Raw genomic sequence first — 112388 nt, 5'->3', positions numbered from 1 at the left:
CAGCAGTCTGCGCTCGCCATCGCGCGCAGCGTGGTCTCTTCGGCAGATGTGCCGCCCGGCGTGCGGGCGAGGCGGAACGGCGGTGCGTGCATGGTGACCTCTGATCCACTGCGGAACGCGGGGCTGTGCATGGCGTGAGCGGCGACTGCGCCTCGACCCGGCTGGGCGCCCCCGGCTGGGCGCCCCCGGCTGGCTGCACATGTTCGACGCCGAGCCCGACGAAGGCCGCATCGAGCCGCTCCAGTTCGGCCACGGTGCGGCGCAGCGCTTCGGTGTCGAGACAGAACGCGTCGCTGAAAAGCGCATCGCGCGTCTTGTCGAGGCGGCGCGCGTCGCGGATCGCGCGCTTGAGTTCGCGCTGACGGGCGAAGCGGGCCAGATCGATGCGTCGCGAGAGCGCAACGAGGAGCGGCTGCAGCGACACCCCGGCTGGCGATGCGTGCGCGTCAGCCATGCCGCCACTGCCAGCGCCGTCGCCACGCGCGAGCATGCGCTCGAAGCGCTCGATGCTGTTGCGCAGCCGCCGGAACGCGTCGATCAGGTCGCGGATCAGCTCCGCGCGCTCGTGCCCCGACGCGGGGCGCAGCGTGGTGATCGTGGCCGCGAAGCCGTTCGCACCGGCCGGCGCGGGTACGCGACGCACCTGCGGTATCGATATTGCCGTTGTTGCGCTTACGAGGCGCCGACTACTCGCCAATTCCTGCCTCCGTCTGCTGGATGGTCGTTCGATGTATTCTATAGGATACATCGATTCGGAGACGGAGCGCATGAATCGCGCGGCGCCCGTGTTCCTGTGGCGCCACGCCGCATGAACTAAAATTACCGCTTTGCGCCTCGCTTATTGCCTCGTTGCGCGCGCACCCGATTTTTCGCTTTTTCCCGCTGTTCAATGACCACACCTTCTCCGGAGGCGGCGTCCGACGACCCGCCCAGCCTTTCGCGCAATCGCGGTTTCCAGCGCTTCTATGGCGCGCGCGTGCTGTCGTCGCTCGCGTTCCAGATGCTCGCCGTCGCCATGGGCTGGCACATCTACGCGCTCACGCATAGTGCGTTCGCGCTCGGTCTCGTCGGCCTCGCGCAGTTCCTGCCGATGTTCTGCCTCACGCTCGTCGTCGGCCACGTGGCGGACCGCTACGACCGCAGACGCATCGCCTCCGTCTGCCAGCTCATCGAATGCGCCGCCGCCCTGACCTTCGCGGCCGGCACGGTCGGCGGCTGGCTGAGCGCGCCGCTCATCTACGCGCTCGCCGCGTGCATGGGCGCAGCGCGCGCATTCGAGTCGCCCGCCATTTCGTCCTTGCTGCCGGGTGTCGTGCCGCGCTCGCAGCTGCCGAACGCGACCGCGTGGTCGACCTCGGCGAACCAGACGGCGAACATTGTCGGCCCGGCGCTGGGCGGCCTGCTGTACGGCATCGGCGCGACGCCGGCCTACGCGGCCTGCTCGCTCGCGTTCGCGGCGGCCGCTACGCTCTCGGGCACGATCCCGCTGCGCGCCAAACCGCCCGCGCGAGCCCCCGTCACGCTCGAATCGGTGTTCTCGGGCATCGCGTTCATCCGTTCGCAGCCCGTCATTCTCGGCGCGCTGTCGCTCGATCTGTTCGCGGTGCTGTTCGGCGGCGCGACGGCACTCTTGCCCGCGTTCGCCCGTGACATCCTGCACGCCGGGCCCATCGCGCTCGGTCTGTTGCGCTCGGCGACGGCCGCGGGCGCGCTGGCGGGCTCGATCTGGCTCGCGCATTTTCCGCTTCGCCGCCGGCCGGGTCTTGCGATGTTCGGCGGCGTGATCGTGTTCGGCTGCGCGACGATCGCGTTCGGGCTGTCGCACGACATCGTCGTGTCGCTGATGGCGCTGGCCGTGCTGGGCGCTTCCGACGTGGTGAGCGTGGTCGTGCGCACGTCGCTCGTGCAGCTGCGCACGCCCGACGAAAAGCTCGGCCGCGTGAGCGCGGTCAATTCGCTGTTCATTGGCACGTCGAACCAGCTTGGCGAGTTCGAGTCGGGCCTCACCGCTGGCTGGTGGGGCGCGCAGCGCGCCGTGCTGGTGGGCGGCGTGGCGACGATCTGCGTCGCGCTGCTGTGGATGCGGCTCTTTCCGGCCCTGCGCGACACGCGCTCGCTCGAGCGCGAAGAGGCGCACGCCACCGCCAGCGCGAACTGATCGCGCATGCGGCAACCCGCGGCGCCCCGTTTCACCGCTGCCGTGCGCCGGGGTTTGCCGTTATCCTTTCGCGAGGGCCCGCTCGCAGCAGCGGACGTAGCGGACGCCCGTTTTTCTCATCCACCCATCAAGTCATGCATCCATCGACCATCGTCCCGAGGAGCGCCGCATGCGCGTAGGCCGCCCCGTCAAGGCGCTGCCGCAGCCGCTGTGCGATTACTGCGGCGCGAAAGCGGTGCTCGCGCGCTTCGCCGACGAGGCCTACCCGTATCGCGACGATCATGGCCCGCTATGGGTCTGCACGCCCTGCGAGGCCTGGATCGGCGTGCCCGCGCGCAGCACGCGCAACGTGCCGCTCGGCCGGCTTGCCAACGCCGCCCTGCGCGACGCCAAGAGCCGCCTGCACGACGCGCTCGAACCGCTGGTGGCCGCGAAGATGCGGCGCGACAAGGTCAACGCCTTCGAGGCACGGGGCAAGGCCATCCGCTGGCTCGGGGACGAACTGGGCTTCGACCTGCCCAATCCGTCGATCCACCTTCTGAGCCTCGAGCAGTGCGAGCGGGCCATCGCGCACATCGAGGCGTTCATGGCCGCGCGACGCGCCGACGGCGGGGGCGAGCGCGAACCGCGCTGAGCCGGCCGCCGCCAGCCGCTTGCCCGCCTGTCAGGCGATGCGCGGCGCATGTCTGTCACTGATAGTTACATTCGATTTGAGGGTCGGCGCTTAACCTTCGGCGCGCCGTGCCGTTATTGCACGGAACAGACTCTTACTTGCCCTTCCATGGCCAGGACCATCCCTTTCCCGCAGCGCTCGCAAGCCGGTCGCCCCCGACGCAGCAAGTCGATGCTGCTGCCGATCCCGCGCGCGGTCGCCAACGAACTCGCGCTGCAGGTGCATCTCGCGCTCGCCGCGCTGCGCCGCGGCGGCACCGGCGACGACGCACGCGCGTTGCTCCATGCTCACGTGCTCGCGCAATCGATTGCGGAGGCCGGATATGGCGCGCTCGAGCCGGAACAGGTGCGAGCGGCGGATGCCGCGCTGATCGCCTGTTTCGAGAGCGGCAACACGGGCGGCGGCTGGCAGCTGGACGATGCGGGATTCGAGGCTGTTGCGCAACTCGTGAATGTGTACGACCGCCAGTTGCAAGGCGCGCCGCTGTGGGCGCTGACCGAGGCAAGCGAGCGGCTCGAGCGCATGGGCGCAGGCGATGCCAGCCAGCACGCATTGCGCAAGAGCGCGTGACGCGCGCGACGCCGGGTACGCATCTTGCGGCCGGCTTGGATGACCGTCGCCGCACAGACCCAGTAGTTAGCAGGCGGTATGGTGAAGTGAACGATCCTCTTTGAAAGACGAGCCGGATCGAGGCGACAGACGGAAGGCCGCCGGCGGGCGATGCATCCCCAAAAAATGCATGGCCGCGCCGATCGAGCCAGGGATGCGCTGTGGCGAACCGGGCGCGTGCCCGAGCGGGCCGCCGGTGCGCGCTGTGGTGACATTGGCACGAGATTTGACGCGGGATGCAAATCGTGTTGACTTCGGACAGGTGGCGCGCCTAAAATTCGCCCGTCTTAACAAAAGGGGCTGACGCCTTGGACAGTAGCAGTTGTCGATCTTCGAACAGTTTCGCTGCCTGACCGGCAGGACGTCCGCGCTCCTTTTCTTCCCGCCGCCGTCTTGCCAGCCAGGCAGATGGTGCGCGTCCAGCAGTAAATCCTCGTGCACTCTTGAATAGCGTCGACCGACGCCGCAGCGCCTTGACCGTATCGAGCGCCGCGGATGGCCGACATCGCGCCGTAAGCCCGCCCTGATCGATGCGCGCTTGCGGCACGGTTCGTTCGTTGCGCCCTGAGCGCGACGCGCGGATCGACACATGCGCGCTTTGAAGCCCTTGAAGCCGCTTCGCGTTCGAGCTACCGACTCGATGCAAGCCCTGGGCTCAGCCGCCGTGACGATAAGGAGTTCCGATGTCTGACAGTGACAGTTATCCGTTATGCCGCTTCCTTTTGAATTGCACTGAGGAAAGCGGGCAGACGCGAGCCGCCGCGCGCTGAAAGATTGCGCCCTGCCGGGTCTGCTGGCTTTCCTCCCCAACGCGTCCCCCGCGACGCCAGGAGAACCAGTATGAACTTCGGCCTTCTTTTGCCGCATCTGTCGCAACTGCAGCAAACGCAGCACACCTTCCATCCCGATCTGCTCGGCGCGCGTGAGCGCGCGAGCGCCCCGCCGCCCTGCCGGGAATCGCGACTCGCCGCGCGCTGGCGAGACCTGCGAGCGCGCGTGTTTCGGGTCTGAATCAGACAAGCAGTAACGGATCCCCGCGCGTATGCCCAGCCGGCCTGGCCGGCCCTACGCGCCGCGCGAGGGATTCGCGCAATAACCCATCGCCGGTGCTTCGACATGAACCAGTTCAACCACACATTGCGAACGACCCGCTGCGCAGCGCGCGCCTGCGCCGGCGTGCTCGTGCCCACGCCAGTACTCGCTAACGGAGGCCGCTAATGGAGTTCAGCTTCAACCTGAACCGCACGGCCAACGCCTCGGCGTGGCGCGTGCTGCCGAACCGCTGGGACTTCGTGGCGTTCCCGCTGATGATCGGCCTGATCGCAATGGCGGCCGTGGGCTTTCACGAGACGATGGCGCCCATCGCCACGTTGAAGGCGCAGCCCATCTCGCTCGATCCCGCGAACCTGCCCGAGTACGCCATGCGCACCACGCTGCGCATGCTTGCGGCGATGGTGGCCTCGCTGATCTTCACGCTCGTCTACGGCACGCTCGCGGCGAAGAGCCGCCGCGCGGGCCAGGTGCTCGTGCCGATTCTCGACATCCTGCAGTCGGTGCCGGTGCTCGGCTACATCTCGTTCACGGTCACGTTCTTTCTCGCGCTCTTTCCCTCGCGCGTGCTGGGGGCCGAGCTCGCGGCAATCTTCGCGATCTTCACGAGCCAGGCGTGGAACATGACGTTCAGCTTCTACCAGTCGCTGCGCACGGTGCCGCGCGATCTGGATGAAGTCTCGCGAGGTTTCCATCTCACGGGCTGGCAGCGCTTCTGGAAGCTCGAGGTGCCGTTCTCGATGCCGGGCCTCATCTGGAACATGATGATGTCGATGTCGGGCGGCTGGTTCTTCGTGGTGGCCTCCGAAGCGATCACGGTGGGCAACAACACGATCACGCTGCCGGGTGTCGGCGCGTATCTGGCCCAGGCGATCGCGGAAAAGAACCTGCACGCCGTGGGCTGGGTGATCCTCGCGATGGTCGTCGTGATTCTCGCGTACGACCAGTTCCTGTTCCGCCCGCTCGTCGCGTGGGCCGACAAGTTCCGCATGGAGAACACGAGCTCGGGCGACGCGCCCGAATCGTGGCTGCTCGACCTGATTCGGCGCACGCGTCTCATTCACCGTCTGCTCGTGCCGATGGGCTTCCTGCTCGCCACGCTCGCGCGCATTCCGTTGCGCGTGCAACTGCCGAAGTCGCTGCCCGTCGTGACCACGATCAGCAAGCGCTCGCGTATCGGCGACGTCGTCTGGGCCGCGTTCGTGATCGCGCTGACTGTGTTCGTGGTGTGGCGCGTCGTGGCCTATGTGCGCACGGGCGTCACGCTCGATGAAGTCTGGCACGTGTTCGTGCTCGGCCTCATCACGCTCTTTCGCGTGCTGCTCTTGATCGCTATCGCTTCGGTGATCTGGGTGCCGCTCGGCGTGCTGATCGGCCTGCGTCCGGCGATTGCCGAGAAGGTTCAGCCGCTCGCGCAATTCCTCGCCGCGTTCCCGGCGAACCTGCTGTTCCCGGTGTTCGTGATCGTGATCGTGCGCTTTCACCTGAACCCGGACATCTGGCTCTCGCCGCTCATCGTGCTCGGCACGCAGTGGTACATCCTCTTCAACGTGATCGCGGGTGCCAGCGCCTATCCGAACGACTACAAGGAAGCGGCCACGAACTTCCGCATTCGCGGCTGGCAATGGTGGAAGAAGGCCATGCTGCCGGGCATTTTCCCGTACTACATCACGGGCGCGATCACGGCTTCCGGCGGCGCATGGAACGCGAGCATCGTCTCCGAGTTCGTGCAGTGGGGCGACACGAAAGTCGTCGCGCATGGCCTCGGCTCGTACATCGCCCAAACGACCGCCGCCGGCGACTTCCCGAAGATCATTCTGGGCATCGCGATGATGTCCCTGTTCGTTACGTTGTTCAATCGCGTGCTCTGGCGTCCGCTGTACACCTACGCCGAGTCCCGGCTGCGCCTCGATTGAGATGGAGTGACATCATGCTGAATCCGAAAATCGTCTCTTCCGACCTGCTGCCGATGCGGCCCGCTCCCGGCCAGGAAGTGCTCGCCGTCAAGCATGTTTCGCGCGGCTTCGCGAAGAAAGAGGACGAGCGCCTCGTGCTCGACGACGTGAACCTCACGCTGCGCGAGGGCGAGATCGTCGGCTTGCTGGGCCGTTCCGGCTCGGGCAAGTCCACGCTGCTGCGCATCATCTCCGGGCTCATCGAGCCGACCGAAGGCGAGGTGAACTGGCTCGGCAAGCCGCTCGAAGGGCCGGCCGAAGGCGTATCGATGGTGTTCCAGACCTTCGCGCTGTTCCCGTGGCTCACGGTGCTGCAGAACGTGGAAGCGGGCCTCGAAGCGCAGGGCGTGGGCGCGCGCGAGCGCCGCGAGCGGGCGCTGGCGGCCATCGACCTGATCGGTCTGGACGGCTTCGAAAACGCGTATCCGCGCGAGCTTTCGGGCGGCATGCGCCAGCGCGTGGGCTTCGCGCGCGCGCTCGTGGTCGACCCGACGCTCCTGCTCATGGACGAGCCGTTCTCCGCGCTCGACGTGCTCACGGCCGAAACGCTGCGTACCGATTTGCTCGACCTGTGGACGCAAGGGCGTCTGCCGATCAAGTCCGTGCTGATCGTCACGCACAACATCGAGGAAGCGGTGTTCATGTGCGACCGCATTCTCGTGTTGTCGTCGAACCCTGGGCGCGTGTCGGCAGAGATCAAGGTGCCGTTCAAGCATCCGCGCAACCGGCTCGACCCGGCGTTCCGCAAGCTCGTCGACGACATCTACGCGAAGATGACGGCGCGCGAAGCCGCCGAGGCCACGACTCGCCGTCTCGAAGTGGGCAGCCGCCTGCCGGACGTGTCGACCAACATCATGGCCGGTCTGATCGAAACGCTGGCGGCCGCACCGTATCACGGCCGCGCCGACATGCCGGAAATCGCGCGCTCGCTGCATCTGGAAGTCGACGACCTGTTCCCGATCGTGGAAATGCTGCAGCAGCTCGGCTTCGCCGACGTGCGCGAAGGCGATGTGCTGCTCACGCCGCCCGCCCGCGTGTTTGCGGAGATGGGCACGCAGGCGCGCAAGCTCATGTTCGCCGATCACCTGCTGCGCAACGTGCCGCTCGCGGCGCGCATCAAGAAGGTGCTCGACGAGCGCCCGGGCCATCGCGCGCCGCGCGTGCGCTTCGAGCAGGAGCTGGAGGACGTGCTTTCCGATGTCGACGCCGAAGAAACGCTCGATACCGTGATCGAGTGGGCGCGTTACGGCGAGGTCTTTTCGTACAACGACCAGTCGGAAATCTTCAGTTTCGAGGACGTCGAGGCGTAAGGCCTGCGTCCCTGCAAAAACAAGAACGGGCGGCGAGGGTGACACCTCAACCGCCCGTTTTTTTGCCTGCAGAATCTGCTGGCCTTACTGGCCGATCCCGATCAGCTCGATTTCGAACGTGAGATCGCTGTTCGGCGGAATCGGGCCGACCGCGCGATCGCCATAAGCGGTCGCCGCCGGGCAGGTCAGCTTCGCCTTGCCGCCGACCTTCATCTTCTGCACGCCTTGCGTCCAGCACGGAATCACGCGATTGAGCGGGAAGGTCGCCGGGCCGCCGTGCTTGTCGGAGCTGTCGAATTCGGTGCCGTTCGCGAGCGTGCCGCGATAGTTCACGCGCACGACGTCGGTGGCGGTGGGTTGCGGACCGGTGCCTTGCTTGATGTGTTCGACGACGACGCCCGACGGCAACTTGTCGATGGGGTTGGCGGCGAACGCGGTCGTTGCAACGGTGGCAGCGGCGACCAGGGCAATCAGTGATTTCATGAGATGTCCTCGTTGAATGGCAAATCGATTATATCGGGCGCGCCGCGCAAGCAGAGGAAAGGTGAGCTTCTTCGGGACTCACCGCGCCGCGCGTGCAGCGCCTCATGCCACCGCTCGCAGACCTTTGATTAGACGGAGAACTTTACCCTGCCAGCGTTGCGCCGCGACGTTGCTCGCCCCGTATCGGTGAGACTTTTCGGGAGATCGATCGGGCGAAGCGACGGGTGAGGCCGGCGCGCGCGAGCCGCGCACCGGCCATGATGTCCCGCATCAATTCGGCTTGCCGCTCGACGACCCGTTACCGTCGCCCGACGCACCGGCGCGGCCGGCGCGCGGCTTGCCGCCTTGCGCGCCCGTCTTCGAAGCGCCGTGCGCCTGCGCCCGCGCGCGATCGTTGTCGGTGGCGTCGTCATCGTCGTGATCGTCGCCGTGCGTATGCCCTTCGACATCGTCACCGCGCGCCATGCCCACGAGGAAGTTGCGCTGCGGATTCGCCAGCTCGATGCCGCGCTCCGTGAAGCGCAGCAACACGCGCTTGTTGAACTCGCGCTGCACACCCCAGCGCGCCGAGTCCTTACACTGAATCTGCCCGACGAGCGTGACGGCCGCGCCATCCACCTGATCGACGCCCCAGTATGCGAAGTCGCTGAGAATGCCGTTCTTGAACGCGTCTTCCTTGCGGATCTCGGCGCCGATGTCCTTGAGCGTGTCGATGGCGCGCTGCAGATCCGCGCCATGCGCGATCTGCACCTTCACCGCCGCGTTGCCGATGCCGCGATTCGTGTTGTTCACCGTCGTCACCGAGCTGAACGGCACGGTGTAGAGCGAACCGTCGCCGCCGCGCAGGCGCACGGTGCGGATCGAGAGAAACTCGACCGTGCCCGAGACGCCCGCCACCGTCACCCAGTCGCCCACCTGCATGGCGTTTTCCGTCAACAGGAAGATGCCGGTGATGAAGTCCTGCACGAGCTTTTGCGAGCCAAAGCCGAGCGCCACGCCGAAAATACTCGCGCCCGCAATCAGCGGCGCGGTGTTCACGCCGAGCTGCGAGAGCGCGGTGAGCCCGACCACGACGAGGATCGAAACGAGCAGCGTGGTGCGGAACATCGGCAAGAGCGTGCGCAGACGCGCGGCGCGCACGAAGTCGCCCGCGTCGGTCCATGCGTTCAGGCGCCGCTCGGCCGCGCCGTTCGCGAACTCCCAGATCGCGACGGCGGCAATGACGGCGATCACGATAGTGAGGAGTGCAGAGCCCAGCAGATGCCCCATCGGCGCGAGCGCGAGAATGCGTGCGGGACGTAGGCCCCAGACGTGCAGCAGCAGGTCGAGCGAGACGATCCAGATCGCCACGACGACGATGCGCCGCAGTGCCGGGTAATAGCGATACGCACGGCGCTGGCCGAAGCTCATCTTCTCCTGATCGTCGCGCAAGCCGAACGCGCGGCTCAACGCCCCGAGCAGCACGATGGCGCTCACGCGCGCGGCGAGCAGGACGACGAGAGAGAGTCCGCCCGCGCGCAGCAGCGCCGCGTAGCCGCCGCGCAGATCGAGCGCCCAGACGAACCAGAGCGCGAGGACGACGAAGAGCGCCACGCCCACCCAGATGTCGGCGAACCATTGCATGAACCAGGCATACGAGCCATGGCGTGCGGCGGCGGCGCGCATGGCGTCGGCCACGGGGCGGCGCAGCTGCAGGATCATCACGGCAAGCGCGAGGTGGCCGACCAGCGTGACGACCTTCACGAGTGCGAGATGCGCGTCCTCGGTCATGCCGAGCGGCACCGCGCCGCCAATCGCTCCGCCCACGCCGCCGATCACGACGACGCGCACGAGCCAGCGCTGCGCGTAAGCGGCCCAGTCATCGGGCAGCGGCACGAGGCGCAGCGCGGCGGCGTCGGGCGCGAACAGCAGCTTGCCGAACATCACGATCACGCGGCAGATCACATACGTATCGACGATCTGGCCCACGGCTTCGGCGGGCGCGGCGTCGTCGGGGCCGAAGAGCGACAGCACGCCCGCGGCGCACAGGCCGAAGGCGATCACGGGCACGACTTCGAGCAGCATCACGAGCAACGCGCCCGGCAGACGCTGCAAGAGGCGCCAGTGATGCGCGCCGCGCAGCGCGTGGTACGCCTCTTTCGCGCGGTCGGCGGCGGTTTTTGGCGAGGCGCTGGCGTTGTCCTCGGCTTGCGCCGCGACCACGGTGGCGCGCGCTGCCGCGTTGGCGCCCGCGTTCGCGTTGGGGCCGGCGTTCGGGTCGCTGTCCTTTTCATCCTGGCCGCTCTTGCCCTCGGCCGGCTCCATGCCGGCGGCTTCGCGCAGGGCGTCTTGTTCCGCGTCGGCCTTCGCATCGGCGGCTTTCGCCTGCGCGGCGAGCGCGAGGCTCGTGCCCGTCGCTTCAGGTGTTTGTGGCTGCGGCGTCGGCGTGCCGCCTTGCGCAGGGCCGGCGTCCTCGCGCTGTTTCGCGGCCTGATGCGCGGCAATGGCGCGCTCCGGCGTGGCGACGACGCGGCGCAGCAGCGTGGCGAGCGCGAGCGCGGGCACGAGCGTGAGCAGCAGCACGCGCAGCAGCGCGAGCATCAGCGCGTGGCCTTCCGGCGTGTTCAGATGGTCCTGCCACCAGTTGCGCGTGGACCAGAGGCCGAGCAGCGTCGCGAACGTATGGCTCAGATGCTGGCCCATCGTGCGTGCGCCGTGCGCCGCGTGATCGGCGATCTGCACGACCAGACCGTTGGAGCGCAATGCGCCCGCGAGCGGCGCCGACGCGGGCGTGGCGGCCGCCGCGCCGGAGGCCGCGGCGGGCGCACTGGCCGCCGCGCTCGCCGAGGCGGGCGCGGCCAGCGCGCCAGCGGCGGCGATGGCGCGCAGCGTGTCCTCCATGTGGCCGCGCTGCACGGGATCGTCGAGCACCTGCAGGGCGGCTTGCGCCTGGGTGGGCGTGAGCGCCACGGGGGCGGCCGGGTTGGCCGCGTTGGCATTAGCGGCGGGCGCGGCAGGCTGCGCGGGATGCGCTGGGCTCGCGCCGGGCTTGAACGCTTCGGCGACGGTGGCCGGTGTCGCCGCCGCTGCACGCGACGCGCCGAGCGCGAGCGTCAGGCCGGCTGAAACGGCGAGGACGGCAACGAGAGCTTGCAGGCGCGACGCGCGCGGGAACCGAAAGGCAGAAGAAAGGGACATCCTTGTCATGGGCTTACGGGTCGCGACTGCGGCGACCCTTCAGTGGCGGCGGAGGAAAAGGCAGCGGGACAAAGCGCGCGGCTGGAAGCGCGTTGGCGCGGCGCATAGCCTGCCGGCGCCCGATTCGTCGGAACGTTCGACGCGCTGCCGCAATTTCGGTGCCCACTTTGTGCGTGGGTGGCCCGCAGGGCGTTTGCGGAACCGCCAAAAAATGGCGCGGCGCGCGAAACGTGAGTGCTGACTATGCCGGGAGTATGCCTCTTTTACCTTACGAACGCGGATGAGACGCGCATGCCGGGCGCCGATAAAAGGGACGTTTCATTGCCATACGCGGTTCGCGGCGTACGCGGGTTTTGATCAGTGGCGCGTGCGCCCGGGCGAATGCTACCGTTGCACGGTCAACATTCAGGCCCGCCAGAGGCCGACGAGGAGAGCCATGAACAGCGTCAGCATGACCGGAGTGCGCAAGGGCAAACTGAGCCGAACGCAGTTGATCGTCGCCGCGACAATCGGCAATGCGCTCGAATTCTTCGATTTCACCGTCTACAGCTTCTTCGCGCTGACCATCGGCAAGCTGTTCTTTCCCACCATGTCGAGCTACGGGCAGTTGCTGGCCTCGGTGGCGACTTTCGGCGTGGGCTTCGTCATGCGGCCGCTGGGCGGCGTGGTGATCGGCGCGTATGCCGACCGCGCCGGACGCAAGCCCGCCATGACGCTCACCATCTTCATGATGGCGCTAGGCTGCATGCTGATCGGCCTCGCCCCCACCTACGCGCAGATCGGGGTGGCCGCACCGGTCCTGATCGTGTTCGCGCGCTTGCTGCAGGGGTTTTCCGCGGGCGGCGAAGTGGGCGCATCCACCACGCTGCTGATCGAGGCGGGCACGCCCGTCAATCGCGGCCTGCTCGGCAGCTGGCAGTTCGCGAGCCAGGGGATGGGCGTTTCGCTCGGCGCATTAACGGCCGGACTCCTGACGACTTTCCTTGCCGCCGACACGCTGCTCGCCTGGGGCTGGCGCGTGCCTTTCCTCATGGGCGTGGCGATCGCGCCGCTCGGTATGTGGATTCGCCGGCGTCTTGACGAGCAGTTGCCGCCGCAGGCGAGCGTGGTGCGCATGCCGGTGCTCGCCGTGCTGCGCGATCACTGGCGGCGCGCGGCGCTCGGCATCCTGCTGACGATCGGCTCCACGGTCACGGCCTATGTCGTCACGTTCTATATGCCGACGTATGCGATTCACGAACTGAAGGTGCCCGCGCCCACGGCCTTGCTCGCGGGGCTCGTTTCCGGCGTCGTGACCTTTCTGGTGGCGCCCGTATCGGGCCTGCTCTGCGACCGGTTCAGCCGCCGCGCGCTGATCTTCTGGCCGCGCGTGGGTGTCTTGCTGTTGATCTACCCGGCGTTCCTGTGGCTCGCGAGCGGCCCGGATGCCGCGCGTCTTTTGATCACCGTAGGCGGCCTGAGCGTGCTGCTTGGGCTGCAGGCCGCGCCCTCCATCACGATGCTGCCCGAGATGTTCCCGCGAGCCGTGCGCGCGACGGGCATGGCGATCGTCTATGGCATCGGCGTGGCGATTTTCGGCGGCTTTGCGCAGACCGTCGCCACCTGGCTCGTGAAGACCACGGGCAATCTGCTCGCGCCCGCGTGGTATGTGATGACCTGCGTGGCGATCTCGTGCCTCGCCCTGCCATTTATTCGCGACCTCACGGGCAAACCGCTCGAGGATTGATGGCTAGCGTTTCTGCCGCGCCGCTTCGAGATTCGAATCGAGCTGGCGCGCCAGACCGTAGAGCATGCCGAGCGACGGCGCCGCGATGCCCACGCGCTGCGCCAGTTCATAGGGCGCGCCTAGCAGGGCTTCGACTTCGAGCGAGCGTTGCGCTTCGACGTCTTGCAGCATCGAAGTCTTGAACGCGCCTAGCTTGCGCGTGATCGCGTTGCGCTCCTCGATGGTCATCGCGAGGCGAATGCCGAGCGCTTCGCCGATCGCGCGCGCCTCGACCATGACCGCGCTCACGAGCTGAGTCGTGAGCGGGTCGTCGAGAATCACGTCGGCGGTCGAGCGCGTGAGCGCGCTGATGGGGTTCATCGTCATGTTGCCCCAGAGCTTCGCCCAGATATCGGCCTGAATCGGCTCTGCCTTCGTGACCTCGAAGCCGGCCTGCGCAAGCAGATCTCGCGCTTCCTGTGCGCGCGTGGCCATGTGCGCCGAGCCCTCGCCGACGATCAGATGATTGCCGCCGCCCTTGCGGATCACGCCCGGCCCCGCAATCGACGACGACAGATGCACGACACAGCCCGAAGCCTGCGCGGGCGGCAGCGCCTTCGAGACGACACCACCGGGATCGACCGCTTCGAGCGGGCCGTTCGCATGCGTGCCGCCGAAGCCGTGGAGAAACCACCAGGGCACGCCGTTCATCGCCGAGACGATATGCGTGTGCGGGCCCACGAGCGGTGCGAGCGAAGCGGCCGACTGGGCGAGCGCCTGACCCTTCAGGCAAACGAAGACGATGTCTTGCGCGCCGAGCGATGCGGCGTCGTTCGTTGCGTTGACGGCTTGCGTGTAGCGCGTGTCGCCTTCGACGATCGTCAGACCGTCGCGGCGAATCGCTTCCAGATGCGCACCGCGTGCGAGCAGATTTACGGCGATGCCCGCGCGCGCAAGGCGCGCCGCGATCAGGCCGCCGATCGCACCGCCGCCGATGACGGTGATCTTCCGGTTCGGGGTGTTCAAACTTTCACTCCTGATAAGACGGGTCGATGCGCGTGACACGACGGATCAGCGCGTCGAGCACGTTCTGGCCCGCGCCGTGTTCGGGCGAGAACTGCAAGGCGTCGCGCGTCGAGCGTTCGGTAATGGCGGGCGAGATCGGCAGCGTCTGACCGCGCATCGAATCGGTCACGACCTGCACCTCGCACGCGCGATTGAGCGTCCAGAGCAGCGCAAAAGCGTGCGCGAGGGTCGCACCATGCGAAAGCAGCCCGTGGTTGCGCAGAATGAGCAGCCGCTTGTCGCCCATCGACTTCAGGATGCGCGATTTTTCTTCGGCGTGCACGGTGATGCCTTCGAAGTCGTGATACGCGACCATGTCGTGCAGCTGCGCCGAATAGAAGTTCGTATACGCGAGGCCGCCTTCCATGCACGCCACCGCGAGCCCTGCCGTGGTGTGCGTATGCATCACGCAATGCGCGTCTGCCACGTTTGCATGTATCGCGCTGTGAACCACGAAACCGGCCGGATTGATCGGATACTCGCTCGGACTCAGGATATTGCCTTCGAGATCGATCTTGACGAGATTCGAGGCCTTGATTTCGTCATACGTGAGCCCGAACGGGTTGATGAGGAAATGCTTGTGCGGCCCGGGCACGCGCAGCGTAATGTGATTGAAGATCAGCTCGGTCCAACCCATGAGATGAAACACGCGATACACAGCGGCGAGTTGCACGCGCACCGCCCATTCCGTGGGGTCGCACCATTCGGGGCGCGTGCGCTGGATGTTTTCATTCATGAAAGTCTCCTCGTGGCGGGCTCTGATCTCGCCGATCCTACGCGCAAATAAATGCGTGTGCAAGCATCAAACTTTCCCTGAAATGCCTGCAGAACAGCGCTTTCATCGATGCTATCCTGACGGCGTGGCCGCATTTCGCGGCCGGTGAAAACCAGGCGGGAAGATCCATGACGGGGAAGTACAACATCGCGGAGCTGTTCACCTACCGGCTCCATGTGCTCAAGAAGCAGACCGATCGCACGATGAGCGACGCGTTCGAGGCAGCGCTCTCCCTGTCGCTCACGGAGGCGCGGCTGCTGCTCAGCGTGGGCGCGTTCGGATCGTTGTCGGTGTCGGATCTCGGGCGCGTATCGAATCTCGACCGCAGCCAGGCGAGCCGCGCCACCGACGTGCTCGAACGCAAGGGCCTGCTCGCCAAGACCTCGAACGAGGCGGACGGGCGCGGCGTGCTCGTGGCGCTCACGGCGCAGGGACGCAGTACCTACCGGCGCGCCACGGCGATCTCGAAGGCGACGAACGACGCGATTCTCGCCACGCTGAGCGAGCACGAGCGCGAAGTGCTGGCAAGCGTGCTGGCCAAGCTCATACAGAGCGGGGAAGCGGGCGAATGAAGCGCGCCCCGCGCGCGACGCGATGAACGCGGGATGAACGCGCGTTAGCCGCGCGCCGCAGGCTGGCGGAATTTCGCGGCCAGTTCGCTTGCGCTGCGTGCAAGCAACGACACGTCGCTGCCCACGGCGACGAACGTCGCGCCAGCTTCCAGATATTCGTTCGCAATGACCGGATCGGCCGCGAGCACGCCCGCGCCTTTGCCTTGCGCGCGCACAGTGCGAATGCCGTTGCAGATCGCCTCGCGCACCTGCGGCGAGCCTGGCTGGCCCAGCAGGCCCATCGAAGCGCTCAGGTCCGCGGGCCCGAAGAACACGCCGTCCACACCTCCTGCCTGCGCGATGGCTTCGAGCTGCGCGAGCGCGCTCGCCGTTTCCACCTGGACCAGCACGCACAGTTCTTCCGCTGCGTGATGCAGATAATCCGCAGAGCCGTTCCAGCGCGAGGCACGCGCAAGCGCGCTGCCCACGCCGCGCACGCCGTGCGGCGGATAGCGCGTCGCGGCGACGGCGGCGCGTGCCTCCTCGGCGTTCTCGATCATCGGCACGAGCAGGGTTTGCGTGCCGATGTCGAGCAGTTGCTTGATGATGGCCGCGTCGTTGCGCACGGGCCGCACGATCGCGTGCGTGGGGTAGGGCGCGACGGCCTGCAGTTGCGCGAGCGTGCTGCGCAAATCATTGGGCGCGTGCTCGCCGTCGATCAGCAGCCAGTCGAAGCCCGTGTTCGCAAGCAGTTCGGTTACGTACGAGTCGGCGAGTGCGGCCCACAGGCCGATTTGCGGGCGGCCTTGCGCGAGCGCGCGCTTGAACGGGTTGGCGGGTACGGCCATGATGACGGCATCCTGATCAGATGAAATGGAAACCGATGCCGCCCAGCGGGCCGTAATCGGCATGGAACGTATCGCCCGCGCGTGCCGGAATCGGCGCCGTGAACGAGCCGCTCAGGATCACGTCGCCGGCTTCCAGGCGCTCGTCGTGGCGCGCGATCTTGTTGGCGAGCCAGGCAACGCCGGTTGCCGGATGGTCGAGCACCGCGGCGGCCAGGCCGCTTTCCTCCACGGCGCCGTTCCTGTAGAGCAGCGCGCCGACCCAGCGCAGGTCCACGTCGAGCGGCTTCACCGGGCGGCCGCCCAGCACGACGCCCGCGTTGGCGGCGAAGTCGGAAATCGTGTCGAACACCTTGCGCGGCGCGTGGGTTTCGCGGTCGAACTGCTCGATGCGCGCGTCGATGATCTCGATGGCCGGCGTCACATAGGCCGTTGCGTCGAGCACATCGAAGAGCTTGACGTCGGGCCCTTGCAGTGGCCGGTTCAGCACGAACGCCAATTCCACTTCCACACGCGGCGCGATGAAGCGGTCCGCGCGAATCTCGCTGCCTGCGGGGATGAACATGCTGTCGAGCAGCGGCGCGTAGTCGGGCTCGTCGATCTGCGACGCGCGCTGCATGGCGCGCGACGTCAGGCCGATTTTTCGGCCCTTGATCGTGTGGCCCGCGGCGAGCTTGAGTTTGACCCACTCGCGCTGGATCGCGTAGCCGTCGTCGATTGTCATCTCCGGATGCAACCGCGAAAAATGCCGCAGCTGCGTGCGCGTGCGTTCCGCTTCGTCGAGCCGTGCGGCCAGCTCGCAGATGGTTTGCTGATCTAGCATCATGAACTCGCGTTTTTGAGCCGGGCGTGCAGGTTGTTGTGCTTCCACGCGCCTTCCTCGCTGAACTCGACGATTTCGAGCGAGAGCGCGAGGCCGTGCGACGCGAAGGCTTGTTCGAAGTGCTGCTTGATCGCCTCGAAGAGCGCATCGCCCGTCGCCCGTCGCACGGCCTGGGAGCGGCCTGCGCCGATCTTCAGGCAGCCGTGCAGAAAGGCGTTCCCGGGGTTGCCGTCGGCAATGAAGTACTGCTCGCAGCGCAGCGCACGGGTGCGAATGCCGCCGCGTGGATACACGCGCGCGCCGTTCTCGTCGCGTTGTGCATCGAGCACGTGCGCGAGCGATTCGCATAGCTGACCCATGCTGTTCGCATCCGCGAGATTCGCGCTGTATTCGAGGGTGAGATGGGGCATGGCGTTCTCCCGTGTTTGAGCCGCTTAAGCCGGTAGCGGCATGACCGGCAGGATGGCGTTGATCTGCCCTGTGCCGGAGCTGCCGAAATACGGCGTGACGACTTCCGCCCGGCCTTCGTAGCGGTCCCACCCGAGCGCGCCGAGCAGCATGGCCGTGTCGTGCATACCGCCTTCACCCCAGCACTTTTCGTTGTACATCGGCAGCATGTCGCAGAAGGTTTTCCAGTCGCCACGCTCCCACATCGCCACGACGTTGCGATCGGTCGCTTCGAGAAACGGGTCCCAGACCTTGTGCATGAAGGCTTCGGCCGTGCCGTTGTTGGCGAAGTGGTGGCTCAGCGACCCGCTCGCGAGTATCGCCACCGTGCCGTCGTAGCGCTCTTCGATCGCGCGGCGCACGGCGAGGCCAAAGCGCGCGCTGGTGGCGAGGTCGTGCCACATGCACCAGCCCGCCACCGAAACCGTGCGGAAATGTTCGTCGCCGTTCATGTAGCGCATGGGGACGAGCGTGCCGTATTCGAGGTCGAGCGTCGTTTCGCTATGGGCGCGCGTCTTGACGCCCATTTCGTTCGCGACATCGGCAATCAGATGGCCAAGCTGCGGATTGCCGGGGTGCGCATACGGCATGTTCTTGATGAAATGCGGCAGCTCGTTGCTCGTGTAGACGCCTTCGAAGCGCGGCGCACAGTTGATGTGATACTCGCTGTTCACGAGCCAGTGCACATCGAACACGACGATCGTATCGACGCCCAGTTCGCGGCAGCGGCGGCCGATCTCGTGATGGCCGTCGATGGCCGCCTGGCGGCAGCCTTTGTGGGGGCCGTCCAGTTCGGAGAGGTACAGCGAAGGCACGTGCGTGACCTTGGCCGCCAGCGCGAGTTTGCCCATTACACGCCCCAATGCGGAATGTGATGCGAGCCGAGCGAAACACACACGTTCTTCGGCTCGAGGAACACTTCGTAGCTCCATGTGCCGCCTTCGCGGCCGACGCCAGAAGCCTTCGTGCCGCCGAACGGCTGGCGCAGGTCGCGTACGTTCTGGCTATTCACGAAGCACATGCCCGCTTCGACGGCGGCGGCCACGCGCAGCGCGCGGCCGGTGTTCTCGGTCCACACATAGCTGGACAGACCATAGGCGATGTCGTTGGCAAGGCGGATCGCATGAGTCTCGTCGTCGAAGGGAATCAGGCACGCCACCGGGCCGAAAATTTCTTCCTGCGCAATGCGCATGCGGTTATCGACATCGACGAACACGGTCGGCATAACGAAGTTTCCGTTCTTCACCGCGTCGGGCAGCGCCGGCGCGTCGAGGCCGCCGCAAGCGAGCGTCGCGCCTTCCTTCGGTCCGAGCTCGATATAGCTGCGGACCTTCGCGAGATGGCCCTGGCTGATCATCGGGCCGACGATGGTTGTCTCGTCGAGCGGATCGCCTACCCTGATGCGCTTCGCACGCTCGACGAAGCGCTCGGCGAACTTCGCGTAGATCGAACGCTGCACGAGAATGCGCGAGCCCGCCGTGCAGCGCTCGCCGTTGTTCGAGAAGATCATGAACACGGCGGCGTCGAGCGCGCGTTCGAAATCGGCGTCGTCGAAGATCACGAACGGGGATTTGCCGCCCAGCTCCATCGAGAACTTCTTGAGGCCCGCGGCCTGCACGATGCGGTTGCCCGTAGCCGTCGAGCCCGTGAACGAAACGGCGCGCACGTCGGGGTGCGCGACGAGCGGCTCGCCCGCTTCCTTGCCATAGCCGTGCACGACATTGAGCACGCCCGCCGGAATTCCGGCATCGAGCGCGAGCTGGCCGAGCATCGAGGCCGTGAGCGGCGATAGCTCGCTCATCTTCAGCACGGCGGTATTGCCGAACGCGAGGCAGGGCGCGACCTTCCACGTGGCGGTCATGAACGGCACGTTCCAGGGCGAGATGAGCGCGCACACGCCCACGGGATGAAACAGCGTGTAGTTCAGATGCGTGGACGTGGGGTAGGTGTGGCCGTCCACGGCGGTGCAGACTTCGGCGAAGTAGCTGAAGTTGTCGGCGGCGCGCGGCACGAGTTGCTTGCCGGTTTGCGAAATGGTCTGGCCGGTGTCTTTCGTTTCGGTCTGCGCGATTTCGGGCACGTTCTTCGCGATCAGCTCGCCGAGCTTGCGGATCGCCTTCGCGCGCTCCGCGGCGGGCGTTGCCGCCCAGGCGGGAAAGGCGTCTTTCGCGGCGCGCACCGCGAGATCGACTTCCTCTGCGCCGCCGCGCGCCACTTCCGCGAGCACGTCCTGGTTCGCGGGATTCACGGTTTCGAAGTAGTCGCGTCCGCTGTGTGCGCGGCCGTTGATCAGATGGTCGATTCGCATGTCTAACGTAGTCCGTGTTCGATTCGTTGGCGGATCAGCGCCCGTAGTCGACGTCGCTCGCGACGGTGTTGACGAGACGGCCCAGACCGTCGATCTCGCAGACGACTTCGTCGCCTGCATTCACGTTGACGACGCCTTCGGGCGTGCCGGTCAGAACGACGTCGCCGGGGGCGAGCGTCATGAAGCCGCTCAAATACTCGATGAGTTCCGCGATGCCGGTGACGAAATCGCGCGTGTTGCCGTTCTGCTTGAGTTCGCCGTTCACGTAAGTGCGCAGGCCGAGCGCGTTGACGTCGGCGACATCGGCGGCATCGACGAACCAGGGGCCGAGCACGGTGCCGCCGTCGCGGTTTTTCACGCGCAGGTTCGGGCGGTAGTAGTTCTCCAGATAGTCGCGGATCGCGTAGTCGTTCGCGATCGTGTAGCCGGCCACGTACTGCATGGCGTCCTCGCGTTTCACGTGCTGCGCGGTGCGGCCGATCACGACGGCGAGCTCGCACTCGTAGTGCATGAACGTGACGTCGGCGGGGCGGCGCGTGGTGCCGCGATGGCCGATCACGCTGCCCGGCCCCTTGAGGAACACGAGCGGCTCTTCCTGCTTCGAGAACTGCAGTTCTTTGGCGTGCTCGGCGTAATTGAGCCCGAGTGCGAAGATCGTGCCGGGCTCGAACGGCGCGAGCCAGACGACTTCATGTTCCTCGCGCACGCGGCCGTCGGCGAGCCGCACGCGGTCTCCTTCGGGCGTGGCTTCGTGGATGGCGCCTGCATAGGCAACGCGTGCGCGCATCATGCTTGTGCTCCCAGCGCCACGTCTGCCGCGACGAATTCGATTTCGAGCGGCGACCAGTCTCCAATGGAGATCGCTGCACGCGCACCGGCCTGAACCACGGGTGCGCCGTGCGGCACGCCGAGCGTGATGACGTCGCCGGGGGCGAGCGTCATGAAGTCGGTGACATCGGCGAGCAACTGGGCGACGCCGCGAACGCTCGTGGCCGTCGTTGCATGGAAGGCCGCGCCGCCTTCGACGTTGACCGCAACGGCAAGTTCATCCGGATCGGCCACATGCCGGCGCGCGACCACGGCGGGGCCGATTACGCAGAAGTTGTCGCGTGCGCGAAACCGCACCGAGGGGCGATAGACGCTCGCATGCGGCACGCTCAGATCGGCCACGAGCGTATACCCCGCGATGTAATCGAACGCTTCATGTGCGGCGACGCGCGCGGCGGTGCGCCCGATCACGACGCCGAGCGATGCGCCCACCTGGACGCCCTCGCCGCCGGGCACGGCCACGCGCGCGCGGTGGCCTGCGAGCGTGTTGCGCGGCTTCAGGTAGAGAACGGGCGCGCGCGGCGGCGCCTTGTAAGGGGGCGCGTTCACGGCGTCGCCCAGCGCTTCGAGCGCGTGGCGGTCGTTGAGCAGCGTGCCGTAGACAGCGCCGCTCACAGGCGCCCGGCAACGCGCACCTGTGGCGAGCAGCCCGCGCACGGCAGCGGCGCTGACGTCGCGCGGCAAGGCCTCGCCTTCGACGTGCAGCAGATGATCGGCAACGGAAAACATGGCTTGGATTGGCTTCACGGAAACACTAATATGTGAGTGATAGTGCGCTTGCTATGATCCCTCGTCAATCGTCGATGAGAACTTTTCGGGTTTCTCCTGGGCCTGTTCGTCGAATTCTTCGTTTAGCTGAAACCGCCATGTCCGATACTTCGCGTCCGACCACTCGCGTTGCGCACCGCAACCTGCCCATGCTGCTGCTGCGCGCGCGCGAAAAGATGATGGAACGCTTTCGCCCGCTCATCACGTCGCACGGCCTCACCGAGCAGCAGTGGCGCGTGATCCGCGCGCTCAATGAAAGCGGACCGCTCGAGCCGCGGCAGATTTCCGACCTGTGCACGATCTCCAGCCCGAGCATGGCGGGCGTGCTCGCACGTATGGAGACGCTCGGCCTCGTGACGAAGGAGCGTTTCGCCGACGACCAGCGGCGCGTGCTCGTCTCGCTCACGAAGAAGAGCCATCAACTCGTGAAAGCGATTTCGAACGAATTGGAGGCGCGCTACAAGGCGCTGGAAGCGGAGGTGGGGCCGGAGGTGGTCGAGCGTGTGTATCGCGCGATCGACGATCTGCTCGCCGGCCTGGAGGCGTGAGCGCGGCGGGCGCTTTCGGGCGCGCCCGCGGGCAAAGGTGAGGCTTTTCGGGAGCGGTCTGCGCCGATCGTTCGGACCGCGTAGGAGGGCGTGGCGCGACTACGCGAGCGAAGCGAACGCCTCGTCGAGTTCGGCGGCGTTTTGTGGACGCACCACGCGCGCGACCTCCACACCGTCGCGCAGGAAAATGAGTGTGGGCCAGAGCTTCACGCGAAACGAGCGGCCGAGCGCGCGGCCCGGTCCGTCTTCCACTTTCAGGCGACGCACCTGCGGATTACGCTCGAACGCCGCGCCGATCAGCGGTTGCGCACCCTGACAATAGCCGCACCAGTCGGTGCCGAATTCGACGACGGCGGCCCCGCTGAGCGAGTCGATTTCCTTGCGGGCGGGCGCGTTCGTGGCGTAGCTCATCGTGTGATTCCTCGTATTGGCATCTGCAGACATCCACATACGATACCGCATCGCGCGGCAACGTTCAGGCATCGCATTGGACGCCCCAAATGGACAGTCGCGCGAGAGGTGAGGCTTTTCGGGAGTGAGCAGGTTGCCAACCGGTCACGCACCTTGAACGGAGTGGCGCGAGCGCGTGGGACGTGCCGCCATGAGCAGAAGTACCTTGAAAACAAGGGTGAAATGCAAATCCGGCGTGGGGTGCGGTGAGCGAGAACCGATCGGCAGACGCACTCGAAGCGGCGAGAATCCACGTTTCGAAGCGCAATGGTGAGCGTTTGCGGGAGAGGTCGTAACACGCCATCGGCGCTCGTGTGAAGCGAGGCGAGGCACCTGCCGATCCATCGTGCGAAATCCACATTAGCCCTGATTTCAAGGCTTTTTTAGTCCCCGGGCGTGACGAAGCGACAAGCCGTCGCGCTCGCGGCTTCTGCGCGTGGGCGGCAAAGGTGAGAAGATTCGGGAGTGCGCTTTGCGTTGCTTCTCGCGCTGCCGGGCCTCGAATGGACGCCCGCACCCGATGGGTATATAACATTGAAACGTGCGTGATTCTTTTGACTACTGCTCACCAAGGGAGATCGAGTTCATCATGACGAGCGACGACAAGCAAAAGCAGGACGCTCAAAAGCCTGGCGCCGGTTCATCGCAACCGGATCTGGAGAGCCTGAACGCCGCCTTCAGCCACGTCGACGAAGGCGTGAAGTCCGGCAAGATCGCGGCGGGCGCGGCCAAGGGCCTCGTCTTCAGCCTCGTCGAAACGCTGGGCGCGCTGGTGGGCGACCCCGACCTGCCGCAACACGCGCGTTCGGGCTACGAAGGCTTGCTCGAAGCCGCGCGCGAACTGCGCGCCAAGCTGGAGCACTAATCGTTCTCAACGCGTGCGGCGGCTCTGCCGGGTCAGCAGTCGCACGCTCACGCAGCCAGCAGGGCGGCCGCGAGGCCGTCCGGTGCTGCGCCGATGCGTAGCTCCGGCGTGCCGTGCCAGTCCGCGCAACGCTGCAGCGCCCGGCGCAAGTCGGCCACCAGACGGCCGCTCGCGCGTACGCCGGGCTCCAGATGCAGCGATTTCACCTCGAACACCTGCTGCGCCCGATGCGCCTTTGCGTCGATGCGCCCGATCAGCCGTCCGCGATTCAAGATCGGTAGTGCGAAGTAACCGTATTTGCGCTTCGCCGCCGGCACATAGCATTCCATGGCGTAATCGAAATCGAATAGCGCGAGCGCTCGCTTGCGATCCCACACCACCGGATCGAAGGGCGAGAGCAGGGTCGTGACCGTGGAGGCGAGCTTGCCGCTCGCCGCTTCGCCGATGAGGGCCGCGTGCTCGCGATGCACGAACGCATCGTGTTTCCAGCCTTCTACGCGCACGGGCAGCAGCTCGCCCGCGTCGGCGAGTGCGTGGAGGGCATCGGCATACGGGCGGCGCGGCAGGCGGAAGTAGTCGGCGGCCCAGTCCGCGCGGATCACGCCGAGCGCGCGGCAGGAGCGCAGGAGCAGCGCGCGCTCCGCTTCGGCGCGTGGCGGCAGGTCGCGCGCATCGTTCCAGTGCCGCAGTACGCGCTCGGCCACGTCGTACACACGCTGGAAGTTGTGCCGCTGCGCCACCATCAGCGCGCCGGTTGCGAACAGTACTTCCAGATGCCGCTTCTCCGGCTTCCAGTCCCACCAGCCGCTGCCTTTGTCGCCCTCGGCGCGCGCGAAGTCGGCGGAACGCACGGCGCCCTCGGCGCGGATGCGCTCGAGCAGGGCGTCGATCTCGTCACGGTATTGGTCATGCCACTCGGCCGCGTATTTCCAGCCCATGCCGGAAGGGTCGAGCATGCGATGGCGCAGCAGCCCGTAGTCCTCGATCGGCAGGAAGCAGGCCTCGTGCGCCCAGTATTCGAACAGGCGCCCCTGCGCGAGATGCGCGTCGAGCCAGGCCGGCTCGAACGCGCCAATGCGGCTGAACAGCACGAAATAGGGACTGCGCGCGACCACGTGGATCGTGTCGATCTGCAGCTGCGCCATGCGGCGGATCGCATCGAGCACGTCTTCTTGCGTAGCCTTGCGGCGCGGCGGCGTGAGCAGCCCTTGCGCCGCGAGGTGCAGCGTGCGAGCCGCCGCGAGCGGCAGAACTAGCGAGGAACCGGCTTCGGCAACCGTTGGCGCTTCTGCAACCTCCACAGCGCGCTCACGCATGAACGCCCGCGACCACCGTCACCGGCCGCAGCGCAGCGAGCCGTTGATGGATCTGCGCGACCACAGCCGCGCCTTCGCCCACCGCCGCGGCCACGCGCTTGGTCGAGCCCGCTCGCGCGTCGCCGATCGCGTAGACGCCTTCCACCGAAGTCGCGAGGCTGCACGACTCGTTGTCGCCGGTCAGCACGAAGCCGTGCGGGTCGAGCTTCACGCCGCATGCGCGCAGCCAGCCGGTGTTCGGGTCCGCGCCCGTGAAGAGGAACAGATGGCGCGAATCGAAATGGTCGACGCCCTCCGGGCACGGCATCTTCAGGCGCACCGAGGCGAGGCCGCTCGTGTCTTCGTCCAGGCCGCCGATCTCGCTGTGCCCATGCACGTGCACGTTCGAGAGCGAAGCGATACGGTCGATCAGATAGCGCGACATCGTCGATTCGAAACCGGCCTTGCGGATCAGCACGTCGATCTGGCGCGCGTGCGTGGAGAGGTAGACGATCGCCTGGCCCGCGGAATTGCCGCCGCCCACGAGCACGATGTTCTCGTGCTTGCAAAGCTTCGCCTCGACCGGCGAGGCCCAGTAGTAAATGCCGCGCCCCGTATAGCGATCGATGCCCTCGATCGCGGGCTTGCGGTACACGGCGCCGCTCGCGATCACGACCGTATGCGCGCGCACATCGCCGCTGCAGGTTTCGAGCCGCCGCGGTTCTTCATCGCAGATCAGCTTGCGCACCGAGACCGGAATGGCCACGTGTGCGCCGAACTTCTGCGCCTGCACGAACGCGCGGCCGGCGAGCGCCTGGCCGGAGATACCGGTGGGAAAGCCCAGATAGTTTTCGATACGCGAGCTGGCGCCCGCCTGGCCGCCGGGCGCGCGCGAGTCGAGCACGATCACCGAAAGGCCTTCCGAAGCGGCGTAGACCGCCGTGGCGAGACCGGCCGGGCCCGCGCCCACCACGGCGACGTCGTAGACGCGCTCGCCGTCGAGCTCGGGCAGGATGCCGAGGCACGTGGCCAGTTCGGGCGCGCTGGGACGGCGCAGCACCGACCCGTCGGGGCAGATCACGAGCGGCAGGTCCTCGCAGCGCGCGGCGAAACGCTCGATTACGCCGCAAAGCATGCCTTCGTCGCGCTCGTCGAGCACGGAATACGGATGGCCGTTGCGCGAAAGGAAGCCTTGCAGCGAAACGAGCGTGGGATCGTCGTGCTTGCCGACGAGAATCGGGCCGCCCGCGCCCTTTTCGATCAGCGAGACGCGGCGCAGGATCAGCGCACGTACGATGCGCTCCCCGAGTTCGGCTTCCGCGACGATGGCCGCGCGCAGCCGCTCGGGCGGAATCAGGATCGCATCGACGGGTTCGAGCGCCATGCCGTCCACGAGCGCCGGGCCGCCCGAGAGCTGGCCCACTTCGGCGAGGAAATGCCCGCGCCCATGCTCGACGATGAGGCGCTCGCGGCCCAGCCCGTCGCGCTGGAAAACTTTGACCGAACCGGAGAGCAGCACGAACATGCCGGGGCCGGTTTCGCCCGTGCGAAAGAGCAGCTCCCCTGCCGACCAGTGGCGCTCTTCGCCAAAGCGCGCGAGGCGCGCGATTTCGTCGTCGGTGAGCTGGGGGAACATCTGATGGCGCCGCGTGGAGAGCGTCGAGAACGGCGCTTCGGCGGGTTGCGGCTGCGTGTCGGAGTGGCGGCTCGCGGAAGGAAGTTCCTCGGATTCGGGAACCTCGGCTTCGGTGATCGTGCCCATCTGGCGGTTCTCCTCGTGCGGGCGGCTCGGGAGCGGGCCGCCCGGATCAGACAGCTTTAGGCGTGATGTTGACCGGGACTTCGGTGTGGGCGTGCATCTGGAGGGACTCGAGCGTGCGGCCGGCGTCGCGCCACGCATCGAGACCGCCCAGCAGCGGCACCACATCGGTAAAGCCGGCCTCGGCTAGCTTCTTCGCCATCCAGGCCGCGGAAATTTCATTGGGGCACGAGCAGTAGATCACGAGCTTCTGGTCGTTGGGGTACTTGCCGACGATCTCGTCGAGCTTGCGCTCGTCGGCGAACAACGCGCCCGGAATGATGTACGGATCGAGCTTGCGCTTTTCTTCTGAACGAATGTCGAACACGACCGGCGGCGGCTTGGCGCCCATCGCGCGGTAAAGGTCTTCCACCGTGATGCGCGCGTTCGCGAGCTTTTTGATGAGCTGGCGGCGGCGCTGCCAGCGGTAGGTCGCGTAAAGCACCAGCAGCACGGCCACCACAACGAGGGCGAAGCGGCCAAGGCGGCTTGCGCCGCTCATCAGCATGTCGATCTGCGGCGCGAACATTACGCCGACGAGCAGGCCGGTGCCGGACCACAGCGCCGCGCCGATGCCGTCGAAGCCGACGAACTGGCGGTAGGGCACGCCCATCGCGCCGGCCATCGGCACGGACACGAGCGACAGCCCCGGCACGAACTTGGCGACGGCGAGCACGCGCACGCCCCAGCGGCCGAAAAAGCGCTCGGTTTTTTTCACGCAGGTGTCGCGCGAGAGCGAGAGCTTGCAGAGCGTCTTGAGCGTGTTGCCGCCGTAGAGGCGCCCGGCCATGAACCCGACGCTGTCGCCAATCAGCATGGCGAAGATGGCGAGCCCCAGCACCGGCGCGACCTGCTGGCCGATCGAACCGGGATGCATGGCCGCCATCGCGCCGAACAACACGAGCGCGGGCATCGCGGGCACGGGCAGCCCAAGCGATCCGGCGAGCACATTGATGAACACCAGCGCAGGCCCGTATTGCGCGACGAGGTCATGTAGCATCGGCTTACTTCCGTTGCGCCGTCAGGCGAGGAACGGGAAAGATAGAAGGGTAACGTAAAGATTATGGACGTATTTCGAACGCGTGCAAGCGACCCCCTGCACGCGCGTGAGAATGCCTGCCGAGTAGGGCAGGCATTTGAAAAAAGCGCCGGATTAAAAGAGAGAAACGCGAGGTGTTCGCGAGAGGCGCCCGATGAGTGGAAAGCGACAGTACGCGGCACACGAGACTGCGCGTGCCGCGTTCGTGTCGTCAGTTTCGGTGCGCTTAGCGCGTGTGTGATTCCCCGGGCAGCTCGGCGCCTTGTGCGCGAATGGCCGCGATCAGCTCGGCCGGCGTGATTTCGTAACGCACTTCGCGATGGATGCCCGGCTTGCGCTCGTCGACTTCGACCAGCAAGAGGCTTTTGCCGTCGGCCGCCGATTCGAGGCGCAGTGAACGCAGTTCGCGTCCGGTCGCGTCGTCATGCTCGGTGAGCAGGGTCATGTTTCCGGAAGACCCGGTCGTGCGCATTGATGTTGTCCTCGTGCGTTGGGTGGTCGAGCCATTGTACGGGGTCGGCTGCGCGGCGTGTTCATGCAAGTGAGCGCAGACACACACAGCGAGATCGCTGTGCCGCGACCCTGGCCAGCCAGTGTAACGCGACTCGCCGGCGCAACGCCCGTTTTTGCGCGCCCTGCAACGGGCCATGCGAAATGCGTTGCGCGTTGCACCGCTGTCATGGTTGCGAAGCAAAGCGATGCCAGGCGCCAGGCGTGCGCAACAGAAAAAACGGCCCACCCGGGCAGGCCGGGCGAGCCGTTGAAACGCCGTTGTTACTCGGATCAGCAAACCGGGGTACGGCTTGCTGACGGTTTTCATGGTGCCGCCCGCGCGCTGCACTGTCGAGATGGGACTAACGCCGATCTCTCAGACCAATAGACGGAGCCACCCGACTGCGTTTGCGGCGCGGCGTGCGAGCCGGTCGTTATGCTGCGATCTCCTCGGCTGCTTCGGCAAGATTGACGCTCTGGCGGCGCGCCGGGGTGCGGGCGGGCTTTGCGCGCTTTTCCGCTTCGGCGCCTGCCACGGTGAAGAGGCGCACGGCCTCGTCGAGCACGTCGGCCTGCTCGGCGAGCCGCTGCGCCGTGGCGGCGGCCTGCTCGACGAGCGCGGCGTTCTGCTGCGTGGCGCTGTCCAGATGCGCGACGGCCTGATTGACCTGGCGGATGCCTTCGGCCTGCTCGCCGCTGGCGTTCGCGACCTCGGTGATGATCGACGAGACGCGGCTCACGGCTTCGTCGATCGAGCGCATCTGCGCCGTCGTGTTGCCGACGAGACGCGTGCCCTCGGCGATCTCGTTGACGCTGGCGTCCACGACCTGCTTGATCTCCTTGGCCGATGCCGCGCAGCGCTGCGCGAGCATGCGCACCTCGCCCGCCACCACGGCGAACGAGCGGCCGGCCTCGCCCGCGCGCGCGGCTTCGACAGCGGCGTTGAGCGCGAGGATGTTGGGCTGGAACGCGATGCCGTCGATCACGCCGGTGATGTCGCTGATCCGGCGCGATGCGTCGGTGATGCCCGTCATCGTGCGCTCCATCTGCGCGGCGATCGAGCCGCCCTCGGCGGCGGCGGACTGCGCGTCGCGTGCGAGATCGAGCGCGCGGGCGCTGGCTTCGGCGTTGGCCTGCACGGTGGTCGTGAGCTGATCCATCGTGGCCGCGGTTTCTTCGAGCGATGCCGCCTGCATTTCGGTGCGGCGCGAGAGATCGAGATTGCCGCTCGAGATTTCGTGCGCGGCGTCGAGCATGCCGTCGATCTGCGAGCGCACGTCGAACACGATCGCCGTGAGATTGGCCTGCAGCTGATTGAGCGCCTGGAGCACGTCGCCGAGATCGTCGTTCGTGGCGACCGCGAGCGTGGCCGTGAGGTCGCCCGCGGCCATGCGCGTGGAGGCCGTGGTCATCTGCGCGAGCGGTGCGCCGAGGTGGCGCGTGGTCAGACGCCAGGCGCCGAACGCACACAGGCAGGCCGCGCCGAATGCACCCCAGAACGGCAGCGGCGGCAGGCCCTGCCAGGCCGCGAAGCCGGCCGCGGCGAACACGGCGGGCACGGCGCCATAGCCGAAGGCGATACGCGTGGCGATGGGCACGCGCAGGACTGACTGCGATGCGCCCACGAGGCCTGTGCGCACCACCGAGCCGTGGCGCAGCCGCACGCCTTGCAGACGGCCCTCGCGCATTTGCGTGTAGAAGGCTTCAGCCGTGCGGATTTCCTCGCGCGTGGGCTTCACGCGCACGCTCAGATAACCGACCACCGTGCCTTGCTCGGAGACGGGCGTTACGTTCGCGCGCACCCAGTAGTGGTCGCCCGACTTGCGGCGGTTCTTGACGATCGCGGTCCAGGGACGGCCATCGCGCACGGTCTCCCACAAGTCGGCGAACGCTTCGGCCGGCATGTCGGGATGACGAATGATGTTATGTGCCTTGCCGATCAGCTCTTCTTTCGTGAAGCCGGACACCGCGACGAACGCAGGATTGCAGTACTGAATGCGGCCCTTGAGGTCGGTGGCCGAGACGAGCATCTGCGAAGCGGGATAGTCGAATTCCTGCTGCGTGACGGGTTGATTGTTGCGCATGAGATTCCTTCGATGGGGCCGCTTGAGACCCAACAACACAGCGAGGCATAACGGCATTTCCCTTACAAACTTTAGGGGTATGCACGCGTGAGGCAGGTCTGGTCCGATCCGCGCGCAGCGAGAAAATCCGTTGTGCTATCAATGGATTGGCGCGGATGTTGGGGGGTGTATGCACAGACTTTTCCCCGTTAACTGTGGACAAGTCCAGTGCCCCCAAAACGTGCAACTTCTCTGTCGCCTGGCGCATTGACGTTTGCGATCAGGGACTTAGGTTCGCTGTCCAGAAGTTGTGCACAGGGCTGCCAACAAAATCTGTGGAAAAGACGGGTGCGTTTCGAGGCGCTGCGAGACGGTGTTGCCGCGATTGGGACCGCCGTGGGTTAACCGAAGCGCATCAAGGACTTGATGCGGTCTTCCAACGGTTACGCACAGGGCTGCCAACAAAATGTGTGGACAAGTCATGGCGTGCGGAACGGTTCGTGTTGCCAACGAAACCGGCCTCGACGGCGCGCTTCGAACGACGCGCCTTCACCGGCGACTTAACCTTGAGTTATGTCGTCGTAACCGATTTCAATTGCCGCCTCGCTGCAAGGCATGAATACTCGGGTGCGGCGCACGAAGCGCCGACGGACCATCCGGAGGAGACTAAATGAAAAAAGTTGCAACGCTCGCAGCAGTCGTCATGGGATGTACGTATCTCGGGCCGGCTCAGGCGCAGGACGCCACGAGCGCTACTCTGAAAAAAATCCGCGATACAGGCGTGATTGCCCTGGGCGTGCGGGAATCGTCAGTGCCGTTCTCCTACTACGACAGCGAGCAACACACGATCGGCTATGCGCAGGACATCGCGCTGAAGATCGTCGACGAGGTGAAAAAGGAGCTGAAGCTCGACAAGCTCACGGTCAAGGAAATTCCGATCACTTCGCAGAACCGCATTACGCTCGTGCAGAACGGCACGATCGATATCGAGTGCGGTTCGACCACGCACACGAAGGATCGCGACAACCAGGTCGCGTTCACGAACAGCTTCTTTCAGTACGGCGTGCGCCTGATTGCGAAAAAGGATTCCGGCATCAAGGATTTCCCCGATCTCGCAGGCAAGACGGTGGTGACCACGGCGGGCACGTCGGAGGACCGGCTGCTGCGCGAGATGAACAACGACAAGAAGATGGGCATGCAACTCATCGCCGCCAAGGACCACGCGGAGTCGTTTCTCAACGTGAAGACGGGGCGCGCGGTCGCGTTCGTGATGGACGAGCCGCTGTTGTACGGGGCGCGGGCCAAGGAGGCGGACCAGCAGGACTACGTGATCACCGGTACGCCGCCGCTCTCGGAGGTTTATGGCTGCATGGTGCGCAAGGACGATCCCGTCTTCAAGAAACTGGCCGATGGCGTGATCGCTCGCATGCAGACTTCGGGTGAAGCGCAGCGGCTGTACACGAAGTGGTTCACGCAGCCCGTGCCGCCCAAGGGGATGAACCTGAACTATCCGTTGTCCAACGAGAATCGGGCGCTGTTTGCGCATCCGAACGATCGCGCGCTCGACTGATCGCAGGTTTTCAATGCGGCGGCCGCAAGCGCACGGCCGCCACGCATGGCCGCGTAGATGTGAAGGTTCGAAGTCCCGACGACTGCGCCGAGCTTTTCCAGCATGAAGAAAATCGATGTCGCCAGCGGTGTCGCTAAAAGCCAATTCCATTTGAAAGAAAATACAAAATATGGAATGATATCGATTCTCATTACCGTAGGCCCCTCTCCAACCCCAACCAGGTCTATGCGCTGCCCTTGAACCGCTGCGAAGGCGGCATGACGTCCGGCAGTCCCGTGGATGGTGCAGTGCGTATACTGCCCAACGCCGTGAAAACTGCGCGCCGACGTTTCCTGCACGCTCTTTCTCTCGTCGCCGACGAATGCGACGGCGGCGAACCTGGCTTCACATTGCTGCTGCTGTTGATCGGTCTCGGCATGCAGGAACTGCTGGCGCGCCTGCCGTTTCTCACGCGCGCGCTCGAGGGCGGGAGTGACCTTCCTGCTGTACGTTGCGACTCTGGAGTGAAACATGAGCTTTTCCGATACCGCCGAGATCGACGCGCCGGCAACGCCGCGCGCACGTCTCGACGCCGAACGGCGCGACGAGCGCGCGAAGCGCTCGCGCCGTGCGACCTTCATCAAGTGGTTGCGCAAGGTGCACGGCTGGGTGGGCCTGTGGGGCGCTGCGCTCGGCCTGCTGTTCGGCGCAACGGGATTCGTGCTCAACCATCGCGCCGAGCCGCTGCGCATTTCGCCGGGCGCGCCGCAAGTCTCGACGGTGCAGATTGCCGTGCCCGACCCCGCGCCCGAAACGCCGCGCGAGATGGTGAAATGGTTGCGCTCTCAACCGGATCTGAAACTGCCCGCGCGCATGGGCCGCGTGCAGAAGGAGCCCGAGCACAACGTGGCCTGGGGCGATCGCCAGGTCGTACAGCCCGAGCACTGGCAGATCATGTTCACATCGCCCGGCGAGAGCGTGATGGTCGAGTACTGGCTGGGCAACGACAAGCTCACGCTCAAGCGCAACGACAACTCGCTCGTCTCGACGATCACGAACCTCCACAAGGGAACGGGGATGAGCGTCGGCTGGGTGCTGTTCATCGACAGCTTCGCCGGGGCGCTCATTCTGCTTTCGCTTACGGGCGTGCTGCTGTGGACGGAGCTCAACAAGCGCAAGACGGTGGGTGCCGTGCTGTTGTTCGGCTCGATTATCGTGGCGGTATGCGTGGGCCTGGCGTAAGCCTCAACGTGTGAACCCGGCAACGGGCGCGAACGTCGATGTTCGCGCCCCGTTCTTCTTTCAGTCTTTCACGCCGCGCTTGCGCAGCAAGTACGTGTCCATGATCCATCCGTTCGCTTCGCGCGCCTGGCCGCGAACACGGACGATCTCGTCCTTCACGTCTTCGAGCCGGCCCGCCATCAGGATCTCGTCCGGGGTGCCGACATAGGCGCCCCAGTAGATATCGAGTGCTTCGCCCGCGATCTGCGCGTACGCGTTCTGCGCGTCGAGCATGACCACCGCACTGTCCACGTCGTGCGGAAAACCGCCTTCCGCGAGCCGCCTTCCCGTCGTGATGCTCACCGGCTTGCCGATGAAGTTGAGCGGCACGCGATGCTTCGCCGCGAGCGCCTGCACGCTGCTGATGCCGGGAATCACCTCGAAGTCGAACGCGAGCCGGCCATCGGCCAGGATCGAATCGAGAATGCGGATCGTGCTGTCGTAGAGCGACGGGTCGCCCCAGACGAGAAACGCGCCGCATTGGCCGTCGGTCAATTCCTCTTCGATCAGGCGCTCGAATACGCGCTGTTTGTCGCGTTTGAGCTCGTCCACGGCGGCCTTGTAATCGAGACCTTCGTCGCGGCGCCGCTCGGGGCTCGTGGCCTCCACGATGCGATAGTCGTGGTCCTTGATGAAGCGAGCGCAGATTTCCTTGCGCAGCGCGACGAGCTTGTCCTTGGCCGCGCCCTTGTCCATCACGAAGAACACGTCGGCTGCGTTGAGCGCTTCGATTGCCTGCACGGTCAGGTACTTCGGATCGCCCGCGCCGATGCCGATGATGAGGATCTTTTTCACGTTGCAGTTCCGGAATGGGAGTCGTCGGTGCGGCGCAATGATAGCGCGGGTTCGGCGCGGTGCCGCGCTCGCCGGGAGGGCAATTTTCTTCAATACGCCGGCGGCGCGCGCGTCTACCCTCGACGCATATTGATCGCCCATGAGCGTAGCGAGGAAAACCGTGAGCACTGCCTTGTCGATGGCCGCCTTCGCGCTGGCCACTTCCATCACCCCTGGACCCGTCAATATCGTTGCGCTGAGCGCGGGCGCGCGCTACGGGCTGCGCGCGAGCCTGCGCCACGTCACCGGCGCGACCGTGGGCTTCACGTTGCTGCTGCTGCTGATCGGTCTCGGCATGCAGGAGCTGCTGGCGCGCCTGCCGTTTCTCACGCGCGCGCTCGAATGGGCGGGCGTGGCTTTTCTACTGTACGTCGCCTACCGGCTCGCGACCGACGACGGCCGCATCGACTCTCCGAACGCGGCGCGCGGTCCCTCGCTGATGGTGGGCGCCACGATGCAATGGCTCAATCCCAAGGCGTGGCTCGCCTCGGTGGCGGGCATGGGCTTATATGCGGCTTCCGGCGAAAATGCGCTCGTCTGGCAGTTCGCCGCGATCTATTTCGTCGTGTGCTACGTGTCGATTGCGTGCTGGGCGTGGGCGGGTGCGTCTCTGCGCCAGGCTTTGCGCGAACCGTCGCGCGTGCGTTTCGTGAACCGCGCGATGGCGTTGTTGCTGGCGGGCAGTGCGGTTTGGCTCGTGCTTGCCTGAGCGCGCGGCGGCGACGTTAGCCGCGATACTGGCCCGGCGTTGCGGCAACGAACTGGCGGAACGCGCGCTGCAGATGCGCCTGATCGGCAAAACCCGCTTGCGCCGCAACATCGGCAATGGCGTGCCCTTGACGCAGTTGCGCGCGGCTGAACTCGATACGCCGGTTCACGACATACGCGTGCGGCGTCATGCCGTATTGCTCGCGAAACGCGCGAATGAGGTACGAGGGCGAAAGATCGGCGGCGGCGCAGATTTCTTCGAGCTTGAGCGTGCGCGTGTAGTTGCCGTCGATGAATTCTGCTGCGCGCGCGAGGCGCTCGTTCGGTTCGCGTGCGCTGACCGGTGCCGGATTCAGGGACTGCTGGAGCCTCGAGAAATACGCTACGACGGCGCATTCCTTGCGCAGTGCCGACTCATTCGTATCGACGAGCAGCTCGTAAAGCGCGTTGAGCCCGTCGAACAAATCGCGCTCCCAGCTCAAGGTCTGTTCGAACGGGCGAAAGGCCTCGTGCGCGCCGAAGCCCAGGTCGTGCTGCAGATTCGCGAGCCACGCCGTGTCGAGATAGAACATGCGGTAGGCCCAGGGCTCGTCGGCGGCCGGGTTGCAGGCGTGCACGACTTCCGGGTTGATGACCACCACCGCGCCCGCGCTGATATGCGAGAGCGTGCTCCCGTTCAGGTAGGTGCTGCGCCCGCCCGTGACCGCGCCGATCGAGAACGTGCCGTGTGCGTGACGGCCGTAGCGGACCTTGCGGCCGTCGGCGATCGCGCGCACCTCGATGAACGGCAGGTCAGCGTCGCGCCAGAAGTAAGGTTGTGCGTCGGACGTCGTGGCTTGCGGCATGGGAGACCCCGGAGTGATGCTGCGCGCATCGAGCGACGCAGGTGGTCCATCTTAGCGCAATGCGAGCAGGCAGGCGGGACGTGATAGGCTAGTTCGAATCGCAGGGGTCATTCCCTTTCCATGCCAGGCGCTGCACATGAACGAAACGAAGCCGACGAAGCCAACGCATACAGCGATTCGCCCGCTGACCGAGCAGGACGCCGAGGCGTTTCACGCCATGCGTTTGTACGCGACCAGAAATAATCCCGCCGGCATCGTCCCAACCTATGAAGAGGAATCGAAGCGCACGCCCGAAGAAAGCCGCGCCCGGGTGCGTGCCACGGAGAACCAGGTCGTATTCGGCGCATTCGTGGACGACACGCTAGTCGGCATCACCGGCCTCATGCGCGAGCCGCGCCGCAAGCTGGCACACAAGGGGCTCATTTGGGGCGTCTTTGTCGATCCTGCATGGCGAGGCGCGGGCATTGCGAGGCAATTGATGGAGGGCGTCATCGCTCACGCTCGTGCGCTAGGCTTGCTCCAGGTGCAACTGGTGGTGAGCGTGCTGAACCCCCGCGCCCAGGCGTTCTACCGCTCGTGCGGCTTCGTGCGCTACGGAGTCGAGCCCCGCGGCCTGTACCTCGACGGCGAGTACGCCGATGACGAACTGATGGTGCTCTTTCTCGACGACCCGGCCGTGCCCGACTGAGCGCCGCGCGTGGCCGGACAATGCGCAACGCAGAGCGAACGTCAAGTGTGGCGTAACGCACAGTGCGCTCGGGCGAATTATGCGTAGTCATCATTTCGTCATACCTGAACGTCGATAATCCACCGCGAATAATTGGCCGACGTGTCCCGAGCTGCGCAACCATAGCGCAGCCGGCGCGACGAAGGCCCGGGGATTTCGACATGACCATTCGTCACCGCATCACGCTACTCATCGTCCTGATGTTCGTCGCGCTGTCCGCCATCGGCGGCTACGCGGCCTTGCAGGCCCGCCGCAGCGCCACCGACGTCCGCCAGGTTACCCAGGGCGTCGTGCCGAGCGCTCTCGCTTCATCCGACCTCGTGTCGCTCGTGAAAGACGTGCAGCTCGCGACCATGACGCTCGTCTACGCACCCGACGCCACGGTCGCGTCGCTCGCGCAAAACGAACTCAAGGACAAGGAAGCCGCGTTGCGCGCCGCGCTCGACGTGCAGCGCAAGGCCGCCGCGAGCCACGCGCAGGAAGGCCTCGTTTCGCAGGCGCAGGAAAGCCTCGCGAACTACTTCTCCGCGATCGACGACACCGCGAAGATGAAGGCGAGCGGCAAGAACGACCTCGCGCAGGCCTATCTCTTCGCGAACGTCGCGCAGTACCGCGACGAACTCGAAGGCATCGTGACGACGATGCGCGTGGAAAAGAACCGCCAGAAGGACGACGCGATCCGAACGCTCAACGGCACGCTCGACACCACGACGAGCGCGATCGCAGGCGTGACGGGCGGCGCGGTGCTGCTGCTCACGCTCATCGGCGCGCTGCTCTACCGCCAGATCACGCGGCCGCTTTCGCGCATGCAGGCCATGATGAGCGAGATCGCGTCCAGCCAGGACTTTACGCGCCGCGTGCCCGTGGGCCGCATGGACGAAATCGGTCATTCGATCGTCGCCTTCAACGGCATGATCGAGAAGATCCAGCAAAGCTCCGCGCAGCTCAAGCGCAAGACGGCCGACATTCAGGCGATGCTGCAGAACATGCAGCAGGGCATTCTCACGGTGGTCGAAGGCGCGACGATCCACAACGAATATTCGGCGTATCTAGAAGCAATCTTCGAAACGAACGAGATTGCGGGCCGCTCGCTGATGGACCTCGTGTTCTCGCACACGGATCTCGACGCCGACACCCTCGCGCAAATCGACGCCGCCGTGCACGCGTGCCTTGGCGAAGACGACGTGAACTTCGCCTTCAATCAGCATCTGCTCGTGAATGAAATCACGCGCACGCTGCCCGATGGCCGTGCGAAGGTGCTCGACCTGAGCTGGTCGGCCATCACCGACGAAAACGACGTGGTCGTGCGCCTCATGCTGTGCGTGCGCGACGTGACGGAGTTGCGCGAACTCGCGGCCGAAGCGGGCGAGCAGAAGCGCCGCCTCGAAATGATCGGCGAAATTCTCGCGGTGAGCGAAGAGAAGTTCCATCACTTCGTGGAAAGCTCGACGAGCTTCATTCACGAGAACGAGCACATCATTCGCCAGCACGACTGCGCGGACACGAGCGCGATTGCCGCGCTGTTCCGCAACATGCATACGATCAAGGGCAATGCGCGCACGTACAGCCTGCAGCATCTCACGGGCGTGGTGCACGAAGTCGAGCAGCGCTATGACGCGTTGCGCCGCGAGGACACGAGCCACGCGTGGGACCAGCAGGCGCTGATCGCCGATCTGGAGCGCGTGAAGACGGCGCTCGAGCACTATTCGAGCATCAACGAAGTGAGCCTCGGGCGCGGCCCGCGTGCGGCTGGCGCGCAAAACGGCGCGGCGAGTCTCACGGTCACGCGCGAAGCGATCGAAGAGACGCTGCGCATCGTCGATCGCACTGACGACAACGACCTGCCGGCCCTGCGTGCGATGCGCGCCGAACTGCGCGCTACGATGCGCGCCATCGGCACCGAGCGCGTGGCCGATGCGCTCGCGGGCGTGACCGGCTCGCTGCCCTCACTCGCCCAGGAACTCGGCAAGGTGGAACCGGTGGTGCGGATCGCGGACAACGGCTATCGCCTGCGCAGCGAGGCCGCCGGCACGGTGAAGAACGTGTTCATGCACCTGCTGCGCAACTCGCTCGACCACGGCATTGAAATGCCGGCGCAGCGCCGCGCCATCGGCAAGGACGAGTCGGGTCACATCGACATCGACGTGAACGTGCACGACGGTGCGCTGCAACTGACGCTCGCCGACGACGGCCGCGGTCTTGCGCTCGCGCGCATTCGCGGCATTGCGGTGGAGCGCGGGTGGCTGCAGGCCTATGAAGCGGTGAGCGACGACGTGATCGCGGCGTTCATTTTCCGCCCCGGCTTTTCGACGGCGACGAGCGTGACCGAAGTCTCCGGCCGCGGCGTGGGCATGGACGCGGTGCGCGATTTCCTCGAACGCGAGGGTGGCGCCATCGAACTGCGTTTCACCGATGATCGCGCGGGCGCCGATTACCGGCATTTCCAGACCGTCGTGCGTTTGCCGCAGCAGTGGGCCGTAAAGATGGCGGATGCAACACAGGCAAAGCAAGAGGAAGCGCTGGCGGGCTAGCGCATGGCGGGGGTGGAAGTGGTCTTACCGTATTTGATCGAAGGTGCAGCGCTTATCGCGCTGGCGGCCGGCGCGGCTGCCCTGTGGGGCAAGCGTGCGCAAACGCACGCACGTGAGGCAGCGCGCGCGCAGGATGCCGCGCACGCAGCCGCGCTTGCACAGGCTCAAGCGCACCACACGGCGCAGCAGGAAGACGCTGCACGCGAACACGAGTCGCTGGCTGCGCAGATCGAGTCGCTGCGCGCGGAACTCGCGCAGCGCAGGTCCGTGGCCGACGCACTCGAAGCGGCGCTCGCCAGCGAGCGCGCACAGCGTGACGACGCCATGCAGCACGCGGCGCGCATCGCGAGCGAGGCTGCGCGCCTGAAGCTCATGTCGTCGACGTTCGAGCGCTGGCACGAGCAGATGATCTCGCTGATGGCGCAGAACAACGACATGCACAAGAAGAACCAGGAGCTGTCGTCGATCGTGAGCCATGTGCTCATCGTCTCGCTCAACGCTTCGATCGAAGCGGCGCGCGCGGGCGCGGCCGGCCGTGGCTTCTCGATCGTGGCGGGTGAAGTGCGCTCGCTCGCCACGCGTTCGCAGGAACTCTCGAAGAGCTACCGCGACAGCCTGAACCGCAACGACCTCATCACGGCCGCGACGTTCCAGGACATTCAGGCGGGCGGCAAGATGATCGCGGCGACGCTCGCGAGCGTGGAAGCGTCGACGCAGCAGCTGCATCACCAGCTCGAAGCGACGCGCGCCGGGGCGCACGCATGATCGGCACGCAAGCGAAAGACAGCATCGAGCGGATTTTTTTCGCGGCGGCGCGCATGCGTCTCGTGACCGACGCGCAGCACAGCTGTGAAATCGAGCCTCGTGCGGGCGACGCGCCCCAGGGCGAGCACCTGGTCGTGCTGACGATTTCGTCGATGCAGTTCCGCTTGCTGTTGCTGCTGCACTTCGAAGATGACGAGCGCACGCGGCGCTACTACGTGGGCGACGCCGCGCGTGCGCTCACCGAGTGCTTCATGGAGTTCGGCAATCTGTGCTGCGGGGCCATGAACCAGCGGCTGGTCGAGCATTTCCCCGACCTCGGCATGTCCACGCCCTATGCGCTCAGCAGTGGATGTCTGCCGTATCTGCGCGAACTGAAGCCGGATTACGTGCAGTCGTACGCGCTCACGATCGATCACGACGTCCGGCTTGGCGCCACGCTGTGCGTCTGCACGCAGGCGCCGCTCGATTTCGTGGCGAGCACCGCCGCAGTCGAAGTGCACGACAGCGCGGGCGAACTCGAGTTGTTTTGAAGGCAGAGAAAGGAAACATGAACACGAACAAGCCAGTCAGCAAGCTGTTGCTGCTGGAAAGCGATACGGCGCGCGCCGAGGCGATCGCGCAAACCGCAGCCGCACACGATTGCGTGTGCGTGTCGGTGCGACGCGATTCGCTCTCTGCGGCGCTGAAGACGCACTACGACCTGGGCGGCGTGCTGCTCGGCGAGGACTTCGGCGGCTCGCTCGAAGCCGCGGCGGCGGTGGCCGTTGCGCTGGAAGCGGAACGCCCCGAACTGCCCGTCGTGCTGCGCCGCGCAGCGAACGGGCACAGCGATGCGTTGCCCGAGCCGTTGCGCCGCCTGCCGTGCGCGAGCTGGCACGAAAGCGATCCCGAAACGTTGATCGCGGCGCTCGAAGCGCACGTGTTCTCGCACGATTACCCGGACCCGCTCGTGGACGGCATCACCGACATGACGCTCGGGCGCCTGCGTGGCCTCTTTGCCGGACTCGAGGTGAACTGGGACACGCCGAGCATCGTGCGCGACCGCATCATCTTCGGCGAGGTGTTGACGCTGATTCCGATCGAGACCGCATGGTGCCGCGGCTGGCTTCTCATGCAGACCGAGGAGGCGCCGCTGATCGAACTCCTGCCGCCGCGCGCGGGCCGCGATGAAGCGAGCGACTTCCGCGACGTGAACGGCGTGCTCGCCGAACTCACGAATCTCGTGTGGGGTGCGTTCCGTAACCGTTATCTGGGGAACGCACACGCAGCCGGCGAGGCGGGTTGGGGCCGCGCGCAGGTGCAGGTGCCGCTGCTCATCAATCATCGGCGGCGCTATTTGTCGTTTGGCTCCGACAACCCGCAGCTGTGCATCAAGTACCGGCTCACGTGCCCGGATACGGGCCGCGAAGTGGTGATCGACCAGCGGTTCGTGTTCAGCCTCGGCTGGTCGCGCGAAGGGTTTGACGAGACGGCCGCTCAGGCCGCCGCCGCTGCCGTGGAAGAGCAGGCCAGCGGCGAACTCGAATTATTTTGATCAAATGCGCGCCCAACGCGGCGCAACAGAGAGGGACAGCATGGCAAAGATTCTGGTGGTGGACGATTCGAGCACGGTGCGCGACGAAGTGGCCGGCTTTCTGCGCAAGAACGGTCTGGACGTGGACACGGCCGTGGACGGCAAGGACGGCCTGGCGAAGCTGCGCTCGAACCCCGGCGTGAAGCTCGTGGTGAGCGACGTGAACATGCCGAACATGGACGGCCTCACGATGGTCGAGAAGATTCGCAGCGAACTCGCGAATACGGCCGTGAACGTGGTCATGCTGACCACGGAAAGCAGCCCGGCCATGAAGGAGCGCGGCAAGGCGGCCGGCGTGCGCGGCTGGATCGTGAAGCCGTTCAAGGGCGAAGCGGTGCTCGAAACGTTCCGCAAGCTCGCGAGCTAAGCGCAGCGCATGCAAAAAAGCCCCGGCGCGATTGCCGGGGCCTTCGGATCAGACATCACGCCGCGATGGCGTGATCGTTAGCCTTCGCCGGGGTGAGCAGCACCGGAATCGACTTCGAAGTCGGCGTGCCCGCGCCGTCTGCAATGGACGAAAGCGGCACGAGCGGATTGGTCTCGGGATAGTACGCGCCGAGGCAGCCGCGTGGAATGTCGTACTCCACCAGCATGAAGTCCTCGACGTGGCGCTCGACGCCGTCGTCCCACACGCTCGTGATGTCCACGTGCTGGCCCGGCTCGAAGCCGAGCATCGTCATGTCTTCGCGGTTCGCGAACAGCACGCGGCGCAGGCCGTACACGCCGCGATAGCGGTCGTCGAGACCGTAGATCGTCGTGTTGTACTGATCGTGCGAGCGCGTGGTCATGAGCGTCATGAGGCGCGGACCGTGCTCGGCGCGCGCGCGATGAATGGGCGTATCGAGCGCGATGGCGTGCACGACGAACTGTGCCTTGGCGCTCGGCGTTTTCCACACGCGCTCGCGCGAGGCCACACCCAGGTGGAAGCCGCCCGGGTGCTTCAGGCGTTCGTTGTAGTTCTCGAAGCCGTCGAACACTTTTTCGATGCCGTCGCGGATCTTCGCGTAGTCGGCGGCGAGGTCGAGCCAGTCTACCTTGTCGCTGCCGAGCGTGGCGTGCGCCATGCGCGCGACGATCGCGATTTCCGAAAGCAGGTTCGTCGAAGCGGGCCGGTTCATGCCGTAGGAGATGTGCACCATGCTCATCGAGTCCTCGACGCTCACGCCTTGCGGCACGCCGTTCTGCAGGTCGATCTCGGTGCGACCGAGCGTGGGCAGAATGAGCGCGTCGCGGCCGTGAACGAGGTGGCTGCGGTTGAGCTTCGTCGTCACGTGCACCGTGAGCGCGCACGCGCGCATGGCTTCCCACGTGCGCGGCGTGTCGGGCGTGGCGATCGAGAAGTTGCCGCCCAGGCCGATGAACACCTTCACGTGGCCTTCGAGCATCGCGTGAATCGTTTCCACGACGTCGTAGCCGTGCTCGCGCGGCGGCTCGAAGTCGTAGGCCTTGCCGAGACGGTCGAGGAACGCCTGCGTGGGTTTTTCCTCGATGCCCACCGTGCGGTCGCCCTGCACGTTCGAATGGCCTCGCACGGGGCATAGGCCCGCGCCGCGGCGGCCGATATTGCCGCGCATCATCATGAGGTTCGAAAGCAACTGGATCGTCGCCACCGAATTCTTGTGCTGCGTGAGGCCCATGCCCCATGTCGAGATGACGGCTTTGCCCTTCACGTAGATGTCGGCGAGCTTGAGCACCTCGTCGATCGGCACGCCCGCTTCGGCGACGATCGTGTTCCACGATTCGGCGCGCAGGTCGGCGGCGAATGCGTCGAAGCCCACGCAGTGTTCGGCGATGAAATCGACGTCGAGCACGCGCTCCGTGCCTTGCGCGAGCGCTTCGTCGTCGAGTTCGATCACGCGCTTGGCCACGCCCTTGATGAGCGCGAAGTCGCCGCCCACGCGCGGACGGATGAACACCGAGCTGATCTGCACGCCCTTGGGCGAGAGCATGTCGAGCGTGTGCTGCGGGCTCGCGAAACGCTCCAGGCCGCGCTCCTTCAGCGGATTGATCGAGACGATGGTCGCGCCGCGCTTCGCGCATTCGCGCAACTCGCCGAGCATGCGCGGATGGTTCGTTGCCGGGTTCTGGCCGAAGATGAGCAGGGTGTCGGCGTGCTCGAAGTCGTCGAGCGTGACCGTGCCCTTGCCGATGCCCACCGTGCCCGGCAGGCCGCGGCTCGTGGCCTCGTGGCACATGTTCGAGCAGTCGGGGAAATTGTTCGTGCCGTACATGCGCACGAAGAGCTGGTAGAGGAACGCGGCCTCGTTGCTCGCGCGGCCCGAGGTGTAGAACGCGGCGCGGTTCGGGTCGTCGAGCGCGTTGAGGTGCTTCGCGATCAGCTTGAACGCGTCGTCCCACTCGATCGGCACGTAGCGGTCCTGCAGCGCGTCGTACACGAGCGGATCGGTCAGGCGGCCGTGCTGCTCCAGTTCGTAGTCCGACTGCGCCATCAGTTCGCTAACGGTGTGCTCCTGGAAAAACTGCGGCGTCACGCGCTTGCTGGTCGCCTCCGCCGCCACGGCCTTCACGCCGTTCTCACAGAATTCGAACGTGGAAGCGTGCTCGCGGTCGGGCCACGCGCAGCCGGGGCAGTCGAAGCCGTCGGGCTGGTTCTGCTTGAGCAGCGTGCGGTAATTGCCGCCCGTCACCTTCTCCTTGATCAGGTTGATGGCGACCTGCTTGAGCGCGCCCCAGCCGGCGGCGGGATGATGATACGGCTCGATGCGACCTTGCGGCTTCTTCATGATGCGGTTGGCTTTTCGTCTTCCAGGGCGGTCTGCCCGATGACTCAAGGCTACTGTGTTCCTGTGCTCCCGGAGATCACAGAAAAACCAAAAAACAAGGGGTACAGTTGCGGTGTTTTGTCATAGACTTGCCGGGATCGGCATCGGCCTCGCGCGCGTGGCTTTACCCCTTCGCCTGATTGAACATGACCGGAACGACCCGAACGTGACCCGCTACGAGCAACTCGCCGACGATATCGAAGCCGCCGTGCGCCGCGGCGTGTTCGGCCCCGGCGAGCGCATTCTCTCCGTGCGGCGCGCGAGCCAGCAGCACGGCGTGAGCATCAAGACGGTGCTGCGCGCCTATGCGCTGCTGGAAAGCCGCAGCGTGATCGAGTCGCGGCCGCAATCGGGGTATTTCGTGCGTGCGCGAGTGGGGCCGCCGCAAGGGCGCGGCGCGGCGGCCGTACAGGGCGCGCAGGGCAAGGACGCCGTCTCGCCGGGCAAGCCGCGCCGCGTCAGCGCGCCGAGGCAGCCCGTGCCCGCCAACGTGGATGTGAGCCGGCTCGTGCTTTCCACGCTGCGCAGCATCGGCGCGCAGGACGCCGTACCGCTCGGCTCGCCGTACCCGGACCCGGCGCTGTTCCCCTGGCGGCGCATCAACCAGTACGCCAACGCCATTGCGCGCCGCCATGCGAGCTGGAACCTCATCGACGACCTGCCGCCCGGTAACCCGGAACTGATCCGCCAGATCGCGCGGCGCTATGCCGAAAACGGCGTGAGCGTCGACCCCGAGGAAATCGTCATCACCGTGGGCGCGACCGAGGCGATCAACCTGAGCCTGCAAGCCGTGGCCAGGCCGGGCGACACGGTGGCCGTCGAATCGCCCACCTACTACGCCATGCTGCACGCCATCGAGCGTCTGGGCATGCGCGCGATCGAAGTGAGCACGCACGCGGATACCGGCATCGACCTCGACGCGCTGGAGCGCGTGCTGGCGCGCCAGAAGGTCGCGGCCTGCATGGTGATGCCGAACTTCCAGAATCCTTTGGGCTTTCGCATGCCCGACGCAAACAAGGCGCGGCTCGTGGCGCTTGCCGAGGCGCACGACTTGCCCGTGATCGAGAACGACGTCTATCAGGAGCTGTACTTCGGGCAGACGCGTCCTTCGACGCTCAAGCAGTTCGACATGCGCGGCCTCGTGCTGCATTGCGCCTCGTTTTCGAAGAGCCTTTCCGCCTCGTACCGCATCGGCTGGGCGCTGCCGGGGCGCTACCGCGCGCAGGTCGAGAAGCTCAAGTTCCTCAACACGCTCACGACACCCTCGGTTCCCCAGGTGGCGCTGGCCGACTACTTGCGCCACGATGGCTACGACCGGCATCTGCGCCGCGTGCGGCGCTTCTACCGGCAACAGGCGCGGCTCATGCGGGCGATGGTCGAGCGCTTCTTTCCGGTGGGCACGCGCACCTCGGAGCCGCAAGGCGGCTACGTGCTGTGGGTGGAACTGCCGCCGCGCGTCGATTCGATGCGGCTCTATCAGGCGGCGCTCGCGCAGGGCATCACCATCGGGCCAGGCTACATGTTCTCGATGCGCAACGAGTATCACCACTACATCCGGCTGAACTACAGCTACCCATGGAACGCGCAGACCGAAGCCGCGCTGAAGACGCTAGGCGAAATGGCTGCGAAGATGGCATGAGGAGACAGACGATGAACGCAGATAAAGAACGCGAAGACGCCGACGCTGACGAGTTGGGCGTCGACCCGGTGCTGATTGCCGTGCTCGAGCAGTTGTGGCGCGCGGAATGCGAGAAGCACGAGCGGCATGAGACTCAGGGCCGGGCGTGGTCGCTCGCGAAACTCTCGAAGCAGGCCGGCGTGCCGATGAGCGGATTGCGCAGACAATTGACGGCGCTCGTAGACGGCGGCCTCGTGGTGACGACGCAGGCCGAAGATGGGAGCGGCACGGCGAGTTTGTCGGACGAGGGGCGGGCGTTTTGTGCGGAGGTGTTCGGCGAGGGCGACTGAAACGCATTAAGCTACGCCAACACCATTCCCCTCACGACCATGGATTACATCGACAGCCTGCGGATCTTCCGCTCCGTCGTCGAGGCGCGCAGCTTCACGCGCGCCGCGGACATGCACAGCCTCACCACGCCTGTCGTCTCGCGCGCCATCGCGCGCCTCGAAAAGCGCCTTGGCAGCCGGCTCTTTCATCGCAGCACGCGCGCGGTGTCGCTCACCGAGGCGGCCGAGCGCTTCTACGAAGGCTGCTGCCGCGTGCTCGACGATCTCGATGCGCTGGAGGCCGACGCCACCGTGCAAACGCGCGAAGCGAGCGGCGTGCTGCGCCTGGTCGCGCACACCACGGCCACGGTCAATCGCCTCGTGCCGCTCATCGCCAGCTTCAAGCGCACGCATCCCAAGGTGACGCTCGACGTGATCCTCACCGAGCGCCCCGTCGATCTCATCGCGGACGGCTACGATCTCGGCCTCGTGCTGCCGTTCATGCTCAACAACGAATCGACCGTCACGCGCCTGCTCGAGCGCATTCCGCTCGCGCTCGTCACGACGCCCGCGTATCTCGCAGCGCGTGGCACGCCGAAGCATCCTGCCGACCTCGCCAACCACGTGTTCGTGCCGATGCCGCCTTCCATGCGCAAGCCCGCGATCGCGTTTCGCGTGGGCGACGAGGAAGTCGTCGTGCCGTTGCACCACGAAATCGCCTCGAACAATCCCGAGTTCAACCGCGCGATGGTGCTGCAAGGCTTCGGCATCGGCATTCTCCCCACCGCGCTCGTCGGGGAGGAACTGGAGGCAGGCAAGCTCGTGACGGTACTCGACGACTTCCCGCTCGTCGACATGCAGATCGAGATTCGCCTCGCGTATACCACGCGCACGCTGCTGCCGGCGAAGGTGCGCGCGTTCATCGACCACGCCACGGCGTTTTTCGATGACGTGACGCACGACGCGGCCCTGGAGGTGAAGGCCAATTGAAAGAATGGCCGCGATTATTGTCGCCGCGGCCATAATGTGATGCCGTGCGTAAGGCTTGTTCGGGGCCTGATTGCCGCCTACTCTGTGCATATGCACATTTACCAGTCACCCGAGCACGACGATTGTTTTGCCGTACGCCAGGCCGCGCGGCATCTGTCGCAGCTTTACGAGCGGCACTTGAGCGCGGCAGGACTCACGCCCACGCAGTTCAGCATTCTCGGCGCGCTGGGCCGTGCGTCGAGTCTCACGATGGCGGAACTCGGGCGCTCGATGGTGATGGAGCGCACCACGCTCGTGCGCGCCTTGCGGCCGCTCCTGCGAGGCGCGCTCGTGGCCGATGCGCCGGACGGCGGCGAACGACGCCGCCGTCTCGCGCTCACGCAAGCGGGCCGCACGCGCCTCGAAGCGGCGCACGACCACTGGCGCGCGGCGCAGGACGAATTCGAGCGCCGTTTTGGCGCACGACGCGCCGCGTGGCTGCGGCGCGAGCTGTTTCGCATCACACGGGCGGTTTAACGTTTTCGGTTGGATTTGTGGGTTGCGTCGCGCTTGTTCCCATCGCGGCGTTTTTTTCATCTTTAGTAGTGTATATGCACAGGTAAACGTCATGTCGAGTCCTTCCACTTCCGTCGTGGTCGAGCCCACGCAAGCGAGAGAGCGTACGCGCATCTCGCGCATGCGTCTCGCGCTGGGCGCGGTCGCTCTCGTGCTGGCGGCTGCCGCCGGCTATTGGTTCTTTGTGCTGCGCTTCGTCGAGACCACCGACGACGCCTACGTCGGCGGCAATGTCACCGTGATGGCGCCGCGCGTGAGCGGCTTCGTCGCCGAGATTCCCGTGCAGGACAACCAGCGCGTGCACGCAGGCCAGGTGCTGCTGCGTCTCGATTCGCGCGACTATGACGCGAAGCTCGCCCAGGCCAACGCGGAGCTGGCGAGCGCGCGCGCCGCGGTCGACGAGTTGCAGGCGAGGCGCACGTTGCAGGAAGCGGTGATCAACCAGCACCAGGCCGAAGTGCGCGCCTCGAATGCGGAACTCACGCGCAGCGGTCAGGACCAGACGCGCTACCGCGAACTGGTGAAGGACGACGCGGTCTCGAACCAGCTGGTCGAGCGCGCGGATTCCGACTACGCGAAGGCCCAGGCGTCGGTTGCGCAAAGCGGCGCGGCGGTGCTGGCGGCGCAACGCCAGCTCGACGTGCTGGCCGCGCAAATTAACGACGCCCAGGCGCGTGTCGCAACGGCCGAGGCCAACCAGCGCCTCGCGCAACTGAACGTCGAATACACGACCTTGACCGCGCCCGTGGATGGCTACATCGGCAATCGCACGGCGCGGGTGGGCACGCTTGCCAACGTGGGCGCGCCGCTGCTTACGGTGGTGCCCGCCACCGGCCTGTGGGTGGACGCCAACTTCAAGGAAGACCAGTTGAAGAAGATGCACGCGGGCGACCGCGCCGACGTGACGCTCGACGCAGCCAGCGGCACGCTGCACGGCACCGTGGAGAGCCTCGCGCCCGCCACCGGTGCGACCTTCAGCGTGCTGCCGCCCGAGAACGCCACCGGCAACTTCACGAAGATCGTGCAGCGCGTGCCGGTGCGCATTCGCGTCGACGCGAATGCGCCGGCGGACCTGCAAGCCGCGCTGCGGCCCGGTCTTTCGGCGACCGTGAAAGTGCATCTCACGCAAGCGCATTGAAGAGGCTACGACGATGAACGCCACGACCAGCGCCGACCCGACACTCGCTCCCCATCTGCAGCCGATGGCGCAACGCGCCTTCGCGTTCGCGCTGATGTGCATCGGCTTCTTCATGGCCACGCTCGACATCCAGATCGTCGCTTCGTCGCTGCGCGACATCGGCGGCGGTCTTTCCGCGAGCCAGGACGAGCTCTCATGGGTGCAGACGGCTTATCTGATTGCCGAGATCATGGTGATCCCCATGTCGGGCTGGCTCTCGAAGGTGTTCTCCACGCGCTGGCTTTTCGTGGCCTCCGCGGTGGGCTTCACCATCACGAGCATGCTGTGCGGCCTCGCCTGGGACATCAACTCGATGATCGTGTTCCGCGGCCTGCAAGGCGCACTCGGCGCGGCGATGATCCCCACCGTGTTCACCACGGCCTTCGTGCTCTTTCCCGGCAAGCAGCGTCTCGTCGCCTCCACGACCATTGGCGCGCTCGCCTCGCTCGCGCCCACGCTCGGGCCCGTGATCGGCGGCTGGATCACCGATCAATGGTCGTGGCATTGGCTGTTCTATCTGAACCTCGTGCCGGGTATTGCGGTGGCTGCGCTCGTGCCGAAGTACGTGAACATCGACAAGCCCGATCTTTCGCTGCTCAAGCGGGGCGACTATCTCGGCATCGTGCTCATGTGCGGCTTTCTCGGCTGCCTCGAATACGTTCTCGAAGAAGGCCCGCGCAAGAACTGGTTCGGCGACGACGTGATCGTTGCCTGTACGTGGATCTCCGCGATCTGCGGCTTTCTCTTCATCGTTCACGCGCTCACGGCGAAGGACCCCATCGTCGACCTGCGCGCGCTGCTCGTACGCAACTTCGGCATTGGCAGTCTGCTTTCGTTTGTCACGGGCATCGGCATTTTCGTGGCCGTTTATCTCACGCCGCTCTTTCTCGCGGAAGTGCGCGGCTACAGTTCACTGCAGATCGGCTTGTCGCTGCTTTCGGTGGGCGTGTTCCAGTTGCTCGCGCTGGGCGTCTACGCCTTCGCCACGCGCTATTTCAGCATGCGCGCGCTGATGCTGTTCGGGCTGATCTGCTTCGGGTTTGGCTGCTACCTGTATGTGCCGCTCACGCACGACTGGGGCTGGCAGCAGTTCCTGGTGCCGCAGGCGCTGCGCGGCATTGGCCAGCAGTTCGCCATTCCGCCTATCGTCACGATGTCGCTCGGTTCGCTGCCGCCTTCGCGGCTCAAGTCGGCCAGCGGTCTCTTCAATCTCATGCGCAACCTGGGCGGCGCGATCGGCATTGCCGTGAGCGCGACGATGCTCAACGACCGGCTCAACTTTCACTATCTGCGCCTGAACGAGAGCGTGACCGGCGGCGCACCGCAGGTGCAGCTGCTGCTGGCGGGCCGTACCGCGTACTGGTCGTCCGTGGCGGGCAATGCACTCGATGCCGCCGAAGCGGGGCTCGCGCAACTGCACGCACTGGTTCTGCGCGAAGCGCTCGTGATGACGTTCTCCGATACGTTCTTCGTGCTCTCGCTTTGCTTCCTGGTCGCCATTGCGAGCGTGGCGTTCTCCAAGCCGATTTCGCTGGGTGGCCCGCCGCCCGACGCCCATTGAGGTGCCCCATGAAAACCCCTGAACGCTCATCGACTCCCATGCGTCTCGTACTCTCGCTGCTTTCGGCCGCCGTGCTCGCCGCATGCGCGGTGCAGCCCGCGCAGCATCCCGACTTGCCCGCCACGGTGCACGAAACGGCGCCGGTGGCATGGCGGATCGACGCGCCGCAGGACGCCATCGAAGCGCGCGCCTGGTGGGCGCAATTCGGCGACCCGACGCTCGATACGCTGCTCGCCACGGTGCTCGAAGGCAATCTCGACTTGCAGGCCGCCGCCGAACGCGTGAAGCAGGCGCAATCGATCACGACGCAAAAGCGCGCGGCGCTGCTGCCGCAACTGGACTTCACCGCGCATGGCGCTTATACGCGGCAGAACACGCCGCCGCCGCTCGGCTATGTGAAGCAGGCAGGCGCGGGCCTCGCGCTGAGCTGGTCGCCCGACGTGTTCGGCGGCGAGCGGCTCGACCTGCTCGCGGCGCAAGCGAACCTCGTGGGCCAGAAGCATGCGCTCGATGCCGTGCGTCTCGCGCTCGCGGCGAATACGGCCTCGGCGTACGTCGATCTGCGCTATGCACAGGCAGAGTTGAAGATCCTTCAGGATAACCTGGAGATTCGCAAACACACCTTGCTGCTCACGCAAGACCGCCTGAAATACGGCCTTTCCACGCAACTGGACGTGGCACGCGCACAAACGCAGCTAAGCGAACTGCAGGCGCGCATTCCGCGGGCGCAGGCGAGCATCGATCATCAGTTGAACCTGATCGCGGTGTACACGGGACGCACGCCGGAGTCGGTGGCGCAGCTCGCGCTCGCGCAAACGGCGCCCATTCCCGGCGTGCCCGCGAGCGTGCCGCAGATGCTGCCTTCCGAGGCGCTGCTGCGCCGCCCCGACGTGCAGGCCGCCTACGCCACGGTGCAGCAGCGCGCGGCGGAAGTGGGCGTGGCGCGCGCCGAGCGTTATCCGAAGTTCACGCTCAATCTCACGGACGGCATTCTCGCGGCATCCTATCTCGGCATGCCCACGCTCACGGATAACCTCTTTAGCGCGGCGATCGGCGCGACGAGTCCGATCTTCAACGCGGGGCGCATCACGGCCGACATCGACCAGAGCGAGAGCCGCATGCGCGAGTCGCAACTGAATCTGCAGGAGACCATGCTGCAGGCTCTGCGCGAAGTGGAAGACAGCCGCAGCGATCTCGTGAGCACGGCGAGCCAGACGCAGCAGTTGAACGACGCGCTGGCTTCGTCGGCGCAATCGCTCAAGCTCGCTAACCAGCTCTACAAGGGCGGCGCCACGGACTTTCTCGATGTGCTGAGCGCGCAGCAAACCTTGCTCGCCGATCAGGATCTGCTCAACGACGCGCAGCGCGAGCGCGCGCACGCGGCGGTGGCGCTCTACCGGTCGCTGGGCGGCGGCTGGAGCCAGAGCGGCGACGTGGTGCTCGCGCAGGAAACGCCGGCGCACGGCGGCTAAACGGCACGGCCAGAACCATGACCTTGCGCTCAAGCGCCCGAAGCCGCCTCGCGCGCCAGCGAGCGCCACTGCGCCGGCGTCATGCCCACGTGGCGCTTGAAGCCGCGCTGGAACGCGGCGTCCGACTGGTAGCCGACGAATTCGCCGATCTCCGCCACGCTGTCGTTGCTCTGCGCGAGCATGCGGCCCGCGAGTGTCATGCGGATATCGGTCAGCACGTCGGCTGCCGAGCGGCCGATGGCCTCGTCGAAGTGCCGCGCGAAGGTCGCGCGCGACATGTGGCAAAGCTCGGCAAGCTCGGGCAGCGTCCAGGGCTTGCTGGGCGCTTCGAACATGGCGTCGATGGCGGGTTGCAGGCGCGGCCGCTGCGCGAGCGCGAGCGGGCCGCGCGGCGGGGCGTCGCCGGCGCTCGCGTAGCGCAGTGTGAGCCCGAAGAGCGCGCCCGACAGATGGTTCACGAGCGACTCGCTGCCCGGCGCCGCCTCATACGCTTCGTCGCGCAACAGCGCGATCAGGCGCACGAGACGTTCGGGCGCCTGCGTGCCGTCGCGCGCGCTATGCACGACGAGGCGCGCCGGCAGATTCTCTCGCAGCAGGCGCTGCGGCACGGCAGGCAGCAGGAAACGGCCGCACAGGACGTCGGCGATGGCGCCGTCGCCCACATTCGTTTCGATGCTCACGCCGTTTTCCATCCGCCTGGCAACTACGGCGGGCGCCGTGCCGCTGCCGTCGTGCAGCACGTGCGCGCTGCCCGAGGGAAACAGCACGATGTCGCCCGCATGGAGCGCGACGGGCGCGCCGTGCGCGTCCTCGACGATGGCGCGCCCTGCAAGCAGCACGTGATAGCGGATTTCACGCTCCTTCGCAGCGGGATCGTCGATGCGCCAGGGCGCGCCGAAATGGCAGCGCACGTCGAGGCGGCCGGCAACGGGCATCAGCGCGAGAAGGCGGCTCAGCAGATCCATGGTGGGCGAGTGAGACGATCGAGCATGAAGTCGCGCCATTCTGGCATTAAAAGCGCGACGGTGCGCGACTACACTGCATCCATGCCATCGACGATGGCAGCGCGACACAGACACCCGCTCGCGACCCGCAACGTTAAAGGAGCAAAACATGTCCCGTCTTTCCGCCATCAAGCCCGAAGCCGCCACCGGCGCCGCCGCAGAAATCTTTGCAAAGATCCGCAAGGCCGTGGGAAAGGTGCCCAACGCCTACGCCACCATCGGCACGCATAGCCCCGAAGCGCTCGGCGCGCTGCTCAACATGGAGGCCGTGATCTCCGCCGGCACGCTGTCGAAGCCCGACATCGAAGCGATCAAGCTCGCGGTGAGCGAAGTGGCGGGTTGTGATTACTGTCTCGCCGCGCACACGCTGGCGGGCAAGTTCGCCGGGCTCGCGCCGGAAACGATGAAGGCGGTCCGCGCAGGCGAAGCCACCGGCGACGCGAAGCGTGACGCGCTCGTGCACTTCGTCCGCCTGTTGGTGAAGACGCACGGCACGGTGCCCGAAGCGGAAGTGAGCGCGATTCGCGAAGCCGGTTATACCGAACGCCAGATCGTGGAAATCGCGCTCGCCGTGACGTCGATCACGTTCACGAACCTCGTGAACCGCGTCAACGATACGACGCTCGATTTCCCGGCCGCACCGTAACGTAGCGGCAACGGTTTTACCACCCCGCGTGCGCTGGACACGACATCAATCGTGCCAGCGCACGCGAGCGCTTGTTCCACAAAATCGTTTGATAGTGTGCATATGCATACATAGAATGGTAGTGGAACAGCGCATATGAAAGGAGAGTCGACCATGAGTACACGCGAGATCGTTTTGTGCCAGCCGGTGCGTACGGCAATTGGCGGATTCAACGGTGCGTTCAAGGGCGTGCCGGCTACGGAGCTAGGCGCGGCGGCGGTGCGCGAAACGCTCGCGCGCGCGAAGCTCGACCCGGCGCGGCTCGGCTCCGTGGTGCTCGGCAACGTGGTCCAGGCGGGCAACAAGATGAATCCCGCGCGTCAGGCCGAGCTTGGCGGCGGCGTGCCGGTTCAGGTGCCCGCGCTCACGGTGAACCGCGTATGCGGCTCCGGTGCGCAAGCCGTTGCGAGCGCCGCGCAGGAAGTGATGCTGGGTCTTGCCGACGTCGCGCTCGCGGGCGGCATGGAGAACATGGACCGCGCGCCGTACTTGCTGGACGGCGGGCGGTGGGGCTATCGCATGGGCAACGCCGAGATTCACGACAGCATGCTGCGCGACGGCCTCGTCGATGCGTTTTCGGGCCAGCATTCGGGCTGGCATACGGAAGACCTCGTGACGCGGGCCGGGCTCACGCGTGCTGAACAGGACAACTGGGCCGCGCGTTCGCAGCAACGCTTTGCTGCCGCACAAGCGGCGGGGCGCTTCAAGGAAGAAATCGTCGCGGTGGAGATCAAGGGCAAGAAGGGCATGGAGCGCATCGATACCGACGAAGCGCCGCGCCCCGACACGACGCTCGAAGGGCTCGCGAAACTGCGTCCCGCGTTTCGACCGGACGGCACGATCACGGCGGGCAACGCGCCCGGCCTGAACAGCGCGGCGAGCGCCATGCTCGTGGCCGAGCGCGGCTTTGCCGAAGCCGAGGGGCTCTCGCCGATGGTCAAGCTCGTGGCGTGGGGCGTCGCGGCGGTGGAGCCGGGCATGTTCGGCCTGGGCCCCGTGCCCGCCGTGCAACTCGCGTTGGGGCGCGCCGGCTGGTCGCTGGCCGACGTCGAACGCTTCGAGATCAACGAGGCATTCGCGGCGGTGCCGCTCGCGGTCATGAAGCAACTCGGCATTCCCGAGGACATCGTGAACGTGGAAGGCGGCGCGATCGCGCACGGCCACCCCATCGGCGCGACGGGCGCGATTCTCACCACGCGCCTCGCATGGTCGATGCAGCGCGACGGGTTGCGTCGCGGCGTCGTGACGCTTTGTATCGGCGGTGGCCAGGGTATCGCGCTCGCGCTCGAGAAAGTATGATGGCCGGGCCACGTGAGGCGCGTGGGGCTGAGATACGAACTGGGACACAGGCGGGGAACACGATGACGAAGCGGATCACACGCGAGGAATGCAACTGTTTTGCGCTGCGGCAGGCCGCGCGTTTCGTCACGCAGCTTTACGAGCGGCACCTCTCGCAGGCCGACGTGACGGCCGCGCAGTTCACCATCCTCTCTCGCCTCGCGGGCCGGCCCGACGCCACGGCCGCCGAACTCTCCGACGACCTCGTGATGGACCGCACGACGCTCGTGCGGGCGCTCAAGCCGTTGCAGCGCGACGGCCTCGTGCTCACGGCGGCGGCCGAGCACGACACCCGCACGCTGGTCTACCGGCTCTCGGCCGCGGGCTTGCGTCGCTACGACAAGGCGCATGCGTTATGGCTCGACGCGCAGGCCGAGTTCGAGCAGCACATGAAGCGCGACCGCGCGAAGGCGCTGCGCACCGAGCTGTTTGCCCTGACGAAGGCTGCGTCGGGCTGACACACCAGTTACGCGCGCACGCGTTTCGTAAGCCCTTGAGGGAAGGCGGCCACGCCAGCAATCAGATCTGGCGCGAAAATGGCATCATGAGAATTCCAGGAGTCTGACGCTCTGCCGCCGGGTTCTCATGAGACGATATCGACCGCCGCCCAACTTTCTGCGTGACCACGCGCATCCAGCCTGGCGCGATATCGCGTTGACCACGCTGCCCGTGGCCCTGTTCTGCGCGATGGTCGTCGGCCTCGTCTTCTGGCTCGTCGATCCCGCGCCGCCGCGCGCGATCACGATCAGCGCGGGCCCCGCCGACAGCTCCTTCATGCAGATGGCCCAAGCCTACCGCGCGATCCTCGTGCGCAACGGCGTGACGCTCAACATCCTCGAATCGGACGGCTCGGTGCAGAACCTGCAGCGCCTGCTCGATCCGAAGCAGCATGTGGATCTCGCGTTCGTGCAGGGCGGTGTCGCCGACGGTATCGACACACGCTCGCTGATGTCGCTCGGCAGCGTTGCCTATTTGCCTATCGTCGTTTTCTATCGCGGCTCGGGCCTCACACGGCTCTCCGAACTCGACGGCCAGCGCATCGCCATTGGCCGCGTGGGCAGCGGCACGCGCGAGCTGGCGCTCAAGCTGCTCTCCGCGAACGGCATCGATCCCGGCGGCGACTCCACGTTCCTGCCGCTCGACGGCATGGATGCGGCCACGGCGCTCGTCTCCGGCCGCGTGGAGGCCGCGATGCTGAGCGGCGACTCGACCACGCGCGCGCTCATGCTGCGTTTGCTCGATATTCCCGGCATCTCGGTGATGAGCTTCGATGAAGCGGCCGCTTATACGCGGCTCTTTCCGTATCTGGAGAACGTCGACCTGCCGCCCGGCGTGCTCGATCTGCGCAGGCGCCAGCCACGCGAAACGGTGCATCTGATCGGCCCGACCGTCGAACTCGTCGCGCGCGATACGCTGCATCCCGCGCTGTCCGATCTGCTCATCGAAGCGGCAGGCGAGGTGAACGGCGCGCCCGGCATCCTGCAGCGCGAGGGCCAGTTTCCGAGCCCGGCGGTGCACGACTTTCGCGTGAGCGAGGACGCCACGCGCTACTACAAGTCGGGCAAGAGCTTTCTCTATCGCGCGCTGCCGTTCTGGCTCGCGAGCGTGACGGACCGTCTGCTCGTGCTGCTGCTGCCGTTGGCCGTGCTCGTGATTCCCGCGTTGCGCACGATACCGGCGCTGTATCGCTGGCGCGTGCGCTCGCGCATTTATCGCTACTATGGCGCGCTCATCGCCATCGAGCGCGACGCGCGCATGCATACGAACGAAGAACAGCGGCGCGCGCTGATCGAAGAACTCGACGAGATCGAGCGATCCCTCAATACGCTGCGCATGCCGCTCGCGTTCGCCGATGCGTTTTACGTGTTGCGCGAACACGTGGGTTTCGTACGTATGCACTTGAATGCCGGCGAGTCGCAATCGCACTCCAGCGCGGTCTAATTCGTATTCACGATATTGTTACGCCCAACATAGTTTCCTTCTCGTTGATGCACGTCGCTTAATCGCCGTGTTGCAACAGATCTTCGGTTGACACTGCGAGTCTCGCGCCTTTATTTTTTGTAGCCACGCCGTCGCGGCGTCGAGACAGTAAGGATCGCTTGAGGTTTGCGAATGTTCGATCCCTGCGCGTATCAGAACCATTGCTCGTAACCGGGAGGACCATAACGTGAAAACATCCGGTGCAAGCCAGCGTCTTGCCTGGCTCGTGTGTGCCACACTCGCGGGCGCGCCGCTCTTCGTGGGGCCGCTCGGGCCCACTGCCGCGCTTGCGCAGAACGCGGCGCATCTTTCGAATCAGCAGCTCGATTCCCTCACCGCGCCCATCGCGCTCTATCCCGACGCGTTGCTCGCGCAGGTCCTCATGGCCGCCACGTTCCCGCAAGACGTGTCCGCTGCCGCCGCGTGGACAAAGTCCAACCCGAACCTCAAGGGCGACGACGCAGTGAAGGCCGTCGCCTCGCAGCCGTGGGACCCGAGCGTGCAATCGCTCGTAGCGTTCCCGCAGGTGCTCGAAACCATGGCTTCGAAGCCCGACTGGGTCCAGCAGATCGGCAAGGCGTTTCTCGCGCAGCCCAACGACGTGATGGACTCGGTGCAGCGCCTGCGCGTGCAGGCGCAGAAGGCGGGCAACCTCAAGTCCAATGAGCAGCAAAAGGTCGTGGTCCAGCCGGCCTCGAGCACTTCGACCACGCAGACCATCGTGATCGAGCCTGCGAATCCGCAGGTGGTGTACGTGCCGACCTATAACCCCACGGTGGTTTTTGGCGTATGGCCGTATCCGGCCTATCCGCCCGTGTATATGCCACCGCCTCCGGGCTACGCCATTGCGTCGGGGTTCGTCGGCGGGCTCGCGTTCGGTGCCGGCATCGCGGTCGCGAATTCGTTGTGGGGCGGCTTCAACTGGAACAACCACGACGTGAACATCAACGTCAATCGCTACAACAACATCAACGTCAACAACCGCATCAACTCGAACAACGGCACGGCGAACTGGAATCGCAACGCCAATGTCGAGCGCCGCCAGAACTACAACAACGCGAACCTGAACGGCCAGCGCAACCAGTACCGGGGCTACGACCAGTCGCGCTCGCAGGCTATGGAGACCCTGCAGAACCGCACCGGCCAGAACATGAGCGGCAATGCCCAGCAAAGACTCCAGGGCATCCAGGAAGGCGGCCGGCCGAATGCCAACGGCGGCAACGGGCTCAACAACCGCGCGCAAAACGGCGCGCAAAACGCCAACCGCGGCAACGAACTGGGTAACCGCGGGCAGAACGGCGCGCAAAACGCGAACCGCGCGAACGACCTCAACAACCGCGCGCAGAGCATGAATCGCGACAGCGCGTTACGCGGCGCGGGCGATGGCTCCAATGCGCGCCTCGAACAACAACGCGGCCAGCAAAGCCGTGAAGCGCTCCAGAGCCATGGCGGCTTCGACGGCGGCGGAGGCGGTGGCGGCTTCCATGGTGGTGGTGGCGGGTTCGGCGGTGGCGGCGGGGGTGGCGGACGTCACTTCGGCCGTCGATAACGTTGAATATCATGAGGAGCCTCGCAATGATCCGCATTTCCGCACGCCGCCTGCAACACGACTACGCGCTCGCGCTCGGTACGGCACTCGCCCTCTTTGGCGCGCCCGCACTGCTGCCCGCCCAGTTCGGCGGCGCCGCCGTCTACGCACAGGCCGTCTTCTCCACGCCCGAAGCCGCGGCGAACGCGTTCACCGATGCACTCGCGACCAACGACCAGGGCGCCATGAAGCGTGTGCTCGGCAACGATTTCACCGAGTTCATCCCCACCCAAAACATCGGTCAGGACGATATCGACGACTACCTTGGCGCCTGGGCGAAGGGTCATCGCGTCGTCCCTGATGCCACGCCGGTTGCCGGCAAGGCGAGCGCTCACGTCGAGGTGGGCGACAGCGGCTGGACGCTGCCCATCCCCATCGTGCAGTCGGGCACGGGCTGGCACTTCGACCCGCGTGAAGGCGCGAGCGAAATTCTCACGCGCCGCATCGGCCGCAACGAGCGTGCTGCCATGCTCACTTCGCTCGCCTACGTCGACGCGCAGAACGACTATCGCAAGCTCACGCAGCACTATGCGCAGCGCCTCGTGAGCACGCCGGGCACGCACGACGGTTTGTACTGGCCGGTCGAACCGGGCGAGACCGAAAGTCCGCTTGGGCCGCTCGCGGCAGCCATGCCGGGCAACGCGAAGATCACGCCGACCGAGGGGTATCACGGCTATCACTTTCGCATTCTCACCGCGCAGGGACCGCACGCCAGTGGCGGCGCGCGCAGCTATCTCGACAACGGGGATCTGAGCGGCGGTTTTGCGCTCGTGGCCTGGCCGGCGCAATACGGCAAAACCGGTGTGATGAGCTTCATCATCAACCAGGACGGCCAGCTTTATCAGAAGAACCTCGGGCCGAACGGCGCGCATACGGCAGCGGCGATCAAGGCATTCGATCCCGACTCGTCCTGGCAGGCCACTAAACCCTGATTGGCGATCCGCGATCCGTCGGTGGGCATGATGTCCAGGTTTGTTCTCCAACGGACGCCTCACACGGAATTCGGGCACAATCAAGCCACGGCGACGTGGCTGTCGCCCGATGCGGGCTTTGGCCAACGGAAGCGGAGAGGTCGGGCATGTAGCTTGCTCAATCTTTCCCGCACTCTCATTCGTGTGGAGATAACCAAATGCAACGACGCAACTTCATGCTGACGGCGGCGGTGACCCTTGCCTCGGGCGGTCTCACGCTCGCGGGCTGCACCACCACGACGAATTCGAATTCCACGGCGTCGCAGAACATGTCCAAGCGGCAGTCGATCGACGCGTCTGTGGACGGCACCCTCTCGCGGCTGTATTCGACCGTGAAAGGCTCGCACGAACTCCTCGCGAAGTCGCGCGGCGTGCTGGTGTTCCCCGAAGTGCTGCAGGCCGGCTTCATCGTCGGCGCGCAATATGGCGAGGGTGCGTTGCGCGTGGGCGGCGCCACGGTCGGCTACTACAGCACCGTGTCGGGCTCGTTCGGCCTGCAGGCCGGCGCTCAGTCGAAGGCGCTCATCTTCGCCTTCATGACGCAGGACGCACTCGACAAATTCCGCGCGACGGACGGTTGGGCGGCGGGGGCCGACGCTTCGGTCGCGCTCGTGACCGTGGGCGCGAACGGTGTCGTCGACACCAACACGGCCACGCACCCGGTCGAAGCCTTCGTGCTGACCAACGCGGGCCTGATGGCCGACGTCTCGCTGGCGGGCACCAAGGTCACGCGTCTGAATATCTGACAAGGCGCGCACCGGTAAAAAGCGCCGGATCATGTAAAAAAGGGCAAGGCGCTCAAGCCTTGCCCTTCGTCATTTCTGCGCGGCTCGAACTGGCGCCGCCGCGTACGTCACCGCGTACGTCACTCAGCAGCCCGTATTCTTCACACGCTCGACTTCGAGGCCGAACCACGGGCGCAGCTTCGTGCCGAGCACATTGCCCGCGAACGCGCACACGAGCCACAGCCAGCCGTGCAGGCTGCCCGAGACGATGCCGCTGAAATACGCGCCGATATTGCAGCCGTAGGCGAGGCGCGCACCATAGCCAAGCAGCAGCCCACCGATCACGGCCGCCACGAGCGAGCGCAGCGGAATGCGCCACACCGGCGCGTAGCGGCCCGCGAGCGAAGCCGCTGCCATTGCACCGAGCACGATGCCGATGTCCATGACCGTGGTGACGTCGTGGCTTGCCGAGGCGGCGAGCGCGGCGGCGTTCGGGCCGGCCATCCAGTACGTCCAGCTCGCCACGTCGATGCCGAGCGTGGCGAAGCCCTTCGCGCCCCACAGCGCGAATGCCGAGGTCACGCCCCAGGGGCGGCCCGAGAGCGCGAGCGTCGCGAAATTCAGGATCGCGAGCGCGACCGCGCCGGCGAGCAGCGGCCACGGGCCATGCAGCCACGGCGAGCTGTGCGGCGCGCGCGGTTCGTTGACGAGGCGGCCGTGGCGGCGCTTCTCGACGAGCACGGTGAGCGCGGCGATGAGCGCAAACACGACGAGGTTGAGCGCAATGGCCGGCGCGGCGCCGAACGCGTTCACGAGCGAGAACGGCTTCAATTGCGGCATCGACGTCCAGAACGGCATGTGCGCCGTGGCGACCACGGAGCCCACGATAAAGGCGATGAGCGTCACGACCATGCGCGTGCTGCCGCCACCCACGGTGTAGAGCGTGCCCGAGGCACAGCCGCCCCCCAGCTGCATGCCGACACCGAACATGAACGCGCCGACGATGACCGATGTGCCCGCGGGCGAAACGAGGCCCGTGACCGGATGGCCGAAGAGCGACCCTGCCGCGAGCGCGGGGAAGAACAGCAGCACGCCGATGGCGAGCATGACCATCTGCGCGCGCAGGCCGGCGCCCCGCCCATCGGCGATGAATACGCGCCATGCCGAGGTGAAGCCGAACGCCGCGTGATAGAGCGTCATGCCGAGCAGCGCGCCGACCACGTAGAGCGCCGCCTGACGCCCGCTCACGGTCTGCGCGAGATATACCGCGCCGAGCGCGACGAGCAACAGCGCGATGCCTAGCGGCCTGGGATTGATGGAGTCGAGTCGGCGCGGCGCGCGCGCGAGCTGCGTGGAGAGGTCGGACATGGGAGCGGGGCAGCCCGGAAAGCCGCCAGGAAAATCAATCGATGAAAGCAAAACGATAGCACGAATCGCAAATCGGTCTGGCCGAGCCCCCGGGCCGGCTTTTCGCGACTCGCGTTGGGCCATGAGACATCGCCACAAACCCCGTCCAGACGGGGCTTTCCCAGACATTGGGACGAACCTGCGCCAAATCCCGCGAAGCCCTGCGCCCATCATGGATTTCCCCTATGCAGCGCCGCGCGCCGTCTGCCGTTAGGCGAGACGAGGTGCGAAGACGCGTGGGCCGCGCAAAGTCGCACTGGCGGGAAGATAGAAAAACGCAACGGAGACCTCATGCTGGGAAATATCACCATTCGCCGTGGGCTAACGCTCGTCATCGGTATCTTCGTCGCGTTTCTGCTGACGGTGATCGGCGTGTCGTATGGCGCGCTCAAGATCACCAACGACAGCCTGCACGACGCCCAGCGCGGCGCGCAGTCGCTCGACGCCCTCAAGAGCAGTTCGGAACGCCTGCTCCAGGTGCGTCTCGCGCTCGGCGGCTACGAGACGCTCTTCAGCGTCGGCAAGGCCACGGACGGCTTGCTCGACAAGGCGCACGAGGTGCTCGTGAATTCGAACAAGGAGTTCGCGCGCTACAGCGCCGGCCCGTTCGACGACCCCGAAGAGGCGCGCCTCGCCCAGGCCGTCAGCAGCGCGCGCGAGGCGCTCGTCTCGCAAGCGCTCGAGCCCGAGTACAAGTCGCTCGTCGACAACGATTTCAACACCTTCCGCACGATCCAGGGCGAAACCGCCGACCGCTACTACGGCGCCTACGCGAAGGCGATCGACGCGCTCGAGACCTGGCAGGCCACGCGCCAGCAGCACGACGCCGATACCGCCGCGCAGCGCTTTCGCCTGTCGCTCATCGTGTTCGGCGTGATCGGCGTGGTGGGCGTGGCGATTGGCGTGTTCGCGCGCGTGGGGCTCGCCGCCGCCGTGGTCAAGCCGGTGAACCATGCGATCCGCCATTTCGAGCGCATCGCCGCGGGCGACCTCACGGTGGACGTGCGGGTGCGCTCGAAGAACGAAATGGGCCAGCTGCTGGGCGCGCTGCAGACCATGCGCGACGGCCTCGTGGGCACCGTCTCGCGCGTGCGCGGCAGCACGCACGAAATCACCCAGGGCGCGAAGCAGATCGCGTCGGGCAACGTCGATCTCTCGGATCGCACGGCGCAGCAGGCGGCGGCGCTCGAAGAAACGGCGGCGAGCATCGAGGAGCTTTCGGCGGCGGTGCGCCAGAACACGGACGGCGCGAAGGAAGCGAGCGGGCTCGCCCAGACCGCGCTCGAAACGGTCACGCGCGGCGCCGACGTGGTGGCCCGCGTGAACGCGACGATGAACGACATCACGGCCTCGTCTCAGAAGGTGGAGGAGATCACCGGCATCATCGAGGGCATCGCGTTCCAGACCAACATCCTCGCGCTCAATGCGGCGGTGGAGGCGGCGCGCGCGGGCGAGCAGGGCCGCGGCTTCGCGGTCGTGGCGAGCGAGGTGCGCAGCCTCGCGCAGCGCTCGGGCACGGCGGCCAAGGAGATCAAGGAGCTGATCGCGGCCTCGGCGGCGACCGTCGGCGCGGGCGCGCGCCTCGTGGAAGACGCGCGCCGCACCATGGAGGAGGCGCGCAGTGCGGTGGCGCGCGTGAGCGGGATCATGAGCGAGATCGAAACCGCGACGCACGAGCAGAGCGGCGGCATCGAACAGGTGAACCGCGCGATTGCGCAGATCGACGAGGTCACGCAGCGTAACGCGGCGCTCGTGGAGGAAGCGGCGGCGGCCGCGCAGTCGCTCGAATCGCAGGCCGATCTGCTGCGCGAGGCCGTAGCGGTGTTCAATCTGGGCAGCGCGGGGCAGGCCGGTACGCGTCCGGCGCAAGCCGCTGCGGCGGACGCGCGCGCGGCCCGCGGGAGTACGCCGGCGCTGGCCTGAGCCAGCCGTGGCGGGTTGTCCTTGCCGTTGCAAGGACAACCTCCGGCCGCTTTAACCTGAGGTTATACCCCGCGCGCAATTCGCAATTGAGTTCCCCATCGTTCCCGGCGAGACTGGCGGCATAGGCCGTCTGGGTTTGGTCGTCAGCGAAAGAGAACAAGGGATCATGCGAGTTTGCGTTTTAGGCGGTGGGGTGATTGGCGTAAGCACGGCGTACGCGCTCGCTCGCGATGGGCACGAAGTCACGCTGGTCGAGCGCCATGCCGATGTGGCGCGCGAAACGAGCCACGCCAATGGCGGGCAGCTCAGTTACAGCTACGTCGCGCCGCTCGCGGACCCCTCCGCGCTGCCCAAGCTGCCGCAATGGCTCTTCTCGCGCGACGCCGCACTGCGTTTCGTGCCGCGGCTCGATCCGCACCAATGGCGCTGGTGCGCCGCGTTCCTGCGTGCGTGCACGCGCGCACGCAGTCGCGCGACCACGGCCGAATTGCTCAGCCTCGGCTTTTTGAGCCAGCGACTCATGCACGAGGTGGTCGAGCGCGAAGCGCTGTCATTCGACTACGTGCGCAACGGCAAGCTCGTGGTGTATCGCGACGAGCAAGGGTTTGCGCTTGCGCGCCGCCAGGCGCATTACCAATCGACGCTGGGCTGCGTGCAACACGCGCTCGACGGCGCGGCGTGCGTCGCGCTCGAACCCGCGCTCGCGCATATCGGCGCGGAGATCGTGGGCGGCATTCACACGCCAGGCGAAGAGGCCGCCGACTGCGATCAGTTCACGCGCGGCCTTGCACAAGCGGCACAGCGCGACGGCGTAAACCTGCAACTGGCGACCGAGTTTTCCGGACTGCGAACGAAAGGGCTGCGGGTGGTCGCCGCGCAGACCTCGCAGGGCGACATCGAAGCCGACGCTTTCGTGGTGTGCCTGGGTTTTCAGAGCCAGCCGATGCTCGCCTCGCTCGGCGTGCACGTGCCCGTGTATCCGCTCAAGGGCTACAGCCTCACGCTCCCCAATGCGAATGCGCAGGGCGCGCCGCGCGTCTCGGTCACGGATGCGCATCACAAGGTCGTCTACGCTCCGCTCGGCGAGCGACTGCGCATTGCAGGCATGGTCGATCTCACAGGCATGAACCCGCACGCCGACGACGCCCGCATCGCGCTGCTCACGCGCCAGGCGCGCGAAACCTTCCCCAACGCCGGCGACTACGACGCCATGCAGACGTGGACCGGCATGCGTCCCGCCACGCCGGACAGCAAGCCGGTGATCGGCGCCACGCACTTTCGCAACCTGTGGCTCAACACGGGGCACGGCGCGCTCGGCTTCACGCTCGCGCTCGGCAGCGCACAGCTGCTCGCCGATCTGCTGGCGGAGCGCGAGTTGCCGATCGACGGCGACGCCTTCGCGCCGGGCCGCTGATCTGGCTCGCTGATTCGCCAACGCGGCGCTACTGCAGCGTCGCGCCTTCCTCGCGCACGACCACGCTCGTGCGTCCGTCGATGCTCACCGGCACTTCGCCGCGCACGGTCGCGCGCCGGACGATGCGGCGCGCGTCGCCGTAGTCGTTGATCGCATAGTGTTGCGTGGCGCGGTTGTCCCAGATCGCGACGTCGCCTTCCTGCCAGTTCCAGCGCACCGTGTTTTCGAGCCGCGTGACGTGCTCGTGGAACACCTGCAGCAGATGCGCCGAATCGGACGACGAGAGACCTTTGAGCCGCTGCACGAAGTGGCCGAGCACGAGCGTGCGTTCGCCCGTTTCCGGATGCACGCGCACCACGGGATGTTCGGTTTCGTACACCTTCGACGTGAAGACTTCGCGGTAACGCTTGAGCTGCGCGCTGTCCGCGTTCGTGTGCGTGGACGCGTAGTCGTAGGCGTTGGTGTGGAGCGCCCAGAGCGTATCGGCGAGCGCGCGCAGGGGCTCGGGTAGTTGCGCGTACGCGGTGGCCGTATTGGCCCACACCGTGTCGCCGCCAAACGGCGGAATCACCACGGCGCGCAGGATCGAGACTTTCGGGTAGGCGTCGACGAAGGTGACGTCGGTGTGCCACGAGTTGGCGCGCGCGCCGTGCAGCGAATCGAGTTCCAGCAGGCTGCCGCCTTCCACCGAGGGCACCGTGGGGTGCGCGACCGTTTCGCCGAAGCGCCGCGCGAAGGCTTCCTGCGCGGTATCGTCGAGATGCTGCTGGCCACGGAAGAACAGCACCTTGTGGCGCAGCAGGGCGGCGTTGATCGCGTCGAACGTGGCGCTGTCGAGATCGGCATGAAGACGCACACCGTCGATGCGCACGCCGATGCGGCCCGCGACCTGATGGAGGTCTAGCGTGGTACTGGCGTGTTGCTGCGTGGAGGAATGCAGATGCGCAGACGGAACGGAAACGGCGGGGCGCTGCGTGTGAACGTCGGACATCGAAAGTCTCCTCGGCTGGACGTGGAACGTCCATTCAAGCAGGCTTGCGCCGCGAGAAGAACTGACGATTTCTGCGAAGCTATGCGAGCGTTAGTGCGCTATGGATAGCTGCGTGTGTGATTAGCGCGCACCAAAAGAAAATGACGCAGACCCGCGAGGGAATGCGTCATTCACAAGATGCTGCAAGGTACAGCTTCTTTACTGCATGTTCGTTGGTAGGCTCGATTGGATTCGAACCAACGACCCCCACCATGTCAAGGTGGTGCTCTAACCAACTGAGCTACGAGCCTGTCGAGGCGCGAATTATAGAGACACTCGCGCGCGCTTGCAAGCGCTTTTCTCGAATCGGGTGAAACGCCGGGTTTTCGGGTGTGCGCCTAAGCGAATTCGCGCGCCAGATTGCGCAGGTTATGCGTGGGATCGGCGAGCGTTTCGCGGGCGATGCGCGCGCGCTTGCCGATCAGCGCTTTGGCGCTGCGCATGTCGCGACCCTGATTCACGGTGATCGCGCCAACCAGCGCGCCTTCGCCGTCGAGGCCGAACAGAACGCAGGGCGGCGCTTGCAGCGAACCACGCGTGAGCCATTCAGGCGCAGTCATGTCGCCCGCGAACTGGATGTTGAGGCCGCATTGATCAGTCCAGAACCAGGGCGCTTGCCAGGCTTCGGGTTCGAGGCCGAGCATCGCGCGCGCCGCCGTTTGCGCCTGACGGTTCGCGTTCTCCCACGTTTCGCGGCGCTGGTGGTGGCCGCTTGCCTCGTCCCACTGGCTGGCGGCGTCGCCGGCTGCGTAGATGTGCGCGTGCGAGGTGCGACACCGCGCGTCGATCACGATGCCGTTGTCGATTTGCAGGCCTGCTTTGCGAGCGAGCGTGGTTTCGGGTTCGACGCCGATGCCGTAGATCACCGCGTCGCCGGTAATGCGCGTGCCGCTTTCGAGCGTCAGCACGAGTTCGCCGTTCTCGCGAGTGGCTGACGCGAGCGGCGAGCCCAGATGCAGTGTCACTCCCCGCGCGCGATGCACGTTGCACAGATGCTCGGTGAGCAGCGGCGGAGCGCAACGCGCCATCGCACGCGGCGCCTGTTCGATCACGGTGACTTCCGCGCCGAGATCGACCGCGCTCGAAGCGAGTTCGAAACCGATCACGCCCGCGCCCACCAGCAGCACGCGCTTGCGCGCTTGAAGCACGGGTATAAGGCGTTGTGCGTCCTCCAGCGTGCGCAGCGTGTAGACGTCCTCGCCCAGCGCGTCGAGCATCGGCAAGCGCCGCACGCGCGCGCCCGTGGCGAGCAGCAGTTCGTCGAAGGCGATCGATTCGCCGTTCGCGAGCGTGACGATGCGCGCCTGTGCGTCGAGCGCGGTCACGGCCACGCCGAGCTTCAACTCGATGTTCTGGTCCGCGTAGTAGCCCTCGCCGTGAATCGCGCAGCGCGCCGTTTGCGGTTGCAGCAGCACGTCCTTCGAAAGCGGCGGCCGTTCATAAGGCGCGTGCGCTTCCTCGCCGATCAGTACGACGCGGCCCGCATAGCCTTGCTGGCGCAATTCGGCGGCGGCGAGCGCGCCCGCCTGGCCCGCACCGACGATGACGATAGTCGAGACGTTCATGATCTGTTTCCCGTTACAGATGCAGGCCGCCCGCCGCGTGACGGATGCCGCGAATGCCGAGGCCGGCGTCCGCATTGATCATCACGCCGCTCAGCACGCGATTGTTCGCGCGCGAAGCGAGCATCACGTAGGGCCCGGTGAAATCCGCAGGCTGCGGGAAGAACTGCAGCGGCAGGATCCCCGCAATCGCTTCGGGCGAACGCGAATCCATGATGCGCAAGTCCTGCTGGCCGAGCGAAGCGGGGCCGCGCAAATCGCTCGCCATACCGCAAGGGCCGACGCCGTTCACACGCACCTTGGGCGCGAGTTCGTAGGCCAGCTGGCGGATGATGCCCACGGCCGCATGCTTGCTCGCCGTGTACAGGGGACCGCCGCCGCCCGGATAGAACGAAGAGTTCGAGAGTGTGAAGATCATGCTGCCTTCGCTCGCGATGAGCGCGCGCGCTGCCGCTTTCGCGCCGAGCAAATAGCCCTTCACATTGATCGAGAAAAGCTCTTCATAACCGCTGTCGAGCTGCGCCGGCGAGAGATCGACGAGGCTCGAAGCATGATCCCAGATCGCTGCGTTGCCGATGAAGATGTCGAGCTTGCCGAACGCTTCGACGGCGGCGCTCACGGCGCGCTCGTTGTCGGCGTACGAGGTCACGTCGCCCTGCACGGCGACGACGTTTTGCGCACTGAAGCGCGCTTGCAGCGCCGCGACTTTCTCTGCCGAACGTTCGAGCACCGCCACGCGCGCGCCTTCGTCGAGAAAGCGTTCGAGGAGTGCAAGGCCGAGTCCCGAGCCACCGCCCGTGATCAGCGCGACTTCGTTATCGAGCCAGCCCATTACGCGGCCTCCGGAACATCGACGAAAACCGCACCGTCAACGCACGTGACAGGGAACGTCTTGAGCGCTTCGGTCGCAGGCTGGCACAGGGCCGTGCCGGTCTTCAGGCAGAAACGTGCGGCATGCAGCGGACATTCGACGGTGCCGTCGTCTTCGATATAGCCTTCGGACATCGAAGCATTGCCGTGCGAGCAGCGGTCGTTCAGCGCGAAGAGTTCGCCGTTCACCTTGAATACGGCGATCGCGGCGGACGGGCCGTCCACCTTGATCGCTTCGCCATCGGACAACGCGTCGTCCTGGCAGACAAAAATATGGGCCATGATCAGAAAAGCACACTCAGGTTATGGGAAGTGAGCACCGCCTGGTCCAGCGTGATCTCACGGTTGCACACCTGCCAGCCTGGCGCGCCCTCCACGCGGCGCACGCGGTCGATGCGGCGGCCCACGTAGAACGTCTCGTCGCGTTCCTTCTGCGAGCGGTAGAGCGCGTAGTTCACGTATGCCTCGTATTCGCCGGGCGTTTCGGTGGTGAACGCTCGCCGGTTCGTCACGAGATGGCGGGTGCGCGAAGGCGGTTCTTCCGCCCACGCCATGCCGGTTTCGAGACGCGCCACGCGGCGCTCGAGCTGGAAATGCGTGTCGTTGAAGATCCACGTGGTGGGCGGCTGCACGCCGCGCCGGCGGTCGCGCGTTTGCGCGTTGACGGTCGTGCGCATGGTGTAGCGAATGTCCTTCGCCATGAGGTCGAGCCATGCGCGAAAGCGCCAGCCGTCGAGCAGCGCCGCTTCGTCAAAGAGGAATTGCTCGATTTCGTGATGCAGTTCGAGACCCACGCGCGTGGGCGTGAAAACCGGTTCGGCGACTTCGCTCATTTGAGCACCTCCGCTTCGTAGCGCGCGGTGCGCTGGTTCACTTCGTCCCACGTTTCGGAGATCAGCAGGTCTGCCCAGCGCCGGTACATGCCGCGCGCCGCCGTCTCCGAAAAAATGTAGTTCGTCATGCCAGGTATGCCGTCTTCGCGTACGCGCTCGTTGCCGAGGCCCATTTCGAGGCATAGCTTCGTTTTGCGCGCGCGGCTGCCGCGCAGCACCTTCTGCACTTCGGCCCAGTTTTCCGAGTCGTCCTGTTCGAGAAAGCCTGCGGGCCCGAACGCGCGCGTCGCGCTGCGCTCGAAGGCGGCCTTGACTTCATCGGACGCTGCCTTGTCGGCAATACAGAACGCCCACACTTCCACCTGGTTCGGCCCGCGCGGGTGCCAGACGCGCAGCGTGGCCGTGCCGTTGAGCCACGAAAGCGTCGGGAACATGTTGTTGTGGCCCGCCAGACGCATCGCGCGCACCTTGCCCAGGCGCGCTTCGGCTTCGGCATAGGTGTCGCGGAAGTACTGCGAGACTTCGCCGTCCACCCACACGTTCGCGTCGGGCTGCTCGGTGAAGAAGAAGCCGCTGCCATGGCCCGCCTGGCCATACTGCAGCGCGTCTTTCGCGGTCTCCCACACGGGGCGCGCCGTTTGACCCGCGCCCAGCGCCTTGTCGGCCGCGCCTTCCTTCGCGCCGAGCACTTCAATGGCGGACGCGTGTGTGAAGAGTGCGTGATACTGATCGCTCGCAAACTGCTCGGCCGGGAATTTCCAGTTGCAGTCGATCACCCACTTGTGCACGCCGCCCACGATCTCGGTCCCGCCTTCGCGTCGGTCGAGCACGCCGTCGAGATACCAGGCGATGTCGCCCATATAGGTTTCGAGGTCGGGCGCGTTCGCGTCCCAGTTGCCGAACGCGAGGCCCTTGTACACGGCCACGCGCGTGACTTCCTGCAAGCCCCATTGCTCCTTGCACAGGCCCTGCGGATAGGCGCGCGATTCGAGCGGCACGTCGATGAGCGCGCCGTCCACGCCGTACGACCAGCCGTGATACGGACACGTGAACGCGCGCGTGTTGCCGCAATCGGCATGGCTCACGCGCATCGAGCGATGGCGGCACTGATTGAGGAAGGCCTTGATCGAGCCGTCCTTCTGGCGCACCACGACGATGGGGTCTTCGCCCATGTAGGTATTGAAAAAGTCGCCCGCTTTCGGTATTTGACTGACGTGGGCGAGAAAGAGCCAACAGCGGCCGAAAATGCGCTCGAGTTCGAGCGCGTAAATGTCGGGGTCGGTATAGATCGACGACGTGACGCGGCCATTTTGCGCGTCGACGAGTGCATCGATGTCGATGATTGCGGACATGCGAGTCTCCTCCGTGGCAGCATTCTCCTTTTGGCGGAGAACGCAGACGGATGATCGTTGCTCGCTTTGCCGATGTGAAATATTTTGTTTGTTGCCACTAAGACTTCAAAACGATAAATCGAGCATGGAACTGAGACACCTGCGCTACTTCATTGCCGTTGCCGACGAGCTGAGCTTCACGCGCGCGGCGCAGCGCCTGCATACGGCGCAGCCATCGCTGAGCCAGCAGATCCGCAATCTGGAAGACGAAGTGGGCACGCCGCTCTTCGAGCGCACGCGCCGCAAGGTGGAATTGACCGACGCGGGCAAGGTGTTTCTCGCCGAGGCGCGTCTCGTGGTGGCGCAGGCCGACCGGGCAGTGGCGCGTGCACGCCAGGTGGGGCAGGGGCGCGCGACGGTGACGATCGGTTTCGTGCCCGCCGCGGAGATCCGGGTTTTCCCGGTGATTTTGCCGCGTTTGCGATTGCGCTTTCCCGAGGTCAATGTCGAGTTGCGCAGCCTGCCGACGGCCGAGCAGGAAGACGCGCTGCTGCGCGGCGATATCGACGTGGCGTTCATGCGGCGGCCCGTTTTGTCGCCTGAATTGCGCAGCGAAGTCGTGCTCACCGAGCCGCTCGTGGTGGTGCTGCCGAGCGGCCATCCGCTCGCGAAGCAAGCGCGCATCGCACCGGCGCAGCTGAGCGGCGAGCCGTTCATCAGCACGCATCCGCAGTTCTCGGGGCAGGTGCACAGCGTGGTCGAGGCGTATTGCGAGGCGCACGGAATCGAGCGCAAGGTGGCTCAGGTCGCGACCAATATTCTGCTCAATCTGAATCTCGTGGGGATGGGGCTCGGCTATGCGCTCCTGCCTGCGTATGTCTCGTCGCTCACGAGCAGCGCGATCTGCACGCGCCCGCTGGAGGGCGAGCCGCCCACCATTGACTTGCTGATGGTGTCGCGCAAAGAACCGCATGCTGCGGAGCTTGAAGCGCTATTCGAACTCGTGCGCGAGAACGAAGCTTAACGCTTCGTGTGGTCCTCCTGCGCCTCGAGCGCCGTCACCATTTCCTGCGCGGCGCGCTGCAACTCGGGCACGAAGCGGCGCACGGCCTCTGCCGGATTGATGGCCTGCTCCAGGTAGATCACGTTCAGGCTCGCGAGCACGCGCCCATGCGCCTCGATGGCCGTTGCGAGCGCACCGATCTTGCGCTGGTCGGCCCAGTCGCCGTGGTTCGAGCCGAAGCCGTCGGCGCGCGTCTGGCGCACGAGATTGCGGATATAGGCCGCGTCGCCGGCGAGTTTTTGCTGCTGCTCGCCGCCCGCCCCCGCGCGTAACAGTTCCAGGATGTCTTCGCGCTCGGCCTCGGGACACATCGCAAAGTACACGCGGCCAGCCGCCGTGAGCAGGATCGGCAGGCGGCGGCCCACCATCGCGCGGTGAAACGAAAGCGGGCTGAAGCGGTGCGTGGTCTCGCGGATCACCATGGAGTCGCCGTCGGGCGTCGTGAGATCCGATGGCCACACGGTGCGCTGGAGCATTTGCGCCATGATCGGCGGCGCGATGGTCGCGATCAGCTCGTCGTCGGTGAAGCCTTCGCTCAGGCCGCGCACGTTCATCGTCAGACGAAAGCTGTCGTCGGAAGCGCTGCGGCGCACGAACTTTTCCTCTACCAGGGTTTCCAGCAGGCGCCTCACCGTCGTGCGATGCAGGCCCGTTGCCTCGCTCAACTGCTGGCTCGTGGCGCGCCCGTTCTCCATGGCGTTGAGCGCCTGGAGGACCTGCAGGCCGCGCGCCAGTCCCCGCACGTTTGCATACTTCGTCATCAAAAACGCCTTAAAAATCAAGTGTGTGCATTCTATGCACATTTCTCTAAAAATGTTGAGCGCGCATCGGGCGGAACCTAGACTCGCTTCCATTCACCGCGCTGTGACAAAACGTCCACCCGGGTGATCCGTTTTCAGGCACCACCTGTCAGCATCCGCAGCGGCTCCATAAGCCGCGCGAGAAGGAGACACATGAACACCCCCCTCGCCCACGAGGCGGATACCGTCCGCCCTCGCCAGATTGCCACCGACGTCGCCATCATCGGCGCGGGTCCGGTCGGCCTCATGATCGCCAATATTCTCGGCCTGCAAGGCGTGAGTGTCACGCTCGTCGAGAAGCTCGACCAGATCATCGACTACCCGCGCGCCATTGGTCTGGATGACGAAGCATTGCGCGTGTTCCAGTCCATCGGCCTTGCCGATGCGCTGCTGCCGCATACCACGCCCGACCACTGGATGCGCTTCGTCACGAAAGACGGCCATTGCTTCGCCTCGATCGAGCCGCGCACCGACGAATTCGGCTGGCCGCGCCGCAACGCGTTCATTCAGCCGCTCGCCGATCGCGTGCTGTATGAAGGGCTCGCGCGCTTCGAGCACGTGGACGTGTTGTTCGGCCACACGGTCAACGCATTCGAGCAGGACACGCAGGGTGTGACGATCGACGTGAGCGACGCGAACGGTGAGCGCCGCACGATCCGCGCAGCGTACCTGGTGGGCGCAGACGGCGGCAACAGCTTCGTGCGCCGTGCGCTGAACGTGCCCTTCGAAGGCCGGACGAAGCCGAATCAATGGATCGTGGTGGACGTGCGCAACGACCCCATCGGCTCGCCGCATATCTATATGCATTGCGATCATCAGCGCCCGTATGTGTCGGCTGCGCTGCCGCACGGCATTCGCCGCTTCGAATTCATGGTGATGCCGGGCGAGACGGAAGAAGAACTCTCGAAGCCCGAGAACATGGCCGCGCTGATCCGCAAGGTGGTGGCGGACCCCGACAAGGTCGACTACATCCGCAAGCGTGTGTACACGCACAACGCGCGTCTTGCCGAAACGTTCCGCGTGGACCGCGTGCTGCTCGCGGGCGACGCGGCGCACATCATGCCGGTGTGGCAGGGCCAAGGTTACAACAGCGGCATTCGCGACGCGAACAACCTGGGCTGGAAGCTCGCGATGGTCGCGAAGGGCCAGGCTGATGGGCGCCTGCTCGACAGCTATACGGTGGAGCGTCGCGCCCACGCGCGCTCGATGATCCACCTCTCCGAAGTGGCGGGCGATATCTTCGCCCCCACCACGCGCTTTGGCGCGCGCTTTCGCGACACGTTCGTGCGCTACATGAATGTGTTCCCTTCGGTGAAGCGTTACTTCGTGGAAATGCGCTTCAAGCCGATGCCGCGCTACGAAGCGGGCATCGTGCTGCTGCCGCCGCCGCAAAAGACGGGCGGCTGGTTCGCCAGCCTGCTAGAGCGCTCGGGCAACTCGGCGCCGGGCCGCCTGCTCGGCCTGATGAGTCAGAAGCGCGACTCGCTGATCGGCCGCCTCGCGTATGGCCGCGATCCGCTCGCGGCGTCGCCCGTGGGCCGCATGTTCATCCAGCCGCGCGTGCGTCTCGCCGATGGCCGCGTGGTGCGCCTCGACGACGCGATCGGCAACGGCTTCGCCGTGCTGGCCTGGGGCGCGGACCCGACCTTCGGCCTCACGCCGCAAGCCCGCGCATTGTGGGAGCGCCTGGGCGCCCGCTTCATCTTCGCGAAGCCCGACGTGCAGCTCGAATACGCCGACGACGTGCCCGAGGGCGTGCTCGCGCTCGGCGACGTGCAGGGCCGCCTGAAAGAGTGGTTCAGCCGTCTGCCCGAATCCGTCGTGCTGCTGCGCCCGGACCGCTTCGTCGCGGGCGTCTGCACGCCGCAACAGGTCTCGGACGCGATCGTCGAACTCGCGGGCAAGCTCGGCATGGCCGAAGCCGCCTTGCATGGGGCGAGCGCCGCTGCCCCGCAAAACCGTCCCGTGCGCGGCGTGGCCGTTGCGCGCACAGCAGGAGCATGAGCATGCCGATTCACCTCGAATGTCTGTCGCATACACCGTTGCATGGCTATTTCGATCCGCTGCCTGACGTGGTGGCGGAAGTCGAACGGGTCGGCCGCGCCGCGCGCGAACGCGTGGAAGCCTTCAACCCGGACGTGATCGTTGCGTTCGCACCGGATCACTTCAACGGTTTCTTCTACGACGTGATGCCGCCGTTCTGCATCGGCGCGCGCGCGGATGCGATCGGCGACTTCAGGAGCATGGCCGGAACGCTGCCGGTGCCCGAAGCACTTGCGCACAAGCTCGCCGAAAGCGTGCTCGCCGCCGATATCGACGTGGCGCTCTCGTACCGCATGCAGGTCGATCACGGCTGCGCGCAGGCGCTGGAAGTGCTCACGGGCGCTCTCGACCGTTACCCGGTGATTCCGGTGTTCATCAACTCCGTGGCGCCGCCCATGGCGACGCTGCGCCGCGCACGACTGCTCGGCGACGCGATTGGCCGCTTCTTCTCGCGAAGCGACACGCGCGTGCTCGTCGTGGGCTCGGGCGGCATTTCGCACGAGCCGCCGGTGCCGGAGCTGTTCGGCGCGACGCCGGAAGTGGCCGAACGTTTGATCGCGGGCCGCAATCCCTCGGCGGATTCGCGCGCGGCACGTCAGGCGCGCACCGTGGCCGCGGCGAAATCGTTCACGGCGGGCGACAGCCATCTGCATCCGCTCAATCCCGAATGGGACCGCGCGTTCCTCGCGCGCCTTGCATCGGGCGAGTTGACTTCCGTGGACGGCATGACGAACGCGGCTATCACGCGTGACGGCGGCAAGTCGGCGCACGAGATTCGCACGTGGGTCGCGGCATTCGGCGTGCTGGCCGCTTACGGCCCGTATCGCGCTTCGCTCGACTACTACCGCGAAATTCCCGAGTGGATTGCGGGTTTCGCCACCATGCATGCCACGCCCGACGCGGCTTGATAGGACAGTACGGACTCCGGAGAATCAACATGTCAGAACCGAAACTCGTCGCGGCGCTGGCCGCGCGCCTCTACGAAGCCGAAGCCTCGCGCAAGGTGATCGAGCCGGTGCGCGGCGAGATCGCCCTGGACGATATCGCCACCGCCTACGCCGTTCAGCAAGCCAACGTCGATCTGCGCGTGGCGACCGGCGAGCGCATCGTGGGCCGCAAGATCGGTCTCACGTCGCTTGCGGTGCAGAAGCAGCTCGGTGTCGATCAGCCTGACTTCGGCGCGCTGTTCGCGTCGATGGCTTACGGCGACGCGCAAGCGATTCCACTCTCGCAACTGATCCAGCCGAAGGTGGAAGCGGAAATCGCGCTCGTGCTGGAGCACGACCTCACGTTCGAAAAGCACACCTTCGTCGATATCCTGCGCGCCAGCGCCTATGCGCTCGCAGCCATCGAGGTGGTGGACAGCCGCATCCAGAACTGGGACATCCGCTTCGTCGATACGGTGGCCGACAACGCCTCGAGCGCGCGCTTCGTGGTGGGCAGCCGCCCGGTGCCGCTCTCGCAGATCGACTTGACAGGGTGCGCGATGGAACTCTCGCGCGACGGCGAAGTGCTCTCGCGCGGCAACGGCGCCGCCTGTCTCGGCAACCCGCTCAACGCCGCCGTGTGGCTCGCCGACCGCATGGTGCAGCTCGGCACGCCGCTGCGTGCGGGCGACGTGGTGCTTACGGGTGCACTCGGACCCATGGTCGCCGTGAAGGAACCCGGCACGTACACCGCGCAGATCGAAGGCCTCGGCAGCGTTCGCGCGACTTTTTCCGCCTGATACAGGAATTCATATGGCTTCCGAAAAACTCAAGGTTGCGATCATCGGCTCCGGCAACATAGGCACGGATCTGATGATCAAGATCATGCGCAACAGCAAGCATCTGGAGATGGCGGCGATGGTCGGCATCGACCCGAACTCCGATGGTCTCGCGCGCGCCGCGCGGCTTGGCGTCGCGACCACGCATGAAGGTGTCGAAGGCCTTACGCGCCTGCCGGTGTTCAACGACATCGACTTCGTGTTCGATGCGACTTCCGCCGGCGCGCATGTGAAGAACGACGCGCTGCTGCGCACGCTCAAGCCGTCGATCCGCATCATCGACCTGACGCCCGCAGCCATTGGCCCGTACTGCGTGCCGGTCGTGAACCTCGACGCACACATCGAAGCGACGAACGTCAACATGGTGACGTGCGGCGGCCAGGCCACGATTCCGATGGTTGCGGCCGTGTCGCGCGTCGCGAAGGTCCACTACGCGGAAATCGTCGCCTCGATCAGCAGCAAGTCGGCGGGCCCCGGCACGCGGGCCAACATCGACGAATTCACCGAGACGACGTCGAAGGCGATCGAAGTGGTTGGGGGCGCGGCGAAGGGCAAGGCCATCATCGTGCTGAATCCGGCCGAGCCGCCCGTCATGATGCGCGACACGGTTTATACGCTTTCTGAGGCGGCCGACCGCGAGAAGGTCGAGCAGTCCATCGAGGAGATGGCCGCGAAGGTGCACGCCTACGTGCCGGGCTATCGCCTGAAGCAGAAGGTGCAGTTCGACGAGATTCCCGCGAACGCGCCCCTGAATATTCCGGGCCTCGGCAAGTTCAGCGGTCTGAAGACCTCGGTGTTCCTCGAAGTGGAAGGCGCCGCGCACTATCTGCCCGCTTACGCAGGCAATCTCGACATCATGACTTCCGCCGCGCTCGCCACCGCCGAACGCATGGCGCAGACGCTTCTGAGCGTGGAGGGATAAGACCGTGAGCAAGAAACTCTATATCTCCGACGTGACGCTGCGCGACGGTAGCCACGCCATCCGCCATCAGTACTCGATCCAGAACGTGCAGGACATCGCCCGCGCGCTGGACAAGGCGAAAGTGGACAGCATCGAAGTCGCGCACGGCGACGGCCTACAAGGCTCCAGCTTCAACTACGGCTTCGGCGCGCACAGCGACCTGGAATGGATCGAGGCGGTGGCCGACGTCGTCACGCACGCGCAGATCGCCACGCTGCTCCTGCCCGGCATCGGCACGATTCACGACCTGAAGGCCGCGTACAACGCGGGAGCGCGCATCGTGCGCGTGGCCACGCACTGCACGGAAGCCGACATTTCGAAGCAGCACATCGAATACGCACGCGAACTGGGAATGGACACGGTTGGCTTCCTGATGATGAGCCATATGACCACGCCGGAAAACCTCGCCGTCGAAGCGAAGAAGATGGAAAGCTACGGCGCGACCTGCATCTACGTGGTGGATTCGGGCGGCGCACTCACGATGAACGACGTGCGAGACCGTTTCCGCGCAGTGAAGGCCGTGCTCAAGCCCGAAACGCAAACGGGCATGCACGCGCACCACAATCTCTCGCTGGGCGTGGCGAACTCGATCGTGGCGGTGGAGGAAGGCTGCGACCGCGTCGATGCCTCGCTCGCGGGCATGGGCGCAGGTGCAGGCAACGCGCCGCTCGAAGTGTTCATTGGCGCTGCGGAACGCATGGGCTGGAACCACGGCACCGACCTCTACACGCTGATGGATGCCGCCGACGACATCGTGCGCCCGCTGCAGGACCGCCCGGTTCGCGTGGACCGCGAAACGCTCGCGCTCGGCTATGCAGGCGTGTATTCGAGCTTCCTGCGCCACTCGGAAGTGGCCGCGAAGAAGTACGACCTGAAGACGGTGGATATTCTCGTCGAACTGGGCAAGCGCCGGATGGTGGGCGGCCAGGAAGACATGATCGTCGACGTGGCGCTCGATCTGAAGAAGCGCCAGCAAGCATTGCAGTCCTGATCAAGCACGCCGCGCATCGCCTTCGGGTGGTGCGCGGCGTTGCCACTTATAGCCGCCGGAAAGAGTGGCTCGCATATACCTATGGAGACTTTTTATGACGTCGCGAAACAGTAGTGCCGGAGGAAGTGGAACGAGCAGCAAGGCAACCATCGCCCTGTGTCTGGCGATTGCGCTGCTCGAAGGGTTGGACCTGCAATCGGCGGGCGTAGCAGGGCCGCGCATGGCGAAAGAGTTTCATCTCGCCGTCGCGCAAATGGGCTGGGCGTTCAGCGCGGGCGCGATCGGCCTGCTGCCGGGCGCGGCGCTGGGCGGGCGCCTTGCCGACCGCTTTGGCCGCAAGCGCGTGCTCATGTGGTCGGTGGCGCTGTTCGGGCTCTTCTCGCTCGCCACGACCATGGTGTGGAATTTCGAGAGCCTGCTCGTCGCGCGTCTGCTCACGGGTCTCGGTCTCGGTGCGGCCATGCCGAACCTGATTGCGCTGTGCTCGGAGGCAGCGGGCGAGCGGCAGCGCAGCACGGCAGTGGGCGCGATGTACTGCGGCATGCCGTTCGGCGCGGCGATTGCCGCCGTCATCGGCATGCTCGGTACGGGGGACGCGAGCTGGCGCCATGTGTTCTACGTTGGCGGTCTCGGCCCGATCGTGATGGTGCCGCTGCTTGGCGTGTTCCTGCGCGAGTCGCAGCAGTTCGTCGCCGCGCAGGCTTCGAAGGTCGTGCAGGAAGGCGCGCCGAGCGTGTCCCAAGCGCTCTGGCAAGAAGGCCGCGCGCGTACCACCATCGCGCTGTGGATCAGCTACCTCGGCACCTTGATCGCGCTGTACTTCCTGATGAACTGGCTGCCCTCGATGGTGCTCGCACGCGGCCTCACGCGCGTGCAGTCGAATCTCGTGTTGATGCTGTTCAACATCGGCGGTGGCATCGGCGCCGTTGCGATCGCAACGATCATGGATCGCTTCGGCCGCCGCGGCACGGTGATCGGCATGTACATCGGCATCGTGGTGGCGCTCACGGTGCTCGCAAGCGCGGGCGGCGCAAGCTCGACGGCCGTAGGCGGCCTGCTGTGCGGCTTCTTTATCGTGGGCGGCCAGTCGGTGCTGTACGCACTCGCGGGCCATGCGTACCCCACTGAAGTGCGCGGCACGGGTGTGGGCGCGGCAGTGGCCGTGGGGCGTCTGGGGTCGATTCTCGGGCCGCTCGTGGCGGGTCAGCTGTTTGCACTCGGCCAGAGCCCGTCGATGCTGGTGGGCTCGAGCATTCCGCTCGTCGTGATCGCGGCGCTTGCCGCGCTCAGCGTGGTGGGTGCTTTCAGGCAGCGCAGCGCGTTGGGCGCACAGGGCGCATGAATGTGAAGGGGAGAAGGCATGCGCCTTCTTCCGCATGGGTTAATACGTTTTAAAGGATGGTCATCGTGACGGATACGGCACAAGCAATCACCGAAGCCTCGACGAGCAGGTTCGCGCGCGTGAAGGACGGCGAGGTCGAGTTCCAGATTCACTACAACGACGCAGGCGCTGGCGCCGAAACCGTCGTGATGCTGCACGGCTCGGGTCCGGGCGCGAGCGGCTGGGCCAACTTCAACCGCAACGTCGAACCGCTCGTCGCGGCCGGCTACCGCGTGATCCTGATGGACTGCCCGGGCTGGAGCAAGAGCGACCCGATCGTCTGCACGAGCTCGCGCTCGGACCTGAACGGCCGCGTGCTCAAGGGCCTGCTCGACGTGCTCGACATCGAGCGCGTGCATATTCTCGGCAATTCGATGGGCGGCCATAGCGCCGTTGCGTTCGCACTGGCGAACCCGCAACGCGTGGGCAAGCTCGTGCTGATGGGCGGCGGCACCGGCGGCCCGAGCAGCTTCATGCCGATGCCCACCGAAGGCATCAAGCTGCTGCAAGGTCTCTATCGCGATCCGACGATCGAGAACCTCAAGCGCATGATGAACGTGTTCGTGTACGACGCGAGCGCGCTCACCGACGAGCTGATGCAAACGCGCCTCGACAACATGCTCGCGCGCCGCGACCACCTGGAAAACTTCGTAAAGAGCCTCGCGGCCTTCCCGAAGCAGTTCAGCGACTACGGCCCGCGCCTTGGCGAAATCGCCGCGCCCACGCTCGTGATCTGGGGCCGCGACGACCGTTTCGTGCCGATGGACATCGGCTTGCGTTTGCTCGCGGGCATGCAGAACGCGCAACTGCACGTGTTCAATCGGTGCGGCCACTGGGCGCAATGGGAGCATGCGGAAGCCTTTAACCGCATGGTGATCGATTTCCTGAAGCACTAAGACACAAAAGCCCTCACGGTAACGAAGCGGCACACCTCGCGGTGTGCCGCTTTTTTATTGGCGCGCGCACATTGCGTTTCGAACCGGCTTTTGTGTGACGAAAGCGTGAGCCGATGCGCCATCAACCGTGTCATGTAAAGACAAACCCGCATTAGCGTAAAACGAACCGATTCGCCATTGACAAATTAAACCTGCCCCACCTATGATCGGCGTCACTGCCTGGAAATTCGCGAACCACGTGTCCGGGCGAGCCGCGCAAGGCGCGCAAGACGCCGCGCATCGACGGTCTGCCCGGGCCCGCCCAGGTGAACCGGAGTCATGTTTGGAGACAGGCAGATGCCCCAATCGATTGCCCCGGACCGCCGGTCCGAAGCCGCGCGCGCGTACGCTACGTCCGCGCAGAATCCCTCGCAGCAGGACGACGCGCTCTATCGGAAAGTCTCCGCGCGCGTCATTCCGTTCCTGTTCGTTTGCTACGTCGTCTCGTTCCTCGACCGCATCAACATCGGCTTCGCGCAGTTGCAGATGAAGCACGATCTCGGCTTCAGCGACGCGATGTACGGCCTCGGCGCCGCCGTGTTCTACGTGGGCTACGTGCTGTGCGAAGTGCCGAGCAACATGCTGCTCGCGCGCTTCGGCGCGCGTCGCACGTTCATGCGCATCATGCTGCTATGGGGCATTGCCTCCACCAGCATGATGTTCGTGTCGAGCCCCGCGCAGTTCTATGCGCTGCGCTTTTTGCTGGGGGTATTCGAGGCGGGCTTCTTTCCCGGCATCGTGCTCTATCTCACGTACTGGTATCCGGCGCGGCGCCGCGCGGCCGTGTTCTCGATCTTCTTCGCGGGCGTGGCGGTGGCGGGCGTGCTGGGCGGCCTCATCTCGGGCTGGATCATGCGCGACATGGCCGGCGTGGCGGGCCTTGCCGGCTGGCGCTGGATGTTCCTGATCGAAGGGCTGCCGGCCGTGCTGCTCGGCCTCATGGCTGCGTTCTGGCTCGTGGACGGGCCTGAGAAGGCGCGCTGGCTGACCGATGCGGAAAAGGCCCACCTCCTCGCGCAACGCGACGGCGAAGGCGATCACGCGCATTCCACGCGTTCGTTCGGGGCGGCGCTTCGCAACCCGCGCGTCTATCTGTTCGCGTTCATCTATTTCTCGCTGACCTGTGCGTCGCTCACGCTGAACTTCTGGATGCCGCTCATGATTCGCGACTTCGGGGTGCATGACGTGCTGGCGATCAGCCTCTACACCGTCATTCCGAATGCGGTGGGCGCGGTGGGCCTCATGGGGATCGCGCGCCGCTCGGACCGGCGTGGCGAACGGCGCTGGCACTTCGCGACGTGCACAGTAGGCGGCGGCATTGCCTTGGCGCTGCTCACGCTGCACCTCGCGAGCTTCGCGGCGATGATGGCGATTCTTTCGATCGCTGCGGTGCTGATCTTTGCCGCGTTGCCGATTTTCTGGGCGGTACCTTCGGCGTATCTCACGGGCAAGGCCGCCGCTGCGGGCATCGCGGTTATCAGCAGTATCGGCATTACGAGCGGCATCGTGAGCCCGTGGGCAATCGGGCTCATCAAGACGCATACGGGCAGCATGGATAACGCGCTGTATCTGCTCGCGGCGTTGCTGGTAGCGAGCGGCGCGGCGCTGGTCGCGGGCGTGCCGGCGGTGAAGGCCGGCCGCTGAACTCATTCACTTGCGCGTCGAAAACGTCGGCGGTGCGCCCGGCCGAGCGTCCGCCAGCAGCAACGGCACGCGTATGCAGCGGCCCCGATGCAACCTTGACGTCACGGCTGCCCGGAAAGCTCCTCCAGCAGCCAGTCGCGAAACGCCACCAGCACGGGGTGGCGCTGAGCACGCTCCGGGTAGACGAGGTAATACGAGCGTGAGCTCGGCACCGCTTCGAATGGGCTGAAAAGCCGGTTTTCCTTCAATTCGTCTTCCACCAGCATGCGCGGCACAAGGCCCACGCCGATACCGGCCACGACTGCCTGGATCAAATGCGAGGTCAGTTCGAAACTCGGGCCCGGCCGCAGCGCGTCGTGAGGCAAACCGAAATGCGCGCACCATTCGCGCCATGCGTCGGGAAAGCTGCGCACGCGCAGCAGCGTGAGTCCTTCGAGGGATTCGATGGTTGGCGCGGCGGCCCTGCGCCTCGGTTTTCGCGCGAGGGGCAACGCGGCAAGGTTGCCGACCAGCACCAGCTCTTCCGCGTAGAGCCGGTGTGCCGTCACCTCAGGCCAGCGGCCGTCGCCCACCACGATGGCAGCGTCGAGGTCCTGGGTCGAAAAATCGGCGGCCTCGATGCGCGAGTCGAGGTCGATCTGCAGATCGGGGTGCGCCTGATAGAAGCGGTGCAGGCGCGGCAGCAGCCACTTGGCGCCGAATGTCGGCAGGGTCGCCACGCGCAACTGCGTTTTTGGCGCGTTCGAGGTGAGCGCCTGCAGCGTCGCGCTGCGGATCAGCGTGAGCGCGTGCGAGATCTCGGCCATATAGGCGCGGCCGATGTCCGTCGGGATGATGCGCTTGCCCTCGCGCGTGAAGAGCGCGAGATCGAGCATCGCTTCGAGCGCCTGAACCTGGCGGCTCACGGCGCTCTGCGTGAGCGACAGCTCCTCGGCGGCACGCGTGAAGCTCTCATGTCGCGCGGATGCCTCGAACGCGAGCAGCAGCGACATGGACGGCGTGAGCTTGCGGAAATTCATTCATAAACCTCATGATCAACCCAACGAATATACGTTTGCCCGGTGCCGGGCGGGGCGCGACAATCCCTGCCAGAAAGGGAATAGTGCGCCCCTAGCGAGACTTCGAGAACGATATGACAATTGCCCCGCTTCCCATCGGCGAATTCAACCATCCGCTGATCCGTCAATTTTTGCATGAATTGGAGAGGTCGGGTTTCGAAGGCGAGGTGGATGCGACTCACGCGACGCGCACGGTGCTGGCCACGGACAATTCGATCTATCAGCGCTATCCGCAAGCGGCGGTGTTTCCGCGCCACGCGGATGACGTCGCGCGCCTCGCGAGCCTGCTCGGACGCGAGGCGTTTCGCGGCGTGGCGGTCGCGGCGCGCGGCGGCGGCACGGGCACGAACGGGCAGTCGCTGACCGAAGGCATCGTGGTCGATATGTCGCGCCATATGAACCGGATCCTCGACATCGATCCGGTTGCGCGCACGGCCAGAGTGGAAGCGGGTATCGTCAAGGATCAGCTCAATGCCGAACTGAAACGGCACGGACTCTTTTTCGCGCCGGAACTGTCGACGTCGAACCGCGCGACCATCGGCGGCATGATCAGCACGGACGCGAGCGGGCAGGGCAGCTGCACCTATGGGAAAACGCGCGACCACGTGCTCGCGCTGGAAACGGTCCTGGTCGGCGGTGAGCGCCTGTCGAGCGCGCCGGTCGATGAGGCCACGCTCGTGGCGCTCTGTGCGCGCAAAGACAAGGTCGGCGAAGTGTTCCGCACCGCGCGAGACATCAGCGAGCGCGAAGCTGACCTGATACGCGAGCGCTTTCCCAAGCTGAACCGCTGCCTGACGGGTTACGACCTCGCCCATTTGCGTGACGGCGAAGAGCGCTTCGACATCAATAGCGTGCTGTGCGGCTCGGAGGGCACGCTCGGCTTTATCGTCGAGGCGACGCTGAACGTGCTGCCGGTTCCGACGCACGCCGCGCTCGTCAATATCCGCTATGAAGGTTTCATGGACGCCCTGCGCGACGCACGCGCGTTGATGGCCCATCGTCCGCTCTCGATCGAAACCGTGGACTCCACGGTGCTGCGGCTGGCGCGCGAAGATAGCGTCTGGCAAAGCGTGGCCGAATTCTTCCCCGACGACGAAGGCGTCGAAGGCGGGGCGAGCGGTATCAACATGGTCGAATTCAGCGGCGACGATGTGGACGAATTGCGCGCGCGCGTGGCCGCGTTCGCCGAGCACCTGGGCGCCGACGCGAGCGTCAAGCGCCTGGGACATACGATCGCCGAGGGCGAGGCGGCGATCCAGCGCGTCTATACGATGCGCAAGCGTGCGGTGGGCCTGCTGGGCAACGCCCGCGGCGCGAGCCGCCCGCAGCCCTTCGTGGAAGACACGGCCGTGCCGCCCGAAAATCTCGCCGACTATATTGCGGAGTTTCGGGCACTGCTAGATGGTTTTGGTTTGCGTTACGGCATGTTCGGCCACGTCGATGCCGGCGTGCTCCATGTGCGCCCTGCACTCGACATGCGCAATCCCGACGAGGCCGCACTCGTGCGCCCCATTTCGGATGCGGTGACCGCCTTGACGATGAAGTATGGCGGCCTGCTGTGGGGCGAGCATGGCAAGGGCGTGCGCTCGGAGTATGTGCCGGAGTATTTCGGGCCTTTGTATCCCGCGCTGCAGCGGCTCAAGGCGGCATTCGATGCGCACAATCAGCTCAATCCCGGCAAGATCGCCACGCCGGCGGGGGCGAGTGCGGCGCTGTTGAAGATCGACGCGACGACGCTGCGCGGCGAACTGGACCGGCGCATAGACGAGCGCGTCTGGCAGGCCAATGCCGACGCCGTTCACTGCAACGGCAACGGCGCCTGCTACAACTTCGACCCGAACGACGCCATGTGTCCGTCGTGGAAAGCCACACGCGAGCGCGTGCATTCGCCGAAGGGCCGGGCTTCGCTGATGCGTGAATGGCTGCGTCGGCAACTGGATGCCGGAGCGGATCTCACGGCGGTGCCGGCCGCGGCGGCGTTGCCCGTGCGCATGTTCAATAGCCTGCGCAAACGCCAGGGTGAGCAGGACTTTTCGCATGAGGTGTATGACGCCATGGCGGGTTGCCTCTCGTGCAAGTCATGCGCGGGGCAGTGCCCTGTGAAAGTGAGCGTGCCCGAGTTCCGCGCTCGCTTTCTGGAGCTGTATCACACGCGCTATTGGCGGCCGCTGCGCGACTATTTGATCGGCGCGCTCGAATTCACGGTGCCGCGCGTAGCGGCGGTGCCTGGAGCGAGACCCGTCTACAACGCGGTGATGGGCGCGGGTCCCGTCAAGTCGTTGCTTGCGCGCTGTCTTGGCCTTGTCGATAGCCCGTTGTTGAGCCCGGTGTCATGGCGTGGCGCGCTGCGCCGCTCGGGAGCGGAGGTCGCAACCGCCGAACGCCTCTCGAAGCTCGCCGTTGCCGAGCGCCAGCGCAGCGTGATCGTGGTGCAGGACGCGTTCACGCGCTACTTTGAAACGCCGGTCGCCGCCGCGTTTCTGGAACTCGCCGCGCGGCTCGGGTTCAAGGTCTTCGTCGCGCCTTATCTGCCGAACGGCAAGCCGCTGCACGTGCAGGGGTTTCTGCCGCAGTTTCGCCGAAGCGCGCAGCGCAATGCGGCGCAACTGACCGCGCTTGCCAGATCGGGTGTGCCGCTGGTGGGCATCGATCCTGCGATGACGCTCGTGTACCGCCAGGAGTACCGCAAGGTGGAAGGCATCGAAACTGTGCCCGACGTTCAGTTGCCGCAGGAATGGCTGATCGGCGCATTGCGCTCGTGCGCAACAACGCCGCGAGTGTCCGGCTCGTTCAGACTGCTGCCGCATTGCACTGAGCGCACCAACGCGAGCGCCGCTACGCTCCTATGGAAAGACGTCTTCGCGGCGGCCGGCCTCGCGCTCGCGACGCCGGCCAGCGGCTGCTGCGGCATGTCGGGCACCTACGGCCACGAGGCGCGCAATCGCGCGACCTCGGAAACGATCTTCGAGCAATCGTGGGCGCGGCATGTCGATGCAGCGTCGACGGCGACGCAGGGCGCGCAAGAACTGCTCGCGACGGGTTATTCGTGCCGCTGCCAGGTGAAGCGCTTGCGCGGGCGCCAGCTGCGCCATCCCGTTCAGGCGCTGCTGGACGCCCTGCGCTGACCGGCGTCAGTAGTTCCAACGGTCGCGGTCGTGCCATTCGCGTTCGCGCCACTGCCGCTCGCGCCATTCGTGCTCACGACGTTCATGCTCGCGCCATTCGTGTTCCCGCCAACGCCGCGCGCGCCAGTCGTCGTCTCCCCGCCAGTCGGTCTGGACGGGAGCCGCCGCATAGGCCGCGCCTGGCACGCCAACGCCCACGGCCACATCCACGTGGGCCAATGCAGCGGTAGAAGCCGCCAACGCCGTTGCGCCCAGGACCAGGCCGAGAATCGTCCTCTTCATATCGCCACTCCTTCGCACGCTGCGTGCGTTTTTTGATGAGCACGGCTCCGAGTCTAGGCGCCCCCCTCTGACACAGGTGCAACGGCGCTGCGAGATTGGTAACAACGAGTTAAGCACTTGCCGCGTTGTCGCTGGGCAAAGCACATTGCTCAGTACAACGAGGAAATTCGCGTGATGGAGCATGCGGGACTCCGACCCTGGCGTGAGATGGCGCGGGCGCTTGTCATAGGCGGAATCCGGGTACACTCGAAGGCGAATCGCGGTGCGGGTTCTGCCTGTGTCGCGCTCACTCTCCTGCCATTTCTTTGTGCCCGATGCCAAAACGAATCTTGCTGGTCGATGACAACCGCGACGTCGCAGATGCGCTCGCGGCGCTCGTCGAGTTCGAAGGTCATCAAGCCCGATGCGCCGCCGATGGACAAGAGGCCCTGCTCGTTGCCGGGTCGTTCCTTCCCGAGCTCGCTCTCGTGGACTGGAAGCTTCCCGACATGAGCGGCGGCGAACTGGTGGTGCAGCTTCGGCTCAACCCCGCTCTGTCACATACCCGGTACGTTCTGCTATCGGGACACGTCGACCCGGATATCACGGCCAGGGCGGCGGCAGCCGGTTTCGAAAAATGTCTGACGAAACCGGTGCGGCTCGAAGACTTGCTGGCCTGCCTGTGACGCCGCTCTGACCGACTGCCGCTTTGGCGCCGGCTACCCTTTGTGGCGGTCCAGGCTCCCGTCGGGAGCCGGAACAATAATTGCGCGCAGCGTCTGACTCGTGCGCAGCCTCGAATTTCCACGAGCCTCGCAGTTCCGATCTCCACCAGCGTCTCCTGGGAGCCGAGTCGCGTCATGAACAAGGAAGTTCCACCGCCGATCGCGCGCCCCTCGACCCGCTGGCCGGGCGAAATGGCCGAGCGCATCGCCGCATTCGACTGGAGCGACACGGCGCTCGGCCCTCGCGAAACGTGGTCGGCGAGCCTCGTCGCCGCGATCAATATGCTCCTCGCCTCGCCATCTCCGCTCGTCATGCTTTGGGGACACGAAGGCACGATGGTCTATAACGACGCCTACGCGGTTTTCGCGGGCAGCCGGCATCCGTTCCTGCTCGGCAAACCGGTCGAAACCGGCTGGCCGGAGGTGGCGGCGTTCAACCGCAATGTCGTCGATACGTGCCTCGCCGGCGGAACGCTGGCCTTCCAGGACAAGCAGCTCGTGCTGTATCGCGAGGGGCACGCCGAAGACGTCTGGATGGACCTGAGCTACAGCCCGGTTTTCGAAGATGACGAGCGGCCGGCCGGCGTCATTGCCATCGTGTTCGAAACGACCGCGAAAATCCTGGCGGAGAGGCAGCGCAAGGTGGCCGAAGACGCGCTGCTGCAACTGACCCAGACACTCGAGCAGCGCGTCGCCGAGGAAGTGGGGGCGCGCGTGGCAATGGAGGAACGGCTGCGTCAGGCGCAAAAGCTGGAAGCGATCGGCAGTCTCACGGGCGGCGTGGCGCACGACTTCAACAACGTCCTGCAGGTCATCTCCGCCAATCTGCAGCTCATCGAGCTTTCGACGCGCGGCAACGCCGCGCTCGAGCGGCGCGTGGCGGCGGTCAGCAACGCAGTGTCGCGCGGCGCGAAACTCGCCGCGCAACTGCTGGCCTTTGCACGCAGACAACCGCTCGCGCCGGCCGTTCTGAATCCCTTCCGGCTGGTCGAAGGCATCGCCGAGATGCTTCACCGTACGTTGCCGGAGACGATCGAACTCGCCATCGTGCCTGCGCAGGAAAGCTGGAATATCTGCGCCGACCGAAGCCAACTGGAAAGTGCGCTGTTGAATCTGGTCATCAACTCGCGCGATGCGATCGACGGACCCGGACGCATCTGCGTTTGTCTCGCGAACATCGATGCGGGCAACGACGAACTGGCGCTGCGCGATGGCGTCCCGGCGGGCGAATATGTACGCCTGCAAGTCTCCGACTCGGGAAGCGGTATGCCCGACCACGTGAAAGCGCGCGTGTTCGAGCCGTTCTTCACCACGAAGGCCGAGGGCCAGGGAACGGGACTGGGCTTGAGCATGGTGCACGGATTCGTGGCGCAGAGTTCCGGCCACGTCTTCATCGAAAGCGAAGAAGGCCAGGGCACGACCGTCAACCTCTATTTCCCGCGAAGCCAGGAAGCGGAATACGACGCTTACAAGCCGACCGTTGCGAGACAGGAGCGAGGCGGCGAGACGATTCTCGTCGTCGAAGACGATGCCGACGTTCGCATTGCCGCGATCGAAATGCTGGCCCAGCTCGGCTACAAGGTGGTCTCCGCGCAAGACGGCGAAAGCGCGCTCAAGCTGATCCAGAGCGGCCAGCGCTTCGACCTGCTGTTCACGGATGTCGTGACGCCGGGCACGGTGCGAAGCAGCGAATTGGCTCGTATCGCGAGCGGGCCGCCGTATTACGCCGAAGTCCTGTTTGCCTCCGGCTATACGCGCGACGTGATTTTCCACGACGGCAAGCTCGACGAAGGTGTCGCGCTCATCAGCAAGCCCTATCGATACGACGAGCTTGCCGTTGCGGTACGCAATGCGCTGAACAAGACCGATTGACCCATGGTCAGGGCTTCAGCCCGATCTGCGCGCGTCCGAGCGGCGTCAGGTCTGCCACCGTCGCACGCCCGACGAAATCGACTTCGAAGTGATCCGTCGGGAAATCCGGCGGGCTCTTGCCTTCGAGGAAGTTCGGTAGCTGCCGCGCGAGATACGCGTCGTTCTTGGCGCAGGACGGCGCCGAAGCGATGTACATCACGTTGCTGTAGCCCTTGCCGCGGTGCGCGTCCTCCACGGCATGAATCACGTCGCTATGCCAGAACACGGTGTCGCCCGGTTGCATCAAGGGAATCGAAGAAAGCGCGTGGAAAAGCGGCGCATGATACTCCGGCTTGATCGAGAGCGCCCGGCCCGGCATCGCGCCGCACAGGTCGTCGTCGGGGATGTCGTCCTGCAGGGCGCGCAGCAGGATGTAGACCATCGCGTTCGCGATGGGCACGAGTTGCAGCGTGCCGTCGCCGGGCCCCTGCTGCGTGAGCGCCGTCCAGCCCTGAAACGTACGGAACATCGAACAAACAGCGGGTGACGGAATCTCCTCGACCGCGGTGCGCCACGCCGCATCGAACGCGTCATAGTCGCGCCAGTTTCCGGTGAACACGTGGCGGTAGACCTTGCGGAAGTTCGCTTCGATCCAGCGCTCGACTGAGCCGCCGTCGCAGTGCGCGGAAAGTCCCAGCGACCCGGAGCCGGGCGGCCGGCGGCGCAGCCGGTCTGCATAAACCGGCACGTGATCCGGGTCGAAATGCACGCGGCCTTCGCTCTCGGTACGCCACAGCCGGTTCAGGAACACGCGCGCCTGTGTGAGCTCCGGCGACTGGCGCGCCAGCACTTGCGGCTTCGACCAGTAGACGCCGTAGATCTGCGGCTTGCTCGAGGCCAACTGGCCGAAGTATTTGTCTTCGGCGCGATGCAGCAGCTTGCGGTCGAGATCGTTGCGCTCGACGTAGTCGGCAATGTCGTTGTCCCACCGCTCCACGAGCGAGCGGTCGAAGACCTTGCGGATGACGCACGCGCCGCGCGCTTTTACGTGCGCGATCTGCTCCGCGCTCACGCGGTTGCCGACGATGTCCGCGAACGCGATTTCGGGTATGACGGGCTCACCCCGGTCGCGAAGCTGGGCGATGCGATGCGCCTCTTCGTGCATGGCCGATTCGACCTCCGCGAACACGGCCTGATAGTTGGGCAGCATTTCCCGCAGTTCCTGCTTGGCCTGGCGGATAGCCGCGGGCAGGTCGTCGATATGCAAAGCCATGTCGTTGTCTCCATCCTGGTGATTTCGAATGATGGGAGCGTACGCCGGCGCAGCCTTGGCCGGTGATATTATCAAGTCAACGTTTTTGTAGATTCGGCCATGAAAGCAGCGTACGAGCACGTCGACTTTGGTAGCCGCTGTTCGGTGCGGGTTTACCACCGGCGCTTGCCGCGCATTCCGTTCGAGTGGCATCACCACCCGGAATACGAACTCACGCTGACGATGAACAGCCAGGGCAAGCGCTATATCGGCGACTCGGTCACCGTTTATGGCGCCGACGATCTCGTCCTGGTCCCGCCGGACATGCCGCACACCTGGTCGTCCAATCGCTCGATCGACCCGGCGGACTCGCAGGTTGCCATCGTCATCTGGTTCGAAGGCGGCTGGGTTCAGCGCCTCGCCGACGTTTGCCCGGAATACGCGAACCTGCGCGACCTGCTGCGCCGCGCGGCCTGCGGACTGGTCTTCGAAGAAGGCGCCGGCGCGCAGATGCGCGGCTATCTGGACCGTCTTTTGTCTGCGGACCCGCGCGGGCGTCTGGCTGCCGTGCTGGAGATCCTCGTCTGGCTGACCGACTTGCCTGCCACCCAGCTGGCGACGCCCAGCGCGTTCGAAGGCCGCGTTGGCGCGTCGTCGGGCTACGAGCCCGAGCAGCTGAACCGGGTGCTTGCGCTGATCGAAACGCAGTTCGCGCAACCCTTGCGGCTGTCGACGCTCGCCAAAGCCGCGGGTCTCTCTGAACGCACGCTGACGAGGCATTTCGTGCAGCACACGGGCGAAAGCGTGGGGCAGTACATCGCGCGGGTGCGAATCGGCCATGCCTGCCGGCTGTTGACCGACACGCAGATGCCCATCTCGGTGATCGCCACCCGCTCGGGGTTTCCCAACGCCGCGAATTTCAACCGGCAGTTCAAGGCCACGAAAGCGTTGACGCCCGTGGCCTATCGACAGCAATTCAAGGGCGCAAAGCTCGACGACGATCATGCTGCGCCGGCCCTGACCGAACGCTCGCCTTCTCTCGAGCCTGCGCGGCGGATGGCGGGTGGCAAGCCCCGGTTGCGACGGGCCTGAGGTCCCGAACGCGCGCTTGGGCGATCGCCAACGGACCCAGGCTAACCGTAAGCCAGTCGCAATGACTCGCTATGCCGGCTCGCGTCAGCGATTTCCCTGGAGTGCTGTCATTAGCGTCTGGAATGTGGTGATATAGCGAAAAATCGCACGGTCGGACAGAAAATTCACGCTCGATAAGCAATGCCCAAACAAAGGAGACAGTCCATGAGGATGTTGCGCTCGTTGCTGGTTGGTGCGGTGGTATCGTCGGCGTTGTTAGCGGGGGCCGCGCAAGCGCAAACGGTCAAGATTGCCTTCATCGATCCGCTGTCAGGCTTGATGGCGTCGCTCGGAACGAATCAGCTGCATAGCTGGCAATACACGGCCGAATACGCCAACGAGCACAACTGGGCAAACGGCACGAAGTTCGAGGTGGTCGGATTCGACAACAAGCTCTCGCCGCAGGAGAGCCTGACCCTGCTCAACCAGGCCGCCGACCAGGGCATCCGCTATATCGTGCAGGGCAACGGCTCGTCGGTCGGCCTCGCGCTGGAGGATGCGGTCGCCAAGTACAACTCGCGCAATCCGGGCAAGGAAATCGTCTACCTGAACTACGCGGCGGTGGACCCGGCCATGACCAACGCGAAGTGCGACTATTGGCACTTCCGCTTCGACGCCAACGCCGACATGAAGATGGATGCGCTCACCACGTTCCTCGCGCGCGACAAGGACATCAAGAAGGTCTACCTCATCGATCAGGACTACTCGTTTGGCCACGACGTCTCGCGCGTGGCGCGCGAGGACCTGAAGAGCAAGCGCCCGGATATCGTGATCGTCGGCGATGATTTTCATCCGCTCGCGCGCGTGAAGGACTTCTCGCCTTACGCTACCAAGATCAAGGCGTCCGGCGCCGACACGGTGATCACGGGCAACTGGGGCAGCGACCTCGCATTGCTCGTGAAGGCGAGCAAGGACGCGGGCGTGACGGCCAACTTCTATACCTACTACGCGGGCACGACCGGCGTGCCGACCGCCATGGGCGCGTCCGGCGCCGACCACGTGAAGTACGTGGGCGTGTTCGGCCCGAACACGGCGAACAATCCGCCGGTGGTTGGGCAGATCATCGAGGGCTACAAGAAGAAGTACAACGACGACTACTACCTGGCCACGGCCTATGCCGGCATCGAAATGCTGAGCAAGGCGATCAACGCGACGAAGTCGACCGATCCCGTCAAGGTGGCCAAGGCCATGGAGGGCATGACGGTCGACGGCATGAACGGTCCGGTCGCGATGCGTGCCGCCGATCACCAGGCGCAGCAATCGCTCGTGATCGCGACATGGACCAAGGCGGACGGCAAAACGGTAAAGTACGACCAGGAGAACACCGGCTATGGCTGGCGCACCGACGTCCAGCTTGGGCCGACCGCGGCAACGCAGCCGACCACTTGCCAGATGAAGCGCCCGGGCTGAACGTGCTCTCGCTACGACACTTCACAAGGATCATCGGGCAGTGGAATTCCTGACCATCTCTCTGTTGAACGGCATCGGCTACGGGCTGCTGCTGTTCATGCTTTCCTCGGGCCTCACCTTGATCTTCAGCATGATGGGCGTGCTCAATTTCGCGCACGCCAGCTTTTACATGCTCGGGGCCTACTTCGCCTACACCATTGCCAGCAAGATCGGTTTCTGGCCCGCGCTCGTGGCGGCGCCGGTGCTCGTGGCGTGTGCCGGCGCACTCGTCGAGCGTTTCGGCTTGCGCACCGTGCACAAGTACGGGCATGTGGCGGAATTGTTGTTCACCTTCGGCCTGTCGTATCTGATCGTGGAGGGCGTCAAGCTGGTCTGGGGGCTGGCCGCGGTGCCGTACGCCATTCCACCTGAACTGAACGGGGCGCTGTTCAAGGTGTACACGTCGGAGTTTCCGAAGTATCGCGCCTTCATGATGCTCATCTCGATCGCCATGCTCGTGGCGCTGTATCTGGTACTGACGCGCACGCGCATCGGCCTCGTCATTCAGGCGTCGCTCACGCACCCGGAAATGGTCGAGGCGCTCGGGCACAACGTGCAGCGCGTGTTCATGCTCGTGTTCGGCGGCGGCGCCGCGCTGGCGGGCCTCGCCGGCGTGATCGGCGGCAACGCGTTCGTCACGTCGCCTTCGATGGCCGAGTCGGTCGGCACCATCGTATTCGTGATCGCCGTGGTGGGTGGCATGGGCTCGCTGCCGGGCGCGTTCATCGCCTCGCTGCTGATCGGCATCATGCAGACCTTCGCCGTCACGATCGATGCCTCGCTCTCCGATCTGTTCTCACTCGTCGGCGTGACGGTCACGGACAGCACGACGCTCTCGTCGCTGTTGCGCATGCCGGTCTCGCAGGTCGCGCCGATTCTGCCTTATCTGCTCATGGTGCTCATGATGATCCTGCGACCGCGCGGGTTGCTCGGCAAGCGGGAGGGCTGACCGATGAAACCGCTCATTCAGGCCAGCGCCGGTTCGGCCATGCAACGCCACGGATGGCTGCAGTCCGCGCATTCGCTGCGCTGGATCATCTGGGGCGCCACGGTGCTCATCATGCTGGTGCTGCCGCTCGTGTTTTCCAGCGGCTTTGCGATCGCATTGCTCTCGCAGATGGGCATCATGATCATCTTCGCGCTCTCGTACAACATGTTGCTCGGGCAGACCGGAATGCTCTCGTTCGGGCACGCGGTGTACTCCGGGCTCGGCGCATTCGTGGCGGCGCATGTGCTCAACCAGATCGGCGCGAACCATTTCCCGTTGCCCGTTTCGATGTTGCCGCTGGTCGGCGGACTCGGCGGCATGCTGTTCGGCGTGCTGTTCGGCTACGTGACCACGCGCAAGTCGGGCACCACCTTCGCGATGATCACGCTCGGCATCGGCGAAATGGTGGCGGCGAGTTCGCTCATGTTTCCCGGCTTTTTCGGCGGCGAAGGCGGGGTGCCGACCAATCGCACGGTTGGCCATGCGGTGCTCGGCATCACGTACGGCCCGGCGATCCAGGTGTACTACCTGATCGCGGTGTGGTGTCTCGTGTCGATGATCGCCATGTACGCATGGACGCAGACCCCGCTCGGCCGCATCGCCAACGCCGTGCGCGACAATCCCGAGCGTGCGGAATTCGTCGGGTACAACACGCAGCGCGTACGTTTTTTCGTGATGGTCCTCTCGGCGTTCTTCGCCGGCATTGCGGGCGGCCTCTCGGTGATCGACTTCGAAATCGTGACGGCGGAGAATGTCGGCGCCGCACAGTCCGGCGGCGTGCTGCTCGCGACGTTCATCGGCGGCGGGGCGTTCTTCTTCGGGCCGATCATCGGTTCCATCTTGTTCGTGCTATTCGCGGTCGCGTTGTCCAATCTCACGCCGGCATGGTTGCTGTACCTCGGCCTTTTCTTCGTGCTGGTGGTCATGTATGTGCCGGGCGGCGTGTCGAGCCTGCTGATGAAGCAGGTCCCTCTGATCGCGGCTCGCAAGCTGCATCGCATGCTGCCGTCCTATGCGGCGGCGCTGGGCGCCGGGATGATTCTGCTTGCGGCGCTCGTGCTGACGGTCGAACTCGTCTACAAGGTGCAGATCGATAGCGACAACGGCACGGCCATGGCGTTCTTCGGCCTGAACTTCGATGCGGCGTCGTGGAAGCCCTGGGCCGTCGCCGCGGTGCTGTGGGCCGTGGGCGCACAGGCGGGACGCCTCGCGGGCGCGCGGGTGCGCGACGCGTGGGATGGCGTGCAACGAGAAATCGCGGGGAGCAACGTATGACGGCCGCACTGGAATTGCGTGACGTGCGCAAGAATTTCGGGCGCACGGAGATCATTCGCGGCGTCGACCTGAGTATCGCGCAGGGCGAACGTCATGCGCTGATCGGTCCCAACGGCGCCGGCAAGTCGACCACGTTCAACCTGATTTCGGGGCGCATGGCGCCGAGTTCAGGCACGGTCAAACTCAACGGCGTCGAGATCGGCGGGCTGCCGCCGTACAAGATCAACCGCATGGGGCTCTCGCGCAGCTTTCAGGTGACGAACATTTTTCATCGCCTTTCGGTGTTCGAGAATGTGCGCTGCTCCGTGTTGTGGTCGCTCGGCTACCGGTATTCGTTCTGGCATCGGCTCGAGCAATTGCGCGACGCGCGCGAGCGCGCCGAAGAAGTGCTCGAACTGATCGGCCTGCAGGGCCGCCACGACACGCTTGCCGGACTGCTGACCTACGCCGAGCAGCGCGCCCTCGAAATCGGCATCACGATCGCGGGCGGCGCCGAAGTCATCCTGCTCGACGAACCCACGGCGGGCATGAGCCGCTCGGAGTCGGATCATGCGGTGGAGCTGATTCGCCGGGTCACCGTCGGCAAGACGCTGGTGATGGTCGAGCACGACATGAGCGTCGTCTTCGGCCTCGCCGACCGCATCTCGGTGCTCGTGTACGGCGAGGTGATCGCCACGGACACGCCACAAGCCATCCGTAACAACCGCCGGGTGAAGGAAGCCTATCTGGGCACCACGCTGGACGAACCCGCAGGTGCACATTGATGGCGACCGCGAATTCCATGCTTCAGGTGCGCGACCTGCATGCGTACTACGGCAAGAGCCATATCCTGCACGGCGTCGAGATGCAGGTGGGCGAGGGCGAGATCGTCGCCTTGCTCGGACGCAACGGCGTGGGCCGCTCGACGCTCGCCAAAGCCATCATGGGGCTCGTGCGGTGCGAGGGGCAGATTCTGCTGCGCGGCGAGGAAGTGCGCGGACTGCGCACCTTCGAGGTTGCGCACCGGGGCATCGGCTACGTGCCGGAGAACCGCGATATCTTCCCGACGCTCACCGTGCGGCAGAACCTGATGCTCGGCGAAAAGCGCATCCGTTCGCGCCAGAAGCCGCGCTGGCAGTTCGACGACATGTACCGGATGTTCCCGCGCCTGAAGGAGCGCGAGGACACGCCAGCGGGCTTGCTGTCCGGCGGCGAGCAGCAGATGCTGACGCTGTGCCGCACGCTCATGGGCGACCCCGACCTCATCATCATCGACGAGCCGACCGAAGGGCTCGCGCCCCTCGTCGTCGCGCAGGTGGGCGAGTACCTGAAGACGCTGAAGGCGCGCGGTATTTCGGTGCTGCTCGTCGAGCAGAAGCAGGCCATCGCGCTCGATATCTCGCAGCGCGTGTACGTCATGGGGCACGGCCAGATCGTGTTCGAGGGGACGCCGCAGCAGTTGAAGGCCGATGTGCGCGTTCGCCAGGAATGGCTCGAAGTGTAGGGCGCGCTTCGAGCGTTCGGTCTGCGGAAGACATTGCGCTTAGCGTGCGGGCAAGTTACCCGGTGAGTAGTTGGGCTGCTGGCCGTTGGCTCCAAAAAGATCTTCGGGTTGACCGTTCATCCGCTGCCGTATGTTGTCGTTGACGACCATGCCTGCCGGGAACGCCCGCGGTCCCACTCCGGCGGCCAGCCAGGCACGGTCCTCTACCCATTCGCGGTGTCGCGGCCCCAAGGGGTTGGACTGGACGGCAACGGGCGGATGAAGGGCGAACTTCAATCCCACGTCAGTGTGCTGCAACCTGTCGACGATCCAGACCAGCGGGCCGTCGGAGAGGCCGTGATCGGGGTAGCCGCCGCCGACATCGCAATGACCGCCGGGAAAGAGCGCTTGCGTCACGTTCGGGTTGGGATTCCACAAGGTCGGTTCGAACGGTCTGCGTTGCTCGTCGAGCGAAACCGCGTGCACGCCGAGGCCAATGTCCGGGTTCAGCGTCAGATCGCAGAACCGGAACAGATCGATGGCGGAACCCTCGTAGTAGATGGGAATGCCGAGTGAACCGACCGTATCCCAAACCGCCACGGCGGTGACTTTTGCGTTCACGAACGAGTTGGCATCCAAAGGCTTCGGGTCGGAGAAGGCGCGATGGATCGTCAAGAACTCCGTCAGGCCGTCTGCGATCTTCTGGAACGTCGTTTCGTGGCCGTGTCTCCATCGATACCACGCTGCCACTGCGGTGTCGTAACGTTTCTGATCGTCGATCGCGGCGAGATCCGGCCGAAGCAGACCCTGTCCCGCAATCAGTCCCGCAAGGGCTCGCGCGGTGTACGCGCCGCGGCTGAATCCGACGATCACGATGCCGTCGCCGGGCTCGAAATTGCGCGAAATATACGTATAGCCGCGCGCGATTCGAGCGACGACGCCGACCCCGAATGCGCCGCCAGCGACTTTATCGAGCAGTTGCTGGGAATTTCCGACGCCGTGAATGTATTTCGCGATCTGTACGGGTGTGCCGTTGGCGTCTGCAAGCGCCTTTTCCATCTCGAGGCCACCCCAGTTGCTTCCTTCGGGCAGCAGGTTTCCATCGAGCCACGCGAAAAGCTTGCATACGTTGGTCAGTCCCGGCTGGCACCCTGCCGCGGCGTCAGGCGCGGCACCGTCGCCTTTTCCTGCCGGATCTTCGGGGCCGTTCCACGTGCCGTCTGCGCAAAAGACTATCGTTTTGGACATCGCCGGCTCCTCACACGCAATTCAGTCGCTATCCACGGAACATTTGTTCGCTATCCTGATTATTGTCCGGTGCGTTAACTCAGCCGATGCGGCATGGCGTGCGATGCGCGTGCCGAACATCAGGTCTACAAATATAGCTTCTGCGTTCCGGATTGCGAGGTCAGGAATGTACGAAGGCGCACGTACGACAGGGGCGGCAGTGCTGAAGTGGGCCGCAGGGGCCCCGGCAGGTCAGCTGAACTGCTCTGAGGGGGGCTTTCGCATGGGGGAAGCAAGCTTCCGCGCTTCGGGGGAGAATGCATGTCGACGCGCCCTCGCAGACGTGCGAAAGGCGGGAGCGCGGTTTTGGCGGCGAGCTTCGAAAGGCTGAGCAGGAGGCCTGTTCGAAGTCACTAGCCGGAAACGAATGCAGACGTTAGCAGATGTTCTGAACTGACCGACAGTCGCCGTAATCGGCGGCGGCACGAGTCCCCACAGAGTGCCTGGCGGCCGCCAGCGTAGCCGGCATTATCGCAATGCCATTCGCGGTAACCGGTAATCCGTGAGGCGCCGTTGACTGATCTCTCCCCACTACGTCAGGACCTCGCCATCATGCAAGACGAATCGGAAGATGTTGTCGCTCGTCGCGACTTCATGAAGAAGGCCGTTGCGCTGGTCGGCGCAACATCCGCATTGGTCTCGCAAAGCGAGGCCGCAAATGCCCAAGGCGCCAATGCGCCGACCGCCGGGGGCCCGCAAGGGACGGGGACGGTTTATACCGGCGATGTGATCCAGGCAAAGAAGGTCATCAGCGCGCTCGACGTCGGCGACCTCGAGCGTGGCAAGACACACAAGTTCTACTTTCAGGGCGTGCAAATGCCGACGGGGCAGAACTGGTATGTGTCGGTGATCGTTGTCCACGGTGCGAAGCCGGGCAAGCGCGTCGCGCTGATCAGCGGGGTGCATGGCGATGAAATGAGCCCCGTGCATACCATCCACAGCGTGATAAGCCAGCTCGACCCCGCGCAGATGTCAGGCACCGTGCTGGCGGTGCTCGACGTATCGCGCCCCGCGCTCGAGGCCATGGAGCGCAGATGGCCCAATTCCGCACTTGGAATCGGCCTCATCGACATCAACCGCGAATGGCCGGGCAACGAGAATGGCGGCAGCGCGCCGAGCCGGCATGCGGGACTGCTGTTCAACCGGCTGTTGAGGCCGAACACCGACTACGCACTCGATTTTCATACGGCCACGACCGGCATGGATTTGACGTCCTTCAATCTGGCCAGAATGGAATTGCCGGAGGCGCGAGCCATGGCGGAGCTTTTTCCGATCAAGCAAATCTTCGACAACCCCGCCTATCCCACGCTGCTTGCCAATGCATTCATCAACGTGGGGATTCCCGCAATCACGCCCGAGATCGGTTCCGCGCGCGTTTTCGATTTCGACATGATTCCGTCGTTCGTCGAAGGCACGATGAACGTGCTCAAGCGCTACAACATCGTATCGGGTCCGATGGGGCGCACTGGGCGAGACGTCGGGACCTTCGTCGGCAACAGCGGCCACTCAGTCATGTCGACGCACGGTGGATTCGTCGAACTGCTGGTCAAAGTCAATGACAAGGTCAACGCGGGCCAGAAAGTGGCAATCCAGCGCAATACCTTTGGCGAAGTGGTCGCGGAGTATACGACCGAAGTCACGGGCGAGGTGACGGGACGACGAACCGACGCCACGGCAGAGCCCAGAATTCCGCTCGTGATGATTCTTTATCAGAGCGCGGCAAAGGAAATTCCGGAGGACTTTTCTGAATGAAATCGGGTCGGGCAGGGCGGCACGAGTTTGCCGCCCTTGTTTCGGATGATATGGACACGCTGCAACTTGAGTTTCCGTAGAAAGAAAAACTCAAGTTGTTTCACCAGTGCCGCTGCGAGCACCCCACGTCAAACAATCCCCGTCGCATAGTACACAGCGATGACGAAGAAGACGGCCAGCGTCTTGATCACCGTCACCGCAAAAATGTCCCGATACGACTCGCGGTGCGTGAGCCCCGTAACCGCGAGCAGCGTGATGACCGCGCCATTGTGCGGCAGCGTGTCCATGCCGCCGCTGGCCATGGCCACCACGCGGTGCAGCACTTCCATCGGAATATGCGCTGCCTGTGCGTTTTTGATGAAGAGATCCGACATGGCCGCGAGCGCGATGCTCATGCCGCCCGATGCCGACCCCGTGATACCCGCGAGCGCGCTCACCGAAATGGCGGCGTTCACGAGCGGATTCGGAATGCTCTTGAGCGCATCGCTCACGACGATGAATCCGGGCAGCGCCGCAATCACACCGCCGAAGCCGTATTCCGAGGCGGTATTCATCGAAGCCAGCAGCGCCCCGGCCACGGCCGCCTTCGTGCCGTTCGCGAAGCGGTCTTTCACGCGGCCGAACGCCGTGACGATCACGAGCACGATACCCGCGAGCAGCGCGCCCTGAACCGCCCAGATCGCCACGACCTGCTTGACGGTGGCCGTGACCGGCGTATGAATGCCGGGCAGCACTTCGGGCGGCACGGTCACGGTGTCGCCGTACCAGACGGGAATCCAGTGCGTGAGCAGGAAGTTCGCCACGCCCACCAGCACGAGCGGCGCGACGGCGAGCAGCGGGTTGGGCAGGTGCTCGGTTTTCACGTGTTCCGGCTCGTTCACGAGCGAGGTGCCGTAGCCTTCGCCTTTCGACATCGCGCTGCGGCGGCGCCATTCGAGGTACGAGAGGCCCACCACGATGATGAAGAGCGAACCGGTCACGCCGAGCGCAGGCGCGGCCCACGAGGTGGTCTTGAAGAACGTGGTGGGAATGATGTTCTGGATCTGCGGCGTGCCGGGCAGCGAATCCATCGTGAACGAAAAGGCGCCGAGCGCGATGGCGCCCGGCATGAGGCGCTTCGGAATATCGCTCTGGCGATAGAGTTCGGCGGCGAACGGGTAGACGGCGAACACCACTACGAAGAGCGAAACGCCGCCGTAAGTGAGCAGCGCGCAGACGGCGACGATCACGGCGTTGGCGCGCGAGCGGCCGATATAGCGGATGGCGGCGTGCACGATTGCCTCGGAAAATCCCGATAGTTCGATCACCTTGCCAAATACCGCGCCGAGCAGGAACACAGGAAAGTAGAGCTTCACGAAGCCCACCATCTTTTCCATGAAGATGCCCGAGAAGACGGGTGCAACAGCGGCGGGTTCGGTGAGGAGGACCGCGGCGAGCGCGGCGATGGGCGCGAAGAGAATCACGCTGTAGCCGCGGTACGCGGCAAGCATGAGGAACGCGAGGGCGGCGAGAACGATAACAAACGACATGGAGTCTCCTGCGGATCGATCGCGTTGCGCGATTCAGCTTGCTGCGTGTGTGATGGCTTTCGCTGCGTCCTTTCGTGCGGCGAGGCCGTGGTGCGTCGCAGCGATTGTAACGAAAGGATTTATCTCGTTATTGCGAGCGTGGCCGCTCGGTCCTATCGTTGCGCAGAAGAGCGAGCCGCAGAGGTGCCAGTCAATGAGTGCAATCGGTAATGGCGGGCCAGGTGCGTGGCGCGTGCGGGCGGTGCAGACAGCGCGGCTTGCGGCGGCGCTTGTTTGCGTGGGCGCTTTTGCGGGCATCTGGGCGGGCATTTGGGCGGGCATTTGGGCGGGCGCAGCGTTCGCACAATCGCAAGCCGGCGCTTCCGCGCCCGGCTCAAAGGCCGAGAACACGACGAACGCGCCGGATACCCAGCGCAAGAACTGGTACAACGACCCGTTCTTCGCGCTGTCGAACGCGATCAGCGCCTGTCCGCAGCCGCTCGGCCCGCTGATGACGAAAGCCGAAGCCGACGACGACGCCCACTATCGCGTGGAGCGCGGCACGACCTGCTGGCTCGCGCACAAGTGCTCGAAGCCGAACTCGTATCTCTACGATGCGGACATTGCAGCGGCGATTCGCCAGCAACTGCAAGGCGATGCCCTGTTTGCGGGCACGAGCATCTGGATCACGGTGCAGCGCCGTTTCGTCTACGCGGAGGGCTGCGCGGGCCCTGGCTTCGACAGTGCGGCGCTCGAGCGCCGGCTCGCCGCGATTCCCGACGTCGAGCAGGTCTTCGTACGCGTGAGTTCGGACCCGCAAGGCGCGCTGCCGTACAAGACGCTCTCGACCGCGCCCTGAGCGCTTGCACGCGGCGCTCGCGGCGATGCATCGCACATGGCTCGCGGCGTGGCACAATCGCAACGTCGAAAAACTAGAAGCCCGTTGGGGTGCTCCAAATGACTCGTCCTGGTTCGTCGTTGTTCCGTTTGCACAGATTGCCGTTCGCGGCGTGTGCGTTGACCTTGATCGCAGGGCTGGCTGCGTGCAGCAGCGGGCCGCCGCTGTTCCTGTCGGACGGCCGTCCGACGATCCAGGTGCAATGCCCGGCCTCGGGCGATCGCGATTCCTGCGCGCAGCAGGCGCGTGCCCGTTGCGCCGGCGCAGGCTACGACACCGTCGCGACCTCGACCGACAACGGCAACTACACGCTCGTGTTCGCCTGCCGCAAGGCCCAATAAGCCTCTCGCGCGCCGCTCAGCCCTCGGCGGCGGCGCTCGGTCCGCGCGCCGGCAGGTTCAGCAAAAGGCGCAGCAGGTCGGGCTGGCGGCGCGTCGCCGTCTTCTGAAAGATCGATTGCAATTGTTTGCGCACGGTGTCGTGCTTCACGCCGACGTGCGCGGCGATTTCCTTTTGCGTGAGACCTTCCGCAAGCAGCAGCGCAATACGGCATTCGGCCGGCGAGAGATCGAAGGCCGTCGCGAGTACCCGCTCGTCGACCAGCGGCGCGGAGCGCGGGTGATAGAAGGTCAGCGCCGCGAAAGCGCGCAATTCCGCGGCCGAGGCGTCGTCGGCCGTCACCACGTTGTAGAACGCGTAGAGCACCTCCTGCTGGCTCGCCGAGGCCTGCGCGCGGCCCCGCCCATCATGGGTTTGGCCGTGCGGGTCCGTTGCGGCCGCAGCATCGGGCGCATCCGGCGCGAGCGTGCCGTCGGCGGCCCCTACGATACGCAACGCGCGAAAGCGCGCCGCCGCAGCCCGCGCGCCGCTCATGCGGTTGCGCAGGCGCGCCTCGCTCACGGCGATGTCCTCGAGCAGGCGCGCGTGATAGGGCGCCGCGAGCGTGATGCGCCGACCGCGCACCCGCACGAGCGAGGTCGCCTTCAGGAGCCGCTGTGCGGCCTCGTTGCTATGGAGCACCTCGCCCAGCGCGCTCACGAGCATGGCTGGCGGACGTGAGCGGTTTGCAAGCGTGTCGGCGTTCAAGGCAAAGCGGCGCAGGTACAGGCGCACCGCGCGCACGAGGTGCGGCGTGAGCCGCTCGAGCAGCTCGCGGTGCTCGCCCGGGAGCGGCCCGGCCTGGGCGTCCACGCGGCACGCGAGCATAACGGCGAGCCCGTTCTGTTCGATCAGCTTGCACAGCGCCGCGTAGCGATGGCCTGCCTCGAGCGGGCAGAGCTCGAACCCGGCTGCGCAGTCGCCGTCCGCGCAGTCGAGCTCGATGCCGCAATGCAGCCACTTGCCCGGCGGGTAAGCGCGCAGCCATGCCAGGCGCACATCGTCGCGGTACAGCGGCCGGATGCGCTCCAGCGGTTCCGCGGCGGTGAGTGCGAAACCGTCGCTCCAGGAAAATAGATCGCGCTGCCGGTCAAAGGCATACAGATGAACTGACGCCACTCCAGTCGCTTCGCGCAATTGCGCGCAAAAATCCTTCCAGGCGCAAGGATTATCGAGGGTGTCGTAAATAAGGTGCAGCAGGCGATCGTATTGTGATTCGTTTGTTTTCACGCCATTCTCGTTGTTCGTATTGTGAAAGACTGATGGCAGCAAAATGCGCTCCGCATAGCGTTCCACAATTGAGGAATATACAGGCGCAATAGCCCCCGTTAATCTGCCTTTCGATATGGATGCGGATACAACCGCGAGCGTGGACGAGCGGCCTCTGGAATTCCGTGCGGTATCCAACGGATAGCCGGTCGCGCTGGCTTTATTCTGGTCTGACAGTACGAACAAAAGCAGTCAATCCGCTGCGGCGTGCATTTAGCACAGTCAGCCGGCGCGATTACCAAACCGACCGATTATCCGCGGCGTGCGGAAAAGCGGCGATGCGACGAAAGTGAGTGCGCGCTATTTGTGCGCGCTCGATAAAACTTGTCATTACCGGGGGCAGCGATGAATCATCACCAACTCGAAAAGGACATTGAGCATCTCGAACATATCATCGGGCGGCTCTCGGGGCGCGACCGTATTCCGCTCTCTTATTGGCGCGGCCGGCTCGAGTCGGTTTCCGGCGAGAACCTCGTGCCTTCGCAGGTGCAGCGCGTGAAGCGGCTCAACGAAGCGCTGCGCGCGCTCGAAAGCCGTCTGTCGCACGAATCGCTTGGGCAACGCGAACGGTAACGCCAACGTTTGCGATAGCGTTGTAAAAATGCGCGCCTGCATCGTCGCACGGGCTCCAAACCGGTCACAATGGCACTCTCTTGACCGAACTGGAGATGCGTTTTCATGCCGAGCTACAAGCAACTGACCGCCCAGCTGGAGAAGCTTCACAAGGAAGTGGCTGCGGCGCGTGAAAAGGAAATTGACCAGGCGATCGCCGAGATCAAGGAAAAAATCGCGGAGTACGACATCACCGCGGAAGAACTGGGCTTCACGAGCCGACGTGCAGGCCCCGCGCGCAAGAAGGCGCTGCCGGCCCGCTACATGAACCCGAAAACCGGCGATACCTGGAGCGGCCGTGGCCGCGCGCCGGGCTGGCTGGCGGGCAAGAACCGCGAACGCTTCCTCATCAAGGAATAACGGGCCAATTCCTGCCAGGCCGTTGCACCAGGGGATGCGCAGCACCCGCCGTGACGGCCGCACCGTATCGAGTCCCGAAAAAGCTCACCTCAGGTCCCGCGCGGCGCGCAGCGGCATGCCGCAACGAGCGGGACCAGGACGCTCACGCAGCGCTTGCATGTCTGTGGCGAAAGGAAATTCTCGTGAAAACGGGGGCGTCGCGCGAGCGCGGCGGGTGCACGAAGCTGTCGACGGTGCGCTCGCATCGAGGTCCTGTAAAAGCTCACCTTTGCCAACGCGGCGCGAACCAGCGCGTCTAACCCGTTCGAACCCCATCAAACCTTTAGTCGGCGGGGCGAATGCCGTGTATCATTCGGTCCCGGCGCCTTTTCGCTTTTTTGCGCGGGCATCCGCGGGACATTCCCGATCGCTCGTGCTATTTGCCGTGCGTCGCAGGCAGCGCACTGCTCGCCGCACGCGCCGTAAGCGTTGCTTGAAAACGCGCCCGCAAGCGCCGCCGCGCTCGCCGCAACCCCCGCCGCGCGGCCCGGTTGCCCGAATTCATCTGTGATACCCGCCCTATCCATGTCAGTAGCCGAACTCAGACGCCGCCGCACGTTCGCGGTCATTTCTCACCCGGACGCGGGCAAGACCACGCTCACCGAAAAGCTGCTGCTGTTTTCGGGCGCGATCCAGATCGCGGGCACCGTGAAGGGCAAGAAGAGCGGCCGCTTCGCGACCTCCGACTGGATGGAGATCGAAAAGCAGCGTGGCATCTCGGTCGCCAGTTCGGTCATGCAGTTCGAGTACGGCGACGCGGTCATCAATCTGCTCGACACGCCGGGCCACGAGGACTTCTCGGAAGACACGTACCGCGTGCTCACGGCGGTCGACGCCGCCGTGATGGTGATCGACGGCGCGAACGGCGTGGAAGCGCAAACGCTCAAGCTGCTCGAAGTCTGCCGCAGCCGCAAGACGCCCATTCTCACGTTCATCAACAAGCTCGACCGCGAAGTGCGCGAGCCGCTCGACCTGCTCGACGAAATCGAGCAGCACCTGGGCGTGGCCGCCGTGCCGTTCACCTGGCCCATCGGCATGGGCAAGGAGTTCCAGGGCGTGTACGACATCCAGCGCGACCAGGTACGCGTGTTCCGCGCGGGTCAGGAGTCGCTGGGCGGCGCGGTGGAAACGCTGCAGCACATCAGCGACGCCGATGGCGAAGCGCGCTTCGGCTATCACTGGAAGCGCACCAAGGAAGAAGTCGAGCTGATCACGGGCGCGACGCCCACCTTCGATCGCGACGCCTTCCTCGCGGGCGAGCAGTCGCCGGTGCTGTTCGGCTCGGCGATCAACAACTTCGGCGTGAAGGAAATTCTCGACGCGCTGGTCGATCTCGCGCCGCCGCCGTCGCCGCGGATGGCCGTGCAGCGACCGGTCTCGCCAGAAGAGCCGAAGTTCACGGGCGTCGTGTTCAAGGTGCAGGCCAACATGGACCTCGCGCACCGCGACCGCGTGGCGTTCATCCGCGTGTGTTCGGGCCATTTCGAGCGCGGCATGCAGCTGAAGGTCACGCGCAACAACAAGACCTTCCGCGCGAACAACGTGGTGAGCTTCCTGTCGCAGCGCCGCGAGACTGTCGCCGAGGCATACCCTGGCGACATCATCGGTATTCCTAACCACGGCACGCTGAGCCTCGGCGACACGCTCACCGAAGGCGAAGACCTGCAATTCACGGGTCTGCCGTTCTTCGCGCCGGAAATCTTCCAGACCATCGAAGTGGTCGATCCGATGCGCGCGAAGCAACTGGGCGAAGCGCTCAAGCAGCTTGGCGAAGAGGGCGCGATCCAGGTGTTCCGCCCGATCCACGGCGGCGCGACGATCCTGGGCGCGGTCGGCCAGCTGCAGTTCGAAGTGGTGTCGCACCGCCTCGCGGCCGAGTACAAGGTTGCCGTGCGCCTGATGCCCGCGCGCTATCGCCTCTCGCGCTGGGTGACCTGCGACGATCCCGCCGAGCTGCGCCGCTTCACCGATTCGTACGAGGCCCGCATGGCCTACGACGCGTCGAACGCGCCGACCTATCTCGCCTCGCACGTCTCCGAAATCGAGGTCGCGCAAAAGGCGTGGCCGAAGATCGTGTTCAACGAGCTGCGCGAGCATTCGGGCGCGCCGTTCCGCAAGTCGATGTAACACACACGGCGCGCTCGCGCCGCGTTCACAAACCAGGCAAAGTCCTTCTCGCGCATCGTGGTGCCACACGCCCAGGGCGGCGTGCGGCGCCATGCCGCCGCATCTGCGCTCATAGGCGCCGGGCGAAATACGCGCAGCGCCTGCGCGCTTGCCCTATCCTCTTCTCGTAACGGTAAAAGACGACAAACCGGCGTTCGCCTCTATGGCAAGCGCCTGTCCGACCGACGAGGAGTGCCTGTGACCGTACGCAATCTCGATGCAGTGTTCCAGCCGAAATCCGTGGCCGTGATCGGCGCTTCGCAGCGCCCCGGCAGCATCGGCAGCATGGTATGGCGGCGGCTGATCGAAGGCGGCTTCACGAGCCCGCTGTGGGCCGTCAATCCGCGCCATGCGGGCGACTTCGAAGCCTTCGACGGCCGGCCCGTGCTCGCCGACGCAAGCGACCTGCCCGAGGCGCCCGGCGTCGCGATCATCTGCACGCGGCCCGCCACGTGGCCCGCGCTCGTGCATCGCTTGGGCGGCATGGGCACGCGCGCGGCGATCATCGTCGGCGAGGCGAGCGACGAGGCCGATCAGGCCGACCTGCGCCACGCACTGGCGGCGGCGCGCCCGCATCTGCTGCGCATCGTCGGCCCCGGCAGTCTCGGCGCGCTCACGCCCGCGCTCAACGCGCAGCTGGGCGCGGCAGCGTCGATTGCGCGCAAGGGCGGCGTGGCCTGGGTGTCGCAGTCCAACGCGCTCACCAACGCGGTGCTGCGCTGGGCCGCGCCGCGCGGCCTGGGCTTTTCGCACGTGATCGCGCTCGGCGACGAAGCCGACGTCGACGTGGGCGACGTGCTCGACTACCTCGCGAGCGACCCGAGCACGCGCGCGATCCTGCTCGAAGTGGACACGATCCGCGCGGCGCGCAAGTTCATGTCGGCGGCGCGCGCGGCGGCGCGCAACAAGCCTGTGCTCGCGCTGAGAAGCGGCCGCGACGACAAGGGCGATGCGCTCTACACGGCGGCGTTCCGGCGCGCGGGTCTCGTGCGCGTCGACACGCTCGACGACCTGCTCGACGAAATCGAAACGCTCGGCGTGGGCCGCGTGGCCGCGAGCGACACAGCCACGCTCATCACGAGCGACCGCGGCGTGGCGACACTTGCGCGCGACGCCTTCATGAAAGCCGGCGACACGCTCGCCCGCTGGAACGACGAAGCGCTGGCGGCCGTCCAGGCCGCGCTGCCGCACGCGCAGGCCGGCAATCCGCTCGTGCTCGGCGACACCGCGAAGCCCGAGCACTTCGGCCTCGCGCTGCAAACGCTCGCCACGCACCGCTCGAGCGGCACGGCGTTCGTCGTGCACGCGCCCACCCACAGCGCGCCGGTGGACGCGGTGGCGCGCACGCTGATCGAGCAACAGCGTTTCGCGTATCGCGGCATGCTCGCGTGCTTCTTCGGCGGGGTGGACGAAACCACGCGCGACGAACTGCACGCGCACGGCATTCCGGTACACACCACGCCGCGGCGCCTGGCGCGCGCGTTCGCCCGTCTCGTCGATTACCGGCTGGGCCGCGAGCTCTTGATGCAGACGCCGGAGACGATGCCCGCGCAGGGCCCGGCTGCGATCGAGGCCGCGCAGGGCAAAGCGCGCGCGGCGCTGGCGGCCGGGCGCACGGAACTGAAAGGGGAGGAGGCGGGCAGACTGCTGGCCTTGTTCGGGCTTGTCACGCAGGCGCAGGACGAACCGGGTGTGAAGCCCGTGGTGGATGTGTCGGTCGAGTTTCGCGACGACGACAACTTCGGCCCGGTGTTCCGTTTCGCCGCGCCTTCGCCGGACGACTTTTCGCCGCCGCTGCGCGTGTACAGCCTGCCGCCACTGAACCCCGTGCTCTCGCGCGACATCGTCGCGCACTCGCCCTATGCGCGCTACGCGGCGCCCGAGCCGACGCTGGCCGCGCTCACCGAGCTATCGCAGTTCGTGTGCGAGGTGCGGGAAATCGTGGGCTTGCGTCTGACGCTGCGTGTGCTGCCCGAGGCGGTCGTGGTCGTCGCGCCCTGCCTGCAGCTCGCGGAAAAGCGCAGCCGCTTCGCGATCATGCCGTATCCGCGGCGTCTGGAAGAAACCATCGACTGGCACGGCGAGCGCCTCACGATCCGCCCGATCCGTCCCGAAGACGAGGAGATGCACCGCACGTTCGTCGAGTCGATGACACCCGACGACTTGCGCCTGCGCTTCTTCTCGGCGGTGCGCAGCTTCGATCACACGCAACTCGCACGCATGACGCAAATCGACTACGACCGCGAGATGGCGCTGATTGCGGTGGTGCATGGCGAGGACGGCCAGCCGCGCACGCTGGGCGTGGTGCGCGCCGTGGCCGATCCGGACAACGAGACCGCCGAGTTCGCGGTCGCGATTCTGTCGAATCTCAAGCGCGGGGGCCTTGGCCGCTTGCTGATGTCGCGCATCATCGAGTACGTGCGCTCGCGCGGCACGCACTGGCTGCTCGGCGAGGCGCTGCGCGAGAACGCGCCGATGATCGGCCTCGCGCGCGCCTGCGGCTTCACCGTCACGCCCACGGAAGACCCGGGCGTGGTCGGCTTTCGCATGCCGCTCGACTGAGCCGGCGCACCTCGCTGCTTAGGCGGCCAGCTTCGCGAGCGCGTCGTCGATCTGGCCGCGCGTGAGTGCGAGCTCTTCGAGCCAGGCCTCGCCGTACTGCGCGCCGGTTTCCTTCTCCAGCCGCGCGATGGTCGCAGCGCAGCGCGCGGCGTCCTTGGGCGTGGCGATGAACGCCTTCACCGACTGGCCGCCCTGGAACGCCTCGAACAGCGGCATGCGGATTTCGTCGGGCAGCGCGCGCGTGGTCCACTGATGCGTCTTGCCGTTGAAGGTGAGCGACGGCGGCAGCACGCGCTCCTTGCGCGTGGCCGGAATCAGGCCGAAATTGCGCGCGGCTTCGGCGATCTGCTCGGCCGTGAACAGCTCCTCGGGAGCGATCTCGAATTGCGCGATCGCGGTTTCGACGGTCTTCATCGCGTCGGCGCGGTCGTCGCGCTTTTTCTGCGCGCGCGCGACGATATCGCGCAACTCGTCGGCTTCGTCAGCCGAGATCGTGAAGCTCGCCTGTTTCTGCTGAAGCTCGGAAAAGCGCTGGAATTCTTGATCGGTCAGGAGTTTCGCCATGGGTTTCGAATGCGCGTGAGCCGCTTGCCCGCCGGTTTGCGGCAGCGCGTGCGGCGCACAGGTTTTTTTGAGAGGGCCGCCATTCTAACCGTTTTGCGTGGTCGGCTTGAGTCCACCGGGCGTCAGGCTGCGCCGTCCTCGCGAAACATCGACAAGGTCTGCACGGTCGCGCTCAGCATTTGCGTCGCCTCGTCGAGCGAGGGCGCGACATAGTCGTCGATGCGCTTGAGGAACGGGCAGGTGAGCGCCGCGATCGCCTGACCCGAAGGCCCGAGCACCGGAAACGTCACGTCGGTCACGCCGAAAATCTGCTGACTGTCCTTGCGCGAGAAGCCCGCCTCGCGCACCTGCTTGCACGCGGCTTCGAGCGCCGCGTGATCGATCGCCACCTCGCCCTTCACCTTCGTATGCTCCGCGAGCATGTGCGCGCGCTGCTCCGGCGTTTGCCAGGCGAGCAGCGTGCGGCCCGAACTCGTGTCGACGAGACCCACGCGCGAACCCAGCCGCACCGCGATGCCCCATGTGCCCGGCCCGTCCACCTGGGCGATCACGAGCAGGTTGCCGCGGTCGTAGACGGTGAGATGGCACGACTGTTCGGCTTCGTCGGCGAAGCGCTGCATGAGCGGCAGCGCTTCCGAGATCAGGCGCTCCATGGGCGGGTGACGATGCGCGAGCGCGAAGAGTTTCAGGCTCAGCGCATAGCGGTCGCCGCCTTCCGAACGGATAACGTATTGCCGCGCGACGAGCCGCTCCAGCATGCGGTAGATCTCGCTCGCGTTGCGTCCCAGCGCCTTCGTGATCTCGGCGCGCGTGAGGCCGGCGCGCTGTTCCGCAAGCAGTTCGAGGATGTCGAGCCCCTTGTCCAGCGCGGGCGCGCGATAGCGATCGGCGTCGTCTTTCTCGTCGGCTTCCTCGGGCACGTTGTCCATCTGACTCTTCTTCGTGTTCTTTTCCATTCGATCGTCCCCAGGGAAATCACGGACCCATGCTGCACTGCACATCGCTTGACCTTGGGATGTGCGTATATGAATAATGCATTCACTGGTGAATAAACGCCAGCGTCGTCAGGTTGGGAAAAGGCAGTTGCAACAGGTCGCGGGCGCGGCGGCATTTCGCTCGATGGCGACAAGAGCGCAGGATTAAACGCGGAGACGATCTGTGAACGGCAACGCACCCCATACCGACGCACGCCTGATTCTGCTCGCGCCCGAGGACAACTGCCTGATCGCGGCAGCACGTCTGGCAGCGGGCGAAACGGTAGAGATAGAAGGCGAGCGTGTGACGCTCGCCAGGACGATCGAACTCGGTCACAAGGTGGCGCGCCGCGCGCTCGCACAAGACGAGAAGGTGCTGCGCTATGGCGCGCGCATCGGCCACGTAAGCGAGCCGGTGGCGCGCGGCGAGCATCTGCACACGCACAACCTGGAAAGCGATTACTTGCCGACCTACACGCACGACGCGGGGCACGAATTCGTGCCGCACAAGTAACGCCACCATGATGCGGCACGCGCCGCGAGCAGGATTCATGTTATGAGCGATAGCAACGTCACCCCTTCACGAGCCGCCGCGCCCATGCTCCAAGGCTGGCTGCGCAACGACGGACGCAAGGGCATACGCAACGTGGTTGCGGTGGCCTATCTCGTGGAATGCGCGCACCACGTGGCGCAAGAAATCGTCGCGCAGTTCCGCGAGCCCCTTGGCGCGTTCGACGATCCGCCCGCGCTGCAGCAGCCAGAAGCGCAGCCGGTGCATCTGATCGGTTTTCCGGGCTGTTTCCCCAACAGCTACGCCGAGAAGATGATGAAGCAGCTCACCACGCATCCGAACGTGGGCGCGGTGCTGTTCGTTTCGCTCGGCTGCGAGAGCATGAACAAGCACTATCTCGTGGAGCAGGTGCGCGCGAGCGGCCGTCCGGTAGAAGTCCTGACGATCCAGGAAAAGGGCGGCACTCGCAGCACGATTCAGTACGGTCTCGACTGGGTGCGCGAAGCGCGTGCGCAACTCGCCGCGCAACAGAAAGTGCCGATGCGCCTCGATGAACTCGTGGTCGGCACGATTTGCGGCGGCTCGGACGGCACGAGCGGGATCACCGCCAACCCGGCTGTGGGCCGCGCCTTCGATCAGCTGATCGCAGCGGGTTCGGCCTGCATTTTCGAGGAAACCGGCGAGCTGGTGGGCTGCGAATTCCACATGAAAAGCCGCGCCGCAAGACCCGAACTGGGCGAGGCGATCGTCGCGTGCGTGGCCAAGGCGGCGCGCTATTACTCGATTCTGGGCCACGGTTCGTTCGCCGTCGGCAACGCGGACGGCGGCCTCACCACGCAGGAAGAGAAGTCGCTCGGCGCGTATGCAAAAAGCGGCGCCTCGCCGATCGTCGGCATCGTGAAGCCGGGCGACGTGCCGCCCACGGGCGGTCTCTATCTGCTCGACGTGGTGCCCGATGGCGAGCCGCGCTTCGGCTTTCCGAATATCAGCGACAATGCGGAAATCGCGGAGCTGATCGCGTGCGGCGCGCACCTGATCCTGTTTACGACAGGGCGCGGGTCGGTGGTGGGCTCTGCGCTTGCGCCGGTCATCAAGGTGTGCGCGAACCCGCTGACCTACCGCAACCTCGCCGGCGACATGGACGTGGACGCGGGCCGCATTCTCGAAGGGCGCGCGACGCTCGACGAAGTGGGGCGCGAAGTGTTCGACCGCACGCTGGCCGTAGCGGGCGGCGAGCGTTCGAAGTCGGAAACGCTCGGGCACCAGGAGTTTATCCTCACGTACAAGCGCTTCGAGCCCGTCGGCCCCG

102 protein-coding genes and 1 tRNA gene (2 of these 103 only partly in view) are annotated in these 112388 nt (G+C 65.6%); 63 read left to right on the top strand and 40 right to left on the bottom strand.

Annotated features, from left to right (window positions below; genetic code table 11):
- Positions 1-92, bottom strand: the 5' portion of a protein-coding gene (locus tag AB3X99_RS07545) for a DUF2325 domain-containing protein (protein ID WP_368616558.1). The gene continues 1228 nt to the left of window position 1, outside the view; only the first 92 of its 1320 coding nucleotides appear in the window; the start codon lies at positions 90-92; the stop codon falls past the left edge of the window.
- Positions 93-199: 107 nt separating this feature from the next.
- Between AB3X99_RS07545 and AB3X99_RS07540 the strand changes: the two genes are divergently transcribed.
- From AB3X99_RS07540 to AB3X99_RS07510, 7 genes are all read left to right on the top strand, one after another.
- A complete protein-coding gene (locus AB3X99_RS07540; RefSeq protein WP_368616557.1) occupies positions 200-817 on the top strand; it encodes a hypothetical protein in 618 nt (205 codons plus the stop codon).
- A 72-nt stretch (positions 818-889) separates the two neighbouring features.
- A complete protein-coding gene (locus tag AB3X99_RS07535) occupies positions 890-2158 on the top strand; it encodes an MFS transporter (protein WP_368616556.1) in 1269 nt (422 codons plus the stop codon).
- A gap of 169 nt (positions 2159-2327) precedes the next feature.
- Positions 2328-2792 carry a zinc-finger-containing protein gene (locus AB3X99_RS07530; protein ID WP_069261524.1) on the top strand — a complete coding sequence of 155 codons (465 nt, stop codon included), beginning with the start codon at positions 2328-2330 and terminating at the stop codon, positions 2790-2792.
- A 210-nt stretch (positions 2793-3002) separates the two neighbouring features.
- Positions 3003-3401: a hypothetical protein gene (locus tag AB3X99_RS07525; RefSeq protein WP_256094447.1), complete on the top strand. Its 399-nt coding sequence runs from the start codon at positions 3003-3005 to the stop codon at positions 3399-3401.
- 879 nt (positions 3402-4280) lie between these two features.
- Positions 4281-4451: a hypothetical protein gene (locus AB3X99_RS07520; protein ID WP_176732804.1), complete on the top strand. Its 171-nt coding sequence runs from the start codon at positions 4281-4283 to the stop codon at positions 4449-4451.
- Between the two features lie 206 nt (positions 4452-4657).
- A complete protein-coding gene (locus AB3X99_RS07515; protein WP_342946864.1) occupies positions 4658-6406 on the top strand; it encodes an ABC transporter permease subunit in 1749 nt (582 codons plus the stop codon).
- Between the two features lie 14 nt (positions 6407-6420).
- Positions 6421-7755 carry an AAA-associated domain-containing protein gene (locus AB3X99_RS07510; RefSeq protein WP_069261521.1) on the top strand — a complete coding sequence of 445 codons (1335 nt, stop codon included), beginning with the start codon at positions 6421-6423 and terminating at the stop codon, positions 7753-7755.
- Between the two features lie 84 nt (positions 7756-7839).
- Here the strand turns inward: AB3X99_RS07510 and AB3X99_RS07505 are convergent, their stop codons facing one another.
- Positions 7840-8238, bottom strand: a complete 399-nt coding sequence (locus AB3X99_RS07505) for an FKBP-type peptidyl-prolyl cis-trans isomerase (protein WP_069261520.1) — start codon at positions 8236-8238, stop codon at positions 7840-7842.
- 270 nt (positions 8239-8508) lie between these two features.
- Entirely contained in the window at positions 8509-11415 is a 2907-nt protein-coding gene (locus tag AB3X99_RS07500) for a mechanosensitive ion channel family protein (RefSeq protein ID WP_368616555.1), read from the bottom strand.
- Between the two features lie 436 nt (positions 11416-11851).
- On the opposite strand from AB3X99_RS07500, the gene AB3X99_RS07495 reads away from it, so the two are divergent.
- Positions 11852-13141, top strand: coding sequence for an MFS transporter (locus AB3X99_RS07495; protein WP_368616554.1), 1290 nt, complete (start codon positions 11852-11854; stop codon positions 13139-13141).
- A 3-nt stretch (positions 13142-13144) separates the two neighbouring features.
- On the opposite strand, the gene AB3X99_RS07490 is transcribed toward AB3X99_RS07495, so the two are convergent.
- Positions 13145-14146, bottom strand: coding sequence for a 2-dehydropantoate 2-reductase (locus AB3X99_RS07490; protein WP_368616553.1), 1002 nt, complete (start codon positions 14144-14146; stop codon positions 13145-13147).
- Between the two features lie 4 nt (positions 14147-14150).
- Entirely contained in the window at positions 14151-14921 is a 771-nt protein-coding gene (locus AB3X99_RS07485) for a class II aldolase/adducin family protein (protein WP_368616552.1), read from the bottom strand.
- Between the two features lie 167 nt (positions 14922-15088).
- On the opposite strand from AB3X99_RS07485, the gene AB3X99_RS07480 reads away from it, so the two are divergent.
- Positions 15089-15532: a MarR family winged helix-turn-helix transcriptional regulator gene (locus AB3X99_RS07480; protein WP_069261861.1), complete on the top strand. Its 444-nt coding sequence runs from the start codon at positions 15089-15091 to the stop codon at positions 15530-15532.
- A gap of 44 nt (positions 15533-15576) precedes the next feature.
- Here AB3X99_RS07480 and hpaI read toward each other — a convergent pair whose 3' ends face one another.
- Genes hpaI through AB3X99_RS07445 form a run of 7 tightly spaced genes read right to left on the bottom strand, consistent with a single transcriptional unit; the run spans position 15577 to position 21491 of the window.
- A complete protein-coding gene (hpaI, locus tag AB3X99_RS07475; RefSeq protein ID WP_342946870.1) occupies positions 15577-16359 on the bottom strand; it encodes a 4-hydroxy-2-oxoheptanedioate aldolase in 783 nt (260 codons plus the stop codon).
- 16 nt (positions 16360-16375) lie between these two features.
- Entirely contained in the window at positions 16376-17179 is an 804-nt protein-coding gene (gene hpaH, locus AB3X99_RS07470) for a 2-oxo-hept-4-ene-1,7-dioate hydratase (protein ID WP_069261860.1), read from the bottom strand.
- Positions 17179-17589, bottom strand: coding sequence for a 5-carboxymethyl-2-hydroxymuconate Delta-isomerase (locus tag AB3X99_RS07465; protein WP_069261514.1), 411 nt, complete (start codon positions 17587-17589; stop codon positions 17179-17181). Before AB3X99_RS07465 ends, hpaH begins: the two co-directional genes overlap by 1 nt.
- Positions 17590-17613: 24 nt before the next feature.
- Entirely contained in the window at positions 17614-18477 is an 864-nt protein-coding gene (gene hpaD / locus AB3X99_RS07460; RefSeq protein WP_368616551.1) for a 3,4-dihydroxyphenylacetate 2,3-dioxygenase, read from the bottom strand.
- Positions 18477-19934, bottom strand: a complete 1458-nt coding sequence (gene hpaE, locus AB3X99_RS07455; protein ID WP_368616550.1) for a 5-carboxymethyl-2-hydroxymuconate semialdehyde dehydrogenase — start codon at positions 19932-19934, stop codon at positions 18477-18479. Before hpaE ends, hpaD begins: the two co-directional genes overlap by 1 nt.
- A 34-nt stretch (positions 19935-19968) precedes the next feature.
- On the bottom strand, positions 19969-20724 hold the full coding sequence (locus tag AB3X99_RS07450) for a fumarylacetoacetate hydrolase family protein (RefSeq protein ID WP_069261511.1): 756 nt from the start codon (positions 20722-20724) through the stop codon (positions 19969-19971).
- Complete coding sequence (locus AB3X99_RS07445) at positions 20721-21491, bottom strand: fumarylacetoacetate hydrolase family protein (protein ID WP_342946875.1); 771 nt, start codon at positions 21489-21491, stop codon at positions 20721-20723. Before AB3X99_RS07445 ends, AB3X99_RS07450 begins: the two co-directional genes overlap by 4 nt.
- Positions 21492-21679: 188 nt before the next feature.
- Between AB3X99_RS07445 and hpaR the strand changes: the two genes are divergently transcribed.
- Positions 21680-22078 carry a homoprotocatechuate degradation operon regulator HpaR gene (hpaR, locus tag AB3X99_RS07440; RefSeq protein WP_069261859.1) on the top strand — a complete coding sequence of 133 codons (399 nt, stop codon included), beginning with the start codon at positions 21680-21682 and terminating at the stop codon, positions 22076-22078.
- Between the two features lie 99 nt (positions 22079-22177).
- Here the strand turns inward: hpaR and AB3X99_RS07435 are convergent, their stop codons facing one another.
- The gene (locus AB3X99_RS07435; protein ID WP_324154874.1) at positions 22178-22489 is read right to left on the bottom strand and encodes a thioredoxin family protein; all 312 of its coding nucleotides are present in this window, start codon (positions 22487-22489) and stop codon (positions 22178-22180) included.
- Between the two features lie 628 nt (positions 22490-23117).
- On the opposite strand from AB3X99_RS07435, the gene AB3X99_RS07430 reads away from it, so the two are divergent.
- Positions 23118-23393 carry a hypothetical protein gene (locus AB3X99_RS07430; protein ID WP_028207911.1) on the top strand — a complete coding sequence of 92 codons (276 nt, stop codon included), beginning with the start codon at positions 23118-23120 and terminating at the stop codon, positions 23391-23393.
- A gap of 47 nt (positions 23394-23440) precedes the next feature.
- On the opposite strand, the gene AB3X99_RS07425 is transcribed toward AB3X99_RS07430, so the two are convergent.
- The 5 genes from AB3X99_RS07425 to AB3X99_RS07405 all read right to left on the bottom strand — a co-directional run bounded on the left by AB3X99_RS07425 (position 23441) and on the right by AB3X99_RS07405 (position 30101).
- On the bottom strand, positions 23441-24709 hold the full coding sequence (locus tag AB3X99_RS07425) for a winged helix-turn-helix domain-containing protein (RefSeq protein WP_368616549.1): 1269 nt from the start codon (positions 24707-24709) through the stop codon (positions 23441-23443).
- Complete coding sequence (locus tag AB3X99_RS07420; RefSeq protein WP_083244990.1) at positions 24702-26450, bottom strand: FAD-dependent oxidoreductase; 1749 nt, start codon at positions 26448-26450, stop codon at positions 24702-24704. The genes AB3X99_RS07425 and AB3X99_RS07420 overlap by 8 nt, the downstream gene beginning before the upstream one ends.
- A gap of 46 nt (positions 26451-26496) precedes the next feature.
- Complete coding sequence (locus AB3X99_RS07415; protein WP_368616548.1) at positions 26497-27486, bottom strand: DedA family protein/thiosulfate sulfurtransferase GlpE; 990 nt, start codon at positions 27484-27486, stop codon at positions 26497-26499.
- A 265-nt stretch (positions 27487-27751) separates the two neighbouring features.
- Positions 27752-27997, bottom strand: coding sequence for a hypothetical protein (locus AB3X99_RS07410; protein ID WP_028207914.1), 246 nt, complete (start codon positions 27995-27997; stop codon positions 27752-27754).
- A 454-nt stretch (positions 27998-28451) separates the two neighbouring features.
- Entirely contained in the window at positions 28452-30101 is a 1650-nt protein-coding gene (locus tag AB3X99_RS07405; RefSeq protein WP_368616547.1) for a methyl-accepting chemotaxis protein, read from the bottom strand.
- A 649-nt stretch (positions 30102-30750) separates the two neighbouring features.
- Here AB3X99_RS07405 and AB3X99_RS07400 point away from each other — a divergent pair.
- The gene (locus AB3X99_RS07400; protein ID WP_342946878.1) at positions 30751-31650 is read left to right on the top strand and encodes a glutamate/aspartate ABC transporter substrate-binding protein; all 900 of its coding nucleotides are present in this window, start codon (positions 30751-30753) and stop codon (positions 31648-31650) included.
- On the opposite strand, the gene AB3X99_RS07395 is transcribed toward AB3X99_RS07400, so the two are convergent.
- Positions 31587-32162 carry a hypothetical protein gene (locus tag AB3X99_RS07395; RefSeq protein ID WP_368616738.1) on the bottom strand — a complete coding sequence of 192 codons (576 nt, stop codon included), beginning with the start codon at positions 32160-32162 and terminating at the stop codon, positions 31587-31589. The genes AB3X99_RS07400 and AB3X99_RS07395 overlap by 64 nt on opposite strands.
- Between AB3X99_RS07395 and AB3X99_RS07390 the strand changes: the two genes are divergently transcribed.
- Positions 32161-32871 (top strand): PepSY-associated TM helix domain-containing protein, encoded by a 711-nt coding sequence (locus tag AB3X99_RS07390; protein WP_368616546.1) that lies wholly within the window; start codon positions 32161-32163, stop codon positions 32869-32871. The two genes, AB3X99_RS07395 and AB3X99_RS07390, sit on opposite strands and share 2 nt — an antisense overlap.
- 60 nt (positions 32872-32931) lie before the next feature.
- On the opposite strand, the gene cobF is transcribed toward AB3X99_RS07390, so the two are convergent.
- Complete coding sequence (gene cobF / locus AB3X99_RS07385) at positions 32932-33705, bottom strand: precorrin-6A synthase (deacetylating) (protein WP_368616545.1); 774 nt, start codon at positions 33703-33705, stop codon at positions 32932-32934.
- A 160-nt stretch (positions 33706-33865) separates the two neighbouring features.
- Here cobF and AB3X99_RS07380 point away from each other — a divergent pair, with 160 nt between their 5' ends.
- Positions 33866-34453 (top strand): LysE family translocator, encoded by a 588-nt coding sequence (locus AB3X99_RS07380; RefSeq protein ID WP_141710539.1) that lies wholly within the window; start codon positions 33866-33868, stop codon positions 34451-34453.
- A gap of 16 nt (positions 34454-34469) precedes the next feature.
- Here the strand turns inward: AB3X99_RS07380 and AB3X99_RS07375 are convergent, their stop codons facing one another.
- Entirely contained in the window at positions 34470-35297 is an 828-nt protein-coding gene (locus tag AB3X99_RS07375; RefSeq protein WP_069261501.1) for an AraC family transcriptional regulator, read from the bottom strand.
- A gap of 136 nt (positions 35298-35433) precedes the next feature.
- Between AB3X99_RS07375 and AB3X99_RS07370 the strand changes: the two genes are divergently transcribed.
- From AB3X99_RS07370 to AB3X99_RS07345, 6 genes are all read left to right on the top strand, one after another.
- On the top strand, positions 35434-35985 hold the full coding sequence (locus AB3X99_RS07370) for a GNAT family N-acetyltransferase (RefSeq protein ID WP_342946880.1): 552 nt from the start codon (positions 35434-35436) through the stop codon (positions 35983-35985).
- Positions 35986-36185: 200 nt separating this feature from the next.
- A complete protein-coding gene (locus AB3X99_RS07365) occupies positions 36186-38555 on the top strand; it encodes a HAMP domain-containing protein (RefSeq protein ID WP_368616544.1) in 2370 nt (789 codons plus the stop codon).
- Positions 38556-38558: 3 nt separating this feature from the next.
- Positions 38559-39320 (top strand): methyl-accepting chemotaxis protein, encoded by a 762-nt coding sequence (locus tag AB3X99_RS07360; RefSeq protein ID WP_368616543.1) that lies wholly within the window; start codon positions 38559-38561, stop codon positions 39318-39320.
- Complete coding sequence (locus AB3X99_RS07355; protein ID WP_069261498.1) at positions 39317-39850, top strand: hypothetical protein; 534 nt, start codon at positions 39317-39319, stop codon at positions 39848-39850. The genes AB3X99_RS07360 and AB3X99_RS07355 overlap by 4 nt, the downstream gene beginning before the upstream one ends.
- 17 nt (positions 39851-39867) lie before the next feature.
- A complete protein-coding gene (locus tag AB3X99_RS07350) occupies positions 39868-40854 on the top strand; it encodes a chemotaxis protein CheX (protein WP_368616542.1) in 987 nt (328 codons plus the stop codon).
- Between the two features lie 40 nt (positions 40855-40894).
- Entirely contained in the window at positions 40895-41260 is a 366-nt protein-coding gene (locus tag AB3X99_RS07345) for a response regulator (RefSeq protein WP_028229743.1), read from the top strand.
- Between the two features lie 55 nt (positions 41261-41315).
- Here AB3X99_RS07345 and AB3X99_RS07340 read toward each other — a convergent pair whose 3' ends face one another.
- Positions 41316-43637 carry an FdhF/YdeP family oxidoreductase gene (locus AB3X99_RS07340; protein WP_368616541.1) on the bottom strand — a complete coding sequence of 774 codons (2322 nt, stop codon included), beginning with the start codon at positions 43635-43637 and terminating at the stop codon, positions 41316-41318.
- Positions 43638-43842: 205 nt separating this feature from the next.
- Between AB3X99_RS07340 and AB3X99_RS07335 the strand changes: the two genes are divergently transcribed.
- The 7 genes from AB3X99_RS07335 (at position 43843) to AB3X99_RS07305 (ending at position 51378) form a co-directional block, all read left to right on the top strand.
- Entirely contained in the window at positions 43843-45315 is a 1473-nt protein-coding gene (locus AB3X99_RS07335) for a PLP-dependent aminotransferase family protein (protein WP_368616540.1), read from the top strand.
- A gap of 11 nt (positions 45316-45326) precedes the next feature.
- The gene (locus AB3X99_RS07330) at positions 45327-45644 is read left to right on the top strand and encodes an ArsR family transcriptional regulator (RefSeq protein ID WP_368616539.1); all 318 of its coding nucleotides are present in this window, start codon (positions 45327-45329) and stop codon (positions 45642-45644) included.
- 39 nt (positions 45645-45683) lie between these two features.
- Complete coding sequence (locus AB3X99_RS07325; protein ID WP_368616538.1) at positions 45684-46613, top strand: LysR family transcriptional regulator; 930 nt, start codon at positions 45684-45686, stop codon at positions 46611-46613.
- Between the two features lie 90 nt (positions 46614-46703).
- Positions 46704-47129: a MarR family winged helix-turn-helix transcriptional regulator gene (locus AB3X99_RS07320; protein WP_069261493.1), complete on the top strand. Its 426-nt coding sequence runs from the start codon at positions 46704-46706 to the stop codon at positions 47127-47129.
- Between the two features lie 160 nt (positions 47130-47289).
- Positions 47290-48306 (top strand): HlyD family secretion protein, encoded by a 1017-nt coding sequence (locus tag AB3X99_RS07315; RefSeq protein ID WP_342919255.1) that lies wholly within the window; start codon positions 47290-47292, stop codon positions 48304-48306.
- Positions 48307-48370: 64 nt separating this feature from the next.
- The gene (locus tag AB3X99_RS07310) at positions 48371-49906 is read left to right on the top strand and encodes a DHA2 family efflux MFS transporter permease subunit (protein WP_141710551.1); all 1536 of its coding nucleotides are present in this window, start codon (positions 48371-48373) and stop codon (positions 49904-49906) included.
- A gap of 8 nt (positions 49907-49914) precedes the next feature.
- Positions 49915-51378: an efflux transporter outer membrane subunit gene (locus AB3X99_RS07305; protein ID WP_368616537.1), complete on the top strand. Its 1464-nt coding sequence runs from the start codon at positions 49915-49917 to the stop codon at positions 51376-51378.
- A 29-nt stretch (positions 51379-51407) separates the two neighbouring features.
- On the opposite strand, the gene AB3X99_RS07300 is transcribed toward AB3X99_RS07305, so the two are convergent.
- Positions 51408-52343, bottom strand: coding sequence for an AraC family transcriptional regulator (locus AB3X99_RS07300; protein ID WP_368616536.1), 936 nt, complete (start codon positions 52341-52343; stop codon positions 51408-51410).
- A 148-nt stretch (positions 52344-52491) separates the two neighbouring features.
- Here AB3X99_RS07300 and AB3X99_RS07295 point away from each other — a divergent pair, with 148 nt between their 5' ends.
- From AB3X99_RS07295 to AB3X99_RS07265, 7 genes are all read left to right on the top strand, one after another.
- Positions 52492-53028, top strand: coding sequence for a carboxymuconolactone decarboxylase family protein (locus AB3X99_RS07295; RefSeq protein ID WP_069261488.1), 537 nt, complete (start codon positions 52492-52494; stop codon positions 53026-53028).
- Between the two features lie 153 nt (positions 53029-53181).
- Complete coding sequence (locus tag AB3X99_RS07290) at positions 53182-54366, top strand: acetyl-CoA C-acyltransferase (RefSeq protein ID WP_342946889.1); 1185 nt, start codon at positions 53182-53184, stop codon at positions 54364-54366.
- Positions 54367-54428: 62 nt separating this feature from the next.
- A complete protein-coding gene (locus tag AB3X99_RS07285; RefSeq protein WP_069261486.1) occupies positions 54429-54863 on the top strand; it encodes a MarR family winged helix-turn-helix transcriptional regulator in 435 nt (144 codons plus the stop codon).
- A 127-nt stretch (positions 54864-54990) separates the two neighbouring features.
- The gene (locus tag AB3X99_RS07280; RefSeq protein ID WP_368616535.1) at positions 54991-56346 is read left to right on the top strand and encodes a TAXI family TRAP transporter solute-binding subunit; all 1356 of its coding nucleotides are present in this window, start codon (positions 54991-54993) and stop codon (positions 56344-56346) included.
- A 226-nt stretch (positions 56347-56572) separates the two neighbouring features.
- Positions 56573-57934 (top strand): DUF3300 domain-containing protein, encoded by a 1362-nt coding sequence (locus tag AB3X99_RS07275; RefSeq protein ID WP_368616534.1) that lies wholly within the window; start codon positions 56573-56575, stop codon positions 57932-57934.
- 26 nt (positions 57935-57960) lie between these two features.
- Positions 57961-58905, top strand: a complete 945-nt coding sequence (locus AB3X99_RS07270; RefSeq protein ID WP_368616533.1) for a DUF2950 domain-containing protein — start codon at positions 57961-57963, stop codon at positions 58903-58905.
- Positions 58906-59102: 197 nt separating this feature from the next.
- Positions 59103-59690 carry a YSC84-related protein gene (locus tag AB3X99_RS07265; protein ID WP_069261483.1) on the top strand — a complete coding sequence of 196 codons (588 nt, stop codon included), beginning with the start codon at positions 59103-59105 and terminating at the stop codon, positions 59688-59690.
- A 123-nt stretch (positions 59691-59813) separates the two neighbouring features.
- On the opposite strand, the gene AB3X99_RS07260 is transcribed toward AB3X99_RS07265, so the two are convergent.
- A complete protein-coding gene (locus AB3X99_RS07260) occupies positions 59814-61037 on the bottom strand; it encodes a YeeE/YedE family protein (RefSeq protein WP_368616532.1) in 1224 nt (407 codons plus the stop codon).
- Positions 61038-61367: 330 nt separating this feature from the next.
- On the opposite strand from AB3X99_RS07260, the gene AB3X99_RS07255 reads away from it, so the two are divergent.
- Both AB3X99_RS07255 and AB3X99_RS07250 read left to right on the top strand, forming a co-directional pair.
- Entirely contained in the window at positions 61368-62999 is a 1632-nt protein-coding gene (locus AB3X99_RS07255) for a methyl-accepting chemotaxis protein (RefSeq protein WP_368616531.1), read from the top strand.
- Positions 63000-63165: 166 nt separating this feature from the next.
- Complete coding sequence (locus tag AB3X99_RS07250; RefSeq protein ID WP_368604982.1) at positions 63166-64413, top strand: D-amino acid dehydrogenase; 1248 nt, start codon at positions 63166-63168, stop codon at positions 64411-64413.
- Positions 64414-64441: 28 nt separating this feature from the next.
- On the opposite strand, the gene AB3X99_RS07245 is transcribed toward AB3X99_RS07250, so the two are convergent.
- The 7 genes from AB3X99_RS07245 to hcaE form a co-directional block, all read right to left on the bottom strand.
- Positions 64442-65404, bottom strand: coding sequence for a TauD/TfdA dioxygenase family protein (locus tag AB3X99_RS07245; RefSeq protein WP_368616530.1), 963 nt, complete (start codon positions 65402-65404; stop codon positions 64442-64444).
- Positions 65405-65617: 213 nt separating this feature from the next.
- Positions 65618-65694: transfer RNA gene (locus AB3X99_RS07240), tRNA-Val, on the bottom strand.
- Between the two features lie 87 nt (positions 65695-65781).
- Complete coding sequence (gene hcaD, locus AB3X99_RS07235) at positions 65782-67008, bottom strand: 3-phenylpropionate/cinnamic acid dioxygenase ferredoxin--NAD(+) reductase subunit (RefSeq protein WP_368616529.1); 1227 nt, start codon at positions 67006-67008, stop codon at positions 65782-65784.
- 13 nt (positions 67009-67021) lie between these two features.
- Complete coding sequence (hcaB, locus tag AB3X99_RS07230; RefSeq protein WP_069261477.1) at positions 67022-67837, bottom strand: 3-phenylpropionate-dihydrodiol/cinnamic acid-dihydrodiol dehydrogenase; 816 nt, start codon at positions 67835-67837, stop codon at positions 67022-67024.
- Complete coding sequence (gene hcaC / locus AB3X99_RS07225; protein WP_368616528.1) at positions 67837-68157, bottom strand: 3-phenylpropionate/cinnamic acid dioxygenase ferredoxin subunit; 321 nt, start codon at positions 68155-68157, stop codon at positions 67837-67839. Before hcaC ends, hcaB begins: the two co-directional genes overlap by 1 nt.
- Before the next feature lie 2 nt (positions 68158-68159).
- Complete coding sequence (gene hcaF, locus AB3X99_RS07220) at positions 68160-68708, bottom strand: 3-phenylpropionate/cinnamic acid dioxygenase subunit beta (protein ID WP_368616527.1); 549 nt, start codon at positions 68706-68708, stop codon at positions 68160-68162.
- Positions 68705-70060 (bottom strand): 3-phenylpropionate/cinnamic acid dioxygenase subunit alpha, encoded by a 1356-nt coding sequence (gene hcaE / locus AB3X99_RS07215; RefSeq protein ID WP_368616526.1) that lies wholly within the window; start codon positions 70058-70060, stop codon positions 68705-68707. The genes hcaF and hcaE overlap by 4 nt, the downstream gene beginning before the upstream one ends.
- A 124-nt stretch (positions 70061-70184) precedes the next feature.
- Between hcaE and hcaR the strand changes: the two genes are divergently transcribed.
- Positions 70185-71063: a DNA-binding transcriptional regulator HcaR gene (gene hcaR, locus AB3X99_RS07210; protein ID WP_368604976.1), complete on the top strand. Its 879-nt coding sequence runs from the start codon at positions 70185-70187 to the stop codon at positions 71061-71063.
- On the opposite strand, the gene AB3X99_RS07205 is transcribed toward hcaR, so the two are convergent.
- On the bottom strand, positions 71060-71863 hold the full coding sequence (locus AB3X99_RS07205) for a DNA-binding transcriptional regulator (RefSeq protein WP_069261472.1): 804 nt from the start codon (positions 71861-71863) through the stop codon (positions 71060-71062). The genes hcaR and AB3X99_RS07205 overlap by 4 nt on opposite strands.
- Before the next feature lie 192 nt (positions 71864-72055).
- On the opposite strand from AB3X99_RS07205, the gene AB3X99_RS07200 reads away from it, so the two are divergent.
- The 8 genes from AB3X99_RS07200 (at position 72056) to AB3X99_RS07165 (ending at position 81622) form a co-directional block, all read left to right on the top strand.
- On the top strand, positions 72056-73906 hold the full coding sequence (locus AB3X99_RS07200) for a bifunctional 3-(3-hydroxy-phenyl)propionate/3-hydroxycinnamic acid hydroxylase (RefSeq protein WP_368616525.1): 1851 nt from the start codon (positions 72056-72058) through the stop codon (positions 73904-73906).
- Between the two features lie 2 nt (positions 73907-73908).
- The gene (locus AB3X99_RS07195; RefSeq protein WP_342946905.1) at positions 73909-74853 is read left to right on the top strand and encodes a 3-carboxyethylcatechol 2,3-dioxygenase; all 945 of its coding nucleotides are present in this window, start codon (positions 73909-73911) and stop codon (positions 74851-74853) included.
- A 29-nt stretch (positions 74854-74882) separates the two neighbouring features.
- Positions 74883-75671 (top strand): 2-keto-4-pentenoate hydratase, encoded by a 789-nt coding sequence (mhpD, locus tag AB3X99_RS07190; RefSeq protein ID WP_069261469.1) that lies wholly within the window; start codon positions 74883-74885, stop codon positions 75669-75671.
- Between the two features lie 13 nt (positions 75672-75684).
- Positions 75685-76632 carry an acetaldehyde dehydrogenase (acetylating) gene (locus AB3X99_RS07185; protein WP_342946906.1) on the top strand — a complete coding sequence of 316 codons (948 nt, stop codon included), beginning with the start codon at positions 75685-75687 and terminating at the stop codon, positions 76630-76632.
- Between the two features lie 4 nt (positions 76633-76636).
- Positions 76637-77662: a 4-hydroxy-2-oxovalerate aldolase gene (dmpG, locus tag AB3X99_RS07180; protein WP_069261467.1), complete on the top strand. Its 1026-nt coding sequence runs from the start codon at positions 76637-76639 to the stop codon at positions 77660-77662.
- 94 nt (positions 77663-77756) lie between these two features.
- Positions 77757-79004 carry a 3-(3-hydroxy-phenyl)propionate transporter MhpT gene (gene mhpT / locus AB3X99_RS07175; protein WP_368616524.1) on the top strand — a complete coding sequence of 416 codons (1248 nt, stop codon included), beginning with the start codon at positions 77757-77759 and terminating at the stop codon, positions 79002-79004.
- A gap of 56 nt (positions 79005-79060) precedes the next feature.
- Positions 79061-79939: an alpha/beta fold hydrolase gene (locus AB3X99_RS07170; RefSeq protein WP_368616523.1), complete on the top strand. Its 879-nt coding sequence runs from the start codon at positions 79061-79063 to the stop codon at positions 79937-79939.
- Between the two features lie 336 nt (positions 79940-80275).
- On the top strand, positions 80276-81622 hold the full coding sequence (locus AB3X99_RS07165) for an MFS transporter (protein ID WP_368616522.1): 1347 nt from the start codon (positions 80276-80278) through the stop codon (positions 81620-81622).
- A gap of 101 nt (positions 81623-81723) precedes the next feature.
- Here AB3X99_RS07165 and AB3X99_RS07160 read toward each other — a convergent pair whose 3' ends face one another.
- Positions 81724-82641, bottom strand: a complete 918-nt coding sequence (locus AB3X99_RS07160; protein WP_368616521.1) for a LysR substrate-binding domain-containing protein — start codon at positions 82639-82641, stop codon at positions 81724-81726.
- Positions 82642-82754: 113 nt separating this feature from the next.
- Between AB3X99_RS07160 and AB3X99_RS07155 the strand changes: the two genes are divergently transcribed.
- Positions 82755-85805, top strand: coding sequence for an FAD-binding and (Fe-S)-binding domain-containing protein (locus tag AB3X99_RS07155; RefSeq protein WP_368616520.1), 3051 nt, complete (start codon positions 82755-82757; stop codon positions 85803-85805).
- Between the two features lie 6 nt (positions 85806-85811).
- On the opposite strand, the gene AB3X99_RS07150 is transcribed toward AB3X99_RS07155, so the two are convergent.
- Positions 85812-86087 (bottom strand): hypothetical protein, encoded by a 276-nt coding sequence (locus AB3X99_RS07150; protein ID WP_069261463.1) that lies wholly within the window; start codon positions 86085-86087, stop codon positions 85812-85814.
- Positions 86088-86416: 329 nt separating this feature from the next.
- Between AB3X99_RS07150 and AB3X99_RS07145 the strand changes: the two genes are divergently transcribed.
- Positions 86417-86752, top strand: coding sequence for a response regulator (locus tag AB3X99_RS07145; protein ID WP_368616519.1), 336 nt, complete (start codon positions 86417-86419; stop codon positions 86750-86752).
- 174 nt (positions 86753-86926) lie between these two features.
- A complete protein-coding gene (locus tag AB3X99_RS07140; RefSeq protein WP_368616518.1) occupies positions 86927-88663 on the top strand; it encodes an ATP-binding protein in 1737 nt (578 codons plus the stop codon).
- A 7-nt stretch (positions 88664-88670) separates the two neighbouring features.
- Here AB3X99_RS07140 and AB3X99_RS07135 read toward each other — a convergent pair whose 3' ends face one another.
- The gene (locus AB3X99_RS07135) at positions 88671-89915 is read right to left on the bottom strand and encodes a DUF1479 domain-containing protein (RefSeq protein ID WP_368616517.1); all 1245 of its coding nucleotides are present in this window, start codon (positions 89913-89915) and stop codon (positions 88671-88673) included.
- A gap of 99 nt (positions 89916-90014) precedes the next feature.
- On the opposite strand from AB3X99_RS07135, the gene AB3X99_RS07130 reads away from it, so the two are divergent.
- The 6 genes from AB3X99_RS07130 to AB3X99_RS07105 all read left to right on the top strand — a co-directional run bounded on the left by AB3X99_RS07130 (position 90015) and on the right by AB3X99_RS07105 (position 96220).
- Entirely contained in the window at positions 90015-90986 is a 972-nt protein-coding gene (locus AB3X99_RS07130) for a helix-turn-helix domain-containing protein (protein ID WP_368616516.1), read from the top strand.
- Positions 90987-91190: 204 nt separating this feature from the next.
- Positions 91191-92435 (top strand): branched-chain amino acid ABC transporter substrate-binding protein, encoded by a 1245-nt coding sequence (locus AB3X99_RS07125; RefSeq protein WP_342946916.1) that lies wholly within the window; start codon positions 91191-91193, stop codon positions 92433-92435.
- 40 nt (positions 92436-92475) lie between these two features.
- Complete coding sequence (locus tag AB3X99_RS07120; protein ID WP_368616515.1) at positions 92476-93423, top strand: branched-chain amino acid ABC transporter permease; 948 nt, start codon at positions 92476-92478, stop codon at positions 93421-93423.
- Between the two features lie 39 nt (positions 93424-93462).
- Positions 93463-94737: a branched-chain amino acid ABC transporter permease gene (locus AB3X99_RS07115; RefSeq protein WP_069261851.1), complete on the top strand. Its 1275-nt coding sequence runs from the start codon at positions 93463-93465 to the stop codon at positions 94735-94737.
- Positions 94734-95501 carry an ABC transporter ATP-binding protein gene (locus AB3X99_RS07110; protein ID WP_368616514.1) on the top strand — a complete coding sequence of 256 codons (768 nt, stop codon included), beginning with the start codon at positions 94734-94736 and terminating at the stop codon, positions 95499-95501. Before AB3X99_RS07115 ends, AB3X99_RS07110 begins: the two co-directional genes overlap by 4 nt.
- Positions 95501-96220 carry an ABC transporter ATP-binding protein gene (locus tag AB3X99_RS07105; protein WP_069261455.1) on the top strand — a complete coding sequence of 240 codons (720 nt, stop codon included), beginning with the start codon at positions 95501-95503 and terminating at the stop codon, positions 96218-96220. The genes AB3X99_RS07110 and AB3X99_RS07105 overlap by 1 nt, the downstream gene beginning before the upstream one ends.
- Positions 96221-96259: 39 nt before the next feature.
- Here AB3X99_RS07105 and AB3X99_RS07100 read toward each other — a convergent pair whose 3' ends face one another.
- A complete protein-coding gene (locus AB3X99_RS07100; RefSeq protein ID WP_368616513.1) occupies positions 96260-97447 on the bottom strand; it encodes a DUF2235 domain-containing protein in 1188 nt (395 codons plus the stop codon).
- Between the two features lie 591 nt (positions 97448-98038).
- On the opposite strand from AB3X99_RS07100, the gene AB3X99_RS07095 reads away from it, so the two are divergent.
- Positions 98039-99238 carry a succinylglutamate desuccinylase/aspartoacylase family protein gene (locus AB3X99_RS07095; protein ID WP_069261453.1) on the top strand — a complete coding sequence of 400 codons (1200 nt, stop codon included), beginning with the start codon at positions 98039-98041 and terminating at the stop codon, positions 99236-99238.
- Positions 99239-99366: 128 nt separating this feature from the next.
- On the opposite strand, the gene AB3X99_RS07090 is transcribed toward AB3X99_RS07095, so the two are convergent.
- Positions 99367-100767, bottom strand: coding sequence for a GntP family permease (locus AB3X99_RS07090; RefSeq protein WP_368616512.1), 1401 nt, complete (start codon positions 100765-100767; stop codon positions 99367-99369).
- A 193-nt stretch (positions 100768-100960) separates the two neighbouring features.
- Here AB3X99_RS07090 and AB3X99_RS07085 point away from each other — a divergent pair, with 193 nt between their 5' ends.
- Together AB3X99_RS07085 and AB3X99_RS07080 are read left to right on the top strand one after the other, a co-directional pair.
- The gene (locus AB3X99_RS07085) at positions 100961-101605 is read left to right on the top strand and encodes a BON domain-containing protein (protein WP_368616511.1); all 645 of its coding nucleotides are present in this window, start codon (positions 100961-100963) and stop codon (positions 101603-101605) included.
- A 158-nt stretch (positions 101606-101763) separates the two neighbouring features.
- Positions 101764-101985 carry a hypothetical protein gene (locus tag AB3X99_RS07080; protein ID WP_368604959.1) on the top strand — a complete coding sequence of 74 codons (222 nt, stop codon included), beginning with the start codon at positions 101764-101766 and terminating at the stop codon, positions 101983-101985.
- A 16-nt stretch (positions 101986-102001) separates the two neighbouring features.
- Here the strand turns inward: AB3X99_RS07080 and AB3X99_RS07075 are convergent, their stop codons facing one another.
- Entirely contained in the window at positions 102002-103252 is a 1251-nt protein-coding gene (locus tag AB3X99_RS07075) for a helix-turn-helix transcriptional regulator (RefSeq protein WP_368616510.1), read from the bottom strand.
- 384 nt (positions 103253-103636) lie between these two features.
- Here AB3X99_RS07075 and AB3X99_RS07070 point away from each other — a divergent pair, with 384 nt between their 5' ends.
- From AB3X99_RS07070 to AB3X99_RS07055, 4 genes are all read left to right on the top strand, one after another.
- On the top strand, positions 103637-103864 hold the full coding sequence (locus AB3X99_RS07070) for a hypothetical protein (protein WP_069261448.1): 228 nt from the start codon (positions 103637-103639) through the stop codon (positions 103862-103864).
- Positions 103865-103969: 105 nt separating this feature from the next.
- Complete coding sequence (locus tag AB3X99_RS07065; protein WP_368616509.1) at positions 103970-104263, top strand: H-NS family nucleoid-associated regulatory protein; 294 nt, start codon at positions 103970-103972, stop codon at positions 104261-104263.
- A gap of 564 nt (positions 104264-104827) precedes the next feature.
- Positions 104828-106429 (top strand): peptide chain release factor 3, encoded by a 1602-nt coding sequence (locus AB3X99_RS07060; RefSeq protein WP_069261446.1) that lies wholly within the window; start codon positions 104828-104830, stop codon positions 106427-106429.
- Between the two features lie 237 nt (positions 106430-106666).
- The gene (locus AB3X99_RS07055) at positions 106667-109030 is read left to right on the top strand and encodes a GNAT family N-acetyltransferase (RefSeq protein WP_368616508.1); all 2364 of its coding nucleotides are present in this window, start codon (positions 106667-106669) and stop codon (positions 109028-109030) included.
- A gap of 18 nt (positions 109031-109048) precedes the next feature.
- Here AB3X99_RS07055 and AB3X99_RS07050 read toward each other — a convergent pair whose 3' ends face one another.
- Both AB3X99_RS07050 and AB3X99_RS07045 read right to left on the bottom strand, forming a co-directional pair.
- Positions 109049-109594, bottom strand: coding sequence for a hypothetical protein (locus AB3X99_RS07050; RefSeq protein ID WP_069261444.1), 546 nt, complete (start codon positions 109592-109594; stop codon positions 109049-109051).
- A gap of 122 nt (positions 109595-109716) precedes the next feature.
- On the bottom strand, positions 109717-110550 hold the full coding sequence (locus tag AB3X99_RS07045) for an IclR family transcriptional regulator (protein ID WP_368616507.1): 834 nt from the start codon (positions 110548-110550) through the stop codon (positions 109717-109719).
- Positions 110551-110752: 202 nt separating this feature from the next.
- Between AB3X99_RS07045 and AB3X99_RS07040 the strand changes: the two genes are divergently transcribed.
- Positions 110753-111082, top strand: coding sequence for a UxaA family hydrolase (locus AB3X99_RS07040; RefSeq protein WP_069261443.1), 330 nt, complete (start codon positions 110753-110755; stop codon positions 111080-111082).
- Positions 111083-111124: 42 nt separating this feature from the next.
- Positions 111125-112388: the 5' portion of a UxaA family hydrolase gene (locus AB3X99_RS07035; RefSeq protein WP_368616506.1), read on the top strand. It continues 50 nt past the right edge of the window; 1264 of the gene's 1314 nt are visible here — the first part of the coding sequence; it begins with the start codon at positions 111125-111127; its stop codon lies off the right edge, out of view.

This window comes from Paraburkholderia sp. BR10882, assembly GCF_040948855.1.
Lineage (GTDB): Bacteria > Pseudomonadota > Gammaproteobacteria > Burkholderiales > Burkholderiaceae > Paraburkholderia > Paraburkholderia nodosa_A.
This window is presented reverse-complemented; position numbering and strand designations above follow the sequence as displayed.

What these genes read in the sequence shown, in the direction of transcription:
- AB3X99_RS07540 (WP_368616557.1), top strand. Translation starts at nt 200, where the DNA reads ATGTTCGACGCCGAGCCCGACGAAGGCCGCATCGAGCCGCTCCAGTTC.
- AB3X99_RS07535 (WP_368616556.1), top strand. Translation starts at nt 890, where the DNA reads ATGACCACACCTTCTCCGGAGGCGGCGTCCGACGACCCGCCCAGCCTT.
- AB3X99_RS07530 (WP_069261524.1), top strand. Translation starts at nt 2,328, where the DNA reads ATGCGCGTAGGCCGCCCCGTCAAGGCGCTGCCGCAGCCGCTGTGCGAT.
- AB3X99_RS07525 (WP_256094447.1), top strand. Translation starts at nt 3,003, where the DNA reads ATGCTGCTGCCGATCCCGCGCGCGGTCGCCAACGAACTCGCGCTGCAG.
- AB3X99_RS07520 (WP_176732804.1), top strand. Translation starts at nt 4,281, where the DNA reads ATGAACTTCGGCCTTCTTTTGCCGCATCTGTCGCAACTGCAGCAAACG.
- AB3X99_RS07515 (WP_342946864.1), top strand. Translation starts at nt 4,658, where the DNA reads ATGGAGTTCAGCTTCAACCTGAACCGCACGGCCAACGCCTCGGCGTGG.
- AB3X99_RS07510 (WP_069261521.1), top strand. Translation starts at nt 6,421, where the DNA reads ATGCTGAATCCGAAAATCGTCTCTTCCGACCTGCTGCCGATGCGGCCC.
- AB3X99_RS07505 (WP_069261520.1), bottom strand. Translation starts at nt 8,238, where the DNA reads ATGAAATCACTGATTGCCCTGGTCGCCGCTGCCACCGTTGCAACGACC.
- AB3X99_RS07500 (WP_368616555.1), bottom strand. Translation starts at nt 11,415, where the DNA reads ATGTCCCTTTCTTCTGCCTTTCGGTTCCCGCGCGCGTCGCGCCTGCAA.
- AB3X99_RS07495 (WP_368616554.1), top strand. Translation starts at nt 11,852, where the DNA reads ATGAACAGCGTCAGCATGACCGGAGTGCGCAAGGGCAAACTGAGCCGA.
- AB3X99_RS07485 (WP_368616552.1), bottom strand. Translation starts at nt 14,921, where the DNA reads ATGAATGAAAACATCCAGCGCACGCGCCCCGAATGGTGCGACCCCACG.
- AB3X99_RS07480 (WP_069261861.1), top strand. Translation starts at nt 15,089, where the DNA reads ATGACGGGGAAGTACAACATCGCGGAGCTGTTCACCTACCGGCTCCAT.
- hpaI (WP_342946870.1), bottom strand. Translation starts at nt 16,359, where the DNA reads ATGGCCGTACCCGCCAACCCGTTCAAGCGCGCGCTCGCGCAAGGCCGC.
- hpaH (WP_069261860.1), bottom strand. Translation starts at nt 17,179, where the DNA reads ATGCTAGATCAGCAAACCATCTGCGAGCTGGCCGCACGGCTCGACGAA.
- AB3X99_RS07465 (WP_069261514.1), bottom strand. Translation starts at nt 17,589, where the DNA reads ATGCCCCATCTCACCCTCGAATACAGCGCGAATCTCGCGGATGCGAAC.
- hpaD (WP_368616551.1), bottom strand. Translation starts at nt 18,477, where the DNA reads ATGGGCAAACTCGCGCTGGCGGCCAAGGTCACGCACGTGCCTTCGCTG.
- hpaE (WP_368616550.1), bottom strand. Translation starts at nt 19,934, where the DNA reads ATGCGAATCGACCATCTGATCAACGGCCGCGCACACAGCGGACGCGAC.
- AB3X99_RS07450 (WP_069261511.1), bottom strand. Translation starts at nt 20,724, where the DNA reads ATGATGCGCGCACGCGTTGCCTATGCAGGCGCCATCCACGAAGCCACG.
- AB3X99_RS07445 (WP_342946875.1), bottom strand. Translation starts at nt 21,491, where the DNA reads ATGTTTTCCGTTGCCGATCATCTGCTGCACGTCGAAGGCGAGGCCTTG.
- hpaR (WP_069261859.1), top strand. Translation starts at nt 21,680, where the DNA reads ATGCTGCTGCTGCGCGCGCGCGAAAAGATGATGGAACGCTTTCGCCCG.
- AB3X99_RS07435 (WP_324154874.1), bottom strand. Translation starts at nt 22,489, where the DNA reads ATGAGCTACGCCACGAACGCGCCCGCCCGCAAGGAAATCGACTCGCTC.
- AB3X99_RS07430 (WP_028207911.1), top strand. Translation starts at nt 23,118, where the DNA reads ATGACGAGCGACGACAAGCAAAAGCAGGACGCTCAAAAGCCTGGCGCC.
- AB3X99_RS07425 (WP_368616549.1), bottom strand. Translation starts at nt 24,709, where the DNA reads ATGCGTGAGCGCGCTGTGGAGGTTGCAGAAGCGCCAACGGTTGCCGAA.
- AB3X99_RS07420 (WP_083244990.1), bottom strand. Translation starts at nt 26,450, where the DNA reads ATGGGCACGATCACCGAAGCCGAGGTTCCCGAATCCGAGGAACTTCCT.
- AB3X99_RS07415 (WP_368616548.1), bottom strand. Translation starts at nt 27,486, where the DNA reads ATGCTACATGACCTCGTCGCGCAATACGGGCCTGCGCTGGTGTTCATC.
- AB3X99_RS07410 (WP_028207914.1), bottom strand. Translation starts at nt 27,997, where the DNA reads ATGCGCACGACCGGGTCTTCCGGAAACATGACCCTGCTCACCGAGCAT.
- AB3X99_RS07405 (WP_368616547.1), bottom strand. Translation starts at nt 30,101, where the DNA reads ATGCGCAACAATCAACCCGTCACGCAGCAGGAATTCGACTATCCCGCT.
- AB3X99_RS07400 (WP_342946878.1), top strand. Translation starts at nt 30,751, where the DNA reads ATGAAAAAAGTTGCAACGCTCGCAGCAGTCGTCATGGGATGTACGTAT.
- AB3X99_RS07390 (WP_368616546.1), top strand. Translation starts at nt 32,161, where the DNA reads ATGAGCTTTTCCGATACCGCCGAGATCGACGCGCCGGCAACGCCGCGC.
- AB3X99_RS07395 (WP_368616738.1), bottom strand. Translation starts at nt 32,162, where the DNA reads ATGTTTCACTCCAGAGTCGCAACGTACAGCAGGAAGGTCACTCCCGCC.
- AB3X99_RS07375 (WP_069261501.1), bottom strand. Translation starts at nt 35,297, where the DNA reads ATGCCGCAAGCCACGACGTCCGACGCACAACCTTACTTCTGGCGCGAC.
- AB3X99_RS07370 (WP_342946880.1), top strand. Translation starts at nt 35,434, where the DNA reads ATGAACGAAACGAAGCCGACGAAGCCAACGCATACAGCGATTCGCCCG.
- AB3X99_RS07365 (WP_368616544.1), top strand. Translation starts at nt 36,186, where the DNA reads ATGACCATTCGTCACCGCATCACGCTACTCATCGTCCTGATGTTCGTC.
- AB3X99_RS07360 (WP_368616543.1), top strand. Translation starts at nt 38,559, where the DNA reads ATGGCGGGGGTGGAAGTGGTCTTACCGTATTTGATCGAAGGTGCAGCG.
- AB3X99_RS07355 (WP_069261498.1), top strand. Translation starts at nt 39,317, where the DNA reads ATGATCGGCACGCAAGCGAAAGACAGCATCGAGCGGATTTTTTTCGCG.
- AB3X99_RS07350 (WP_368616542.1), top strand. Translation starts at nt 39,868, where the DNA reads ATGAACACGAACAAGCCAGTCAGCAAGCTGTTGCTGCTGGAAAGCGAT.
- AB3X99_RS07345 (WP_028229743.1), top strand. Translation starts at nt 40,895, where the DNA reads ATGGCAAAGATTCTGGTGGTGGACGATTCGAGCACGGTGCGCGACGAA.
- AB3X99_RS07340 (WP_368616541.1), bottom strand. Translation starts at nt 43,637, where the DNA reads ATGAAGAAGCCGCAAGGTCGCATCGAGCCGTATCATCATCCCGCCGCC.
- AB3X99_RS07330 (WP_368616539.1), top strand. Translation starts at nt 45,327, where the DNA reads ATGAACGCAGATAAAGAACGCGAAGACGCCGACGCTGACGAGTTGGGC.
- AB3X99_RS07325 (WP_368616538.1), top strand. Translation starts at nt 45,684, where the DNA reads ATGGATTACATCGACAGCCTGCGGATCTTCCGCTCCGTCGTCGAGGCG.
- AB3X99_RS07320 (WP_069261493.1), top strand. Translation starts at nt 46,704, where the DNA reads ATGCACATTTACCAGTCACCCGAGCACGACGATTGTTTTGCCGTACGC.
- AB3X99_RS07315 (WP_342919255.1), top strand. Translation starts at nt 47,290, where the DNA reads ATGCGTCTCGCGCTGGGCGCGGTCGCTCTCGTGCTGGCGGCTGCCGCC.
- AB3X99_RS07310 (WP_141710551.1), top strand. Translation starts at nt 48,371, where the DNA reads ATGGCGCAACGCGCCTTCGCGTTCGCGCTGATGTGCATCGGCTTCTTC.
- AB3X99_RS07305 (WP_368616537.1), top strand. Translation starts at nt 49,915, where the DNA reads ATGAAAACCCCTGAACGCTCATCGACTCCCATGCGTCTCGTACTCTCG.
- AB3X99_RS07300 (WP_368616536.1), bottom strand. Translation starts at nt 52,343, where the DNA reads ATGGATCTGCTGAGCCGCCTTCTCGCGCTGATGCCCGTTGCCGGCCGC.
- AB3X99_RS07295 (WP_069261488.1), top strand. Translation starts at nt 52,492, where the DNA reads ATGTCCCGTCTTTCCGCCATCAAGCCCGAAGCCGCCACCGGCGCCGCC.
- AB3X99_RS07290 (WP_342946889.1), top strand. Translation starts at nt 53,182, where the DNA reads ATGAGTACACGCGAGATCGTTTTGTGCCAGCCGGTGCGTACGGCAATT.
- AB3X99_RS07285 (WP_069261486.1), top strand. Translation starts at nt 54,429, where the DNA reads ATGACGAAGCGGATCACACGCGAGGAATGCAACTGTTTTGCGCTGCGG.
- AB3X99_RS07280 (WP_368616535.1), top strand. Translation starts at nt 54,991, where the DNA reads ATGAGACGATATCGACCGCCGCCCAACTTTCTGCGTGACCACGCGCAT.
- AB3X99_RS07270 (WP_368616533.1), top strand. Translation starts at nt 57,961, where the DNA reads ATGATCCGCATTTCCGCACGCCGCCTGCAACACGACTACGCGCTCGCG.
- AB3X99_RS07265 (WP_069261483.1), top strand. Translation starts at nt 59,103, where the DNA reads ATGCAACGACGCAACTTCATGCTGACGGCGGCGGTGACCCTTGCCTCG.
- AB3X99_RS07260 (WP_368616532.1), bottom strand. Translation starts at nt 61,037, where the DNA reads ATGTCCGACCTCTCCACGCAGCTCGCGCGCGCGCCGCGCCGACTCGAC.
- AB3X99_RS07255 (WP_368616531.1), top strand. Translation starts at nt 61,368, where the DNA reads ATGCTGGGAAATATCACCATTCGCCGTGGGCTAACGCTCGTCATCGGT.
- AB3X99_RS07250 (WP_368604982.1), top strand. Translation starts at nt 63,166, where the DNA reads ATGCGAGTTTGCGTTTTAGGCGGTGGGGTGATTGGCGTAAGCACGGCG.
- AB3X99_RS07245 (WP_368616530.1), bottom strand. Translation starts at nt 65,404, where the DNA reads ATGTCCGACGTTCACACGCAGCGCCCCGCCGTTTCCGTTCCGTCTGCG.
- hcaD (WP_368616529.1), bottom strand. Translation starts at nt 67,008, where the DNA reads ATGAACGTCTCGACTATCGTCATCGTCGGTGCGGGCCAGGCGGGCGCG.
- hcaB (WP_069261477.1), bottom strand. Translation starts at nt 67,837, where the DNA reads ATGGGCTGGCTCGATAACGAAGTCGCGCTGATCACGGGCGGTGGCTCG.
- hcaC (WP_368616528.1), bottom strand. Translation starts at nt 68,157, where the DNA reads ATGGCCCATATTTTTGTCTGCCAGGACGACGCGTTGTCCGATGGCGAA.
- hcaF (WP_368616527.1), bottom strand. Translation starts at nt 68,708, where the DNA reads ATGAGCGAAGTCGCCGAACCGGTTTTCACGCCCACGCGCGTGGGTCTC.
- hcaE (WP_368616526.1), bottom strand. Translation starts at nt 70,060, where the DNA reads ATGTCCGCAATCATCGACATCGATGCACTCGTCGACGCGCAAAATGGC.
- hcaR (WP_368604976.1), top strand. Translation starts at nt 70,185, where the DNA reads ATGGAACTGAGACACCTGCGCTACTTCATTGCCGTTGCCGACGAGCTG.
- AB3X99_RS07205 (WP_069261472.1), bottom strand. Translation starts at nt 71,863, where the DNA reads ATGACGAAGTATGCAAACGTGCGGGGACTGGCGCGCGGCCTGCAGGTC.
- AB3X99_RS07200 (WP_368616525.1), top strand. Translation starts at nt 72,056, where the DNA reads ATGAACACCCCCCTCGCCCACGAGGCGGATACCGTCCGCCCTCGCCAG.
- AB3X99_RS07195 (WP_342946905.1), top strand. Translation starts at nt 73,909, where the DNA reads ATGCCGATTCACCTCGAATGTCTGTCGCATACACCGTTGCATGGCTAT.
- mhpD (WP_069261469.1), top strand. Translation starts at nt 74,883, where the DNA reads ATGTCAGAACCGAAACTCGTCGCGGCGCTGGCCGCGCGCCTCTACGAA.
- AB3X99_RS07185 (WP_342946906.1), top strand. Translation starts at nt 75,685, where the DNA reads ATGGCTTCCGAAAAACTCAAGGTTGCGATCATCGGCTCCGGCAACATA.
- mhpT (WP_368616524.1), top strand. Translation starts at nt 77,757, where the DNA reads ATGACGTCGCGAAACAGTAGTGCCGGAGGAAGTGGAACGAGCAGCAAG.
- AB3X99_RS07170 (WP_368616523.1), top strand. Translation starts at nt 79,061, where the DNA reads ATGGTCATCGTGACGGATACGGCACAAGCAATCACCGAAGCCTCGACG.
- AB3X99_RS07165 (WP_368616522.1), top strand. Translation starts at nt 80,276, where the DNA reads ATGCCCCAATCGATTGCCCCGGACCGCCGGTCCGAAGCCGCGCGCGCG.
- AB3X99_RS07160 (WP_368616521.1), bottom strand. Translation starts at nt 82,641, where the DNA reads ATGAATTTCCGCAAGCTCACGCCGTCCATGTCGCTGCTGCTCGCGTTC.
- AB3X99_RS07155 (WP_368616520.1), top strand. Translation starts at nt 82,755, where the DNA reads ATGACAATTGCCCCGCTTCCCATCGGCGAATTCAACCATCCGCTGATC.
- AB3X99_RS07150 (WP_069261463.1), bottom strand. Translation starts at nt 86,087, where the DNA reads ATGAAGAGGACGATTCTCGGCCTGGTCCTGGGCGCAACGGCGTTGGCG.
- AB3X99_RS07140 (WP_368616518.1), top strand. Translation starts at nt 86,927, where the DNA reads ATGAACAAGGAAGTTCCACCGCCGATCGCGCGCCCCTCGACCCGCTGG.
- AB3X99_RS07135 (WP_368616517.1), bottom strand. Translation starts at nt 89,915, where the DNA reads ATGGCTTTGCATATCGACGACCTGCCCGCGGCTATCCGCCAGGCCAAG.
- AB3X99_RS07130 (WP_368616516.1), top strand. Translation starts at nt 90,015, where the DNA reads ATGAAAGCAGCGTACGAGCACGTCGACTTTGGTAGCCGCTGTTCGGTG.
- AB3X99_RS07125 (WP_342946916.1), top strand. Translation starts at nt 91,191, where the DNA reads ATGAGGATGTTGCGCTCGTTGCTGGTTGGTGCGGTGGTATCGTCGGCG.
- AB3X99_RS07115 (WP_069261851.1), top strand. Translation starts at nt 93,463, where the DNA reads ATGCAACGCCACGGATGGCTGCAGTCCGCGCATTCGCTGCGCTGGATC.
- AB3X99_RS07110 (WP_368616514.1), top strand. Translation starts at nt 94,734, where the DNA reads ATGACGGCCGCACTGGAATTGCGTGACGTGCGCAAGAATTTCGGGCGC.
- AB3X99_RS07105 (WP_069261455.1), top strand. Translation starts at nt 95,501, where the DNA reads ATGGCGACCGCGAATTCCATGCTTCAGGTGCGCGACCTGCATGCGTAC.
- AB3X99_RS07100 (WP_368616513.1), bottom strand. Translation starts at nt 97,447, where the DNA reads ATGTCCAAAACGATAGTCTTTTGCGCAGACGGCACGTGGAACGGCCCC.
- AB3X99_RS07095 (WP_069261453.1), top strand. Translation starts at nt 98,039, where the DNA reads ATGCAAGACGAATCGGAAGATGTTGTCGCTCGTCGCGACTTCATGAAG.
- AB3X99_RS07090 (WP_368616512.1), bottom strand. Translation starts at nt 100,767, where the DNA reads ATGTCGTTTGTTATCGTTCTCGCCGCCCTCGCGTTCCTCATGCTTGCC.
- AB3X99_RS07085 (WP_368616511.1), top strand. Translation starts at nt 100,961, where the DNA reads ATGAGTGCAATCGGTAATGGCGGGCCAGGTGCGTGGCGCGTGCGGGCG.
- AB3X99_RS07070 (WP_069261448.1), top strand. Translation starts at nt 103,637, where the DNA reads ATGAATCATCACCAACTCGAAAAGGACATTGAGCATCTCGAACATATC.
- AB3X99_RS07065 (WP_368616509.1), top strand. Translation starts at nt 103,970, where the DNA reads ATGCCGAGCTACAAGCAACTGACCGCCCAGCTGGAGAAGCTTCACAAG.
- AB3X99_RS07060 (WP_069261446.1), top strand. Translation starts at nt 104,828, where the DNA reads ATGTCAGTAGCCGAACTCAGACGCCGCCGCACGTTCGCGGTCATTTCT.
- AB3X99_RS07050 (WP_069261444.1), bottom strand. Translation starts at nt 109,594, where the DNA reads ATGGCGAAACTCCTGACCGATCAAGAATTCCAGCGCTTTTCCGAGCTT.
- AB3X99_RS07045 (WP_368616507.1), bottom strand. Translation starts at nt 110,550, where the DNA reads ATGGAAAAGAACACGAAGAAGAGTCAGATGGACAACGTGCCCGAGGAA.